Below are 115,343 nucleotides of genomic sequence, written 5' to 3'. Positions count from 1 at the left end.
AATAGAGGGCAGCCAGTCCATCGGCGTTCTCTATGCCGGTCCGAAGCTCGACGCCGAGAGACGCTACTACTGGCGTGTGCTGTTGTGGAATGAGAGTGGCAAGCCCTATCGCGCCAGCGGGAACAGCTGGTGGGAGACCGGTCTGATGGACGCGTCGGCGTGGCGCGGAGACTGGATCGGCTATGAAGACCCGGAGCATGCGGCGGTTCGCGCCGCCCACGCAGCGTGGGTTACGAATCCGGAGGTCGCCAACTACAAGGGCGGCGACAACACGCGGCATGATCTGCGGTTGAGCTTCGATCTGCCGCAAGCGGTCGCAAGCGCAACTCTTTATGCAACCGGAGAAGACACCGTCGCTGCATGGGTGAATGGACGGCAGGTGCTATCTCCTTCGCTGCAGCCGCCGTGGGGAAGGCTACCCTGGCGTACATATGCATCGAGCGACGTGACCGGCGCGCTCCATAGCGGTGCGAATCTGCTGGCTGTCGAGGCGCTTCTCTTCGGACACCAGACGCGCAGCCAGACCCCGATGAACGCTGTTCTCTACGTGAAGTTCGCCGATGGATCTTCGTCGGTGTTCAAGACCGGCGAGGGGCCGTGGAAGTCTGCGCTCGAGGCCAGTGGGGCGTGGTATACCGCGCAGTATCAGGATGACGGCTGGGCTGCGCCGACGAGCTATCCCGAAGTGCGCGATGTCTTCGGCGGTGCCGGCGATCTTGGCATCCCGCTCCAGACTCCTCCAGTAGATGCACTGCGCAAGACCTTTGATGTGACGAAGCAGGTCCGTTCGGCTCGGCTTTATGCCACTGCGCTTGGCGCCTACACGATGAGCGTGAACGGCATGCGTGCCGGCGACCAAGTGCTTTCTCCAGGATGGACCGATTTTCGCGAGCGCGTAACTTATCAGGCCTGTGACGTGACCTCTGCGATCCATCATGGACGCAATGCGATGGGTGCGTGGCTGGCTCCGGGCTGGTACTCCACACCGCTTGAATGGGTAGGTCAGGGAAACAACTACGGCGCGACGCCGCCTGCGCTGAAGGCGCAGCTGCGAATCGAATATACAGATGGCTCTGTCGATTGGGTTGCAACCGATCACTCGTGGAAGGCCGATCTTTCGCCCATCACCAGCGCCGAGATTTACAACGGCGAGAATTACGATGCGCGCCGCGATCAAACAGGCTGGAACATGCCCGCGTTCGATGATCACACCTGGCATGCCGCGGTGCTTGTCCATCCTCGTGAGCCGGAGATTGTCTGGCAGTCCTTTCAGCCCATACATGCCGAGCAGACGGTGGCTCCGAAGAGCGTCAGCAGCCCTGCACCGGGTGTCTTCATCTACGATTTTGGCCAGAACCTTGCCGGCGTTGCGCGTATCCAGGTACAGGGACCGGCGGGCACGGATGTGCGTCTGCGCTTTGGCGAGCTGCTGAATCATGACGGCACGCTTTATGTCGAGAACCTGCGCAATGCCAAGGCCACCGATCACTACATCCTTGCCGGCAAAGGCGTGGAAACCTATCAGCCTTCCTTCACCTTCCATGGTTTCCGCTATCTCGAAATCACCGGCATTTCTGCCGCGCTTGCGAAGAGTGCGGTGAATGCCGTGGTGCTGCATACCGATGCCCTCGAGACCACGAAGCTCGAGACCGGCAGCCCGATGATCAATCAGCTGTGGAGCAATATCCTCTGGGGACAGCGCTCGAACTTTGTCGGTGTGCCTACCGATTGCCCGCAGCGCGATGAGCGTCTTGGCTGGACGGCCGATGCACAGGTCTTTTGGCGCACCGCAAGCTACAACATGGATCTCGCCGCCTTTTCGCGGAAGTACGCTACGGACCTGCGCGGCACACAGGCTGGCACGACGATGTACGGCATTTATGCCCCTGGCACCTCGAAGCCGAATACGGGCTTCGGTCCTGGATGGAGTGATGCCGGTGTCATCGTGCCGTGGACCTCATGGATGCAGACGGGCGACCTCACTATCCTCGAGCAGAACTGGGATGCGATGCAGCGCTACCTCGACGGCATCCATGATGCGAACCCGGATTATCTCTGGGCGTACAACGGCGGCATTGCGTTTGGCGACTGGCTTGCGCCGGAAGGCGCGACATCGCAGACCCTCATCGCCACGGCATACTGGGCCTATGACGTCTCTCTGATGCAGCAGATGGCGCATGCGCTCGGCAGGACAAGGGATGAGCAGGCCTATGCGCAACTCTTCGAGAAGATCCGTGCCGCCTTCGAGCAGCAGTTCGTGCATCCGAATGGCGTGGTGGGATGGATTCCCGAGTCTTCCAACGGGTCGGGTGCCAAGCCGCTGCAGGAGACGCAGACGGGATATGTCCTTGCACTGCATATGCATCTGCTTCCCGAGGCAGATCGCTTTGCTGCCGCGCAGCACCTTGTAGATCGCATCGCGGCAAATGGATGGAAGCTGGGTACCGGCTTCCTCGGGACACCATACCTGCTGGAGGTCCTCTCGGATACGGGGCATGCGGATGTGGCCTATCGTCTGCTGCTCAACACGCAGTATCCCTCATGGGGATATATGGTCGAGCACGGCGCCACTACCATGTGGGAGCGGTGGAACGGCGATCAGATGCTGAATGACCCCGGCATGAACTCTTTCAATCACTACGCTTATGGAGCCGTGGCCGAATGGATCTATCGGTACGCCGCGGGAGTGGATACCAGCTTGCTGGCCCCCGGCTTCCATGTGATCAACCTGCACCCGAATTTCGATGCGCGCCTCGGCCATATCGACTTCTCGTATGAGTCGGCCTATGGCCTGATCCATTCTTCGTGGGCAACGGCTCCGGCAGGTTTTCACTGGACGGTGACGATTCCCGCGAATACCTCCGGCCGTCTCAGCCTGACGAGCGCGGAGATTGCACGATATAGCGTGGATGGGAAGGCGCTATCCGTGTCTTCTCTGTCGCGCACTCCGGCCGAAGACGGAAAGACGGTCTTCACCCTTCCGGCCGGGACGCATACGTTCGAGGTGGCAAAGGCCATGTAATGCATGATGTCGCGTGCGTTGTCGCGTGTCATAAAAACTGCCCCTGCGGTCATAGGCAGAGAGCCTGAGGCTGCAGGGCAGTTCTTTAGACAGATATCCGACAAAAAAAGTCGTATTTTCTCTGTCATGAGCGTCATTTTTCGTTCATAGTAATAAGGAAGACGTTTTGAAGCGTGGCTTCATGCGTTTATAAATACGACTATTTTTGTCGGATATTTTTATCCGGCAGGTAGGTTGGGCGGCTGCATCTGCGGACCGGATGCCGTGATTCGTGCAGTGCTTGGAGTGCCTATCAATTTTCCGCAATAAGGGGATTGGGACGTGAAGGACGTGTTCGCAAAGGAAAACTGGACAGGAAAGGCTACTTTGTCTGCTGCCCATGGGGATAGCTCTGTGGATGCCGTGCGGGAAGCGCAGCCGCTCTCGGCCAGCCGTGGAAAGCGTGGTTCGCTGATGATGGTTGCGGCGCTCGCTCTGGCCGGCTTTGCCGCGCATGGCGCGGATGCGGCGGCAGCTGCCAGCGATCCGAAGGACGGTGGCATCGAAAAGGCTCCTGTGCCGGATGCGGATGGGCAGGCCGCGCAGGGCGAGACCGTGCATCACTTTAAGATTGCCGCCGGCCCGCTGAGCGAGGTCCTCGCGTCCATGGAAAAGGAGACGGGCATCTCTTTCTCGCTGGCTTCCGATTCGATTGGCGAGCTGCCTTCTCCCGGAGTGACCGGCGTATTGACGGTGAAAGAGGCGCTCACCCAGATTCTGGCGAATACCGGCGTTTCTGCCCGCGCGAAAGAGCAGGGCAGAGTCGAACTGTTCCTCAGCGGCAGCAATAGCTCGGTCGAGGTGAATGACCAGGCCCTGTCTTCGATGAAGTACACAGCGCCGCTGCTCGATCTGCCGCAGACCATCACCGTGATCGGAGAAGAGACGCTGCAAAACACGGCTTCGACAACGCTGGTTGAAGCGCTGCGGACGATCCCCGGCATTACCTTCGGCGCGGGTGAAGGTGGCAATCCCATCGGCGACCGGCCATTTATCCGTGGTATGGATTCGCAGGCGAGCACTTACATCGACGGCATGCAGGACATTGCGGCACAGTCGCGCGAGGTCTTCGATGTGGAGAGCATCGAGGTTTCGGAAGGCCCGGGCGGCGCGTATGGCGGACGCGGCACAGCCGGCGGCAGCATCAACATGAACAGCAAGCTGCCGCGGCGCGATAACTTTATCGCCGGTAGCTTTACACCCGGCACCTCGGACTACGAGCGCGGCACGGTGGACGGCAATCTGAAGATCAACAGTCTGATGACGGGACGTCTTGCGGGTGTATGGCACAACGCGGATGTGCCGGGGCGCGACGGCGCGCATAACAACCGCTGGGGCGTGGCGCCCAGTCTGGCGATCGGCCTGGGCGGACCGACACGCGCGTATCTCGACTACTACCACCTGATCACCAATGACATTCCGGACTCGGGCATTCCATATAACAACCCGACTACCGTGCCGACGGTCGATCCTGGCTCGCGCATTCTGGAGAAGGGCGATGGCGAGCCGGTGAAGCTGCCGCATCGCAACTTCTACTATGGCCTGATTGACCGCGATCATGATCGCGCAAAGAACAAGACGGCGACGGCGCGCGTGGAGCGTGACCTGTGGCATGCCAGCAGCCTGCTGCGCAACAGCTTCCGTTATGAAGCCACAAACGAAGACTACATCTGGACGCTGCCGGACGACAGCCAGGGCAATATTTATTACGGCTACGTCTTCCGTCGTCCGAATGACCGCGTGAGCTCGACGTTTACGGCAATGGACCAGGTAGACCTCTCTGGCCAGTTCAAGACTGCTTCGATCAAACACTCCTATGCCGCAGGCGCGGAGTTCTCGCAGGAGCGTGGCAACAATGACGCCTACACGATCAACAGCAAGGCATTCTCGAATAACACGGAGACCTGCCCGAACGGCGTAGGTGTTGCCGGTGGTTACAACTGCACCTATCTCTATGCGCCGAATATGCGCGACCCATGGTGGGATACCGGCACCATCACGTTGAACCATAACCCGACGAAGTCGAAGAGCGTGGAGAAGTCGGTCTACGCATTCGATACGGTCATTCTGAATTCGCACTTCCAGAGCACGCTCGGTATTCGCTACGACAATTACGACTCGCAGTACCAGAGCGCGGTGACCTCGGGCGTACGCAGCAAGTATTTCGTGGATAACAACCTGGTGAACTACCTGGCCAGCGTGGTCTACAAGCCGGACTCGGCCACCAGCTTCTATGGGACGGTGAGCACGGCGGCGATTCCGACCGGCAATGCGCTCTCGCAGGGTGTCGATACCTCGGCGCTGACCAGCCAGATTAACGCCGATCTCGAACCGGAGAAGATTCGCGAAGAAGAGATTGGCGTGAAGCGTGAGATTGCACACGGCAAGGCGATGGTGCACGCGGACCTCTTCCGCATGGATATCCAGAACGTGCGCATTACTCAGGCCGATGGCACGATCGCTGCAGCGGGTACGGATCGCACGTTGGGCGGCGAGTTGACTGTGAGTGGCGATATTACGCGGAAGTGGCAGCTGACCGGCGGTTATACCTATCTCGATGCGGTGCTGGAGCAGGCCGGCGGCTCGGGAACCGCAAGTGGACTGGCCAATGGCAACAGCATGCCGAATACGCCGCGTCACAGCGTGGCCATCACCAGTAACTACAAGGTTCTTCCCAGGCTGCGCCTCGGCGGTGGTATCTACGGAATGACCATGGTCTGGGGCAGCCAGTTGAATAACAAGTGGGTGCCGGGTTATGTGCGCGAGGATATCTTCGGCAGCTATGAGTTCAACAAGCACCTGAACCTGCAGCTGAATGTCCAGAATGCGGGCGACAAGCTCTATTACGACGAGGCCTATGCAACGCACTATGCGCAGATGGCTCCCGGACGTTCCGGAACGCTCGGTTTCAACGTGAAGTTTTAGGCCAGACGATGCTGCAGGTGGAAGAAGAGTCATACGAGATGGTGCGCGCTGCGGCGATGCGCGGCGTGCACCAGGCACAGGTGCTTTATGGGCAGATGCTGCTCGACGGCAAGCATGTAGAGCGTAATCCTTCGGCGGCGCTGCACTGGTTTGAGCGCGCGGCGCAGGGAGGCGACGTGATGGCCGTCAACATGGTGGGCCGCTGCCTGGATCAGGGATGGGGCATCGCCCGTAACGCGACGCTGGCAGAGCGGTGGTTTCGCAAGGCTGCCGAACGCGGGCTCGACTGGGGCATGTACAACCTGGCAACGCTATTGATTCTGGGTGAAGGCGTGGCGCAGGACAAGGTGGAGGCGTATCACTGGTTGCGCCGGGCTGCCGATCTTGGACATGAGAAGTCCATCAACCTGCTTGGAGGCTTCTACGAGGACGGCTGGGTGGTGCGGCAGGATCGCGCGACGGCGCGCGAGCACTATCGCCGGGCAGCGGTGACTGGAGACTTTCGCGGACAGTTCAACTACGCGCGTTTTCTTATCGAAGAAGGCGATCTGCTCGGCGCGCTTTACTGGCTGCGGAAGGTGCCGGAGACGGCAACGCCGGCATTCCTCGAAAAGATGAAGGTATTTCTCGCGAGCTATGAGCAGCGCGAGGTTAGAGATTTTGCGGACACGCTGGCAGCTTAGCCGCGAGTCCGGAATGAGGTAAGACAAATGTTGATTCAGATCCCCGAAGTGCTAAGCCAGGAAGAGGTTGTTCAGTTCCGCAACGAGCTTGATCGTGCAGACTGGGTGGATGGAAAGGTCACGGCCGGCTATCAGTCGGCTCGCGTGAAAGACAATGTGCAGCTGCCGGAGTCGAGCCCGGTTGCGATCACGCTGGGACGGAGAGTTGTGCAGGCGCTGGAGCGCAATCCGCTATTTATCTCGGCGGCGCTGCCTGCCAAAATTTTTCCGCCGCTCTTCAACCGCTACAACGGAGGCCACTCTTTCGGCAGTCACGTGGATAACTCGATCCGCCGCATTCCAGGCACGGGCGAGCAGATCCGCACGGATCTTTCGGTGACGCTGTTCCTGAGCAGCCCTGAAGAGTATGACGGCGGAGAACTGCTTGTCGAGGATACCTACGGCGCGCACTCGGTGAAGCTGCCCGCCGGACACATGGTGCTATATCCCTCGACCAGCCTTCATCGTGTGCTCCCTGTAACGCGGGGCAGCCGGGTGTGTTCCTTTTTCTGGCTGCAGAGTATGGTTCGCAGCGACGCGCATCGCAGCCTGCTACTGAACCTCGATGTGGCGATTCAAAAGGTGGGACGAGATATGGAGAATCATCCGTCCCTGGTGGAGCTGACCAGCGTATATCACAATCTTTTGCGCGAATGGGCTGAGGTGTAGCGCTCTTTATCGAGCGCTTGCAGGGAAAAGGGGCTGCCATGATGGCAGCCCCTTTCTGTTGCTCCTTCGTTATGACAAGGAACGGGATTAGTTGTTGTCGTCGTTGTTGCTGTTCGTGTTGTTGCCGGTGTCGGGACGAAGGGTGCGGTAGCTGGTGTTGCCCTTTTCCCAGACCAGAAGCAGGACGTCTTTGTCTGCCGGCTGGTTGTGTACTTCCTTAATGAACTGATCGGCGGAAGTCACTGGAATGCGGTTGATTTCGAGCACAATGTCGCCGCGCTGGAGTACCTCATCAGCCGGGCTGCCGGGGCGGACGCTCTGGATGACGACGCCATGCACCTGATCGGGGACGTTGAGCTGTTGACGGATGTCATCGGTAAGGTCGGTCACACCGACGCCGAGCTTCACACCCTGCGCGGGGGACTGGCCGTTGTCCTCTTCGCCGGCGGCCTCGCCGCTCTTGCCGTGGTACTGGCCGACAGTGGCATTGATGGTGAGGGTTTTGCCGTCGCGGACAATGCCGAGCGAGATAGCGGTGCCGGGGGTGAGTTCGCTGACGCGAAGCTGGAGTGCGCTGCCGGTGTCGACGGGCTGGCCATTGATGGAGACAATGACGTCTCCGGTCTTGAGGCCGGCGCGGCTGGCCGGAGAATCCGGCGTAACCTGCGAGATCAGGGCCCCGGAAGCCTTATCGAGCTTGAAGAAGTGCGCGTTGTCCGGGGTGATGTCGCCGATGGAGATACCCAGGTAGCCATGCTCGACCTTGCCGGTCTTGATGAGCTGATCGGCGACAGCGTGGACGGTCTGCGAGGGGATGGCGAAGCCGGCGCCGGCAAAGGAGCCGTTATCGGAGATGATGAAGGTGTTGATGCCGATGAGCTGTCCGTGCGCGTTGACAAGCGGACCGCCGGAGTTGCCCGGGTTGATGGCGGCGTCGGTCTGGATGTAGCCGCCCGGCTTGCGGAGATCGTCGGAGTAGGGGTTCTGGCGGTTGACGGCGCTGACGATGCCGCGTGTTACCGAGAACTGGAAGTAACCGAAGGGGCTGCCGAAGGCGAGGACAGTCTGGCCGGGTTCGAGCTTGCTCGAGTCACCCCAGGAGATGGTCGGCAGGTTGCTGGCATCGATCTTTACGATGGCAAGGTCGGTGAGCTTATCGGTGCCGATGAGCTTTGCATTGAGCACGCGGCGATCGTGCAGTGTGACCTTGATCTGTGTCGCGCCCTTGACGACGTGGTTGTTGGTCACGATGTAGCCATCCGGCGAGATGATAACGCCCGAGCCGACACCATGCTCGATCTGTGGCTGGGGCTGCATCTGGCCGCCGCCAAAGCCGAAGAACTGCGCAAAGCCCGGAGGCAGTCCTTGCATCTGGCCCTGCTGTTGCTGCTCGTCAGGGCTGACGCGAGCGGTGACGGCGATGTTGACGACAGCGGGCGTAACCCGCTGTGTGACCGACTCCATGGCTTTGTCGAGAGCGGTGAGGGCAGCTACGGAGTTGTCATCGAGCGGCGATGGATTGTCGATGCCTGCGGCATGGACGCCGCCGTGGCCTACGAAAAGAGCCGCGCCGAGAACGAAGGACCCGATGAGTGTTGCAGGGATGGCGAATTTCTTCGCCTTATCGACTAATTGATTAGTTGGTGCTTGCATGGATTTTTACTTCTCCTCGAGAGGGTAAGGGGTTTGGTTCTGTGGAGGTCGTTAGAGCTGAAGAATCAGCCAGCCATCGGGTGTCGGGATGGCGGCGTAGGAAGGCGGAAGTGGGCGCGCAACCAGAAACTGCACCTGGGAGTGAACGCGGGAGCGCGCACCGGATGTGTGAGCTGCTGCAGAGCGATCCGGAGACTGGTTGTCAGATGGGATCGCTTCTTCCGTTTGATACTCGGTCCAGGTAGCGAGCACGACGACTGCCTGGCTCCGGAGTATATTCTGCCGCTCTTCATGAGCGCGGAGGCTGACAGCCAGGCTATCCGGAAGAGTCATGGCTGCCGGAGGCTCATTCTGCGCGAGCTGGGTGATGCGGGCGGTAGAGTGCTGCAGATTCAGCGAGACAGCCTTTGTCTGTGGCTGCTGCTGGCGTGGCCTGCCGATAGAGCCTGATTTCCCGTGGCTGTTCTGAGTGCCGGTTATGGGCTGCTCGGGGACGCGATACACCGCATCGACAGCGTGAGCCGGACGACGCGCGGCAGTGAAGTTCGCGGGGATATAAGACGGAGCGCCGGGAAGAACCGTATCGACCGCATCGGCTGTCTCGGTGGTTGCAGAGGCAGAGGTAAAGGCAACGAGACGGGGTTCGCGGGCAAGCTCTGCAGTGCCGGCGAGCATGCCCGCGATGAGCATAGCGGTCACCGCACGGAGGCGGCGGGTGGTCATCCGGCCTTCGGAGTCATGCAGGATGCGGAGGACGCGGCGGGCCAGCTCGGAACGGCGCTCCCAGGCGCCGAGAGCGAGCGAAAGACGGCGGCTCAGCACCGAGTGCTCGGCGAGATTGACGAGGCAGGTAGCGTAGGTCTTGCGTGCGCGGGTGCATGCCAGGACGTGGTCATCGCAGGCCAGTTCGCGTTCGATCGAGAGACGGCGCTCAACCCAGAGCATGGCTGGGTTGAGCGGGAAGAGTGCGAGAGCGAGCTTCTGGAAGAGGTTGACCCAGTCATCGCGGCGGCGCAGGTGCTCCATCTCGTGCAGCACGATGTGTTCCAACTCGGCGGTGGAGAGCTGCTGATAGAGCCCGGCGGGGATAAGCACGCGCGGCTGGAAGAAACCGAGAACGCTGGGGCGATCCACCTGGTCAGAGGTGCAGAGAATCGCGGTGCGGCGGCCTGCGTGCAGGAGCTCCGAGGCTACAGCCACAGACTCGACCGGACCGGCAGAGCGGACAATGCGCCGGAGGGCGATCCAGCTTCGTGCCAACTGCGCCATGCGCACCAGGGATAGCGTAAGCCAGACTGCGGCGATGGCCAGGCTCCAACGTGCGTCCAGCCTCAAGGCTGCGGCACTGTGCGGTGCATTACCGAGTACAGCGTCCGATTTACTGTGCAGCAGGAATGGAGTCAGGTGCAGCAGGATGGCGAGAGTGAAGGTCGCGGTCCAGAGAAGCGAACGGACGGCAGGAGTCATGCCTTTCGCGAAACGCAGGCAAAGCGCAACCAGTGCAGCGAGGGCAGCCCCCTGCCAGATGGCGGAGATGAGCGCTCCCGCTGCTGCGGCAGAAGCAGAAGTCAGGAAATGGGCGAGAGACAGGTTCATCGAGCCGTCTCCTTGGAGCTGCCGCCGGATATTTCGTCTTCGGGAAGAGCATTGATGGCCTGGCGCAGGCGGCGGATCTCCGCCGGGGCGAGCTCTTCGTCGCCGAGCAGGGAGAGAAGAAGCCGCTCGCGCGAGTTACCGAAGAAGCGGTTGAGAAGATGCCGGACTTCGGTGCGGCCAGCCTCGGATTCGTCGATGCAGGGACTATAGAGGAAGGCCCGGCCCTCCTGTCGATGGCGGACGTAACCCTTTTCCTCGAGGATGCGCACCGTCGTCAGCACAGAGGTGTAGGCGAGGGGTCTTTCTTCGGAAACCGCGGCAGTGAGGTCCGAGACGGCCGATTCGCCGCGTTCCCAGAGCACCTTCATGAGCCGGAGTTCGGCTTCGGTGAGTGTGATGGAACGCTTTGGCGGCATGAATGGACCTCCGGGCGGTGAATTGCCCTGTACTGAATTCGACGCGGCAACTAGTTAATTAGTTAGCTGCAATGCAGAAGAATTTTAGCTTGATATTTAAAACATTGATAATAAATGCCTTATGGGTGGTAAACCTCGTACTCGATGCGGTTGCGGCCGCTGTACTTGGCCTTCTGCAATGCCTTATCTGCCTGTAGAAGAAGCTCTTCGGCGGTTACGCCGGATTCCCCGTTGAGAACGGCGACGCCAAAGCTGCAGCTGACAGGGGTCGAGCCGCCGGGAAGCCAGACAGGATCGAGGCAGAGAGCATCGTGGACAGCCTGGATGCGGTGTGGGTCGCGGAAGCCGTCGAACTGGGGCATCAGGATAAGGAATTCGTGGATGCCGAAGCGGCTCACCGTGTCGTAGACACGGATGGAGGCGGCGAGACGATGGGCGGTTTCGCGCAGGATTTCGTCGGCGGCCATGTGCCCGCGATGGTCGATAAACTCCTGTAGCTCATCGATTTCCACCAGGATCGTGGTGAGTGAGGTTGCCTCGCGGCCTGCGCGGGAGAGTTCGCGCACCAGGACATCGTGAGCAGAGCCGTAATTGAGCAGGCCGGTGAGAGGATCGCGGCTGGCCTGTTCGATGAGCGCATCACGGGTGCTGGCGAGCTTGCGGCGCTCTTCTTCGAGGGCTGCGGTTCGCTGGTCAAGCTGGGCTTCCAGATGGACGGCGTGCGCGCGCGTCTGCCGTTCGCGAAGCCAGAGATAGAAACAGAGCAGAGCGATGACGGCAACGCCGGTAAGCAGCCCGGCGGCGAGTGCACGATAGGCCGGAATATGGGAAACGAGGAGTATCAGCGGAGCCGGTGACGGTGGTCTCAGGAGCACATAGCCTCGCAAGCCGGACCGAAGGGCACGATAAGCGATGCTGACTTCGGCAGGATGATCCTATCTATCTTCTCAAGAATGAGCGAGTAGAGAAATGCGACAAAGGTGGGAGTAAGGGGAAAAGAGCAAAAGTTTCAGTGCAGCGAAGCGGCTGCTCAGGCAAAATGATCCGGGAAATAAATCCTTGTCTGGATTGCAGATGCTGCGCAGTGGAAAGCCCGGAGCGGTATGGCGCAGAAATGCTTTTTATTAGGGATGAGGCTTTGAGCTGCTGCCGATAGGCCGGTAGAGCGATGGACTACGCATCGGCAGGTTGGCCGGCTGGTGAGGGTGTGGTGGGGAGTGGTAGCAGGGGTGTTTTCCATGCCGGAGGATATGGTATCGGCAGGGATTTTTGCCATGGGAAGACGTGGAAGGAGGCAATTCCGGAGTGCCGGTTATCGAGGCAAGTGCGGTATACACTGGGTTTAAGCCGTGAATTCCCATTCGCGGTACCCACATCTTTCGTCCCCCGCGGGGCCTGAACCCGCTATGGTCGCGGCGATATACGGAAAGATCATGCGCAAGCGGTATCTGGCTCGATATCCGGTCCTTGGATTGGCTGCAGTTGTCGGTGCAGGCATCAACCTGGCATGGGCTCAGAGTGCGCCCGCTTCAGCGGATAAGCCATGGCACTCGCAGGCGGAGGAGAGCCTCGGACGGCAGCTGGCAGGGCATCCTGAGACGCCCTATGCCATAGATTCAGATAGGGCCTATACCCTGGCCGAGCTGGTAGACCTCGCGCAGCAGCACAATCCGGAGACACGGGCGGCATGGGAAGCAGCCAAGGTCCGGGCCGCAGACCTGGGAATTGCGCGCAGCGCACTGTTTCCGACGCTGACCGCGGTGGTGATCGCGGAGTCTCTGCGGGAGGCCGCGCTGACCGGCGCAAACTGGGGACGGCAGACCGAAGGCTTGTTTATCCCGGTATTGCACGTGGATTACCTGGTCTTTGATTTCGGCGAACGCGGCGGGGCGATTGACGCGGCCAAGGCCAGCGTCCTGGCGGCAAACCTCAAGTTCAATGACACACATCGAAAGCTGATCTTTGCGGTTTCCTCGGCTTACTATCGGCTGCTCAATGCCCGTGGACTGCGCGAGGCAGCGGAGATCAGTCTGAAGAACGCGCAGGCGGTCGAAGACGATGCGCAGGCACGCCTCGATCATGGCCTGGCGACCAAGCCGGATGTGCTTGAAGCGACGGCGGCACAGGCCCAGGCCGAGTATGACCTGCAGGCCGCGGTCGGCGCCGAGGCGATTGCAGCCGGGGATCTGGCGACGTCGATGGGGCTGCCCGCCGATACAGCGATCAAGGTGCAGGAGATTCAGGATCTGGCTACGCCGAAAGAGATGGCCGATTCAGTGGATGTGGAGATCGACCGCGCCTTTGCGCAGCGGCCCGAGCTGCTGGAGCAGGTGACACGGCTGCGGGCGGCGGATGCGTCGCTCAAGCAGGCGCACTCGGCCTTTCTGCCCAGCATGAGCTTTACCGGCGACGGTGGCCTGGCGCGGGGTTACGGGCAGTTCGATTCCTATCCGGGAGAGTATGCGCAGGGTGAGTACTGGAATGTCACTCTGCAGCTGAAGTGGACGCTCTTCGACGGTACGCGCCGGGAGCACGAGCTGGCGGCGGCACATGCGGAGAAGCATGAGGCCGAAGCCGAGATTGGTGCGCTGCGGGACCAGATTTCCGACGAAGTCTGGACCGCATATACGAATATGAAGACCGCACTCCGGCAGCAGCAGGCTGCTGCCGCGCTGCTGGCCGCATCCGGGCAGAGCTATGATGCGGCGCGGGAGAGCTACGGATACGGGGTGAGGAACCTGCTGGACGTGGTACAGGCGCAGAAGGCATTGGCGCAGGCGCGGAGCGAAGATGTGTCGGCGCGGGCGCAGGTGCTGCTGCAGGTAGCCAACCTGGCCTTCCGGACCGGGGACCTGGTCTCCGTGACTCCGGCGAAGGGAACGCCGTAAAGGATGCGGTCGGGAAAGGAAAGAGGATCCGTGCAGCGAGAAAGAAGACGGGCGGCGGCGATGGCAAGCCTGGGAGCGGCAGTGTTTGTTGCCGGCTGCGGGCGCGCGCCATCGTTCAACATCATGGGATCGTTCTTTCCGTCATGGCTGGTGTGCCTGACGATAGGAACGATCGTGGCGGGACTGGTGTATGCGCTGCTGACGCGGCTGGGCAAGCAGCGGCTGATCCAGTGGGGAATTCTGACCTATCCAAGCCTGGCAGTGCTGGTGGCGCTGCTGCTGTGGCTGTTGTTCTTTAACTAGCGAGGAAGCATGGACGAGGCGGCATCGACAACAGGACAGCGCAATCGCGCAGGGCAGATACTGAGTGCCGCGATTCTCGTGTGCACGGCCGTTGCCGGGCTGGTGGCAGTACGGCAGCTGACGCAAAACCCGCGCACCGACGACGCAGAGGTGTTTGCGAACTTCATCGGCATGGCTCCGCTGGTGAATGGACCGGTGACGCACCTCTATGTGCAGGACAACCAGCTGGTGAAGGCCGGGCAGCCGCTCTTCGATATCGACGACCGGCCGTATTCCTACGCGCTGGCAAACGCGAAGAGTAATCTCACCGCGCTGCAGGGCGAGATCTCCGATGAAAAACGGATCATTGCCGGCAAGGTGAGCGGCGTGGACGTGGCGCGTGCAGGAGCGCAGAGCGCACAGGCCAGCCAGCTGCGGTCGGCGGCAGCGATCCAGCAGGCGACTGCGGATGTGGAGAATGCGAAGGCCGCGGTGCAGCGGGCAGATGCCGAGCTCGCCTATGCGACGAACAACCTGCACCGCATCGAGCCGCTGCTGGCCAAACAATATGTGACCGTGGACCAGGTGGACGAGCAGCGCACGCTGGTGAAGACAAGGGAGCAGGCGGCCTCCCAGGCGCGTGCGCAGCTGGCGTTGGCCCAGGCGGGTTTGACTGCTTCGCATGCGCAGTACGACGCGGCTTCGGCGGCGACGATCGAAAGCAATCAACAGGTACAGCAGGCAGCACATAATGTGACCACGCTTGAGCCGCTCGAAGGACAGATCGAGGGCAAGCAGGCGGCCATCAACAACGCGCAGTATGACTACGACAATTGCCATGTGGTGGCGCCGTTCGATGCGCGTGTGACGAATCTGACCATCTCGGAAGGCGCGTATGCCAAGGCCGGGACGCAGGTCTTCACGCTGATCGATACGCGCGTGTGGTGGGTGGTCGCCAACTTCCGTGAGACGCAGCTCCGGCACATCCAGAAGGGGATGACAGCCGAGGTGTATGTGCTCTCGCGCCCGAATGTGCGTTTCAAGGGCGTGGTGGACAGCGTGGGCTATGGCGTGACGCCGGATGCGGACCTGGTGGGCAAGCTCTCCCCGGCGGGGTTGCCCGATGTGCAGCGTACGCTCAACTGGGTTCACCTGGCTTCACGCTTTCCGGTGCGGGTGCGAATCGAGGCCGGACCGAACGATCTTTTCCGGCTGGGTGAATCGGCTGTGGTGGTGATCCGGGGCGACCAGGGCGAGGAGCATGCGGAGCTGGCTGGGGGCCGCTGATGGCAACTGCGCTGCAGCTTCCGCACAAACCAAGATTTGTGCAGTGGTTCCCGGACTTCCTGCGTGCGGAGCTGGCTCCGTATCCGGGGCGCGGGGCGATCGTGGCGCGCATGGTCATCGCCGCAACGATCTCGATGATCCTGGTACAGACCTTCCGGGTTCCTGGAGGTGCGATCGGCGCGCTGTTCGCCTTTACGCTCTCGCGCGAAAATCTGCGGGCCACGGCGCAATCGGCGCTTTCGATGATGGTTGCCTGCGCCCTGACGGTCATCTTCGTGCCGGTTGGGGCGCGCATGTTCGCATCCGAGCCGATGACGCATTTCCTGTGGGAAGGCATCAGCATCTTCCTCATCTTCTTCCTGCTGCGCGCCCTGAGCGATTATGCGGTGGCCGTGGGTTTGAGCCTGGTGGTGACAAGCGTGCTGGGCATCTGGTATCTGCCCGGGCCGACAGAACACAACGTGGAGCTGACGCTGTGGCAGGTGCTGGCGGCAGCCATCGGCGCGGTGGTGACGCTCGCGGTCGAGGCAGCCTTCCATGCCATGAAGACGGAAGACGAGGTGACCGCAGGACTCAAGGCGCGGCTGACGGCGGTCGAAAAGCTGCTCCGGAGTTTCGCCGGTGGAAGCCCGGTTTCCAAGGAGACAGAACGAACGCTGACGCAGTATGCGCTTGTCGGCATGGGATCGTTGCGGCGTCACATCATACGCGGCAGCTATGACGGCATGATGCGGATGCGCATGAGCACGGTGGTGTCACTGGTCGGGCGCGGGACCGATTTTGCGGCAGCCATGGTGTATTCTCATCCTCCGCTGAGCGAACAGCAGATGCGGCGTGCCGCGGCCCTGGCCTCGCATGTGGCTGAAATGCGCAAGTGCGTGATAGAGAGCCGGATTCCTGCGCCATGGCAGCCGGAGACGAGCCGGGAAGCGGACAATTTTCCGCTCTTCTCCGAACTGGAATCCATGATGGCGCTGATTCCGACCGCCTACGATAGCGAGGCGACGCTCGACCCTCAGCTTGCGATTCAGGAGGGAGAGCCGGAGCGCCGCGGCATCTTTGTCTCCGACGCGTTTTCGAACCGGGAGTACGTGCGCTATGCGATGGGCGGCACGCTGGCCGCGATGCTGTGCTACGTGCTGTACGTAAGCCTGGCATGGCCGGCACTGGCAACTTCGGTGACGACCTGTGTGCTGACGGCGCTGACCAATATTGGCGCGTCGCGGCAGAAGCAGGTGTTGCGCATCGGCGGGGCGCTGCTGGGCGGATTCGTTTTTGCGCTGGGCGGGCAGATTTTCATCCTGCCCTACGTGGACACCATCGGCGGCTTCACCTTGTTCTTTGTTTCGATCACCTTCATCGCTGCGTGGGTCTCGACCTCGAGCTCGCGGCTTTCCTATGCGGGCATCCAGATCGCCCTGGCGTTCTACCTGATCAACCTGGGCGACTTCACGATCCAGACATCGCTGACCCAGGCGCGGGACCGCTCGATTGGCGTATTGCTGGGAACCACGGCGATGTGGGTGGTCTTCGAGCGGCTTTACCCGAAGGCCGCGGCCGACGAGATGGTGCGCATCTTCATACGCAACCTACGCCTGATGGCGGAGCTCGCGGAGGTGAAGCCAGGCCCCAAGCAGCCCGACGAGATGGTACGCATCCGGAGGCAGCGGGATCAGGTCTATCGCCTGTTCGCCGATGTGAACGCGCAGTCCGACGCGGTTCCTTTTGAAACCGGGCCGAAGCGCGCGGCGCACCTGGCGGCCAGAGACCGCATCCGCCGCTGGCAGGCGCAGCTGAGAACGTTCTATCTGCACGAGGTGCCCCTGCTGCAGTTCCGGGTCTTCGGCGATCCTCACGGCGTTTCGCCGGAGTTCCTGGAACTGGAGACCCGTTTTCACCGGGTGTGTGGCGAGACACTGTCGCACATCGCCGACTGTCTCGATCGGCAGGCTAAGGGGCAGGCATGCGGACATGCGGAGCATCCGCGGCTCGAAGCGATGATCGATACTTCGAAGGTGGATGAGTCGGCGGCTCTGTCGGTGCGCGAGCATGCGCTGGTGCGCATGTCGCGGCAGATCGCGGCGATCATCGATCGGCTGGAGGCCGAGGTGACCTCAGAGCCGCTGTACGGGTAGGCCGCATCCGCCCTATTCAGCATTTGGTGTTTTCCTTCTCCAGACGATTGTCATCTCGACCGGAGCGAGACAGTTTTATCGTCTCGCGCAGCGGAGAGAGCTGCGTTTTTCTACTCCCGCTGCAGGCTTCCTGCAGCAAACAGGCAAACCGCAGGTCCCTCCACTTCGCTACGCTCCGGTCGGGATGACAATGCAGGGGTAGGAAGAGCGCTTCAGCCGAGTTGCTGCAGCAGCTTGTCCACGGTGATGCTGCCTGCCGACTCGGTAGCGCGGGGCAGCGTGGGGCTGATGGCCACCGCTGCGTTGTGTACCTGGCTCCAGGCGAGGAACGACGACTGCGATGCGCCGGTGAGCCGCTGCTGGTTGATCCAGGTGTAGAAGGCGCCCATGTCGGCGTCGACTACGGAGCCTGCCGGATCGGGTTCGGGATGCGATGAGGCGCCGGAGAGCATCTCGTTCATCGGCAGCTGGCGCTGACGCGGAGTATAGCGCAGCAGCAGCGTTGCCGGCTGGGCGCGGCGCAGTGCTTCGCGGGCGCTCCACTGGACGAAGGTGGTCGAAAAGATCTGCGTGCCGGAGCCTTCGCCGAGAACGCTGACCTTGAAGCGCGAAAGGGTTTCCTGATCGCCCGACGGCAGGCCGAGATCGGCTGGAGTTGTTTCCGCCATGCGGGTGCGCAGCTCTTCGGGACCGCCGTGACCGCTGCCGATGATCTCCTGCATGCGGTGCAGGATGGCGGCGCGGGTAGAGGCGGCATCGTCATAGCCGATGGCGGCGAGATGCGGTGAGAGTGCGGGATCGAAGGCGCCGCCTTCGATGTACCAGTGCTGCCATGGTTCTGGCGACTTCTGCGCTCGTTCGTTGACCAGGCTGATGACGGATGGCCAGCCATTTGTGCCATCGACATTGGAGAAATAGACACCGTGTGGCCGCAGCTTGCGGAAGAGCTGCGTATTGTCGGCGCGCAGATCAGGATTGAGAACGACGATGGCCAGACGGGGGATGGCTGGCATCGGGTCCGGACGCGCTGTCGTCCAGGCTTCGGCGTAGGCAGCTGCGGCGTCGCGGAAGCCGTCGTGCTGATGGCTGGCCCAGAGATGCGTGGTCAGGCCATCCAGGAAAGGCTGTGGGGTGGCGACCCAGTCCATGGCGATGAGATTCGCCGGGAGCGAGAGGGAGGCGAAGCCGCGCAGAAGAGTTTCGCGCTGCTGCGGTGTCTCCGAGGCCAGAAAAGCAAACTGATTCTCGACCGTCCGCTGCTCGGCAGGGAAGCGCCAGTCATAGGAGTGCATCTCGCGCAGCAGCAGTCCGGCAAAAGCGATAGGCAATTGCTGAATGAGCGCGAGGTTGGCAACGGCGAGAGCCCGGGCCTTCGGCGGATAGGAATCAAAGCTGCGAGCAGTCAGCTGGGAGGGGAGCACTACAGCACCTCCGTGAGCGGACGGCCCTTGGCGAGCGGGGTATCGAAGCGCAGCAGGGAGCCGAGCGTGGGCACGAGGTCGAGTGAGTCGACGGGGTGATCGATGACCACGCCCTGGCGGATGCCGGGGCCGAGGGCCATGAGCCAGGTCGTGCGGGAGAGCGGATCGCCGGTGCGATGGTGCTGGAAGCCGTTACCGGCGGCGTCGTAGTCCGAGTCGCGGCCAAAGTCCGGCAGAATAAACATCGTGGTGCGATTCGCGTACTCGGGCTCGCTCTGGATGCTCTGCCAGATCTCGGCGCAAAGGCGGTCGGAGCGGCGGATGCCGTCGACGTAGAGCGAATAGGTGCCGGAGTGCGCGATGTCGATGTCGTGTAGCGTGATCCAGAGCAGGCTGGGCGCAAGCTGGCGCATGAGCTGTTTGGCGATGTAGACCGAAAGCTCGTCGGGGCTGGAGAGCGTGAGCGCGTGGCGGGTGAAGTCGTCGATCGACAGCTTGAGGATGGAGTCGAGCTGCCTGAGTTCGACCTCGTTGCCGGCGAGCGCGGGTGTGAAGTACGGGTCTTCGTAGTTGTCGCGCAGCAGGTGGTCGTACTGGCCGAGTCCGTGGCCGGGCATGGCGGCCTTGAGCAGGTTCTTGGGCAGGATGACACCGGCGCCGAGCCCCTGCCCGTATCGGCGGTTGTCGCTTTCGCCGATGCGGTTGAAGCCATTGCTGGGCGCGACCACCCAGGCGTCGGAGGCTGGGCGGTGGAGGTCGCGGCGGAAGTACTCGAAGACAGTGGGGTTGTCCGGCGAGACGGCGGCGAAGTTGTCGAATGTCTCGTAGACCCCGGTCGCGAGGCTGGCCGTCGCCACATAGTGGCCGAGGATGCCGTGATTCACCACCTGCGTGTAGAGCGTAGCCTGCGGGAAGAGCTTGTGCAGGAGGTTGGGAATGTTCTCCTGTCCTTCGGGCGCAAAGGTCTCTTCATCGCGTGCGCCTCCGCCAAAGGTGACGACAACCGCTTTGTGGTTCAGCGGCAGGGTTGCGGCTTTCAGTGGAGAGAAGCCGAGCAGCGCGCTTGCCGCGCCGAGGCCGACAGCCGAGCGGAGGAAGTCGCGGCGCGATCCGGCGATGGCGGCCGAGGTGCGAAGACGAGGATCGAGGACAGACATGGATGCTCTCATCCCATGGTAACGAGAAGTGCTCTTGTCTGCTTGAGATGTATTTTGCGTCTTTAAAAGTACATAGAAAGACGGCGTTGGAATGGGTTCGATTCCGGCTCCTGTCCTGTTGTCTGGTGTGGCTGAGGCTTGGGAACAGGCTGCGTCATGCGAAGAACCTTGACTACTGTACGGTGCTGGCCCGAGAGTGGGCGAAGCCCGGAATGTGCTTCACCATGGAAGCATTTTTGAATGAAGTGTCCGGAAGGGAGTTTGCAAGTGGTTCGTAAGCACGGGAAAGAGCGGCAAAAGAAAAGTGCTAAGCGTTCGGCTCCGCCGGGGGGATGGAATGCGGATGCGCAGAGTATGCGGACGATTGCGCAGCTGGCCGGGGTTTCAAGCGCGACGGTCTCGCGGGTGATCAACGGTTCGACGGCGGTGCGGGAGGAGACAGCGGAACGGGTGCGTCAGGTCATCCGGGAGCAGCGCTATTTTCCGAACACCAGCGCCATCACCATGAAATATGGCCGGAGCGGCACCTACGGGGTCATTCTGCCGGATATCACCAACCCTTTTTATCCGGATTTCGTACGTAATTTTGAGGCGATTCTCCTGGAACGCAACCTGGAGCTGCTTCTGGCGACGACAGACTTCCATACTGCAAGAATCCAGCAGTCGATTCGGAGGATGCTGGTGCGGCGCGTGGATGGGGTGGCCTTTCTCTCCTCCGAAGAAGAGCGGGACAGCCTGGCTGCGCTGGTGCATAACCGTGTGCCCGTGGTGACGGCTGACCTTCAGAAGACGGCGGTAGGTGTCAGCGATGTGGCCATCGGCTTTGCGCAGGGAATGGCCGAAGCGGTGCGCTATTTGCACGGGCTGGGGCATCGCGAGATCGGGTTTGTCGGCGGAAATGAGGGCATCACTACCTCCAATGTGCGCCGGGATTCCTTCGTGGCGGCCATGCAGGGCGCGGGACTCGCAGTGCATGAGGAACTGCTGCTGACCGGGGATTACCGTATCAGCGGCGGTGTGGCCGCCGCGGAGAGCCTGCTCCAGATCAAGCGGAGGCCGACGGCGATCCTGACGGCCAACGACTTGACTGCGATCGGGGTGCTGCGAGAGTTGCATCGGCGTGGAGTACGTGTGCCGGAGGAGATCTCGCTGGTGGGCTGCGATGATATTGAGTATTGCGACATCGTGTCGCCTCCCCTCACGACCCTGCGGATCTCGCGCCTGGAGCTGGCTCAGCGCTACATGACGGCGCTTGAGGCTGGGCGCGATGTCACCCAGAAAGGGAAACAGTACTGGGTGGTACCGACGCTCGTGATTCGCAGCTCTACCGGGCCGGCCCCGAAGGCTGTGCGGAAGAAGCGGCAGAAATGAATCGACGGAAGTTTATGGGGCTGGCAGGCATGGCCGCAGGCACAGCCATGCTGGGCACAAAGTTGGGGTACGGATTGCGGGTGCGGTGGGCAGACGATCCCCTCCGGCCGCAGTACCACTTTCTGCCGGCGGCAAACTGGATGAACGATCCGAATGCGCCGGTGTACTGGAAGGGCGAATATCACATGTTCTGCCAGTACAACCCGCACGCGGCCATCTGGGGCGACATGCACTGGGCGCACGCGGTGAGTCCGGATATGGTGCACTGGCAGCAATTGCCGGTAGCGCTGGCACCGACGCCCGGCGGTCCGGATGCAGACGGATGCTTCTCGGGAACTGCGGTGATCGATGGCGATCGTGTAGGCGCCATCTATACCGGCGTGCGGCATGTACCAGAGTCTGAGGCGACGATTCGCGATGGAAAGAACAGCTATCGCGAGACACAGCTGCTGGCCTGGGCCGAGGATCCGAATCTGACGCGCTGGACCAAGGTAGCCGAGCCGGTGATCGCCACGCCTCCTGCGGGGATGGATGTGTCGGGCTTCCGTGATCCTTCTCCATGGCACGGGGACGACGGCTGGTACATGGTGGTGGGCTCGGGCGTGCGCGGCAAGGGCGGAGCCATCCTGCTCTATCGTTCCGAAGACCTAATCCACTGGGAGTATCTGCACGAGCTGTACGGCGGTTTGGGGAGCGGCGTCGCGGCAGTGAACCCGGTGGATTCCGGCGACATGTGGGAGTGTCCGGAGTTCTTCGCGCTGGGAGACAGGCATGTGCTGATCTATTCCAGCCAGGGCAAGTCATGGTGGCAGGTCGGCGAACTGGACCGGAAGGCGTGGCTCTTCCATCCGGAGACGCACGGAGTACTGGATTACGGCGCCTTTTACGCGCCGAAGACGCAGCTCGATCGCGACGGCCATCGCATTCTATGGGGATGGATTCAGGAGCAGAGACCGGAGGCCGAATTCAGCGCAGCAGGCTGGGCGGGCATGATGTCTCTGCCGCGCGTGCTGACGTTGCGTGAAGACGGCGGGCTGGGGATGCGCATGGCTCCATCCGTAGAAACGTTGCGCGGCGCGAAGCAGCAGCTGAAGGCGGGCAAAGGCGCGCGTGAGATGCTCCGGAAGCTGGCGGGAATGAAGCTGACAGGCTGCTGTGGAGAGGTGCGATGCCGTTTGCGCCGCGATGCAGCCTGGTCTGTGTCTCTGGCTATGACGAACGGGAGAGATGTGGTCACGGTGGGATTCGATGCTGCGAATCCGCACGTGCTGCACGTCAACGATGCGCTTCTGCCGCTGGGGACTGCCGGTGCGATCGAGCTGGCAATGTATGTGGACGGTTCGGTGGTGGAGGTGCTGGTGAACGACGAGGTTGCGGTGACCATCCGCTTTTACTATGCGGGCGATGTTGCGCCGGAGTTGGGCCTGCGGATGAATCTGGGAGTCGAAGCCCTGCATGAAGCGGTCATGTGGCAGATGTTGCCGATATCGCGCGACCGGCTGACGAGCTGATGCGCGTTACGGGAAGTTTAGAATAAAAGCGTGGCAACACTGACCCTGAACATGCAGGACCTGCGGACGAAGGTAGCGTCGGGCGAGCGCATCTCGACCGATGAGGCGCGATGGCTGTGGCAGAACGCGAGCGACGCCGAACTATGCGATCTGGCGAGCACGGTGCGGGCGCGTTTTCATGTGCCGGATCAGGCGACATACATGCTGATGCGTATCGTGAACTACACGAATGTGTGCGTGGCGCAGTGCGATTACTGTGCGTTCTATCGCCTGCCGGGCCAGCCGGATGGCTACGTCCTGACGCAGGAGCAGGTCTTCGCAAAGCTGGACGAGCTTGTGGCTCTGGGCGGCGATCTCGCCGCCTTCAATGGCGGCTTCAATCCGCACCTGCCGCTCGATTACTATTGCGATCTCTTCGCAGCGGTACGCGCACGCTATGGCGATGCGATCGAGTTCTATGCGTTGACCATCGCGGAATTCATGTATCTCGCGGATCACGCAAAGATCGACTACGCAGCAGCGGCGCAGCGCTTCAAAGCTGCGGGCGTGCGCTGGATTACCGGTGGTGGTTCGGAGATCCTCACCGAGGAGTTCCGGCGGCGGCACAGCAAGTTCAAGTACACGGTGAAGCAATATTTCGAAGCACAGGCTGCGATCCTGGCGGCAGGGCTCGGCTCGACGGCGACGATGGTGATCGGCTTTGATGAAACACTCGACGAGCGGCTGGAGCACCTGGAGCGCACGCGGGCCTTTCAGGACGAGCAGTTGAAGTCGAATGCAGGGCTGGCGAGCTTCCTCTGCTGGACCTTCAAGCCGTACTTCACCCAGATCGGCGGCATCGAGATTTCCACCAGCGAATATCTGCGGCATCTGGCACTGAGCCGGATTTACCTCGATAATTTCCCGCGCATCCGTACCTCGGTGCTGACGCAGAACGAGCGGGCGCTGGAGGGACTGAAGTATGGTGCGGATGACTTTGATCTGCCGATTGAAGATGAGGTAACGCAGAAGGCGGGAGCGAAGATCAGCCTGGAATTCGAGAAGATTCTGGGTGTGGCGCGGGAGCTCGGTTTTAACGTGCAGACGCGGCGCGTGGCTTTATTGTCATAGTGAGTGACTGCGGCGCGGCCATGAGCGTGCGGCGTCATACCTGACGACTGGAGAAGCCGCCCGACGATGTACGGCCGCCGGACATTCCTGATCCTGTTTCGCAAGATTCATCTTTACCTGGGCGTTTTTTGTGCGCCTGCGCTATTGTTCTTTGCATTTACCGGGGCGCTGCAGACATTTTCGCTGCATGAGACGACGCGGGGCAGCGATTACCGCCCGCCGCACTGGGCTCAGGTGCTCGCCCAGTTGCATAAGAAGCAGACGATCAACGTACCGCAGCGAAAAGCGCCTGCGGGCAGTTCGAATACAGAAGCAAAACAGACTGGGCTCGCTTCGACATCAGAGGGGATGCGGACACATCATCGCCTGCCGATGCAGATATTCTTCCTGGTGATCTCGGTCGGGCTCATGCTTTCGACGCTGACCGGCCTTTATATGACGTGGGTGTACGAGAGAAATCCAGTTCTGCTGGCGGCGCTGTTTTTGGCGGGGATCGCGATTCCACTCATGCTGACGATGGTTTGAGATTTTTTGCAGGTTCCGCAAAAGGCCGTCGCTGGTAAAAGCGACGGCCTTTTGCTTTGCGATGGCTACTTGAGCGGTTCAAGGTTGCCGAGCATGGTCGGTATCAGTTCTGAAACGGTTGGATGGATGTATACGGCGCGCTGCATGGTGGTGTAAGGCTGCTTCGCATACATGGTGGCGAGGATGGAATGGATAGCCTCGTCGCCGCCGACTCCGAGAATGGAAGCTCCGAGAATCTGCTTTGTTTCCGCATCGACCAGGATCTTCATAAAGCCTTGGGACTCGCCTTTTTCGAGAGCGCGGCTCACCTTGGTCATGAGGCGGGTACCAATAAGGGCCTTGCGGCCGGACTTACGGACCTCTGCCTCGGTCATTCCGGCGCGGCCGAGTGGCGGATCGGTGTAGAGCGCATAGCAGGGCAGGCGGTCGCTGACCTTGCGCGGATCTTTATCCAATAAATTGGCGGCGACGATTTCGAAGTCGTTGTAGGCGGTGTGGGTGAAGGCGCCTTTGCCGTTGCAGTCGCCCATGGCCCAGATGTGCGGCTGCGAGGTCTGGAGCGAGTCATCGACCAGGACGTAGCCGTGCTCGTCGGCCTTTACGCCGGCTTTGGCGAGGTCGAGGTCGTCGGTGTTCGGACGCCGGCCCATGGCAAGCAGCACATGCGTGCCTTCGACTTCGGGATGCCCTTCGGTGCAGGTGAGTCCGACAGCGGCTCCATGGGGACGCTTCTGGAAATGGATGCACTCGGCATTGAGGCGGACTTCGATGCCTTCTTTCTCGAGAATATCGAGGATGGCGGCCGAGACGTCCTCGTCTTCGTGGGAAACGAGACGCGGGGCCTTTTCGACGATGGTGACCTGGCTGCCAAAGCGGCGGAACATCTGCGCGAACTCGATGCCCACATAGCTGCCGCCGACGATGACCAGGTGCTCGGGCAGCTCCGTCAGCTCGAGCAGGCTTACGTTCGTGAGCGGGGTGATCTCCCGGATGCCGGGGAAGTTCGGGATGACGGCGCGTCCGCCGACATTCAGGAAGAACCGTTCGGCGGAGAGGTGTTGTGTGCCAACCTGAAGATCATTGGGCGAGAGAAAGCGGGCGTGCCCGTCATAGACGGTGCAACCTTTCATATTGCGGAGCCAGTCCTCGACGCCATGCCGTGAGTTCTTGACGACTTTGTTCTTGCGGGCCATTAAAGTCTTGAAATCGATGCGGACGGGAGCATCGAAATCGACGCCGTATTCATGGGCCCGGCGGACCATATGGGCGGCGTAAGCGCTGGCGATGAGGGTTTTGGTGGGGGTGCATCCGGTATTGACGCAGGTTCCGCCGAAGAGCTTTCGCTCGATCATGGCGACGCGGCGTCCGGCCTGAGTGAGGCGTCCGGCGAGGGAGGGGCCAGCCTGGCCTGCGCCGATGATGATGTCGTCGAAATGCGTCGGAGTGCTCATGCATCTTCTGACTCGAAAACAGGCACTGCGGTCGCTTGGATTTACAAGAAAAAGTTGGTTACAGGATATTGACCGCCCGTGCCGCCAGCAGCGCCACCGTCGCAAAGGAGATCAGAGCCTGGATCATCATCAGGACCTTGGCCCAGCGGGAGAGGACGGGGCAGTCGGTCGGGGAAAAGGCCGTCGAGGTATTAAAGGCTAAAAAAAGATAGTCGACGAAGCCGGGGCTCCAGCATTGTTCGCCCATCTCGCGCTTGGCCCGCAGGTCAAGGGTCATCTGCGGGAAAAGAAAGGCTCCGTCGGTGTGGACGCCGCGGAGTTCGCGGGCGCGTGGGCCGCCGGCGTCGAGCCTCCAGTACCAGGAGGCGAAGACGAGGATGTTCGCGATCCACAGCGCGGCGGCCGAGCGGAGCAGATCTTGCGGCGACTGCTTATGCGTGGGCAGGGCGGCGACCAGCAGGCCGAGCGACCAGATCATATCCAGGGTGACGATCGAGCTGACGACGTAGCCGAGAATCTGGTTGAGCAGGTCGTGGTGGCGATAGCGGGCCCAGGCCGCGGGAATGAAGAGGGCCGCGGTCACGACAATCAGCAGCCAGGCCGGGCCGGCGGAGAGCGATTCAGGCAGTGCAAGACGAAGGCCGCCGACAGCAAGCAGGGCAAGCATGGCGGGCCAGCGCGGCTCAAGCCGTGCAGGACTGGCAGTCATGCCTTATATGATGCGTCGCGGGCGCATGTTCAGCCAAGCTGCTTCGCGCAGGGCGCCTTCGCCTTCGACCTTCGCTCCCTTCGGTCGCGATTGAGGATAGATGTGCTTCTGGGCCCAATCTATGCCGACTCAGGGATCGGGGCATTACAAGACGCGGCTCCACGGCGGTCGCGACAATCGAAAGCCGTCGACTCTAAGTCACCAAAACGCTTACCGGCACCAGATTGCTTCTGTGAGATCGCCTTATGAGTAGCAATCATTTGTTTTGATGAGTGCATGAGCGACAACTCACAGAACGGCGAACCAATTATCGGCGTGCGAGATGAATCAACGCGCTGAGCTCCTGCTCAATAGTCTTAGCCACGTCGGATTCGTCGGCACCGGGTACAACAGGCACGGTCATCGTGATTGTACTGCCGCCGAGTGGACGAGGCACGACCCGGAGGTAAGCGCCTCCGCGCCTGTTCTCCGCCATCTCCCGGATGTAATCCACGGTGCCTGCCGCCGGATGCAGGAAAAGCGTCAGGTGGAAGCGCGTGCCGTCCTTTGTGACTTTGTAGTGCGTATCGTCAATGCGCTCAATGGTGTCGGCGAAAACCGGTGCCCACTGGGGAATGTTGTGGACCTTGGCGAGAACGTTGTAAATCACGACAGGCTCAAGATCCGATTCGACGGCGCGCGTTACCGTTTGATTGGGCATACGTCTTCAGACGAGACTCCCGTGCCAAGTATAGCCTCGGAGCATGAAAAAGCCGCTCTGCCGGCATGGAACAGGCAGAGCGGCGCACATGCTTGCGGCTAGTCGTTTTTCTCCGGTTTATAGTCTTCGGAGGTTTCGGGCACGGCAGGCCGTAGTGTCGCCTGCTGCGTGGTGATGCTGAGGGTGGCTGCCGCAGGCTTGATCTGCTCGTCTGTAGATTTGGCTTCGATGGTGATCTGTCCCGGAGTCTTTGTCGATTGCAGGATGATCTGGGCGAGGCCGTTGTAGAGGCTGCGCTTCGGTTCCTTATCCGATTCGAGGCAGTTGGGGTCGCCGTTGCCGACGCCGAGGAGCTTGCCCGCGCCGGTCACCTTGAATTCCAGTTGGAAGTTCGCGGTGGGCACGTGGCGGCCCTGATCGTCGAGTACCTCGGCGCGCAGGATAGCAATGTCTTCGCCGTCGGCGTCGATGGTGGTGCGCTCGGCCGAGAGCTTGAGCGTTGTTGGCTTGCCGACGGTCTCGCGCTTTTCGGTCAGGACAACCTTGCCGTCTTTCGTACCACGGGCTTCGATGACGCCGGGCGCGTACTTCACCTTCCATTCCGCGTGACCGAGATGTTCGATCGTCTTCGAGCCCTGGCTCTCGCCATTCACAAACAGCTCGACGGAGTCGAGGTTCGAGTGGACCCAGACCGGAATCTCGACCCCTTCCTTGCCCTCGAAATTCCAGTGCGGGAAGAGGTGCAGGATGGGGTCCTTACCCCACCATGCCTTGTAGTAGAAGTAGGTGTCCTTGGGGTAGCCGCAGGTATCGACGATGCCGAACTGCGAGCTGATCGAAGGCCAGCCATAAGGTGTGGGTTCGCCGCGGTAGTCAAAGCCGGTCCAGGCGAAGCCGCCGGCCATCCACTCGCGGGTGCCGTAGAACTTCCACCACTCTTCGGCGGTCTCACCCCAGCCGGGCTGGTTGGTGTCGTAGGCGCTCATCACGTTGCGCTGCTTGTCGGTGAAGTATTCGCCGCGCGTAGAGATGGCGCTGGCCGTCTCCGAGCCGATGCAGGGCTGCGTGGGATGAGCTTTATGGTATTCGTCCGGGCTCTTGAGGTTGTAGTTGAAGCCTTCGACATCGAGGATCTTCGAGATGCCGGTGCCATAGCTGCCGTTTACAGCCGCGGTGCACTGGCGCGTGGGGTCGAGCTCGTGCGTACGACGGACCATCGCCGCCATCACATGCTCGCCGACGACATCCCTCTGCAGGTACCACTCCTCGTTGCCCATCGACCAGATGACGATGGACGGCGAGTTGCGATAGCGCTTGATCATCGTTTCGAGCTGAGCCATGCCCTCCGCATTCGAGCTCATCTGGCGCGTCTCGCACATCATCATCATGCCCATGCGGTCGCAGGCTTCCACCCACTCCGGTGTCGGCATGTTGTGCGAGGTGCGCACGCCGTTCGAGCCCATCTCCTTGAGCACGCCGATGCGGAAGTACTGCAGGCGATCGGGCAGCGCGGCGCCCACGCCGGCATGGTCCTGATGGTTGCAGGTGCCCTTGATCTTGACCGACTGGCCGTTGAGGAAGAAGCCCTTGTCGACGTCGAATTTGATTGTGCGCACACCAAAGGGAACGCGCTCGGCATCGCGCGCCTTGCCACCGGCTTCAACGGTGACGATCGCGGAGTAAAGTGTCGGCGTTTCCGGCGACCAGAGCTCGGGGTTGGCGAACTTCGCGGTCGCCGTGAAGCTCGTTTTGCCGTCGACTTCGACGGACTGCGGCGCGGATTCGGCAGTCGCGACGGTCTTGCCGGAGGCATCCTGAATCTCCCAGCGGACGCGGGAGGTTTCAACCTTGTCGCCGATGTTCTCGACGACGGTGCCGAGCGCGAGCGTGGCGGTTTTGCCTGCGACTTCGGTGCGGACGTAGCTCTCGTGCTGGCCAAGATGGAGCGTGTCGTGCTTCACCAGCCAGACGTGGCGGTAGAGTCCGGCACCCTCGTAGAACCAGCCGTCGCCGAAGCTGGCGTCCATGCGGACGACGATGTAGTTCTTCTCGCCAAAATGCAGGAAGTCGGTGATGTCGAAGCCGAAAGGCGCGTAGCCGTTGTCATTGCGGCCGATAAAACAGCCGTTCACGAAGATCAGCGCGGAGCGGAAGGCACCATCGAACTCGACGCGGATGCGGCGCCCCTGGTCGGAGGCGGGAACGTCGAACGCGCGGCGATACCAGCCCACGCTGTTCTCAGGGTAGCGGCGTCCAAGCGGTTTGTAGCCATGGGATTTCTGATCGTCGTCCCAGACGAACGGCAGCTCGACGGCCCAATCGTGGGGCAGGTTGAGAGAGCGCCATTTGGAGTCGTCGAAATGCTTGGTGGAGAACTTAAAGTCGCCGGTCTTGGCAAAGTCGCCCTGATCCTGGCCGAAGTCGAGGTCCTTTGCAGGCACGCAGCCGTTACCGAGATCGAAGCGCCAGCCGAAATCGAAGAGGAGCTTCTCGCGCGGGGCAAGTGCCGAAGGAGCCTGGTCGGCAATGGCATCGAGAGCGGACTGGGCGCGAGCCCAGGCGCGTGAGGAAAGTGCGGAGGTGGCAGAGAAAGCAAGGCCGGACAGCAGGACATCACGACGACTAACAACAGGCATGGCAATCCTTCCTGGAGTGGTAGTGGCAAGAGCCCTCACTATAAACGCCGGAGCGCATGGATGTATACGATTTCATCCAGCGCAAAAAGAAGAGCGTCTGCGCGCTCACAGGGCTGAGCTATAGCAAAAGGGGAGAAAATCCCTTCGTTTCGAAGAAGAATTAAATTTCTTCCGGGACGTGGGAAAGCGCTTGTCTTTTAACAATTCAGCCGGTGACAATAGGGCACTTTCCCCCGCATAGAAGAAACATCTGCGCAGGTTATTTGCGCAGATGGAGCACTTTTTATGCATTTTTTTGATCGTGATTGCCTTGGAGACCCGTCTTGCCGTCGATCGTTCGTTCCTTTGCCGCCCTTTGCCTGCTTAGCCTGCCTTTTGTTGCTCACGCCTCTGACTGGCAGCAGCCGACTCCCGAAGAACTGAAGATGACGTCGCTGGCCGCAGACCCGAATGCGCCGGCGGTGTATCTGTTCCGCGAGGAGACGGTGCAGGACGATATGCACATTCACACCATGTATGCGCGGATCAAGATCCTGAACGAAAAAGGGAAGGACATGTTCAGCGATATCGAGATCCCCTACGAGAGACGGCAATACCAGATCACCAATATCGAGGGGCGTACCATCCACCCGGATGGCACGGTGATCCCGTTTACCGGCAAGCCGATGGACAAGCTGGTAGTGAAGACTGCGGAATACAAATTCATGCGGAAGGTCTTCAGCCTGCCGGATGTGCAGGTCGGGAGCATTCTCGAGTACCGCTGGACCGTACGCTATGACGACAACTCATTCAGCTCGCCGGAGTGGTATATCCAGCAGCCGGTGTATGTGCTGAAGGCGCACTATCACTTCCGGCCGACAGCAACGACCAACACCATCCTTCATACAGACCAGTTCGGCCACCAGGAGCCGACGAACGGGCTGCTCTACATACGCGTGCTGCCCGCAGGAACGGATATGCAGAAGCAGATCGATGGCTATGACTTGGTGATGGCGAATATCCCCGCGATCCCGGACGAAGAGTATATGCCGCCGATGCATAGCTTCTCCTACCGGGTGATTTTCTATTACTCGCCCTGGCGGACGCCGGAGGAGTTCTGGAAGCAGGAAGGCAAGTACTGGTCGAAGGATGTGGAGCGGTTTGCTTCTCCGACAGCGAAGTTGAAGGAAGCGGTAGGGCAGATCGTCTCTCCCGGGGACAGCGAGGAAGTGAAGGCAGAGAAGCTGTATGCGGCTGTGATGAAGCTGGAGAACACCAGTTTTACCCGCGATCGCCTGTCCGAGGAGGACAAGGCCGCAGGTCTGCGGGTGAAGAATGCCGACGATCTGTGGGAGCAGAAGCGGGGCACGGCGATCCAGCTGACGAGGCTCTATGTGGCTATGTGCCGCGCCGCGGGCCTGAAGGCATATGTGATGGCAGTGACCGACCGCAACGAAAGCATCATGATGGTGAATTACCTGGACTGGAGCCAGATGGAGGATGAGATCGCCATCGTGAACATCGCCGGCAAGGATGTGTTCCTCGATCCGGGTGAGCGGTATGCGGAGTTCGGCAAGCTGAAGTGGATTCATGCCTGGGCGGGCGGTATACGGCAGACAGACAACGGCACCGCGATGGCGAATACGCCGTCGCTGACCTACAAGGACACGGAAACGGATCGTTACGCGCAGCTGCAACTGGACGCCACCGGCAATGTGAGCGGGATGGTGCGCGTGACGATGACCGGCGTGGAGGCGCTTCGCTGGCGGCAGGCGCTGCTGCGCAGGGATGAAGACGACGTCAAGAAGGAGCTGGCAGATGAGTTCGATTCGGAACTGCCGCCGGGCGTCCATGTGAAGGTCGACCACTTTGTTTCAGAGGACGATCCGACGAAGATGCTGCTGGTGCAGTTCAACGTATCGGGTGCGATGGGAACCTCAACCGGAAAGCATGTGTTGCTGCCTGCAACCTTCTTCTCGGCAGGGCAGAAGGCATTGCTGGCGGCATCGAAACGCGAGAACCCGATCGATCTGCGGTATCCCTCGACGGTGCATGACGAGGTGCACGTGACCCTGCCCGATGGAATGAAGCTGGAGAGTTTGCCGCAGGCCGCGACCATTCCTTTTATGCCGAACGCGGATTACACCGTGAAATTTGCGCTGAAGGGAAATACCTTTGCGTACGGACGCCTGATACGGGTAGGAACGATCCTGTACAAGGCGGAGGAATATCCGCAGCTCAGGGAATTCTTCCAGAAGACGGCTGCGGTGGATCAGACGCAGATGGTACTGACGCCGGGTGCGGCGGTGACGGGAACCGGCACCGCACCGGCAGCAGGCGCACCGGCAAAGACGGACGGAAAGAGCCTCTGATGCTGTCGCGTACGGGAATGAAGCTGGCAGGATGCGCGTTGCTGGGGCTCACTGCTCTGGCGTGTGGTGGGAAGGCGTGGGCTTCTGACGCGGTGCCGGACTGGGTGACGGCGGCTGCCGCGGAAAAGTCGCCAGCAGGCAATGCGAAGGCGGTCGTGCTGCTCGAAGACCGGCTGCTGGAGGTGGACGCAGCCGGCAAGATACGGCTGAGAACGCGCATGGTGGTGCGGATCGTGCGGCCGCAGGGCCGTGAGTATGCGCGGCCGATTGCGTATATGCGCAGCGATCGCAAGCTGCTGAGCTTTCATGTGTGGAGTATTTCGCCGGATGGTCATCCGTTCAAGGTCAAGGATAACCAGATCGTCGAAGCCGGTTCGGAGGAGTGGGGGATTCTTTACGACGACGTCCGTTTCCGTACCGCGGAGGTGCCGGGTGCAGATCCCGGCGGTGTCGTGGCGTGGGAGTCGACAGTGGAAGAGCCGCTCTATTCCGGGGAGACCGACTGGGAGTTTCAGGGCGAAATTCCGCAGGTACGGTCGGTCTTCGAGGCAGATCTGCCGGCGGGATGGCAGTATCGCGCGCTGTGGTGCCGGCATCCCTCGGTAGCTCCGACAGAGGTGGCGCCGAACCACTGGCGCTGGGAGGTGCGGGATGTGCCGGGGATTCATCTGGACGATATTCCTCTCGCACCGTCTGACGAGTCATTGATGGGGCGGATGACGCTGCACTATGCGGCTTCACCGTTGCCCGACGGTCCCGCGCTCTGGTCGCGGATCGGAGATTGGTATCTGCCGCTTGCGGAGCCGAAGACTGAGGCGCCGTCAGAGATCGCTACCGAGAGCCGCCAGCTGGTTTCACCGGATGCCGACTTTCTCGACCGGGTAGACAAGGTATCGACCTTTCTCCAGCAGCAGATTCGCTATGTAGGGATTGAGATCGGCGTCGGTGGCTACATTCCGCATGCGGCGACGGATACCTATCGCAACCGCTACGGCGACTGTAAGGACAAGGCCACGCTGTTGCTGGCCATGCTGAATGCCGTAGGCGTGCGCGGCACGTGGGTGATGGTGGATACGGAGCGCGGCGTGGTCGATGCGGAGACGCCGTCACTGATCGGCAACCACATGATTGCGGCCATCGAGATTCCCAAAGGCTACGAGAATCCGCGGATGAAGGCGGTGGTCACGGCGAAGAACGGGCAGCGCTATCTGATCTTTGATCCGACGAATGAGTATGTTCCGGCGGGGCTCATCCCGGCATATCTGCAGGGCGGCGTCGGTATCCTGATGGCCGGTGCGGGGACCGAGGCGGTGACGCTGCCGGTGCTCGGTCCGGAGACGAGCACGACGGAGCGGACGGCCGAGTTCGAGCTGGGCACAGATGGATCGCTGAAAGGCGATGTGAAGGTGGAGCGCTTCGGGTCTCTGGCTTCAGGCATGCGCCGTCTCTACACGATGCATGATCAGAAGGAGACACGGGAGAGCCTTGAGAAGTCGCTGCGCAGCGACTTCCCCGAGTTCGATGTGACATCGCAGAAGACAGGCGATGTCCGGACACTGGAGAAGCCTTTTGCCGTGGAGTATGGAGTCTCGGTACCGGGATATGCGCGGCAGGCGGGAAACTTCCTCCTGTTGCGCCCGCGTGTGCTGGGTAGCGATGCCATGGCGATTGGCGACGCACCGCGAGCGCTTCCAATTGAGTTCAGCGGGCTTGAAGAGCGCAAGGATACCTTCACCGTGAAGCTGCCGGCTGGCTATTCCGTGGATGAAGTCCCCGAGCCGGTGCACCTGGAGACGGACTTCGCTACCTATGACAGCAGCGTAGAGGTAAAAAGCGGTGAGGTGGTCTACCACCGCGACTACCGGCTGAAGAAGTTGGAGCTTGCAGCCGGGGATTATGCCACTCTCGAGAAGCTGGAAGGGGCGATCAACGCGGATGAGAATCGGAGCGCGGTGCTGAAAAAGCCCTAAACAACACAGGCACAGGAATTGCTGAGAGCCTCGTCCGGATGGCATGCTTAAAGGATGAAGCGGGAAACATTGGTCGGGATTGCAGCGGGTTTGCTGATGACATGTTCGGTGCCGGTGATGGCACAGGAACTGGGATACTGGCGTGCGTCGAGCAAGACGGCGCACGACATCACGGGGGACATTGGCATCGGTGAAACCAACCTGCTGATCAACCTCTCGAGCTACAACATCGCGCAGGCCAAGACCCTGACGCCAGCTGAAGTAAGCACGGTCTTCGATACGGACAGCGCAGGTACGAAGCGTGCGCACCTCTACGGCATGAGCATTCCTGCGACGAAGAAGTTTCTGCACAAGAACACGCTGTGCGGCAGCGACGACACCAAATGGATGGTGACCTACGTGGATGGGAACATGCTGCAGGTGGCGTTCTTCTCCGGCGAATCAGCGCCGGCCTTCACGCCCGATGCAATGGCGAATGCAACGAACCTTTGTGGGATCTACACGTACGTTCGCTGAGTGAGTGCCCAGATAAAACGGCGCGCCCGGAGTGAATCCGGCCGCGCCGTTGCTGTTTCTGGATGATTGTCAGAACGCTTTGTAGACGATATCCGGAGCAGGCTGGGCCAGCAGTGCGTAGATCAGGAAAGTGATAAAGGCCAGTGCGCTGGCCCATGCGACACGCACATAGCGGCTGGTGAGCACTGGTCCTTGCGCGGTTTGCACGGCCAGTGCGCGGGCGCGGACGGCCTGATACGCCGCCAGAACCAGTGATGCCGCAATCCAGACCGCAGGCCACACAGCCAGCCACGCCGCAACGGAAAGCGAGGAGGCAATGCGGTCAAGCTTGCCCCAGTCGGCCCAGAACCAGAAGAGTGTGAAAGCAAACCAGGTAAAGGTGAGGCCGCGGGCAAAGATCCTGTAGACCGCATTCTCGGCCAGGGCCTTGTATGGCTTGCGTCCGAGGCGCTTGGCCAGAAAGATCTGCCACAGCTTGTTGATGGCCACCCCGCCGCCCTGCAATACACCGAAGAGGGCAAACTCCGAAGTCCGGCCATGCCAGACACCGATCAGGAAGAAGGTCACGAAGAAGCAGAGAACGCCGAGAAATGGCTGGATGGAGACGGACGTAAACCGGCGCATCAGGGTAATGAGCAGCGGGTTGTAGACGTAGGTCTTCAGCCACATGGACAGGGTGATGTGCCAGCGATTCCAGAAGTCGAGGAACGAGGTTGCCGAGAAGGGGCGATCAAAATTTTCAGGCAGCCGGATGCGCATGAGCCGCGCCATCGCAATCACGATGTCGATGTATCCGGAGAAATTGCAGTAAAGGAAGAACGGATATACGACGATCAACAGAAAGGCCCAGCCTGCTTTGTGGATCATCGCGTCCGGCTGCCCCAGCCGCACCAGAATATCGACGCGCTGCGCATCGAGAAGCGTGGCCAGCACGTTGACCTTGAAGAGCCCGCGCACGATCCGTTCCATCTGCTCGCCGAACACGGCGGTGTCGATCTCAAGAAGCTTGTCACCGGCGAAGTTCTGCTGGAACTGGTCGTAGCGCTGGATAGGGCCAGAGACGAAGGTGGTGAAATTGAGCGTGTAGGTCAGGTATTGGAGCGGCCCCACGTGTATGCCTGCTTCCTGGTCTCCCGCCTCGATGACGAGATGCAGCACGCGGAAGAAAACATAGGAGAGCCCGACCGTGATGTAGGGAACGGTGAGAAAGGTCGCGTTGGGGAGGAATGTGTATTTCTTCAGCCAGATGTAGGCGATGACAAGCGCGATGACGCTCCACGAGACCAGCCGCTTGAATCCGCGGTTGACCAGGATGAGAGCAAGATAGCCGATAGCAAGAAAGCCGGCGAAGGGCAGCGCCTGCGCAGGACGCGGTGTCAGTGTCCACACGAAGAAGAGGCTTGCCAGCAGCAGTATGGCCGATCGCCATTTTGCCGAGCGGCTGAAATTGGCGACGAGGGCGACGGCAAGCCCGAAGGCTACGAATTGAAACGATGCGCTTTCCATCGCTTATTTGTCCCCCTGTGCGCCAGAGGCGGATGGAGCAACGCGTAACTCAGGAATAACTCCATTCGTCAGCTTCTTCGCAAGCAGGTCGGCAATCACGCCTTGTCCTGCGGGCGTCAGATGGCCGTCCACGGGAAAATAGAGGCGATCCGGATTTGAGATGCCCTGGAAATCATGCAGGACTTCGACAAACTTCGCGCCATGCGCGAGAGCCATCTGCCGGACCTCATCTTCGAGATGATACGGATCATCCGTCGCTGGCCATGATCCGGATGCCACCATGTCGGCCTGCGGGCGATTGGGCAGAAAGACGATCATCAGGGGAATATTTGCGGCTTTCAGGCGCGTTGCTACCTCATCGAGATAGCCGTTGAGATGACCTAGCTGCGTCTGAATCTCCGGAGGGGTCTGCTTATGCAGAAAGCCGGAGCTGGGGCTGTTCGCCAGATACTGCCTGAGGAACTGGCTCTGACTCTTGTAGAGATAGTGTTTGACCAGAAATACCGTAGCTGTTTCGTTGAGCGGTTCGCTGATGCGCGACCATGCCGCGCTCAGCAGGCCATCGAGAGAGCCGTGCCTTTGCGCTGCCGCGCGGATGCGCTGTACAAACCCTGTGGGTGTGGCTTCTGTCGGAGCCTGGGGCGCGGTGCCATCATCGGCCACCTGCTTGCCGGGAATGTAAGGGAGCTTGAGCGTCGCGTTATCGACATCGAAGGGACCGAGCTGCCATATGACAAGGTCAGGTTTGGCGGCGATTGTCTGGTCGATGCGCGAGGCTGCGTTGCGCGGTGTCTCCCACTGCATGGCAAGGTTGTAGAGATCGACCTTACGGCCGGTCATCGTTGAGAGCTTGTCGGGCAGAAGAGCCGCGAAGGTCTCAGGCTGCGGCACCCACATCCCTTCGGCCAGCGACGATCCGAGCAGGGCAATGCGATACGTGCCTTCGGGCGCAGGCGTGCAGGGGTGATTCGTGCGGAGACCGCAATTGTTGAAGCGGAATTCGACAAGCTCACTCTCCCGCATCTTCTGGCTGCACACCGTGTTCGGGTGCGCGCTGACTCCGAACTGCGGATCGCTTACGTTCAGACAGGTCAGTGTCGAGGTCTTCGATTCCGAAAAGTGGTGACGCGCAAACCACTCGGTAGAGCCGGCCAGCAGTGCGATCGTCAGCACGCTGAGAAACGGAAGCAGGACCCAATCGCGCAGCGGTAGTCTTCGTTCTGCGGAGGGGTTGGGGGTTGTCTGTTGAGAACTATTCTGTTCTGCAGTGCTCATACCACCGTGTTCTCTTTCAGAGGAGTAAAGCCCTGCGAGATCACGCGCATAGGCGCTGTGTCTGGCTGTGCACCGGCGACATCGAGTGCCCACTCCGTCCTGCCGGACGCATCTTCCGAGACTTGTGCGAATCCGAGTTTCGCGTAATGCTGGATCACCAGCTTATTGCGCTCGGTAGGGAGGAATGTGCCGGTCAGGCGCGTGATTCCTGCCCTCCGCGCATGTTCCAGAATCTCGGCGAGCACCATGTTCTCCACCTTGCGGCCGAGCACGCGACAGCTCATCAGCCAGGTGTCGATCTCCCATGTGGCATCGCTCCCCGGCTTACAGATAATCACGCTGATCATGCCGTTATCGCCGAAGGTATCGGCAAGCCGCACCTGCAGCGTGAAGGTGCTTGGATCATCCTCGAAGGACTGGACGTCAGTCTCGGTGTAGCGGCGCGTGGTCAGGTTGAACTGGTTGGACTTGTTGATCAGCTGTGCGATGCGTGCACGTCCCGGAGCATTGAAGGGCTGGAAGGTGATGGTCATATCCAGCGATGCGAGATAGGCGTCCACGCCTTCTACCTGCTTCTGCAACTGCACGCGGCGCGCATTGTCCTGGTAGTAGCCGGCACGCTTCAGGTCTTCTGAAGCAAAGGCCACGGCTTCGAAATAACCGGCGGCGGTAAGAGTGCGGGCATAGAGCGCCGCATCCTCCGGCAGTTCCGGCACGGCGACGGACGGCAGCAGCTTGCGGACCAGGCCGCGCTCGACCGGATTGTCATCCAGAAAAACCATGGCATCGATGCCGAGCGAGAGCTCTTCGGCAATGGCCTTGATATTGGTGGCCTTGTCGTTCCAGTTGGCGTGGAAGACGGCGATATGATTGAGCCTGAGCAGCATCTCGGGATGGCTCTGGAAGGGCGTGCGGGCAATCTCGTCTTCGTTCTTCGAGCAGACGGCCAGCACGATGCCGCGAGCGCGCAGATCGAGCGCCAGCTTCTGCACGGCAAGGTGCGCTTCGCCGACTGCATCGCCTTGTGCAATCTTGATGCCTTCAAGGCCGTCGTCGCCGATGATGCCGCCCCACACCGTGTTATCGAGGTCGAGGATCAGGCAGCGGCGGCTCTTACCGCGCAGCGCCGCGACCAGGCGCGCTACGTGATCTGCATAGAGAGGAATAAGGTCGGGTGAAAAGGCGAACTTGCCCATGTTCCACATGCGCACGTCATGCCAGTCGGCGATACCTACTGTCTGTGCAAGGCCATCCACATCGAAGAGCACATCGCCCGTTTCCAGGCAGAATTCACCGATCTGTGCGTTGATCGCGTTCAGCTGGTTCTTGATCGATCCAGGCAGTGCGCGATCCAGGCTGCCGAAGATGGATTCGGCGGGTGGTGCGAAGGTCTGGAAGATGCATGTCGCACCGGAGTTGGCCTTGATCGCGGCCTGCAGCGACTTCAGGTAGGCAATGACACCTTGAACATTCTGTGCCGCAGCTTCTGCGTCACCAAAAACAGGCTTGAGCGGCACAGCGCGGTAGTCGATGGCGAAGAGCACGGCATCAGGCTTCGCGCTGTTGACCTTCGAGTCCGGCGTGAAGGCTTCCTGAGCCACCTGGTCATACGAGGGCTGGATCACTTCGAGCGCGATGCCATGACGCGCTGCCGCGGCCACCAGTGCCGGCACGATAAAGTCGATTGTGGCATTGCTGAGCACGGCCAGGCGGAACGGCGTAAGGCCATCGAGCGGATGGCCCGCGGTCCGGGCTTTCTGGATCGCCTTTGCCAGGCGGATGGACTGATCGAGGTCCAGCGCATGGTTGGCGAGCGCCTGCAGTTCGCGGCCCAGAGGCTGTTCGGACGCACCTGCAGCTTTGATGCGCGCTGCGAAGTCAGCAGGCACCGCCGGCAGCCATTGCAGTTCGGTATAGAGAGACTTCATCTACCTATCTCCCGAGGGACGGGGCGAAGTCTCTTTCGCTTGCGTCCCGAAAATTGCCTGACCTGGGGGAGAGGTGGCAGAAGATTGAAATGCTGGAATGCGGAAACGCGCTTCCTGGGGGCGACTTAAGCGCGCGACTGAATCAGGGAAACCAGATCGCCCACCTTCTCCAGGTGACCGACTTCCGTCGTTGAAAACTTGAGCGAAAATTCTTTTTCCACGGCGAGGATCATGCGGATGTGGCTCAGGCTGTCCCATTCGTCGACGTCCTTCGCTGTCATCTCGGCGGTCGGCACAATCGAGTCATCGTCGAAAATGTCCTGAAAAATTGGTGTCAGGCGCGAATAAATTTCGGCTGCGTCCATCCGAAAATTTTCTCCTCAATCGAGTTGCTGCTCAGCGGCAGAGTTGCATGGTCTGGCGCTGCTATCAGGGCAGAAGGTATTCACTGGCCTGTCCAAATCCTGCTCAGAATAGCAGAACGTCTGCCGTTCTCCTGCAGCAGTTTACAGGCGGATGCATAGATATCGGTAGGAGCGGTTACCGCAGGAATCTTCTGCGTAGATATGCTCGCACCGGTTCGTCGTAGGCCAGCATTACGATCGTTGCAATGGCTGTCATCAGCAGTACGCCGAAGGTGACGGGCAGTCCCAATCCTCCCGCGGCCAGATTGTGCTTTTCGGCGTAGTCGCCCCATATCCAGATGATGGAGTAGTGCGTCATGTACAGCGGATAGGAGAGATTCCCGGACAGGCGGCAGAGCTTTTCTGCCCGCGGTGAAATCTTTGCGCCTGCGCCCAGTGCCAGGAGCAGCGGGAAGTAGATGGCGATCACTGCCACCTCCCGCACCCATCCGCCCTTGGCGTAGGGCATGACAAACGCCAGGATCAGCAATACGCTCAGCGATCCGAAGCCCAGGCGGGTACGAAGCCGCCATCCCATCCGGTACACGAGCAGCCCTGCCAGGAACGAGAAGGCCACGCGCGCGCCTCCATCCCAGAAGTTCCGCGAGCTCCATCCGCCCGGGAGATTGCCTGCGTGATGTCCTGTCCAGCACAGCATCACAGCAGCCGCCAGCGTCAGTACAGCCAGCACACTGCGCTTCATGCGATATAGCCCGATACCGAAGAGCAGGTTCGCCACATACTCCCAGAACAGCGACCATGCCGGCGCATTCAGGCTGAACAGGTTATGAGATCTCTCCTTCATTACGCCGAAGGGAATCATCAAGAGTCCGAGCAGAGTCATCAGAGCAACTTTGCCCGGGCCATAACCGGGAGTAGCCCCATATGGATTGGCATAGAAGGCGATCAGGCCCAGCAGCGTTCCGAAGATCACCATCGGATGTAGCCGGATCAGGCGGGTTTTCAGGAATTTACCCAGCCCCATTGCTCCGATGCGGCCGTCATACGCGTAGCCCATCACGAAACCGGAGAGGCAGAAGAAGAAGTCCACCGCCAGGAATCCGTGGCCGATCCACAGCTTGCTGTAGTTCCAGATCACCATTTCCATGAAGTGGAAGATCACGACGCAGATCGCCGCGACGCCGCGCAATCCGTCGAGCACAGCAAAATGCGGCTTCTCGCCGCCTTTCGCTGAGGTTTTTATGGCTATTTCTGATTCCAACACACTCTCGTCTGGCATGAAGAGAACTTCCGGCGATTGGGATAGGTTTGCTGCTCATGCCACGGAGTCAGGCGATCTGTCACCGTCACACTTACTTTTTTACCCGCTGGAAAGGAACGACCTGCACGGTCGTTTCGCGCATTTCGGCAAGGAAGCGATTGAGGACCGAGCCGCGGAAGAGGATCTCGAAGCGGGAACGTGCGGACTGGCCGAAGACGACGTGCGAGATGTTTTCCTGGCGGGCGAAGTCGATGAGGGTATCGGCCACGCTCTTGCCTTTGAGGTTGACGACATGCGCGCCAAGCTCGCGAGCCATGCGCTCCGCCTCTTCGAGGCGGGCAAAGCCCTCGGGGTTCTTGTTGCGGAGATCCTTACTCGGTGTGTCGACGTAAACCGCGTACCAGTTGGTGGCGAGGCGACCGGCGATGCGGGCTCCGACGCGAAGCAGCCGCTCGGCGCCGGGACGCGAGGTGAGGCAGACCATCACCTTCTCGGGGATGGGCGCCTGTTCGAGTCCCTGGGTGCGGCGGTATTCAGCTGCGGCGGAGCTCACCTGCTCGGCGGTGGTGCGCAGGGCGAGCTCGCGGAGCATGTTGAGATTGCCCTTGCGGAAGAAATTGGCAAGCGCCTGCTCGACCTTTTCCGGGGCATAGATCTTTCCGTCACGCAGGCGGGAGCGAAGCTCGTCGACGGTGATGTCTACGTTGACGACCTCATCGGCGCGCTTGAGGAAGCTGTCCGGAACGGTTTCGCGAATTTGTGTGCTGGCGGAGCGGGAGACGGCGTCATTCAGTGTTTCGAGATGCTGAATGTTGACCGCGGTCATCACGTTGATGCCTGCATCGAGCAATTCCAGGACATCTTCGTAGCGCTTGCGATGGCGTGAGCCGGGGACGTTCGAGTGGGCCAGCTCGTCGACGACGCAGAACTGCGGCTTGCGGGCGAGGATTCCGTCGAGATCCATCTCGCGCAGGGTGACGGCGCGATACTGGATATCCTTCTGAGGAATGATCTCGAGCCCGTCGAGCAGCGCGGCTGTTTCGGCGCGGCCATGCGTCTCCACGACACCGATGACGACATCGACGCCGCTTTTATGCAGCTGATGCGCATGCTCGAGCATGCGGTAGGTCTTGCCGACGCCGGGTGCGGCTCCAAGATAGACGCGGAGTTTCGCTGGTTCGGGTACAGCTTCAGCCGGAGGACGGAGATCGGGTGCGCTGGCGAGGACTTCGTGCTGAGCCGGATCTTCAGGGAGCGGGTTAACAGGCTGGGGCTCGATCATCCCACCTCCACCGTGTGACGGCTGGCGAGTTGGTTTGCCGTGGGCAGCGTAAAGCTGAAGGTCGTGCCATGGCCGAGCTTGCTCTCCACCGAGACCTGGCCGCTCATGGATTCGACGAGCCGGCGAACCAGCGCGAGGCCAAGGCCGGTACCGGAGGAGTCCTGGGAGAAACGGCCGAAGATGGTAGGCAGGCGCTCAGCCTCGATACCGCGGCCGCTGTCACGGACAAAGAACTGCACGCCGTCCTTGATCTCCGTGGCCGAGAGCTGGATGACGCCGCCTTCGGAGGTATAGCGCAGCGCATTGAGGACGAGGTTATCGAGGATAGAACGCATGGCGCGGCGATCGGCTTCGACGTAAGCAAGGTCGGCAAAAGCCTGCACTTCGAGGTCGATTTTCTTCTGGCGCGCCTCGGCGCGATGCCGGGCTGCCGATTCCTGCAGGATGTCAACCGGGCGCAGGCGGTCGAGCTTCATCTGGCGGCGTCCGGTTTCGAGCTCGCCGACTTCGATCAGATCGGCCATCAGGTCTTCGAGCTGTTCGGATTCATCCTGAGCGCTGGTGATGAGATCGCGCTGCAGTGGGCGGAGCTCTCCGGCATATCCCTGGGCCAGAGCATAGAGCGACATGCGGAGACGGTGCAGCGGGTCGCGGAGCTTCTGCGAGGCGACGGTGAGGAAGCGCGTCTTGAAGCGGTCGACCTCCTGCATCTCGGTGATATCTTCGAGAACCGTAACGGCGCCGAGCAGACGGCCTTCGCTGTCGCGCATGGGCGTGGTGCGCAGGCGATAGCTGCGCTGGGCGCGGCCAATGCGCAGGGGTAGCACGGCGGCTTCGCCTTCGGTGGTGGAAGCGCGCTGCATGGTGACAGCCCGGCGGACGGCGGAAAGGATTTTTTCGCCGCCGGGAGTGTTCGTCAGCAGCATGCGGTCCGAGGGTGCGCCCTCCAGCAGCTCCATGGAGGCCTGGTTGAGCTTCAGAACATGGCCTTTGGCGTCAGTGACGATAACCGGCTCGAAGATGGACTGGACGACGGCATCGGAGAGCTGATGTTCCATCTGCAGGCGTCCGGACTCGGTTTCGCGCAGGTCGCGGAGGCGCACGGCGAATTTGTTGAGTTCGGTGGCGATAATGCCCAGGTCATCCTTCTGGCGCCATTCAATACGGTGCTGCAGGTCGCCCTGTCCGATGCGGCGTGCGGCCTTTGCTGTCTTCCGGATGGGTGTGATGATGAACACAACCATGGTGGCCGTAATGAGCAGGGCGGTGGCAATGCTGGCGCCGCAGGCGCTGATAAGCCGCGCGCGGAGCATATCCTGGCGATGCTCGAGACCGCCGACGAAGGCGTCGTGATGCGAGCGGAGGGCGTCGAAAGCGATGAAAACCTCGCCACTGAGTTTTTCGAGCTCCGGCGCGATGTGGCGGATACCTTCATGATCCCGGTGTGTGAGATTCGTGTGCTCGGCGTGGAGGCGTTCGAGGGGGACATGCGGATCGAAGGCGGCGACGGTGGGGATGGCGGCAGTGAAGACCTGCTCGGTGTTATGAATCTGTGCGATCAGGTCCTGGTAGCGCTGCGGTGCGGGATCAGTCTCCGCGCGTGCAGCAGAGAGCTCCTCACGGGCCAGGGCAGCGCGAACCGAAGAGAAGGCTGCCAGAGCCCGGTCGGCGGTGTGAACATCCGCGTCCAGCGAGGCGATGGTCACAAAAGAGGCACGCACAAGCATGCTCACGCCAGTAACAAGGGCGACGAGCAGCAGGCATCCCAGGAGCAGCCTTTGATACAGGGTGAGCATCGGTTGCGGGTGTGGTAAAAGCCTTTCCGGAAAGACAGATGCCTTCAGGCTATTGGCGCCCGGGTTGCAATGCAAGTATTGGTTGGGCGGCGGGAGGCCCTGGTCCGGATTCATTCCGGATCAGGATGGAATCCGGAATGAGGAACGCGCCGGGAGCGGGTGCTCTCCGGCGCGTTTTCCTCAGGAAAGCAGCTTCTTCACCAACGCATCTGTTTCTTTTTCCAGGTCGTGGTGTGCCTCACCGGTTGCAGGCCCGGAAAAGCCGGTGTGGATGGCTTTTACCTGGCCGTCACGCCCGATGAAGAAGGTTGTCGGCCAGCTGTCGAGATGATCGACACCGGGAAGCTTCTCGTTGAGCTGGTCAGGCGTGCCGGCCAGCAGCACCTGATAGCTGAGGCCATAGCGCTGGATCATGGCGCGCAGGCGCGTCGGGTTGGCAAGCTGCTTCTCTTCTTCGAAGCTAAGCTCGACCACATCCAGGCCGCGTGCATGGTACTTGCGATAGAGCGATTCGAGCAGCGGCGCTTCGTCGTGGCAGTTCGGGCACCAGCTTCCGCCGATGGATACGATCACGACCTTGCTTTTAAATGCAGGATCGGTGCTGGAAACGGTCTTGCCGTTGAGATCTTTCGCAGAGAAGGTCAGCGGTTGCGATGGGTTGTGAAGCCGGGTGTGCTGCAGCGGATCGTCGGGGGTGGCCAGCCCCGCAGCGCGCGCCTGCTGCGGACGGCGCGCGGTCCAGGTCTGCGAGGCTCCACCATGCGATGGAACGGTGAGCTGGAGCGTGCCATCGGCCTGTGGGCGCAATACCGCATAGGAGGGGCCGGCGGCGGTGAAGTGGCTGATTTCATACTGGCCGTTGCGCCATACGCCATAGAGGCTGCCGGTATCGCCATCGATGCGCTGGATCACGGCCTCCACGTTTGGTCCTGACTGCTTGACGTGGAGCGTCCACGCCGACTCGCTCTTGGCGCTCTTGACCTCGACCTCCCAGTCGCCGCCGATAGGGGCCGGGGCCGGCGATGGCGACTCAGGCTTTGCATTTTTTTCCGCGGTGAAAGCGATACTGCGCCCGCGGCCGGAGAAGGTGCCGGTAAGCGTTCCGCTCTGCAGGGTGGCATCGAGGGTGTTCGCGTAGTAGTCGAACTGTAGTACGAGATGACCGTCCGAGTAGCTGCCGCTTGAAGATGCGGAACGCTGCTTACCGTTGAGCAGCGCGGCTTGCACCTGCGTGCCGCTGCCGTGGACTTCGAAGCGCAGGGGAACCTGCTGACCGTTGTACTGGGCCGTTCCGGACCAGGTGCCGTCGATGCTGGTGGCCGGTGACTGGGCAAGAGCGGTGGCTCCGGCAAGCGCGAGGATGCCGGCGAGTGGCCATGCGTAGAACTTCTGCGGAGAAGGCACGATGGAAATCCTTTCTGAGATGGAACGCCGGCATTTCGCGTGCGGATCAGCCTGAAGAACAATCCTGAGACAGGCTGCGGCCTGGGGAAAGAAGCGGCCCGCGTACGAAAAGCCCGGAAGCTCCGGAAATAAAGAGGAAAAGGGTGCGCGAAGAGAACGACGCCGGGTCAGTCGATCAGCGACAGGCTGAAGGACGACAACAACAGCGATGCGTTGGCGCGGAAACCATGCATTCAGTATAGGGCCTAAGCTGGCGAGGACGTATCAAAAGGAAGAGAGAAACGGCATGAGAACATGGCGCGAAGGAAGACGTTCTCCTTCGCGCCATGGTTTTCAGTCTGTCGTTGCGGCGAGATGCTTGCGCACGTCTCTGGTCGCTGCGCACATCGCTTCGAGTGCAGCCGATACTTCTTTCCAGCCGCGGGTTTTGAGGCCGCAGTCAGGATTGCTCCACAGTTTTTCCGGCTCGATGACCTCGAGTGCCTTTTCGAGCAGCGAGCGCATCTCGTCGCGCGAAGGCACGCGTGGGGAGTGAATGTCATAGACGCCGGGGCCGATTTCGTTCGGATACCTCTGCTCGCGGAAGGCCTGCAGCAGCTCCATCTTCGACCGCGCCGCTTCCATTGAGATCACATCCGCATCGAGCGCGGCGATCGAGGGTAGGATGTCCTCGAACTCGCAGTAGCACATGTGCGTATGGATCTGCGTTGCGTCTTCGACCGCGCTGGTGGCCAGGCGGAAGGCCTTCACTGCCCAGTCAAGATACGTTGCCCAGTCGGCGTGACGCAGCGGCAGGCCCTCGCGCAGCGCAGGCTCGTCCACCTGGATGATGCGGATGCCGGCGCGTTCGAGATCGAGAATCTCCTCGCGCAGGGCAAGCGCAATCTGCCAGGTGGTCTGGCTGCGGGGAATGTCATCACGGACAAACGACCACTGCAGGATGGTGATGGGGCCGGTGAGCATGCCCTTGATCGGTCGTTCGGTGAGTGAGCGCGCATACTCGGTCCAGCGTACTGTCATGGGTTGCGGGCGCGAGACATCGCCGTAGATCACCGGCGGTTTGACGCAGCGCGAGCCGTAGCTCTGCACCCAGCCGTTGCGGGTGAAGGCGAAGCCTTCGAGGAACTCGGCAAAGTGCTCGACCATGTCATTGCGCTCGAACTCGCCGTGTACCAGCACATCGAGACCAATGCGCTCCTGCTCGCGAATGCAGTCCGCAATGGCTTCGCGCAGGAAGGACTCATACTGACCTGTGCTCTCGATACCCTTTCGCCACGCGGCGCGATGCTTTCTCACTTCGGCCGATTGCGGGAAGGAGCCGATGGTCGTGGTGGGCACGAGCGGCAGACCCAGTTGTTTGCGCTGGGCTCCGGCTCGCGCAGGATACGGTGAACGGCGCGTGAAGTCTGCCTCGCCAAGCGATGCGAGCGCAGTGCGGACCGTGGCGTTGGTCGTGCTCTCGGCTTCTTTGCGGTCGGCAAGATCGGCTTGATTCTGCGTGAGGACCGAAGTTTCGTTGCGAGCCAGCGCGGAGAGGTCGCGGAGCTTCTCCTCGGCAAAGCGCAGCCAGCGAAGTAGGCGCGGCGGCAGAGCCGTCTCCTCGCGCAGATCATGCGGCACATGCAGCAGCGAGCAGGACGGTGCCGCGATGACCCGCTCCTTGCCGAGGACGCGGACGGCCTCATCGATCTGCAAACGAGCAGCCGAAAGATCGGTGAGCCAGATGTTGCGGCCGTCGATGCAGCCGAGACTGAGTGTCTGTTCCGGATGCAGCGCGTTGAGCACCGTCTGGAGTTGTTCGGGTGCGCGTACCAGATCGATGTGCAGCCCCGCGGTGCCGAGGCTGACGGCCAGGGGGAGATTATCGCCCAGCGCACCGAAGTAGGTGGTGAGCATCAGGCGTACCGGGCTCTTGCTCAACCGTGCGTAGATGCTGCGATAAGCCTCGGCAAGTGTGGGAGTGAGATCGGTGATCAGCAGCGGCTCATCGATCTGGACCCAGGAAACATTGTTGGCCGCGAGTGTATCGAGGATGGAGAGATACACAGTGGTGATGCGATCGACCAGCTGCAGCGGATCGAAGCCGTTGACGCCCTTGCCGAGAGCAAGCAGCGTGACAGGGCCGAGCAGCACGGGCCGGGGATCGATGCCCAGCGCGCGGGCTTCGGCTATTTCGGCGAGCAGCCGCCGTGTGTTCGGCGTAAACGCGAGACCTTCGGACCACTCGGGTACGAGGTAGTGATAGTTCGTGTCAAACCACTTGGTCATCTCCATCACGGGTTGCGTGGAGCTGTTGCGGGCCGTCGCGAAATAGCGCTCGAGCGTGACTTCGCCGCTGCCGAAGCGCTCGGGCGTTGCTCCAATCAGGACCAGCGCATCAAGTACCTGGTCGTAAAGCGAGAAGTCGTTTGTCGGAATGACGTCGATGCCGGCTTTGCGTTGCACGCGCCAGTGCTCGTGGCGCAGTGAGCCTGCGGTCTGGAGAAGCTGCTCTGCATCGATGGCGCCGGTCCAGAATTTTTCCAGTGCGGCCTTGAGTTCGCGATGGCGGCCGATGCGTGGAAAGCCCAGATTCGCGGTGGTGACGGAAACGGAAGATAAGGGTGTCGCAGAATGCATGTGTCGGTTCTCTCCTGTTGCGAAAGAACCACCCGTGCGCAGGCTTTACCTGCGCGAAGACGCAGGCATGAGCAGTGGCGGCCGGTCCAGTCCACGAGAACGGCAAACCTCAAGCGCACCCACGGTCAGCTACCAGCGCCTCCGTGGTGGTGGCGGCAGGCTGGTGTTCGGACTTGAGGGCCGCCTACTCCATGGCCGCTTCCCATCCGTGAAAGGACAGTGCGTTGGCTCTTCGCCGTGCCACGTTTCGTTCCCCATACCGCTGCGGGACAGTGCCGGATTCACACCGGCTTCCCATTTCGCAGAGCTCGCAAAGAGCCCTGACCTGCTCAAAACCAGTGTACAGGGTTGTGTGTCATCGTTCGGAGAAGGTCAGGCGCAGCGCCGGTCCTGCGCGGCCATCTCTTCGCGCAATTCAACGAGCCACTGCTGTACTTCGGCGTGCCTATCGTTCGACTTCTCGTTGCCGAGAGCCTGCTCGAGTTGCGATGCCAGTGCGCTGCCGCGCGGCATGCCAAAAGTGCCCAGCACTCCGGCCAGTTTGTGCGCGGCGGATTCCGCCTGCTGGCGCAGGGAATCATCCAAAGTGCCGGCGGCGAGTGCCTGCCCGGCCTGCGTCAGCACGGAGATGCGCTCTTCGAGCGTCGCGCGGCTGCTGATCCAGATCCCTCGCAGCGCCTGTGCTATTTTTTCTTGCGCTGTCGGGTCCGTCATCGCGGACTCACGGTGTTCATTCCGCGCTCCACCCAAGCGCGTCGGATATCTGCTGGACGAGCGTCATCGGATCGAAAGGCTTGAGCAGGATGGCCGCGACGCCGAGCGAAGCGAAACGCTTCTGATCCGCTCCCTGGACCTTCGCGGTGAGCAGAATAACCGGGATCTGCGCGATCTCGGGAATCTTCTGCATCTCCTGGAATGTTGTCGGTCCATCCATGCCGGGCATCATCACGTCGAGCAGGATGGCATCCGGTTTTTCCTGGCGGGCGCGCTCAATGCCATTGCTTCCCGAGTTGGCCGTCAGCACGGTCCAGCCTCCGATCATCTCGAGCGTGAGGCCGGCTACCTCGCGGATATCGTCGTCGTCATCGATGATGAGAATGCGCCTGGACATGGTCGTTGCTCTGATCTTTTATTGTTCCGCCGTTTCGGCGGTCTCATTCGAGAAGGGAAGCTCCATGGTCATGGCATCGCGGCCGGAGTCGTGAAGCATGGCGACCACCAGCTCTTCCACTTCCTGTGGTTGCACTTTCGCCTTGGTGAGAAACTCTGTTTGTCCCAGGCGCAGTTCTGTCTGCTCTTCAGCGGGTACTTCTCGCGCAGAATATACCACCAGCGGCAGCCGGCGCATCAGGGGATGGAGACGGAGCCAGCGCACCAACTCCAGGCCGTGGCCATCAGGCAGCGCCAGGTCGAGAATGATGAGGTCCGGTGCACTCTGTTCGCAGAGCGCGATGGCTCGGCCTACCGTGGCTGCATGCCGGATAGAGAAACCGGCGCGCTCGAGGGTGGTCGTCATCACCTTCGCCAGGTCTTCATCATCTTCCACCAGAAGAACGGAGGTACTGTTCTGCGTGTTTTTGAGCACTCTCCTTAATTCGGCGAGCAGCGAGGCCTCTTCGACCGGGCGCTGCAGCCAGGAGTCCGCAGTGCGAGCCGCGAGGGGTTTATCCGTAAGGGAAAGCAGGCTGAGAACCACGATGGGGATGGTGGCGGTTTCAGCATCGCTCTTGAGGGCTTCCATGGTTTCGAAGCCGTTATGCGGCTGATGCGAGAGGCCGAGCAGGATGGCGGAGAGCGGGAAGCGATGGGCAAGTTGCATCGTCTGCTCCCTGTTCTCCGCTTCGTAGATGCGGTAGCGGTGACGGCGCAGCGGCTCGGCAATGGTGCGGCGAACCTCCGCATCGGGCTCGCAGATCAGCAGCGTAACGGCCTCGGAAGAGGCGGGTGCGGGATGCATGAGCGCAGGTCCGCTGTCGGCAAGCGCGGCAGGAAGCACGATGCGGAAGGTCGATCCTGTTCCGCTGTTTTGCTCTGCCCAGATGCGGCCGCCGTGTTGTTCGACGATGGTGCGGCAGATGGCCAGACCGAGACCGGTGCCTCCCTTCTGCCGTGAATCCGATGCATCGACCTGGTGGAAGCGGTCGAAGATGCTTTCCAGCTTATCTGCGGGAATGCCGCGCCCTTCGTCGATAACACTGAGCGCCAGTCCCTCGGAAGCCGAGCCAACAACAATGCGTACACGGGAGTTTCTGGATGAGAACTTGATGGCGTTGCTCAGCAGGTTGGTCAGCACCTGGTTCAGCCGGTCGGGATCAGCTTCGATCGAGATCGGCTCGGCTTCGACGCTCAATGTGACGCCGGCACTGTCAGCCACGGGCTGCATGGAGTCGGCGACCTGGCGGGCGAGTTCGTGTACCGCGCATGGCCGCAAGGCGAGAGGGGCGCGGCCGGATTGCATGCGCTCGAGATCGAGGATGTCATTGATGAGGCGCACCAGTCTGTCGGAGTTTGAAACCGCAATACGCAGCAGGTTTGCCGCCTTGTCGTTGACCTCGTTCAGTAAGCCATGGGAGAGCAGGCCCAGCGCGCCGCGAATGGAGGTAAGCGGCGTGCGCAGTTCGTGGCTCACCGTGGAGATGAATTCGTCCTTCATGCGGTCGAGCGCATAGCGCTGGCTGATGTCGCGGAAGCTGAGCACGCTGCCGACGACGACACCGCGCTCGATCATCGGCGTGAGCGCAAACTCCACGGGGAAGTTCGAACCATCGGCGCGGTAGAAGACATCCTGACCGCTGGAGGCCTCATGGATGTGCAGCGCCCTTTGCAGCACGCAGGTCTGGTTGCAGTTGCCTTCCTGGTGAAGCAGAGCATGCAGGGGCTGCCCGGCTAGGTCTTCGGTGTCGGCCGAGAGCATCTCGGCTGCCGCAGGATTGACGAAGTCGACGCCGTTCTCCGAGTTGATGCCAAAGATGCCGTCGGCCACCGAGTTCAGGATGAACTCCTTCTGGCGATTCAGCTCCTGTACGCGCCGTTCCTGGGAGAAGCGGGCCATGAATTGTCCCAGCGAGGCGCAGACGGTTTCGACAGAGGCCATCGTCTCGGCATCCTCGCGCTGACGCTGGCGGCTGAAGAACTCGACGACGGCGATGACCTGATTGACGGCGCGAACAGGCACGGCCCAGCCGGTCTGCAGCCCTTCGATACGGGCTGCGAAGCGCCGTTCGAAGGCGCGCTCATCGCGCAATTCTTCAATCCAGCGCGGCGCTCCGGCATTCCAGACGATGCCCGGGAGCCCTTGTCCGCGGCTGAAGACGCGGAAGCGGGTTTCTCTTTGAAACTCATCATAGATGTGGCCCGGTGTCGACCACCCGAACTGGAAGCGGATGAGATCGCTGCTTTCATCCACAACCCATAGATTGGCGAGATCGCAGGAGAGGCTTGCGCACAGCGCGCCGAGCACCTTGGGGAAGGCTTCTTCCGCAGTCGTCGACTCTCCGATCATCTGGTTGATCTGCAGCTGCATGCGCAGCCGGCGTTCGCGGAGGTTCTGTTGTGTCACATCGCGGAAGATGCAGCGCACGGCAACCGGTCGGCCTTCGCTGTAGCGGCAGCTGAGGCTCGCGGCAGCTTCGACGGGGCGCCCTTCCGTATCCAGCAGCTTCAGCAGTTCGCCTTCCACATTCTCGCCCTTAAGCGCGCGGCGAAAGAGAGCCGCTGCCTCTGCCTGGGCGACGACAGGGAAGGGCGACTCGAAGCTGATGAAGCTCTGGAAGCCCTCGGAATTGATGCCGAACAGAGCCTGCCATGCAGGGTTGACGTAGAGATAGCGTCCGCGCGGGCTCAGCGTGGCGATCATCTCCTGCGAATTGTCGAAGAGATCACGATAGCGGTCTTCGCTCTCCCGCAGTGCCTGCTCGGCGCGCTTGGTCGAAGAAAGATCCATCGACACGCACACCAGGCCGGTCACCTGGGCCGTAGCACTGCGCACCGCCCCCAGATAGACCATCGCCGGGAAGGTACTGCCGTCCTTGCGGCGATATTGCATCTCGATGCCGCGCACGCGGCTGGCAGGGGAGCCGGAAACATAGTGGATGAAGCGGGCCATCAGGGATTCCGGCAGGGCTGCACTGGCCCCGCGCTGCAGGGCGGGAAGCTGGGGGCGCGAGGCGATGCGCCGGCCTACGCGTTCCAGTTCTCCGTCCAGAAACAGTTCTTCAATGTTGAGCCGGAGACACACCTCCGACTCGGTATACCCCAGCATGCGTTCGGCAGCCGGATTGAAGATGAGGATCATGCCGTCCAGATCGGTGGCCATGATCATGGGCCCGGCGGAATCCAGGATGCTTTGCTGGAGCTGGGAAATCTGTTGCAGCTGCCCCTCGGATTCGCGCTGATGGCGGGCTGCCCGGAAACTGGCCAGTGCCGCTGCGACGAACAAAATCTGGGCGACGCTCCAGAGGATAAGCAGGCGTGGCAGAACCGGGCCACGCAAAAGCTGAGATATATCCGCGCTGAACAGAAGAAGGGCTCCGCCGACAGAGAGCAGAAGTGCCGCGGCGAAGAGGGGGATGTGAAGGCGACTGACGCGGAATTCGGCCATGAGCGGTTGCCGCTGAGAAGTAACTCCAGACTAGGATTACCTAGGTAATTGTAAGGTGTCCAGACGGAAATGACGCGGATGCCGTCGAGTTACCCAACGAGGTAGTCCCGCCTCTGAGTCTTCGGCCGAATCTTTCGAGAGGAGAGCAGATTCCGGTGTCAAGAACAGGTTCTAGGCGCGCGATCTGCGGCGAGGCTCCAGCTCCAGTCCGCGCTCGAAGGGAATGAGCTTGGCTGTCGGCCGGGATTGGCCCGTAAAAGCGGTTTCGCGCCGTGCCGAGGAGCGGCAAAGAGACCAAAACCAGACAAACGTAGCGACATACAACGCAGCAAGAACCTCAACTGTGAGCCACACAGCCAACTCCAAAGCAGAAAATGCAGGGATCTGCGCGGGGGGAGACAAATCCAGTTGCAGATATTACTCCATGGAAAATACGACCGGCGAGAGGAAAAGCCATTTTTTCAGGGAAATTCGCTCCAGCGAGCCGCTTCCGGTATAGGGTTAGCCCGTAAGTGTCACAAAGAAAACCGCCCGCCGTGGTGGCGGGCGGTTCTGCTTCTGCAGTGACCGGTTCAGTTACGCGGTAACCGGCTCGAGCAGGCGAGCCCAGCGGCGGGTCGGACGCTCGGCGTGTGCGTTCTTGTGGTAGGCATAGCCGGTGACCAGCGGCAGAGCCAGGGTGGCTTCGCTGTAGACCATCTGCTCGAAGGTGGTGTCGACCTTGCCCCACGAGCTGGCTTCCTTGAGGGTGCTCGAGGAGAGCGCGCCGTCGCGGACGTCGGCCACCGTGATCTGGATGGCGTACTTGTGCATCGGGGCATCCTGGCCGAGGATGTCGGCGGCCACCACGATGTCCTGCGCGAAGTTCTTGGGCACGCCGCCGCCGATCATCAGCAGGCCGGTGGTCGGGTTGGCGATCTTCAGCTGGGTGATCTCGTAGAAATCCTTGGCCGAATCCAGCGAAACCTTGGGCTTGTCACCACGGGCGTGCTGATGGGCGACCAGGCCGAAGCCGGCCGAGCAGTCGCTGAACGCCGGGCAGAAGATCGGCACATCGTACTGGTAGGCCGCGTAGACGATCGAATCGACGCCGCCCTTTTCCGGGGTCTTGCCTTCCTTCTCAAGGTAGGCGCCCATGGCGCGGATGAACTCGCGCGAGCTGTAGGGACGCGGGTCGAGCGAGTCGGCGATCTTCAGCGTGGTGTCGTCGCAGATGCGCAGCTCTTCTTCGTCGATGAGCGTGTCGTAGATGCGGTCGATCATCAGCTCGCGCAGCACGCCGTCTTCGGTGCCCTGCTTGAGCAGGTCGCTGGCGATCCAGTGCTTGAAGCCGAGGGCTTCGAAGAAGTCCTGGTCGACGATGTTGGCGCCGGTCGAAACGATCGCGTCCACCATGTTGTTGCGGATCAGATCGATGAAAATCTGCTTGAGGCCGGCGGAGATCAGAGAACCGGCGAGACAGAGGATGACGCCGCATTCCTTATCGCGCAGCATCCGCTCGTAGATCGAAGCAGCGCGGTTCAGGTCACGCGAGCTGAAGGCCATGTGCTCCATGGCGTCGACGAGGGCCACGACATTGTGCTGCTTGATGTCGATGTGCTGAATAGGGTCGGTGAGAAGTTCCTGTTTCGTAGGCATAGCCACTCCAGAATATCAACCTTTGCCAGTAAATCTAAGGGTTTTTGATGAATTTCACGTGAGCCGCAGATTGCGGCGGTGCGTCTCCGGACAGCCCCGTTTCCTGGTTTCATCGCCGTTGTGAAAGAGGATGGTTATACTCGCCGGATGAACCGCTTTGCTTCTGTCCGTTTTCGTTCGCGGCTGCTTCGTGTGGCCACTTTGTCGCTCCTGCCGCTCGTGGCTGTGCCGCTCTCCTTCGGATGGGGCGATGTGGGGCACAAAATGATCAATCGGCTGGCCGCGGAAAGCCTGCCGGATGATGTGCCCGCCTTTCTGAAAACGCCGGAAGCCATCAACGAGATCGAATATCTCGGACCGGAGCCGGACCGATGGCGCTCGCCGGCCGAGCCCGAGCTCAATGCCGCGCAGGCGCCCGACCACTTCATCGATCTGGAGTATGCCGAGGTAATCGGCAAGCTGCCTCGCCGCCGCTATGATTACATCGCTGCGCTGACGGCGGCCGAGATCACGCACCCGGATATGGCCCGTCAGCTGGAACCGGACAAGGTCGGCTTTCAGCCTTACATCACGAATGAAGTGTGGGAGCGTCTCAAGGCCGCGATGCGTGCCTATCGCGACCTGAGTGCGAAACACGAAGACACGAAGCCCGTGGAAGCGGCGATCCTCTACTATGCCGGCTGGCTCGGCCACTATGTCGGCGATGGCTCGATGCCGCTGCACGTGACGCGCGACTACAACGGCTGGGTGGAGAAGGAAAATCCCAACGGCTACACCACCGATCACAAGATCCACGGGCAGTTCGAGAGCGTCTTTGTCGGCGCCAACATCAAGCCGGAAGACGTAAAGCCGCTGATCACTCCCGTGCATCCGGTCAGCGATGAATGGGACGCCTATCTCGACTACCTGCATCGCACCGGCACGTTCATTGAAAAGGTCTATCAGCTCGACAAGGATCATGGCTTCGACGGCGCAGGTACGCCGGAGGCAAAACAATTTACGGCCGAGCGGCTCGCCGCCGGCGCCAGCATGCTGCGTGACCTGATCGACTCGGCTTGGATCGAGAGCGCGCAGCCTGTACCAGAGTGGCATCCGGCAGAGCCATCTCCGGCAAAGCCTAAGGGGATGTAACAGTAGGGCATTCGATACGATGCTTGCGATGCGGAGATGCTTTATCGGCGTCTCCGCATTTTTGCTCCCGCGTGGGAGCGCTTCTCATTGTCCCGATACGGCCTCGGCATAGATGTGGGTATAAGAAGCCTTTATCGGGGGAATAAGTCTTTGCATCGAAGCTCCTTCCGCGCATACTGACGGCCTAAGATGCATCCAAGGCAGGGAAACGCGCAGTGCCGAAAGGAGCCGATGACCCAGACGCAGTCTCGATGTAAGTTCGACAGTCCGCTGCTTCGCGAATACTTTCTGGATGGTGCCTTCGATGAGATGTTTACGCCGGAAGGCGAAATTCGCCCGCATTACGAGGCCTTGCTCGCCGTACTTGCGTCCCTGCCTCCTGAAGAACTGAAGCGCCGGAAGCAATCGGCAGATGTGTCCTTCCTGATGCAGGGCATCACCTTCACGGTCTATGGACGGGAAGAGGGCACGGAGCGCATCTTCCCCTACGATCTGGTTCCGCGCCTGGTAACGGGCGAAGACTGGGACCGGATCGAGCGTGGCCTGACGCAGCGCATCACCGCGCTGAACCTCTTTCTCCACGACGTCTATCACGAGGGCAAGATCCTGGCGCAGGGCGTAATCCCGCGCGAGGTGGTTTACAGCTGTCAGCACTTTCGCCGCCAGATGCGCGGGCTGCAGGTGCCGCGCAACGTATATGTAGCCGTGGCTGGCACAGATCTGCTGCGACTGAACTCGGGCGAGTTTGTCGTGCTCGAAGACAACCTGCGTGTGCCCAGCGGTGTGAGCTACATGCTCACCAACCGGCGCATCATGAAGCGCACCCTGCCGCGGCTCTTCCGCAGCTATGGCGTGCGCCCTATCGAGCACTACACGCAGGCACTCCTGAGCACGCTGCGCTCCATCGCGCCCGAAGGTCGGCCGGAGCCGACGATCGTGCTGCTCACACCGGGTGTCTATAACTCGGCCTACTTCGAACACACCTATCTCGCACGACAGATGGGCATCGAACTGGTCGAAGGCCGCGACCTCGTGATCCACGACAACATTGTGTACATGCGCACGACCGCCGGGCTCAAGCGCGTGGATGTGATCTATCGCCGCGTGGACGATGACTTCATCGACCCGCTGGCCTTCCGTCCGGACTCGATCCTTGGCGCAGCCGGCCTCTTCAATGCTTATCGCGCTGGCAACGTAACACTCGCGAACGCCTTCGGTACCGGCGTTGCCGATGACAAAGCGCTCTATGCCTATGTGCCGGCGATCATCCGTTATTACCTGGATGAAGACCCGATTCTCAACAACGTTGAAACCTACCTGATGACGGAGAAGTCGCAGCGCCAGCATGCGCTTGCAAATCTCGACAAGCTGGTGGTGAAGGCGGTTGGCGAGTCGGGTGGTTACGGCATGCTGATCGGGCCGCAAAGTTCGGCATCGGATCGTGAAGAATTCAAACGGCGCATCGAGGCCAATCCGCGCAACTATATCGCGCAGCCCACGCTCGACTTCTCCCGCTCGCCCTGTCTGCTGGAAGATGGCAGCATCGAGCCGCGGCACGTCGATCTGCGCCCCTACATCCTCTATGGAGATAAAGTCACCATCGTGCCCGGAGGACTCACGCGTGTCGCTCTGCGCAAGGGCTCTCTTGTCGTGAACTCTTCGCAGGGCGGCGGCAGCAAGGATACGTGGGTGCTCAGCTAGAAGGCTTTCAGTGGAACGGGTTTTGCATTCGTAACAGCAGGAGTAATATTTGCTTTCTCGTGTGGCAGATAGTCTTTACTGGACCAGCCGCTACCTGGAGCGCGCCGAACATACTGCGCGCATGGTGGATATCAACCTCGGTCTGATCCTAGATAAGTCGCAGGTGAGCGCGGAGCGGCGCTGGCAGCGCGTGCTGGCCGCGCTGGGCATGCCGACGGAGATCGAGGCCACGACGGATGTCTACTCCCTGGTCTATAAACTGTGTTTTGACGGCACACTTCCAGGATCGGTGATGACCTGCGTCTTCGCTGCACGCGAGAATGCGCGGCAGATACGCGAGGAGATCAGCAGCGAGCAGTGGCAGCGCGTGAACCGGCTCTTTCATGAGATTACGCGCCTGAAGCCGTCTTCCCCGTCGGAGATGCAGCTGGCCGAGTTTCTCCCCGCTCTGATCGACGGCGTGCATCTGTTTCAAGGGGTCACCGATACCACATCGAGTCATGGCGAGGGATGGCAATTCCTGCAGGTAGGGCGCTTTCTCGAACGGGCATCCGCTACTGCGAATCTGCTCGACGTTTATCATCGCGATGTCTTTTCGCGGACCGACGACACGCTTGCCGCCTACGAATACCTGGAGTGGATCGGGCTGCTGCGCACCTGTACGGCATTCGAGGCCTACTGCAAGGTGTACACCGCCGATCTGACGTATGAGCAGATCATCGAATTTCTCCTGCTCGACTCCGAATTTCCGCACTCGATCCGTTACTCCGTCGAGCGGCTGAACCAGTCGCTGGAGGCAATCCGGAATGAAGGGCGCGGCCTGCATGCAACCGAATTGATGCGCGTTGCCGGAAAGCTGAAATCATCGCTTGCCTATGCGCAGATTGGGGAGATCCTCGAGCATGATCCCGGCCGCTATATGCGGAGGATCGTGGAAGAGTGCCGCCAGGTGCATAACCTCATCTACGAGGTCTACATCCAGTATTCGGTGCAGACCGCGCTGGCCATGTAAGGAGAGACCATCATGCTGTTTTATTCCATCCGGCACCTGACCAAGTTTGTCTACAGCAGCGATGTGAGCGAGAGCGTGATGGAGGTGCGCATGCACCCACGCAGCGACAGCAATCAGCGCTGCCTCAGCTTTTCGCTCTCGGTCAGCCCGCGCTGCCGCGTTTTCTCCTATCGTGATCATCTGAGCAACAACATTCATCACTTCGACATCCCCGGCCAGCATGGACAGCTGGTTGCCGTTGCCGAATCGCTGGTCGAATACCAGCCGCTGGCCGATATCCCTTCCTTCCTCGCGCCGGATGCGTGGGCGGAGCTCGATGCGATGGTCGCCGAGGGCGATTACTGGGAGATGCTGCTGCCAAGCGAGTTTGCGCGGCCTGCCCCTCTGCTGGAGCGGCTTGCAAAAGAGGTTGGCGCGTGCCGGCGCGATGATCCGATGATGCTGTTGCGCGAGCTGAATGATCGCCTATATGACACGTTCAGCTATTCTCCGCGCACCACGCGTGTGGATTCGCCGATCGACGAGGCGCTTGCCTCTCGCCAGGGCGTCTGCCAGGACTTCGCGCACATCATGATCGCGCTCGTGCGGCAGATGGGCATTCCATGCCGCTATGTGAGCGGCTACCTGTATCACGACAAGCACAATCGCGATCGCTCTCTCTCTGACGCCACGCATGCCTGGGTGGAGGCGCTGCTGCCTCATCTGGGATGGGTGGGCTTCGATCCGACGAATGCCCTGGTCGCCGGTGACCGGCATATCCGTACCGCTCTGGGTCGCGACTATGCCGATGTGCCTCCGACAAAAGGAGTCTTTCGTGGACGGACCTCGAGCGACCTCTTTGTCGCGGTGCAGGTGACGGCTTCGGCGCGGCCGCCGGCGCTGGATCAGGAGATGCCCATCCCTGAGGATTGGTCGATGCTGGTGGAAAAAGCGCAGGCTCCTCCACCACCGCCGGCAGAGCCATTGTTGCAGTTGCAGCAGGCACAACAGCAGCAGTAGGCAGAAAATCCCAGGATTTCCCACGGATTCATGCGCCCGCTCGGCGCGTTGCCGTTTCCTGTCTGTCCGCCGCCCTCCCCTGCCGCGTGCGCCATGGCGTACAATGCCGCCGTCTGGGGAAGAGTCTCCGGCACATACGATTCATCGGCATCTATGATTTTTTTGCGGCCAGCTATCCGAGTGCGAGCCTCTTCGGATATAGTTTGGTGGTCAGACCTCGTTGGCTCTGGATGGTGTTGTCCAGCAGCACTGGTCGAACCGCTCTAGGGGAGTACAAGCGTGGCTTTGATTCATCCGGATCGTCTCTTTCCTTCCGATTCCCACGCCCGCAGGATTGCGCGGGAATTGTATGCCAGCATTGTTGATCTGCCGATTGTGAGCCCCCACGGGCATACCCAGGCGGGATGGTTTGCGCACAACGAGCCTTTTCCGAACCCGGCCAAGCTCTTCGTACAGCCGGACCATTATGTCTACCGGATGCTTTACAGCCAGGGCGTTTCGCTCGATGCGCTGGAGATCGGGGTGCCGGAGATCAAGAATCCCCGCGAAGTGTGGCGGATTTTTGCACGTCATTACTATCTGTTTCGCGGTACGCCGACGCGGATGTGGCTCGATTATGAGTTCCAGGAGCTCTTTGGTCTGACCGAGCGGTTCTCCGAGCAGACAGCGGACTTCTATTACGACGTGATCGACGAGAAGCTGCGCTCTCCGGAATTCCTTCCCCGTGCGCTTTTTGAGAAGTTCCGCATTGAAGTGCTGGCGACCACCGATTCGCCTCTGGACTCGCTGGCCGATCATCAGGCCATCCGTGATTCCGGATGGGGCGGCCGCATCATTCCGACCTTCCGCCCCGATCCAGTCGTCGATCCGGATTTCGCCGGCTTCCATGACAACATCCGCCGGCTTGGTGAGCTGACTGGGGAGGACACCGGCACCTGGAATGGCTACCTCCGCGCGCTCGAGAAGTCGCGTGCCCGCTTCAAGGCGCTTGGTGCGACGGCCACCGATCACGGTCATCCGACGGCACAGACGGCTGATCTCTCGCCCGCGGCTGCGGCCGAGCTATTCGCAAAGATTCTCGGACCGAATGCCGATGCGGTCAGCCAGGAACTCTTCCGCGCGCAGATGCTGACCGAGATGGCGCGTATGAGCGTCGAAGATGGTCTCGTGATGCAGCTGCATCCAGGCAGCTCGCGCAATCACAACCGCAAGATCTTCGAGAAGTACGGCCGCGATACCGGGGCAGATATTCCGATGGCCACCGATTACGTGCACGCGCTGAAGCCGTTGCTCGGTCTTTATGGCAACGAGCCCGGATTCCGCATGATTCTCTTCACGCTGGACGAGTCCACCTACAGCCGGGAACTGGCGCCGCTTGCCGGGCATTACCCCTGCCTGCGGCTGGGGCCGCCGTGGTGGTTCCATGACAGCCCGGAGGGCATGTTGCGCTTCCGCGAGATGGCAACCGAGACCGCGGGCTTCTACAACACGGTGGGCTTCAACGACGACACGCGCGCCTTCCTGTCGATTCCGGCGCGGCACGATGTCGCCCGTCGTACGGATTGCGCCTACCTTGCGCGGCTGGTGGCCGAGCATCGTCTGGATCAGGATGAGGCCTTTGCCGTTGCGCGCGATCTCACCTATAACCTGGTGCGGCAGGCATATCGCCTCTAACCTGTGCGATGGGAAGGTGTGAATGAGCTCGATCGATAAACTTCCGGCAGATCCGCTGGCGGATGCCAGCGAGGCGAACCGGGGACGGGTGCGATGGACCATCTGCGCGATGCTGTTCTTCGCCACGTCGATCAACTACATGGATCGCCAGGTGATCGCGCTGCTCAAGCCGACACTGGCGGTAAAGATTGGACTGACCGAGCTCAATTACGCCTATATCGTGGACGCCTTCCAGGTGGCCTATGCGCTTGGACTGATATTGGCCGGACGTATCGTCGATAAGATCGGCACGCGCATCGGTTACATGCTGGTCATGGGCGTCTGGAGCCTTTCGGCGATGGGTCACGCGCTGGCCAGTTCCGCAATGGAGTTCGGTGTTGCGCGATTCTGCCTCGGTCTCGGCGAGTCAGGCAATTTTCCCGCGGCCATCAAGACGGTGGCTGAGTGGTTTCCGCAGGGCGAGCGCTCTCTGGCCACGGGCATCTTCAATTCCGGAGCGAATGTAGGCGCGATTCTTGCGCCCCTGGTAGTCCCATGGATCACGCTGCGTTTCGGTTGGCGTGCCGCCTTCCTCGCCACCGGAATCTTCAGCATGCTGTGGATTCTGTGGTGGTTCAAAAACTATCGCAAGCCCGCCGATCACCCTACGCTCACCGGTTCTGAGCTGCGCTATATCTATCAGGAAGCAGCGCAGCAGATGGGGCCTTCGGTGCCGTGGCTGCGGCTGCTCGGCTACCGGCAGACATGGGCCTTCGCGCTCGGCAAGTTTCTTACCGATCCCATCTGGTGGTTTTATCTCTTCTGGCTGCCGTCATACTTCAGTACGAAGTACCATCTGGACCTCTCGCACCTGGGGTTGCCGCTGATCCTCGTCTACAACATGTCTGCGATCGGCAGCATCGGCGGCGGATGGTTGCCTGCGCCTTTCCGTAAGCTGGGCTTCTCGCCGGAGGTCTCGCGCCTCGCAGCGATGGGTTTCTGCGCACTGCTGGTTGTTCCTGTGTTCACCATCGGCAGCCTGCACTCGGAGTGGGCAGCGATTGCGCTGCTGGGCATCGCGGCGGGAGCGCATCAGGGCTGGTCGGCGAACCTGTTTACGACGGCATCGGACATGTTCCCGCGTCAGGCGGTTGGTGCCGTGGTCGGCATCGGCGGCATGGCCGGCTCGGTAGGCGGCGTGCTGCTGGCCAACTTCACCGGACACGTCCTCCAGAAAACGCAGAACTATAGTGTGCTCTTTGTCATCGCATCCAGCGTGTATCTGTTGGCGCTGGTGGTGATCAACCTGTTGGCGCCGAAGCTGCGCCGCGCGGAGTTTGCAGTATGAGTCTTTATCTTGCAACAGGCACGCCGGAGAGTGACTTTACGCCGGAGCAGATCCGCTCGATGGTCTTCGAAGCGTTGGGGAAGCTGGGCGTGCGCAAGCGTGTCCTAGCAGTGCCGCCGGACCTGACCCGCTATCACTCCCGCGCCGGTGAGCTGACACAGATGGCCTGGCAGTACTACGGCTCGCAGATGGAAGCGATCCTGCCTGCGCTTGGCACGCATACAGCCATGACGCCCGAGCAGCTGACACGTATGTTCGGCGATGTGCCGCACTCGTTCTTCCGCGTGCACAACTGGCGCACCGACGTCGAGACCATGGGCATTGTGCCTGAAGACTTTATCTATGAAGTCTCGGAAGGCAAGCTGCGCTACGAGTATCCGGCCCAGGTCAACAAGCTGATCTCGCGCGGCGGCTTCGATCTGGTGCTCTCGATCGGACAGGTGGTGCCGCATGAAGTCATCGGCATGGCCAATTACAACAAGAACATTCTTGTCGGCGCAGGCGGCGTGGACGGCATCAATCGCAGCCATTATCTCGGCGCGGTCTACGGGATGGAGCGCATCATGGGGCGCGCGAATAATCCTGTCCGCGCCGTGCTGAACTACGGGGCCGATCACTTCCTCAAAGACATTCCCATCGTCTATGTGCTCACGGTCGTCGGGCGCAAGTCCGACGGCGCGCTTGCGCTGCGCGGCCTTTTCGTCGGCGATGACGTGGAGTGCTTCCACCTTGCAGCCGATCTCAGCCTCAAGGTGAACTTTGAGATGCTCGATGAGCCGATCCAGAAAGCCGTCGTCTATCTCGAACCACACGAGTTCCACAGCACGTGGCTGGGCAACAAGGCAGTCTATCGCACGCGCATGGCGCTGGCCGATGATGCCGAGCTGATCATCCTCGCGCCGAACGTGCGCGAGTTCGGTGAGGACCCGACCATCGATAAGCTGATCCGCAAGTATGGCTATCGCGGTACGCCGAATACGCTCGCGGCCGTGGAGCAGCATGCCGATCTTGCCGGCGATCTGAGCGCGGCAGCACACCTCATCCATGGTTCGTCGGAAGGACGCTTCCGCATCACCTGGTGCCCGGGCAAGCTCACACGTGAGGAGATCGAAGGCGTCGGCTTCCAATACAGCGATCTCGCAACGATGACCAAACGCTATGACCCCGAGAAGCTGCAGGACGGCTACAACCTCGTCGATGGCGAAAAGATTTTCTACATCAGTAATCCCGGCCTCGGTCTGTGGGCCTACCGGGGACGTTTTTCAAATGGATCGTAACCAGGAAAGGGAAGCGAAGTGGAGCTGAGTAAATATTCCGTAGGCGTCGGAGATCGGTTCGCGCATCAAGCGAAGGCGCAGCTGCAGGCCTGCATTCTCGCGGCAAAGGCGGGCGTGGAAGTCATTCCTGTCTGGAATAAGTCAAATCGCGAGCACACGATTATTGGGTCCGAGCCCTCACAGACGCGGGCTGCGGTGGACGCCGCGGTGAAGGCATTGGGATGGACGAAGCCCTACCATTGCGATGCCGATCACATCACGATTGCCACGGTAGACCGCTTCCTCGCTCCCTGCGACTTCTACACCATCGATGTGGCCGATTACATCGGCAAGCCGGCCGAGCAGGCGAGCATCGATGCCTTCGTCTCGCATCACAGTGAGCTTCTGGGCAAGATCAAGCTCGAGGGCGTGGATGAGAGCTTCGAGATCACTCCGGAGTTGCTCCGAGCGACCGCGGCAAAGTTCCTCTTCGCCGTGCAGGAAGCGGGCAAGGTCTATCGCAAGATCGAGAGCGTGAAGGGGGCCGGCAATTTCATCCCCGAGATATCGATGGACGAGACCGATGCCGCGCAGTCGCCGCTCGAACTGCTCATCATCCTTGCGGCCGTCGCCGATGAGAAAATTCCTATCCAGACCATCGCGCCGAAGTTCAGTGGCCGCTTCAACAAGGGTGTCGAATATGTCGGAGATGTAGAGCAGTTCGAGCGCGAGATGGCGCTCGACATGGCTGCGATCCGTCACGCGGTTGCGCAGTATGGCCTGCCGAAGAACCTGAAGCTCAGCGTGCACTCAGGCAGCGACAAGTTCTCCATCTATCCGGCAATTCATCGCTGCATGAAGCGCTTCGATACCGGTGTGCACTTGAAGACCGCCGGCACCACCTGGCTCGAAGAGCTGATCGGCCTGGCCGAAGCAGGCGGCGACGGCCTCGCGCTGGCGAAGCAGATTTACGCTGATGCCTATGCGCATCGGGAAGAGCTTTGCGTGCCCTACGCCACAGTGATCGATATCCATCCCGACGGCCTGCCTGCGCCCGAGGTAGTCAACGGCTGGAGCTCGGATGAGTTCACCTCCGCTTTGCGTCACGATCAGAGCTCACCGAACTACAACCCCAATCTGCGCCAGCTTCTGCACGTCGGCTTCAAGATCGCGGCGAAGAAGGGAAGCCGGTATCTCGATCTGCTCGAGTCGAACGAGGAGATCATCGCGAAGAACGTGACCGAGAATATCTTCGATCGGCACATCGTTCCTGTATTTCTGGGCGGCAAGCAGAAGAGCGGATCGGAGCATACGGCATGAGCAGTTCCATTCTTAGTCTGGAAGGCAAGACCGCAGTCGTAGTGGGCGGAACCTCGGGCCTCGGCCTGGCGATCAGCCTGGGCCTCGCCGATGCCGGCGCCGATGTCGTGGCTTCGGCGCGGCGTGCCGAGCAGGTGGAAGCAGCAGCCGCCGAGATTGAAGCGCGCGGACGCAAGACGCTGCGTCAGCCCTCAGATGTGGCCGATCGTGCCTCGCTGCAGAAGCTGCTGGACGCAACGCTCGCGGCCTTCGGAAAGGTCGATATCCTCGTTAACTGCGCCGGGCGCATCAAGCGCGCTCCGACCCTCGACTTCGACGAGACTGAGTGGACGGCCATTGTCGACACGAACCTGACAGGTACGCTGCGTGCCTGCCAGATCTTCGGCCGCCACATGCTCGAGCGTGGATCTGGTCGTATCGTGAACATCGCCTCGCTGAATACCTTTGTTGCGCTGAGTGAGGTTGCCGCTTATGCAGCCAGCAAGGCTGCGGTCGCTTCGCTTACCCGTTCGCTGGCCGTTGAGTGGTCGAAGAAGGGTGTGGTGGTCAACGCCATCGCGCCGGGTGTCTTCCGCACTGCGCTCAACTCCGACCTGCTCGATAACACGCCGCGCGGCAAGGAACTGCTGATGCGCACGCCGATGGGGCGCTTCGGTAAAACGGAAGAGGTCGTCGGCGCTGCCGTCTATCTCTCGTCCGATGCGGCCTCATTCGTCAGCGGACAGGTGCTGGTCGTCGATGGCGGATTCCTCGCCAGCGGCGTAAATCAGTAGCGCCGATCAGTAAGAGTTATCCGGACAATAAGTATTTCTTCTGCGATAGGGCTGCTTCGGCAGCCCTATCGCTTTGTGCGGCAAAAAACCTTCCCTAGTGTCCATTTTTGTACGCTTTTTTGTTGCATTCGTTACTCCTCTGTCACAGAATGAAGCTCTTGCGAGCGCTGCCCGGCTCGTTTCTCACCGCTTCAAAGCTGGAATTCAAGCTGACTTCGCGACCTTGCCCGGAGCAGGGAGCGACCATCTGTACCTTTTGCTGTGGAGGTTCTGTGACCAGACGCTGTTTGTGCTTATTGCAGGTTGCGCTTGTGCTTTTCGGAGTGGTTGGCGCCTTTGCTCAGAATGCAACCACCTCGCTTCGCGGCGTGGTGAAGGACCCCAGCGGTGCCGTAGTTCCTGGCGCCACGATTACCCTGAGTAACTCCTCCACCGGGTTCACCGCTTCGGCCACGTCGAATGGTGCGGGTGAGTATCAGCTGCAGCAGTTGCCTCCGGCGAAATACACGATCACCGTGGCCGCGGCTGGCTTCGGCAACCAGACAAAGTCTGCGGAGTTGCTGGTGAATCAGCCTGCCACGATCAACTTCGCCGTGACTGTGCAGTCCTCGAACGTGGTGGTGAACGTGAGCGGCGAGGCGCAGACGCTGAACACCAGCGATGCCTCCATCGGCAACTCGATGAACAACGCCACCATCCAGGCGCTGCCCAGCGAAACGCGCAATGTGCCGGATCTCCTTTCACTGCAACCGGGCGTGCTTTACCTGGGGCCCACCGCGAGCAACTCGCTGACGACCGATAGTCGAAGCGGCTCGGTCAATGGTGGCCGTTCGGACCAGGGAAACATCACGCTCGATGGCCTCGATAATAACGACCAGGTGAGCGGATTTGCCTTTCAGGGCGTGCTGCGTGAAACACAGGATTCTGTCGAAGAGTTCCGCGTAACAACTGGTGGTGCAAATGCTGATTCGGGGCGTTCTTCCGGCGCGCAGGTGAGCATGGTCACCAAGGCCGGCACGAACAAATTTCATGGTGCGGCGTATGAGTACTACCGGCCGACGAACACCGTCGCCAATGACTGGTTCAATAAGCAGGCTGAGCTTTCGAGCGGCGAACCGAATGTCCCTGGCAAGCTGTTGCGCAACATCTTTGGTGCCGATCTTGGCGGCCCTGTTCTTAAGGACAAACTCTTCTTCTTTGGGAACTATGAAGGCGAGCGCATTGCGGAGAACGCGCAGGTCACACAGACCGATCCGACCTCGTCCTATCAGCAGGGGTTACTCACCTATGTTTCGAACGGCAGTGCGGTCACGCTGACCTCGGCTCAGGTGGCCACGCTCGATGCAGCTTGTACGGTGAACAGCGTCTGCCCATGGGGGCCCGGCCCGGACCCCTATGCTTTGAAGTACCTTCAGTCCATGCCTGCGGCGAACGGCTTTACCGAGGGTGACGGATACAACAGCGGCTCGTATACCTTCTCCTCGCCCAACCCTGTCAGTCTGAATACGATGATTGCCAAGATCGATTTCACGCCGGGTCAGAGACACCGTGTCTTTGTCCGCGGAAATCTGCAGAAAGACACGACTGACGGAACGGAACAGTTCCCGGGCCAGGGTGCTTCTTCGGTACTGGTGCAGAACAATAAGGGCATTGCAGCCGGCGACACCTGGACGATCTCACCCAGCATCGTGAATGACCTGCGCTATGCGTATGTCCGGCAGGGTTACGGCAACTTGGGGGTTGGGGAAGAAGATTACGTCGACTTCCGTTTCCTGGCGACACCTACCGCTGAGACGCGAAGCACAATTACCTCCACGCCGGTCAACAGCATTGTCGATACCCTGAGCTGGAGCAAGGGCAAGCACAATATCCAGCTGGGTGGTACCTGGAGGCTCGTGCATCAGAATTTCTCGACGGACGCGAACTCCTTCAATGGAGGAAGCACGAACCCATACTGGCTGGGCGGCAGCGCGCCAGGAGTCGACTCGGTCGACTCTGGTTTTCAGAATTCGTATGGCATCGCCTATGCCAATCTGCTTGGCACTGTCCCTTCGGTGACGAATAACTACAACTACAACCTCACGAGCTCCACTTCCGGAACCCTGCTCTCAGATGGTGCATTTGTCGATCGTCATTACAAGGCAAACGAATTTGAATATTATCTCCAGGACTCCTGGCAAGTAACCCCCAGGCTGATGCTGACCTTCGGCCTGCGGCACACTATTTTGCAGACGCCATGGGAGACCAGCGGCCAGGAAGTGGCGCCGACCATTGACACGCATGCCTGGTATCAGGAGCGCGAAGCCGAAGCCCAGTCCGGGCAGATCTATGAGCCGAACCTGGTGTTTGTGCCGACCGGTCCTTATTACCATAGGCCTGGTTACTGGCCGAAGTCCAAGGACAACTTTGCCCCGCGCTTTGCGCTGGCCTATGCGCCGGATGCAAAAACCTCTATCCGTCTTGGCGCCGGCATTTATTACGATCACTTTGGTGAGTCGTTGGTCAACATTTTCTCGCAGAACGGTTCGTTTGGCGTGAGCAGTTCGATCACCGATCCTGCCGCCACTTACGGCTACGAGACGTCGCCGCGATTTATCGGACGGAACACCATACCCTTCACAAACTGTACCGCGCCGTCGACGGTAGCATTTCCGTTCACTCCTCCGGCGTGTCCGGACGCGGGCTTTGCGATCACCTGGGGGCTGGATAACCGGCTGAAGACGCCGTATTCGGAGGCATTCAATCTCTCTGTGCAGCGTCAGTTGCCGGCAGGCTGGACGCTCGAAACCGGCTATGTCGGCCGGCTTGGCCGGCACCTGCTGAGCAGCCTGGACCTTGCCGAGCCGGTTGATTATGTCGATCCACAGGGCGCCGGTGATTATTTTGCTGCTGGTTCCAAGCTCTCGCATCTTGTGGATGTGAACGGCGGAAATGCGGACGCAACCGTGCCAACCATCCAGTACTTTGAGGATGTCTTCCCGTTCATGGCAGGCATTGACTATCCAGGGGAGAGCGCGACGCAGGCGATCTACACCAATGAGTGGGCGCCCTATCGTGCGAATCTCGGTGCGACAACTTCGCTTTCCGACATCGACTACTATTGCATCTATACCTGTCCAGCCGGTTATCAGTCGAAGTTCTGGCAGCCGCAGTTTTCCTCGCTCTATGCACTCTCGACGATCGGCATGAGCTACTACAACTCGGGCCAGGTTACATTGCGTCATCCGATGACACACGGCCTGCAGGCTGATATCAGCTACACATATTCGCGCTCGATTGATATGGGATCGGATGCCGAGCGGAACACGGAATTCAGCGGCAATTTGTCCTCACGTGGCAGTATTCTCAACACTTGGAAGCCGTATCTGAATCGCGGCGTCTCGGATTTTGATACAACACATCTGCTCACCGTTGACTGGGTGTACGAAATGCCGTTTGGCCGAGGCAAGCTGATCGGAGGCAATGCAGATACGCTGACGAATATTTTCATTGGCGGTTGGCAGTTTTCGGGAATTGCCCGTGCGACCAGCGGCTTGCCCTTTTCCTTTTATGAGCCCGGGTTTACAACGAACTGGCAGCAGGAGAGTTACGCTGTCGTGACCGCTCCCATCAAGATGCGCCGTCACTTCGACGAAAATGGCGAGCCGCAGTTCTTCGACGATCCGGATGCCATCAACAATGGTGTCTCGACTGGATCGCCGATGCGCCTGCCCTATCCTGGCGAAGCTGGTGAGCGCAACAATTTCCGTGGAGATGGCTACTTCGACATTGATTCGGGTCTGAATAAGGCTTGGAAGTTGGCTGATTATGGCAGCCTGAAGTTTGCCTGGGAAGTCTACAACGTCACCAACACAGTTCGCTTCGATCCGCAAAGCATTCAAACGGGTCTGACGGGAGGCTCGCTGGGTGTGGCCAGTACGCTACTCAGTAGTCCGCGCCGCATGCAGTTCTCACTGCGTTACGATTTCTAACTTTATTCTGCTGTTTGAAAAGAGAACGCCGGGACTTATTAAGTCCCGGCGTTCTCTTTTCTTAAGTGATGAAATAACTTGTTGTTGCATTCGTTTCATGTACTAACTACGTATTTCTCTCCCGGCAAATATTTATAAGAAAAGCAGCGGAAATTGCTGGTGTCCATGCAATCATTACGAAAGTGTACTGCCCTATCTGGTCTTCTTTGCCGATGCTCAACAGAGCGGGCACAATGCACTCCATGCGATAGCCCGTTTCTTATTTCCTGACTGCAGCCGGTGTGTTTTTCGATAACCCCCGGTCCAATATGCAGTCTTCAGGCCGGAGTGTCGGAAGGCGGGTATATGGAGTTGGAGAGATCGGGAGAGATGGTGATTTCGCGTTCGCTCTGCTACCTGACGTTAGTTCTGGCGGCATTCTGTCTGCTTGTTCTGACGCACGGCACGCAGCCCGGACTTCATGGATCGCAGAGTAGCGAAGTCTTATCCCTGGAACAAGTACGGTTTTTGCTGGCATCGTTGCGCGAACGTCTGCACAGCACATGGCTTTTTCTATGGGGGTTCCTTGGCCTGTGGCTCATTGTCGCGACATGGGGCCTGGTCGAGCGGCGGCGGGTTGGCCTGCGCCGGCCTGTGCTGCCCTGGTTTGTGGCGGTTACCGGCTCGGTAGCGGTGGTGGCGCTGCTTTATGGGCTGCTCACGAATGGTCCGCTTGCGCACCAGGTTCCGGTGGCAGTGCCCCTTGCGGACATTGCCGGATTGCTCTTTGTCTTTAGCCTGCCGGCGCTTGCCGCGCACCATATCCAGGCCGAACACGAGCTGACCGCGGAAGAATCGTTCGGGGAAGAAGAGGATGCGCATCTGCGCAGGCAGAGCTTCCTCGGGCTTGAGTCGGCCAAGACCGCTGCGGATGGAAGCCTCGCCGTCGGAGCGGAGATTTCAGCTCCAGTCCCAGCCTCCGTAGATGCTACGTACCGACAGATGGAGATCACCGAAATGACCGTCCCTGCTCATCCCCTCGCCGTTGCTCCTGAAGCAGGACCATCTCATCCCGTTTCTACTGTGGTCGACGTTGAGCCTGCGCCGCATCCGGCATCCGCAAGCGGCAGCTTTCGCGAATATCTGCGGTTGCTGAACGAGTCCTGGGCTGGGATCGAGAGTACCGGTCACGAGATCGAAGCCTGGTTCGATCAGCAGAAGTCTCACGCGCTGTCCCGCCTTGCCGCGCCTCCAGGTGTGCGGCCCGAAGCTGCGGCTCCGCCGGCAGCAGATTTCCTCGAAGAGCGCCTCGACCGTGTGGACATCGAATGGGAGCGTCTGCGCCAGGTGGCTCAGGATCTGGCGCGCTGGTTTGAACAGGGACCAAGGCTCGGGGCTTGAGTAGAGCGAAGGAGGAAGATATGGATCGTGTCAGTGAGCAGGAGCAGCGCAGACGCAGCTACGGCGGTCTGGCCTGGAGGCTGGGAATCTCCGGCGTCCTGCTCGGCGCTGTCCTGCTGACCACGTTCCGTCCCGCCTCCGGAGCCTTCGAAGCGGAAGGGATACCGGTTGCGAACCTCACCGGGCCGGACGGCATGATCAGCGGGACAGTGCGGGTGAGCGGAAACCGCTTCCTGCTCTACAACGGCGCGCGCGTGGAATCGATGACGGAGAGCATGGAAGTGAAGCTCGAGCGAGGCGGGTCGATGAGATTGTGCCCGCGCTCCCAGCTGCAGATTCTCACCGCCGATGCGAATGCCGGGATGATGCTGGCCTTTCAGGCGGGAGGCACGGAAGAGGCGTTCCCCCTCAAGATGGGCGACCAGGTTATCACGCCGGACTGGCGCGTGGAATTGACCAGCGCTACGCGCACTGGTGATGTGGGGCTGCTGCAGGTGGCCATGAACCGGCATGGAGATCTTTGCCTGCAAGGAAACTCTCAGCCGGGATCCTATTTTCGCGTGACCTCGCTGATCGGAGGCGATGCGTTTCAGTATTCCGGCGACGACCGAAGCGCACGTTTCTCTGAAGGGAAGATGGAGACCTCGACAGAGGGGTGCGGCTGCGATGCGGAATTGACGACTGCGGCGAATCACTCCCCAGTGAGCGATTCCGTAGCCTCTCCCGTGGAGCGGTATGCCGCTTCGCTGGTTTCCCATGCGTCAGAGGCGAAGGGAGAGGTGGCATCCGCCGGCGCACCTGCCTCAAATATGCCTCCATCGGCTGCGGAGAATACAACCGCTGTTGCGGAATCGCAGGAGCCTACCGCTAAGCATAAGAAAAGAGCGGAACAGCATCCCCAGGATCTTGTCGGTTACGTGCGCTCGTTTGTTCACCACATCTTTGGTCGTTAGACCTGGCCGCCGATTCACCCGTTTTCGCCGGTGCTCTTTCTCGATGCGATCGGAGCCGCAGGAATGCCCACCGCCACGGTTCTAGCCTGCACATCACGGGTGACAACGGCATTGGCTCCCACCGTCGCTTCATCTCCGATCGTCACTCCGCCGAGGACCGTGACACCGCGCCCGATCCAGACCTGGCTGCCGATATGAATCGGGCGGGCCGTGTGTCCCGCGTCGCGGATGCTGGCGTCTTCGCTGCGCTGATGGTTGGCGTCGCGGATGCCGGCATATTCGCCGATAAGGGTTCCGGAGCCGATGGTGACCTCGGCCATGGCGACGATGTGCGCGCCGCGGGAGATGACGCACCCCTTGCCAATGCGAATCGTCGCGCTGCCCTGGGTCTCGAGATGGATATCGGGATAGAGCAGGACGTCCTCGCCGATTTCGATATTGCGCGTGCCGTAGACATGGATTCTGCCGAGCAGAACCGCGGAGGCGGGCAACGGATGGGAGAGCTCCGCTGCGAGAGAGGCGTAAGCGTAGATGCGCTGCAGGTGAATGCGCAGTGGCCGGGTCACTCGCAGCCAGGCAGCCAGAGGCGCGCCGAGCAGGATCTTGAGGGCACGTTTCATGCGATGCTCCGGAAGCTTACCATGGCCGCGGCGGCGAGACACGGCCGCCCTTCGTATCCTGCCAGGCCTGGTGCATAAGGCGAGCCTGATTCCGGGAGTTCTGGGCGCGCGCCACGCGCCGCGGATCTTTGCTGAACGAGTTACGCAACGCGGTGAGGCGATACAGGGTCAGTTCCAGCATCCTGGCAAGCCATGCCTTGCTTCCGTGGTGCTTGCGGTAGTAGAGCAGGGTGCTGCGCATGCGCCAGAGAACCAATTGCGCTCCGGTGGTAGACATCTCGAGCGACTTCACCTGACGGGACGATTCGCCGCCGATGTGAATGACGGTAATGTCCGGCCAATACCAGATCCGGTAGCGCGCCGCCTGGATGCGCCGGCAGAGGTCGACCTCTTCGCTGTAGAGGAAGAACGCGGGGTCGAAGAATCCGATCCTGGTAAGAAGGTCGGCGCGGATGATCGAGAATGCTCCCGGCACCCAGTCCACTTCGCTGGGAAGCGACTGGTCGGCCCAGGTGCGATCGAAATAGCCGAAGATTCTGGACTTCGGATAGCGGCCGGCGAGGCCGGTCATCACGCTGAGGTCGCTGAGAATTCCCGGGAACATGCGCGCCGAGGGCTGCCACGAGAAGTCGCGCCCCACCAGCCGGCCGCCGCCCAGGCCTACCTGCGGATTTTCATCCATGTGCTTCACGGCCAGGCGCAGCGCATCCGGGCAGAGAAAAGCGTCCGAGTTGAGCAGGACGATATACCGTCCCGTGCAGCCTTCGAGCGCAGCATTGTTGGCCGCGCCAAAACCGAGATTCGTCTGGCTGCGCATGAGGCGCACCCCGGGGAACTCCCGCTCGATCATCTCGGGCGATCCATCGGAAGAGTGGTTGTCCACGATCGAGACCTCGACCCGAAGGCCGCCGGACTCCCGCTCGATGGATTGCAGACACTCCCGCAACACATCCCGGGTGTTGAAGGAGACAATCAGAATCGATACATCGGGGGCGGAAGGCTGCGAGGTCAGCGGTACCATCTGTCAGTCGCTCTCTGGAACATGCGCCGCTCAGGGGTGGCGGCTGGTCTCTCTATATATTCCTGTCCGGAGTGTAGCAGTTCAAGCGTGGCTCTCTGGCCACGGTTTACGGGAAGCCTGACGAGTGGATGACCCTGGCTGAAGCTCTGTTTCCACTCTCTTTGCAGGCCAAAAGGGGATAAGAGCCAGCCGTGGAGGTTAAGCCAAACCGGAAGTGGGCATGAGTATAATTTCGGCACGGGCAGAGGAATCTCCCGGAATCGTTACTAAACTGGTATGGGAGAAAAGGACCGCGGAGCCCTCGCTCAAGTTGTCATGCATGAGGAAGGATGAGGTCATCTGGAGAGGGTTCTTCGTCGGACACTTGAAGCATTTGCCTGGTCAGCCCGTCTGCGCACATCTCCGGCTGGAATGCCTGCATCCTTTCCTATCCACGAAATACGGGAGAATGCGCTGCTGCCAGCTGCGCCCGAGCGCATTCCGTCATAGAAGCCGCCGATGCAGATAATCGTATTGTTTGCGCTGGTCGCGTCCATCGTAGTCATGCGGCAGCACTCCATCCGGCGCGCTGTCCTCGATGTTTATCTCCCGGTATTGCTTCTCATCCCGCCGTTTTATTCGCTGCGCCTTCCGCACCTGCCCTCGCTCACCTTTGTCGACATGGCGATCTTTCCGATCGGGCTTGCGCTCATGTTCCGCTATGGGCAAATGCGGCAGGTGCGCCGCGCCGATATCTGGCTGGTGTGCTTTGTCGGTGGAATCTACTATTCGGAACTCAGCAACACGGGCGCTCCCAATGCCGGGTTGGTGCTCTTTGGAGCATTGGCGTCGGCCATCATGCCCTATCTGATCGGCCGGCTGCTGTTGGAAGAGGATGGAATGCGGGAACAGGCGATTCGACGCATGGTCATCCTTCTTTTCATCGTTGGAATCCTCTGCGCACCCGAATACAGGCTCGGCATCAATGTATTTACCCGGACCGTCGGCGTATTCTTTCCCGACCAGCGGCCATGGCTTGCGCAGATCCGCGGCGGCCTGACGCGCGCGTCCGGACCGTACCTGGCGGCCATCCTGGCCGGCATGGTGTTATCGATCGGCGTGATCTTCAGCCTGTGGCTCGGATTTGTGGAGAAGCAGCGGGGGAACGATCGCAAGTATTTCGGGGTGCGGCGATCGGTCATCGTGACGCTGGGCATTCTGGCCGGTCTCGTCATGACAAACTCTCGCGGACCATGGCTGGGCGCACTTCTGGCCTTCCTCCTCTCCCGCATCGGACGCGCCAAGAATCTGCGCCGGTCCGCCATCATTACCCTGCTGATTTGTGTGGTGGGCGGGACCGTGGGCTACATCAAGGCGGACCAGTACACCTCCGGAACGCTGTGGGATGCGAAGGATATCGAGCAGGAAAATGCGATCTATCGGCGGCTGCTGCTGGATGAATACAAGCCGATCATCGAAAAGGGAGGCTTGTTCGGCTATGGCGTCATTGCGTGGCCCAAAGTCGGTGGCATGAACTCCATCGATAACGAGTTTCTATTCATCCGGATTACGCAGGGAGAATTAGGCTACGCATGTTTTCTCCTGCTGATTCTGGAGGCCGGGATTGCCATCATCGTGGCGATCCGCAGAGCGACACTCACCTATGACATCTATTTCTATTTCTGCCTGGGAGGAACCATCGCGGGTCTGATGCTTGCCCTCACCACGGTATATATGGGGGGGCAAAGCTACCCGCTCTTCTTCCTGCTTCTGGGCTGGAGCCAGTCTCTACGCCAGACACAGCAGGGCGGGATGCCAGCATTGCCGCCTGCTTCCTCTGAACGCTTCAAGTTCCGGCGTGTATTTGCATGAGTCTTCGCGTGTAAGGAGATTGGCTGCTGTTCGGGTTATCCTGAACACCGGATGAGCACGAAGCAGGACTCGGGAACATCCATTTCTTCACTCCCCCGGAAGCAAATTTCTGTACTGAGAGTCTGGAGCCGTCCGGGAAATCATGCGCGTCTGTATTGTCGCCGAGCACGCTTCGTATCAATTCGGAGGAGAAGCGGTCCTGCCGCTCCACTTTTTCGCGGGTCTTCGTGCCCGCAATATCGATACGTGGTTGGTGGTGCATGCGCGCACCCGGCCGGAGCTGCTGTCGGTCTTTCCGCAGGATCACGACCGCATCCGCTTCGTTGAGGATGCATGGTTTCACAAGCTGCTGTTTCGTCTCAGCCGCTTTCTTCCGCGGCGTATTTCTGAGGCAAGCATCGGGCTGCTGAGCCAGCTGACTACGCAGTACCTGGCGCGCCGTATCGTGCGTGATCTCGTTGCCAATGAGTCCATCGACGTGGTGCATCAGCCGATACCGGTCTCGCCGCGCTTTCCCTCGCTGATGTATGGTCTCGGCGCGCGCGTCGTGATCGGTCCGATGAACGGAGGCATGGATTACCCGGCCGCATTCCGGCACGAGGAATCGGCGTTCACGCGAGTTGCAATCGATCTGGGCCGCCATCTGTCGAACTTCGTCCATGCATGGCTCCCGGGTAAGACCAGGGCTGAGCTTCTTCTGGTGGCGAATGAGCGCACCCGCCTTGCTCTGCCCGCCGGGGTGCGCGGACAGGTCATCACGCTGCAGGAGAATGGTGTTCATCTGCAAACCTGGTCGGCCAACGAAGGCCGTGGCGCACAGGTGGAGGAGCCGCGCAAAGCCCGCTTCGCGTTTATCGGCCGCCTTGTCGATTGGAAGGGGCTGGACATGGCCATCGAAGCGCTCAGCCGCGTGCCGGAAGGCGAGCTGATCGTCATCGGGGATGGCGCCATGCGTACCGCGTGGCAGCACTTTGCGGAAAAACTCGGCATCATGGATCGCGTGACCTTTACCGGTTGGCTTCCGCAGTCCGAATGTGCGCCCTTTCTCCACTCTTCCCTGGCGCTGGTGTTGCCGAGCATCTATGAGTGCGGGGGCGCAGTGGTGCTCGAGGCCATGGCCAGCGGGGTTCCGGTGATCGCGACAAGATGGGGAGGTCCGGCCGATTATCTTGATCGCTCCTGTGGCTTTCTCGTCGATCCTTCCAGCCGGGAGGCTGTCGTTCAAGGATTTGCCGAGGCCATGCGCCAGCTGATTGCACAGCCTGAGCTGCGCGACCAGCTTGGTGCAAAGGGCAGGCAGCGTGTCGAGCAGCACTTTGATTGGCAGAAGAAGATCGACCGCATCCTGGAGATTTACCAGCGGGCTGTGGCGACTCCGCGGTAGCGAAGCCCGCATGCTTCCGCCATAATTGTTATAGCCCCCGAAAATATTGACCGTTTGAAGCACGGACTGACCGGCAAGAGCGACAGCCTGATGGAATGAAGTGCTGTCACGTTGTCGATTCGCATTGTGAAAGAGCGTGCCTGTGAAATTGTCGACTGCATCCTGCCTTGCCTGGGCTCGAAATCACCGCTGGCCATTGATCCTGGCCATTCTGGGGACGTTGCTGCGCCTGGCGCTGATCGCCGGAACGCTTCACCACGAGCGTTTTTTCGACGAAGAGGATTATCACACCATTGGTCTGCACCTTTCGCAGGGAATGGGTTTTAAGGACGGCCTCTATGCCGTGACGATGCACGACGGCAAGCCTGTTGTGGTGGACAAAACATATTTCACGGCCTATCGCGCTCCAGGGCAGCCCGTGCTTGTCGCGCTGGTTTACGGCGTGCTCGCTCATACTCCACCTATCCTCACGCAGCATCTTCCTGTGGTCCTGAGGAGCAATCCTGCCGTCTTCGTAGAAATCGTGGAGGCATTGTTGCTGGCAGTTCTTCCCTTTGTCTGCGCGCGCCTGGGCCTTGCGTTGGGATTGAGCCCTCTCGCAGCGAACCTTGCAGCAGCACTCGCGGCCTTTCATCCGGCTCTCGCCTATGCCAGCATCACGTTATATCCCACGGTGCTGACCACGACCGCGTTGACGCTTGGTGTCTGGTATAGCTGGCAGTGCATCGAGCAGAACAGGATCAGCCGGGCTGTCGCTGCTGGAGTCGCTCTTGGCATTGCCGGTGCCGCGACCACGACCTTCGCTCCTGCCGCCTTTCTCGCCGCGGTCATCCTTGTTCTGAAAAAGCGCATGAGGATGGCCATCATCGTACTGGCTATCGGGCTTGCCCCCGCGCTGGCCTGGATGATGCGCAATCAACGGATGCTTGGAGATTTCACCCTGGCAACCAACGGGGGCTACAACCTGGAACTGGGGGCAAATGATCGGGCCACGCCGCGCTCCGGCAACTGGGTGGAGCTGCCGCAGGACTGGGCGAAAGGCGAAGTCTATCTCGATCATGCGGATCGGAAGCAGGCCGCGGATTGGATCCATGTTCATCGCAGCCGCTACGCCGAACTGGTTGTCCTGCGCGCTCTGGCGGTATTTGACTCCATCGGGAAGCCCAAGAGCGAAGGGCTGCATTCGAGCAGGCTGGCCCGGCTGGTGGGTTACGCCTTGCTGCCGGTCATGATTCTGGGTGCGTTCGGATTGATCTTGTATGGCAGGCATCCGCTTGCGTGGCTTACCGCCGCCGCTCTAGGGCTGGTGATTTTGAGCTCGGCAGCGACGATTGCAAAGCCCCGGTTTCGTTTTCCGTGCGATCCTTTGCTCGGCGTCTTCGCCGTCGGCAGCGTGGCGAAGATCATGCAAGGCCGTTTGCTGGCGAGCAGCGAAGAGCATCCTTCGAGCGCAACTTCCATGTAATTGACTGGCGAGGGCAAAGAGGCAGTCGTTGGGAGAATATAGATAGGACGTAGCTGCCGAGAAGACCGGGCTGTGTCCCGGGAAGGGGATGGATGAACCCAGAGCGTGTGAGTGTGGAAGGGAAGAGAGCGGCTTTCGCGGAGACGATCGATTCCGTCGCCTTTCAACGCGAGCGATACTTCCCCACGCTCGATGGCCTGCGCGCCGTCAGTATCCTGTTGGTGATTACCTGGCACGTCGATCAGCGCATGTGGTGGTATCTCAGTGGATATACCGGCGTGCTGATCTTCTTCGTGCTCAGCGGATTTCTCATTCATACGTTGTTGCTGCGTGAAGAGGATCGATCGGGCACGGTATCGCTGAAGGCTTTTTATCTGCGCCGGAGCTTTCGCATTCTGCCGCTGTATTTCACCGTGCTCGCCATGTATGGAGTCATGCTGCGGCTGCCGATGCTGGCGCGGCAGGCGAATGCATTTCGAGCGGCTCTTCCGTACTACCTGACTGGCTTCAATGATTTCGCGCCGCTGGCCCCGTTCAACCAGAGCTGGTCGCTGGGCGTGGAAGAGAAGTTTTACCTCATATGGCCTGCGCTGGGCTTTCTGGTGCTTGGCGCGAAGCGAAAATGGCGGTTGCCATCGATGGCTCTGCTGGCTGCGGTCCCTCTCTTCGTCGGCGCTCACGGGCATCTCGGCATGTTTGTGCCTTATGCCATCATCATGCTCGGCTGTACGCTCGGTGCATGTCTCGATAGTGCAAGAGTGTATGGGGCGCTCCGACGCTTTATCGGCGGCATCGGATTTTTCCTGGTTCCCGCGGCCTTTCTACTGTTCCACATGCTCCTGGGCTTCTATCCCGATCGTTCCCGGATACTTTTTGGCTACCTGCTGATCGGTTATACGGTTTCGACGGCGTTGCTGCTGGCGTGGTGCGTCATGGGACGCTCGTTATTCCATCGCTTGCTTGGGTCGAGATGGGTGCGCTACATCGGCCAGCGATCCTACGGGATCTATCTCGTGCATCTGATCTGTCTCTCGATCATGCAGAGGCTCTTGCCGCCAATCAGCCCGCTGCGCACGAGGCTTTTGTTCCTCGCGACAGCAGCACTTTCGCTCATCGTAGCCGAGGTACTGTATCGATGGGTGGAGCATCCGTGCATCGCGCTGGGCAGGCGTCTGCAGGACCGCTGGCTGCGCAACAAGCGGCCCCAGGAAATTATCTCGCCGGCCTTGAAGTAAGAGCGAAGGCGGGTTTCAGGAGAGGCAGTTCTCGAAAGTGGATGCCAGCTTCTTCGCGTTCTGTGTCAGATTGTAGTGCTCAATGACACGAGCTCGTCCAGCGGCGCCGAGATTCGCTCGCAAGTCCGGATCGACAACGAGAGACTCCAATGCCTCTGCTAAGGACTCTACCGAGGATGGTGAAACCAGCAGCCCATTCGCACGATCCTGAATGAGCTCAGGGATGCCGGCCACTCCCGTGCTCACGCAGGGAATGCTCATCGCCATGGCTTCCATCAGCGCTACAGGGATGCCTTCCGCAAAGCTGGCCATGGCAAAGATGTCGGTCTGCGAGATGCGCTCGCGAGTCTCATTGTGATTCAGAGCTCCGCAGAAGGTGACATGGGCAGACAGTTGGCGCTCGGCTGCTTCGTGTTCGAGGCTGCGGCGATCGGGGCCGTCTCCGATCAGGGTGAGATGCACGGCATGTCCTTTGGCGCGCAGTACGTCGAAAGCCCGCAGAAGAATATGCTGCCCCTTCGCCGGTACCAGGCGGCCGACACAGATAATCTGCAGCGGGAGGTTCGGTTCATGCGTGACGGGCTTGAACTCTTCGGTGTCGACGCCCAGTCGGACGACATGCATTTTGTCCCAGTGCGCAGGCTCGCTGTACTTCATCAGCTGGCTGCGGCAGAAGTCGCTGATGCAGAAGACGAACTTTGCGCGCTCGATCTTGCGCGGAAGATAAAACGAGCTCACATCGTAAAACTCTTCGGGGCCGTGGATGGTCATGGAGTAATCGAATCCCCATGCCTCTGCCGTCAGCATCGCAACCGTGGAAACCGGACCTCCAAAGTGGACGTGAAGGTGATGGAGGCCGCGCTTCCGCATCCAGCTCCCGAGGAGAAATGCCTCGACGAGGTAGAGCAGCGCATAAGCTTTTTGGTAGAAATCCCATCCGCCTAACCGCATCGCTCCCCGTATGCCGCGAATGGCTATCGCGGGGTGAAGAAGTGTAACCGTGAACAGTACAAAAAAAAGCTCCTGCACGCGGAACTGCTTCACGTAATAGGTTCTCGCGGCCTCTTCCGCTTCCAGCGGTGGTAGTTGAGAGAGAGGACGGTCGGGTGCATTGATCGACGCGGTTTCGATCTCGAAGCCCAGCTGGCGCAGGCCAAGAATTTCTTTCAGAAAGAACGTATGGGAGACAGCCGGATATTGGCTGAGCAGGTAGGCCATACGAATCTTTCCCGGATGCGTGGACATGCTTCTCTCAATTCTAAAAAATATGACGATTAAATTTGGCGCCCGATGCCGAGAAGCTGCGCATCGATGCGATCCAGGCACTCTTTGCTGCGATCGGGCAGAAACTTCCGCGCGAAGAGCTTGGGCGAAGCCTCGAGCTTCTCGAAATCATCGGATTCCATGGTTCTTGGATAAAGTGGATTGGGGTTTTCCCAGTCGATGTAGCGCAGGTCGTCATTCACAATCCTGCCGCGGAATTCCGAGTTGGAAAGAATGCTTTGGAAGATCGACTCGTCGGGAATGAAGACGTGCTGAAAGTATCGAAGGTACGAGGGATTCTCACGCAGAAATGATTCGATGTGAGAAAGTGCTTCGCGGGACAGGCACCACCATTGCGATCCACCGAACGGCTCCCACCCGAAAGGGAATTTACGGGCCACGCGGAGATGAAAGACCCGGCTCCGGAGAAAGAAAGTCCAATAAGAAACGCGGGCCATCGCCTGAAAATAGCCGCCGTGGTCGGTCCAGCGGTTGGGCTTCGCCAGCGAAAAGGACTCCATGAACTCCTTGCCCTTGTTCTGCGCAAGGAAAGAGGCGATCTGCTGTGTGTTTTTGATCGGGTAGTCCTGGCCGGAAAGCAGAAAGGCATAATCGAACGGGCGTTGCGCCCGCACGGCTGCGTTTACGCACGCGATCATGGCCCTGGCGATGCCGAATCCCCCCCAATAGCAGCGGTATCGCGGCGTCAGAAGCACCTCGGGATGAGAAGCCGCATACTCGCGCAAAGGTGCATAGACTTCCTCCGCTGCGCGCTTGTCGATGTGAATAATAAAAAAAGCGTCTGGCTCGTGCAGCGCACGAATGAGGCGAAGAATCTGATCGGGGCTCTTGTGGGCGACGATCAAGTAGGCGATTGCCATGGTTTTTCTTGACACCTGTGGTCTGGGACAGCAGAGTAGAAGCGGAGAAGACGAGAGGATTATACCTTTCGGCCAGCCCCACTTCACCGCGGCGACGCATGCGAAGCGCACACACGGAACTCGAATGAAGATGCAATGCCGATGGCGTCGTGCGCAATCCCCGGATCGGGGGATGACGTACTCAAATTCCATGCAGATGGTAACTAGAGTGAGGCTGGACAGGCTGGGTTCTGAATGACAGGCGAGAGCGGTAACGATACTGCCAACTACACCATGGTGCTGCCGGTGCGGCATTTCCGCATCGATGAGGGGACGGTGGCGGTGGAGAGCGCATTCGCTGAGCACCTCCGGATGATGCGCACGCGCATTGGAGCGGGCGCACGGCAGTTGGTTGTTGCATCACCGGGAATGTCCCGGGCAGCCTACGAAGCAGGGAAGCAAGGCTTTGCGGTCATCGACGAGCGGGCCGAGCAGGTCGCTTTTTGTATGCTGTTCGCGGATGAGGCTGCTCTCTCGACTGCCGGAAAGCTGCGTCTTCTAAGGCCGGTGATGAAAACCCTCTCCGGACTGGTCAAGCAGAGCATCTGCATCCATAGCGGTCTCTCCTGGGATGTGTGGCTTCCTTTCGAGTTTGTGTCGATTGTGCTTGGCGTGATGGCTAAGCGCCGAACGGTATTTGTCGTCGATATCGATTACCGCAATTCGGCCTGGATGAGCTATCGCACCGGAGACTGGTCGCTGCGGAGCTATCTGCTCTGCAAGTATGTCTATGACGTGGCGCGCTCCCTGCAGGTCTGGATCGCAGCGCGGTATTGCTCTCTGGTTCTGCTTAAGGGCAAGAAGATGGTTGCGGATTTCGGTGCGGGAAGGCCGAATGTCAAGGCTATTCTCGATGCCTCTCACAGCGAAAGAAACATCATCGATCGGGAGAGCGTAGAGCGGAAACTGGAGGAGCTTCGCGATCCTGCGCGGCCGTTAAAGCTGATTTATTTTGGACGGCTCATCGCTTACAAGGGGATCGACCGCTGTCTGCGGGCGGTGGCCGCAGCGCGGAATGCAGGCGCGAACATTACGCTGGATATCATCGGTGGAGGCCCGCAGGCTGATGAGCTGCAGGCTCTTGCCCGTGAGCTCCACGCGGAGGGATTTGTTGCCTTTCATGGAGCGATGCAGTTTGGCCAGGAGTTCTTTCGCGTTCTGTATCCTTTCCATCTCCTGCTCGCTGCGCCGCTTCGCGAAGATACGCCGAGAAGCGCGCTGGATGCGATGGCTGCCGGGATTCCTTATCTCGCCTTCGACACGTACTACTATCGCGAACTTCTCGAGAGCGGCGGCGGACGCGTAGTTCCGTGGCCAGACACCGATGCAATGGCCAGGATGCTGATTCATCTTGCATCGAACCGGGAAGAAGTCGCGCAGATGGTCGAAGCCGCGATCGTATTTGCCCAGGCGAACACGCAGGAAATCTGGCTGGAGCGGCGCATGGAATGGACGCTGTCCTCGGTTCTGCAGAATGACACGGTGACTGTCGGATAGCGTGATCACCTTGCAGTGGCGATCACGCTCACGTTACTGTGCATGCGGGGTCTCTGCGTTGCTCGGAGGGATGTAATAGATCCGGATGGTGCGTCCAGCGGTCCCTACGCGGTATTGAGGAGTGAGCCATCCATACTGTTCGGGATACCAGCGGGCCCAGGTTTCACTCACGGCGACCCATCCGGTGACATGCTGCCCAGGATGCGCCTCCTCCAGCTTCTGAAGGTTATCCCAGGCCGGAAGCCCCTCCCTGTTGAGGTCAGCCGATCCGCTATACGCGATCCAGACGTGCTGAACATTGAGCTGCTTCAGCCTGACACTCAGGCGGCCGATATCCTGCCCCCAATCCAGATCGCTGTCCGTGCAGAGATAGCCGGTGTACGGCGATGCCGGTTCATTGAGATAGGTCAGAAAATCGGGTGAGATATACAAACAGCTGGCCAGTTGCCAGCCGAGAAGCAGGGCTGCGATGGAGTACGCGGCCCAACGCCTTTTTAGGATGCTCTGGAGCTTGAGAAGTGACAAAGCTGCCAGCATGGCCAGAAACGGATAGACCACCAGCACATGGCGAACGCCGAGATTCACATGAGAGAGCGTTGCGACCAGGACAGGGAAAACAATGCCTGCCAATGGAACCAGCGCATAACCATCGTGCGCCTTCCAGAGTTGGCGAATGCCCAGCACGATCCCGGGGATTCCCAGCAGAAGGAAGGGAAGCGGGGTCTTTACCAGCAGAATTACCAGAAAGAAGTACCAGAGGCCGCCGTTATAAAGGTGTCCAAAAAGGTAGCCCTGCGGAGGATGCGCCCGCATATACGAAGCGGTGCGAAGGCTCTCCACGAATGCGTACGCGGGGAAGTGATTGGTTAAGATCGATGCCGGAAGACGCAGCGGTCCAAGCCTGCTGAGCACATGTTGCAGATGTACCTGCGTCTGCGGGTCGCGTGTGGCGATGGCTCCAATGTCGAAGTGATAGCCGGCCCATACCGTGAACAGGAGGGAGACGCTCGCAATGGCCCAGTACCGGATCCGTGGTATGGTCCGTGTGCTCAGGAAGAAGTAGACCAGAAACGCGGTGGCGCAAAGCGCAAGGTAGGGAATGGCAGAAAGCTTCGAGAGGCACGCGAGAGCGATAGCCGCTCCCGCGAAAAATGCATGCAGTGCGGATGGCTTTTCGAGTGCCCGCCACAGGCGGTCCAGGGCGAGCAGAAACATCGCGACGAACGCCATGTCTGTCGTTGCCAGCCCGGCGTGGGCGAGCACCGGGGGACAGGTTGCAAAGAGCGCTGTCGCAATCGCCGCGGGCCAGGGTCCCAGCCATCGTCTTGTCATGTGCCAGGTGAGAAATGCGGCGATAAGGAAATACGGCAGAATGCCGAGTCGAGCCGCAAGCAAAACCCTCTGCGGGTTGGGCCTGGCGTTGATGATTCTGTTTCCCTCTGCCCACGGATTCACATCTCCAGGGACACGATGGGCTGCCATGGAGGGGCTGGGTCGCGAGCCGAGCAGGTAGGGGCCGAGAGCGGTCGAGATGCGAGGAAGCGGAGGGTCGATGAGGTCCAGCGTGTAGGTGCCACGCGCGAGCCATTCCATGCCAGTGCCGATATGCGCCGGCTCATCCCAGGTCTGGCTCACCCGAGAATAGCTTCCCACGATCAACAGCACTGCGATCAGAACAACGGTAGAAGAGAGGATGGCAGGAAGACGATCGAATAAGCGGCGTGGCTGGGGCCGGTTTAATGGCGTGGCGCGCGGCTGGATAAGAGGAGATTCTGTTGTTGCTGGCTCTGCCATGAGAATGATGTCCTTCTAAATCTGAACAGATAATGGTCGTCCTGGGCCGGCCGCGCCCAAACAATCGATCCCTGCAGGCATTGCAAACGTCGATCCTGGGGGAAGATCTGCCAGCGAAGGTGCAATGGGTTATCACCATCATGCGCGAGGAATGATTCCTCGTCGAGAGAGAAGAATTGCCAGAGCCTAGAGGCTCGATAGCGCCGGTGGCCGGCTGAGCGCTATCCATGGAGGGAATGGCAGGTTTCTCCGCTCGGCTGAGCGGTAATTCTGTCCTGCTTCGGTCGAACTTAGCGTGGCCTGGAGGCCTGGTGCTATTCGTAGATAACTTGTATCAACTCCGCGCGGAAAATTTAAGTTATGGCACATATCCCGTTATCCGGATTGAAATGCTGCAGTGGTCGAGATACCTGAGTTATTCCATACGCTGAAGTCGATAGGTGTCTGCAGGAGAAAGCATGCCGGTGATGAGTGCCGGCAACGCAACAGGGCTCCCGGTCGGAAGCCTAAACGGGTGCGCAAAGGCAATGGCTTATGCCACCAGGGGGCATGCCCGGCTGGGTATCCTGTGTAGCCGAGGACGCCTTCCCGGTCGCCAGGGAACTCGCGCAGCCTGTGAAAACCCGTCACAGCTGCTCCGCGAGCCGAACCGGTCCGGAAAATGAAGTCGGCCGCCTGAAAAGCATTCCGGCCAAGGCCTTGCCTGGGCCACAGAGAGCTGTCGCCGGGCAACAGTCTTTGCTCTGGAATCGAAAAGCTTAATACTCCTTTGATTTCAATGGAGTAAGGTTAAATTACTAGGTGGGGGCGTTCGTCTGGTCGTCCCGAAACCGTACAGATTGCTGTGTACTTTGGTAATGAATTCAGTAATTTTTTCATGTTGATGGTAACCGTATATCCGATTACTATAATGTAAGTTCGAGACTCGATAGACATATAGACAGATGAATGCATGGTCTCGGTCAGGTTTTCCACCCGCCTGAAAACTGGCTCTTCCTTCCCATAGGCGTTGTACGTGCAGCGAAAGTTTGTTTGTTCTCTCCTTCCTCCCGGAGCAGTTGTTGCGGAGAAACAAGCAGCTTGCATGGTTGACGAGACACGAGTCGCGTACGAGTCTCACCCGGGCCAGAAACACAAGACAAAAACAGGAGTTCTTAACCGGACTCTGATGTTAAGGGCGCTCGATAGTTGAGATCGCAACTGCTGACTGCTTGCGGGCATGCTTCTTATAGAAGATTTGCAAGGTAACAATTACGTGTCGATAGGGTAGATATTGCGTGAGCAATGTAAGTATTGCGAGCCGGTGCCAGTATGGTGCGGTATATCCCTGGAATCTGTTGGGCCGCGCGGTTTTTCGCTGTTACTTATCCTTGCTGCGTTGATCTGTCGATGTAAAATCGCACAAACCTAGTAAGAGTCCCGCTGTCCCTCACCACTTTTTGGAGTAAGGAAATGACTACATTGATACGCTATAGGACACGTGTATTTTGTGTTCTGTTCTCGCTTTTGTTTGCTTTTGTGGTGAGTGCGGCAAAGAATTTGCACGCTCAGACCACTGGACCCGCGGTCACGATGACGGACACGGCGGTCATCGGCAACAACGCCCGACCCGGTCTGAATCTAGGTCAGCCGTCGGCAAGTTACCCTTACTTCAAGAACTATTTTGCGTATTCGAATCCCGGCTTTGAGCCGATGATCCAGCAGCAGATACTTCAGTTCCAGTCTCCGCAATCCGTCTCCTCGCAGACCAGCTTTCAGTGGAATGTCAACAACACCCAATATGTAAGCTACGACGCAAATCAATGGGCTGGTGCGACATTTAATGTCGTTCAAGGATCGTATGCCAGCGGAACCTCGGACCCATCCCTGGGTTGCACGGGTACGGTAGCGTCAAGCACGAACCAATCGGCCGCGGGTCCGGTCTTCGTCATCAACTCCACGACCAACCAGGGATCAAGCGGATGCGCCGGGAGCCTCGGTGTGCCTGGGCAGGTGATTATTATTTCTACGAATAATCAGATGTCCAACGTGTATCCAACGCCGGCCAGCGTCTGGGCCACCGGCAGTAATGGATCGTCATTCACTCCCACCCTGAGTGGTGGCGCTACGCTGACTTCTGAGACGACGGACCTGTGCTCCACGTGCGGACAGCAGTCTTTGCTGATGACCATTCCATCTGGCGGCAGCGTCAACCTCGTGGCTGCTACCGGTCTGAATATGCCCAGCGAGAAGACCATTACTCTCAATGGCAATTACACGGTATCTTTCTGGGCTAAGTCCAATGCATCTACTCCGCCCAAGGTGTTAGTCACAGCTACACCCCGTTCGGGATCGGCTTGCACCCAGACTTATAGCGGGACAACAAGTCCAGCTATCACTTCGCAGTGGGCGCAGTATAGCTTCACCTGCAATTTCTCGGAGTCGCCAAGCGAGGGAGGACCCTACCCGTTTGCGCTCACGATTTTGGCGAGCCCGGTGAACAGCACGGCGACCAGCCTTGAGTTCGACAATATCAGCTTTACGAATAACGCCGACACGAATCCAACCGTCTACACCGATGCTTTTGTAAGTGCTCTCCAGTCCTGGTGCCAGTCTTCGGCTAACACTACGGGACCGGCCTGCACCTTGCGCTATGGCCCGTCTCCCGATTCCGAGACGATGTCGAACTGGGTAAAGCCGCAGTTTGAGCATCAGCCATCGATCGAAACGATGACGGCTATTTCCACCGCTTACAGCACCAATAAGACCGGTATCTATGACTTCCTGAATCTGTGCGCGTATGTGGGAGCCACGCCGGTTCTGATCTTCCCCATTACAACCACGACCGCGGATGTGCAGAACCTTGTAGATTTTCTCGAAGGTCCAACTTCCACCACCTATGGAGATATCCGCGCCAGTCTCGGCCAGACGACACCCTGGCTTGGAGCTTCCGGCTCACCGTTCTCAACCATCTATCTGGAATTCGGCAACGAGAACTGGAATGGAGTGTTCCTGGGGCATGCCCTTGGTTACAACACTTCTTCGAGCACCTTGTATGAGGATTACCAGATTCGTGCCGGAGCCGTATTTGCCGCAGCCCGTGCCCGCCAGTCGAGTGAGGGATACAGCCAGACTGCAACGAAGTGGGTCATGGGTTTTCAGACGGCATCGACCGGTGACAGCGGAGCGGCCTCTGCAGCAAAGGCGGACGTTGCGGAAATCAATGGTTATACGGCCGGCAGCATTGGCTCGGTCAGCACGCAGGGTTGCCTGACCTCAGGTTCCACCAACGCTACTTGCTCGCTTTATGGTCCTACGCTCACCGAGCCATATTCGAATACACACGATACGAACTCGACGAGCGGCTTCGATCTCTCCGTCTCGCGCTTGCAGCAGGAAACAGGCTGTGGACCGAGCGGCAATGCGCAATGCCAGGTCATGGTCTATGAAGAGAACACCAGCCCGTTCAATGCCAGCACGGCCGGACCATTTACGCAGGCCGTCTCCGATTCCTTTGTCGAAGCCGGATTTCAGGGCGTCGTCGCAGCGGATCAGATGGGCGAAAATGACGCGGCAGGAATCATCAACCAGAATGAATACCAGGCCCTGCAGTACTACTACGGCGAAAGTGGCGTAAACGTACATATGTGGGGATCGATGATCGATATCGGTGGGGACTGCTCGGTTCAGAATAGCGGGCTGTTTGGCGGTAATTACTGCCCACGCCCGCAGATGCTGGGAGCCCAAGTCTATAACTGGTGCAAGATCGGACCGATGGTGCAGACGTCATGGTCCTCGAATCCGACTTATAACCTTCCGGCAAACAGTAACACGGTCAACGCGATTAGTAATGTTCCCGTGCTGCGCAGCTATGCATTTGCGCAGGGGAATCAGCGCTGCATGGTGATTGTGAATACCGATGTTTATAGTCCTTATAGTGTCAGCTTCTCTGGAACAAATGCTCCAGGCAGCGATGTAACGACCTATCAATTTGCTCCAACTTCATTGGCGGAGTCGAATGAGGTCGCTGCTCTTGGTACGACGAGCACAACCGAGGCTCCGATGTCCAACACGACTGCATCCGGTGTGAGCGTTACTTCCGGCTATACGCTGCCTGCGCATAGCGTAACGGCATTCAAGTGGACAGTCTCTGCATCGGAGACTGCGGCGGCCACGCCGACCTTCGGCGTTGCGGCTGGTACCTACACCAGCTCGCAATCGGTCACAATCGCGGATGCGACCTCGGGTGCGACGATCTACTACACCACCGATGGTTCCACTCCGACGACCTCCTCGACGAAGTACTCGGGTGCGCTTACGGTAAGTTCGTCGGAGACGATCTCGGCCATTGCAGTCGCTTCCGGCTATACCAACAGCGCCGTCGCAACAGCGGCCTACACGATTGAGACTGCGGCAGCGGTGCCGACCTTCAGCATTGCGGCTGGCACGTACACGAGTTCGCAGACTGTGACAATTGCGGATGCGACCTCGGGTGCGGCGATCTACTACACCACCAATGGTTCGACGCCGACGACCTCCTCGGCGAAGTACTCGGGCGCGATCACGGTGAGCTCGACAGAAACGCTCTCTGCGATTGCAGTCGCTTCTGGCTATACCAATAGCTCGGTGGCGACGGCCGCGTACACGATCGAATCCGCAGCGGCAACGCCGGTCTTCAGCGTAGCGGCCGGGACGTATGCGAGTTCGCAGACCGTGACAATTGCGGATGCGACCTCGGGGGCGGTGATCTACTACACCACGAACGGTGCAACTCCGACGACCTCCTCGGCGAAGTACTCGGGTGCGCTCACGGTAAACTCGACGGAGACGATCTCTGCGATCGCAGTCGCTTCGGGCTATACCAATAGCTCTGTGGCGACGGCGGCTTACACCATTGAGACTCCTGCGGCGACGCCGGTCTTCAGCGTTGCAACCGGTACGTACACGGGCTCGCAGACGGTAACGATTGCAGATGCGACCTCGGGTGCGGTGATTTACTACACCACGAACGGCGCAACTCCGACGATCTCCTCGACGAAGTACTCGGGTGCGCTCACGGTGAGCTCTACGGAGACGATCTCTGCGATCGCAGTGGCTTCGGGCTATACCAACAGCGCGGTGGCGGCAGCGACGTATACGATCAACGCTGCGTCAGCTGCGACAACAGGAGCGGCCACGGGGGCTACCACTTCCGGTATCAACTTCGGAAGCGGCTTCGCCGGCTCCAAGGGCGTGCTGGCTCTGAATGGCAGCACCGTGCTGAATGGTTCCAAGCTGCAGTTGACGAGTTCGGGTCAATACGAGTCCGGAACGGCCTGGTATGTGACGAAGGTGAATGTGCAGTCCTTTACTACGGACTTCACCTTCCAGCTGCTCAACCCGGTGGCGGATGGATTCACCTTCGCTATCCAGAACAACAGCACGACGACGGTGGGAGCTTCTGCCGGCTGCCTTGGCTATGGCTGGATGACGAAGAGCGTGGCTGTGAAGTTCGATCTGTTCAACGACGAGGGAGAGGGTCCGGATTCCACCGGCCTCTATAAGAATGGCGCGCAGCCGATCATTCCCGCAATTGATATGACTTCCAGCAAGGTCAACCTTCACAGTGGCGACACGATGCACGCGCATCTTGTCTATAACGGCACCACCCTGACGATGACGCTCACGGATACCGTTACGAAGGCTGTCTTCACCACCAGCTTTACTGTGAATATTCCGGCTACCGTCGGAAGCAATACGGCTTATGTCGGATTTACAGGTGGAACAGGCTATATGTCAGCAACTCAGGACATTCTTACCTGGACCTATAGCAACTAACGGTCGGGTCCCGACGTGAGCCGGGACCTGCCACACTCAACTCTTGCTGCACGAGAATCATTGTGTGGTTACCTGCCCTCAGGCTTGTCCATGAGTACTTCCTGTGGACCGGTCTGGGGGCTCAATTCTTTGGTAATACCTTTCTCTTTGCTCATCCGTTTCTAGGCTGCGGGGCTGCCGCGACTTCCTTGCTCTGCTGATGGGCGAATGCTACACTCCATCCAGTTCCGACGTGAGCCACCAAGGTTTCAGCTCTCCCCTATGTCGGTTTTTGCCGAAGCGACAATGTGTGTGAGCCTCTGATCTTCGATATGGATCAGCAGGAACACTTCCGTGCGAACTCAGCGTGTGTGCGTCCTGGCAGGGAATTGCAGGAGACAGCTCGAGCTCGCATCGACGATGTAGCCGCTCCGTGCGATGACAGGTTGCCGTATTAGATAAGACTGGCTGCAGGTTCGACGGTATGCAAGAGGCGGATCGACCACTGACACTCACATCGAAAGCTATCTCCGGGGCCGGACCGATCGTGCCTCGCGCTATCCTGTTCATCGCTGTGGCGGTTTCGCTGGTGCTGATGGCATCGGTGTATCGCAATCTCAGTCCAACCTGGGATGAACCGTCGCATATCGGAAATGGTCTTGCGTGGCTGACACCACCGCATCATCTGATTGATCCTGTCGATCCGCCTGTCGGACGTGTTTCGGCGGCCGTCGGCCCCTGGTTATCCGGCGCCCGCGCGCTCGATCTGCCCAACCCCTACGATGTCGGAAATATCGCGCTTCGGGAGAGCGGCCATTACTGGCGAACCTTGACGCTGGCCCGTCTCGGCATTCTGCCGTGGTACCTGCTCGCCGTGTATCTCGTCTGGAGCATGACGAAGCGCTGGCTTGGGGAGTGGCCGGCGCTGGCAGCGGCTCTGCTCTTTCTTTTCTGTCCACCGGTCCTGGCGAATGCCACCATCGCAACCACCGAGATGCCATTCATGGCAGCATTTCTGCTGGCTATCGATCGCATCTGGAGAGCCTTGCAGGAGCCGGAGTGGCGAAACTATGCCTGGGCCGGGTTCGGCGTCGGGCTGGCCTGTGGAGCGAAGCTGTCAGGAGTGCCGTTCTGTTTGCTTTGCGCACTGGTGATGGTTGCCTGGCACGGATGGACGAAGCGGAAGCTGCCGCGCATCTCAGCCGTTGCCTTCGCTGCTCTCATCATGTTTCTGACCATCTGGGGCATCTATCGTTTTCAGGTTGGTCCGCTGGCGACCAACCCCGCCAGCCATATTCATGTCCAGCGCCTGGCAGCGAAGACAGGGCCGCTTGCTCCTGTGGTGATGGGTGCAGTCGATCACATCCCGGCATATCAGTTCATTCAGGGAATTCGTGTTGCGCGGGGATTCACCAAGCATCCGCCTCAGGGCTATCTCTTCGGAGAGGTCTACACGCACGGCAGGTGGTATTTCTTTTTCTTCATGCTGCTGGCCAAGACTCCGATCCCGCTGCTGATCTTTGGACTTGCAGGCTTGTGGCTCGCCCTGCGCAGAGGCATGGCGCGCACCGATCCTTTTGTGATCGTGCCCCTGGCCGGTTTTTTTGTTCCCATGCTGGTGGCGACGGTCTCGCACGTACATCTCGGCATCCGGCACGTGCTGGTCGTCTATGCATTTCTCGCCATGTTGAGTGGGCTTGCCGTGCAAAGGCTCTATGCGATGCGCAGCGGTGTTTCGACATCTTTCAGGGCAGGTGCGGTAGGGCTACTGATGGCCGCGAATGTTCTGGCCTGTGTGGTGGCCGCGCCGGATTTTCTTGCGTGGTACAACGAAGCGGCGGCTCCCTGGGCTACACTCATCCACGTAGACAGCGATTATGACTGGGGACAGGACCTGGAGCGATTGAGCAGGACGCTCGAAACCCTGCCGGTGAAGCACATCTGGATCTCCTATAGCGGTTCGGTGGAATTGAACCAGTTTCATTTGCCGCCGTGGGAGCCATTGCCGGCTGGTATTCCCGAAAAGGGATGGATCGCGATCAGCGAAACAAACCTGCGTACGCAGCCTCAGGCCTTCGGCTGGCTCAAGTCTTATCAGCCGGTGGCCATCGCGGGTAAGACGATTCGGATCTACCATATCGAGTAGCACTGGCGCGCCATGCGGTTTGCTGCCAGTCTTCCCGATTTGAGTTTAGCTGCCCCATTCTCCGGCCCTCACCGAAGAAATAACCTTGCATTTGCGAAAGCACAATGGTGATGTCTGACGGCGCACCAAAGTGACGATCTTCTTCCGGAGCGCTTTCAATTACCATTTGATTTGCCTGGTAAGTTGAAATTCCTTAACGGCAGGATGAACTTGCGACGGCATAAGACAAGATGAAAATTGATAACGACATAGCCCCCATTCCCACCGAAGAAGACGAGGGGTTACAACTTCGTGCCGTTCGCTCTCTGGAGAAGAAGGCGGTCAAGGGCACTTATTTCGTTACCGTTGCCTACGGTCTCTCGCTTTCACTAAGACTGGTCAGCAGCATCGTTCTCAGCAGATTGTTCGCGCCTGAGCTGTTTGGCGTCCTGGCTCTGGTTACGACGTTCATTGTTGGACTGAATCTGTTTTCTCACATCGGGCTGGAAGCGAGCATCATCCAGAATCCGCGCGGAGATGAACCGGAATTTCTGAACACTGCCTGGACGATTCAGGTGATTCGCGGCCTTGGCGTGTTTCTGCTGACCATTCCAATGGCCTGGCCGGTCGCTCACTTTTACCACGAGCCCCGTATGATCTGGCTGCTGCCGGCGCTGGGCTTCGGGAGTGCCATTGCCGGATTCACCTCGCCCAGCATGATGACGTTGGCGCGGCATCTGGGGGTGGGCAGGCTTTCGTTGAATGAACTGCTTCAGCAGGTCATTCAGTTCGCGGTAACACTCATCTGGGCACTCTATCAGCCGAGTCTGATTGCACTGGTCGCGGGAAGAATTGTTTCCGAGCTGATCCGTATGCTGGTCAGCTATTGGATGCTTCCGGAGATTCGTCCCCGTTTCGCCTGGGAGAAGTCGGCGGTCCACGAACTCATCACCTTCGGCCGCTGGATCCTGATTGGAACCGCGCTGACCTTTCTGGCGCTGCAGTCGGACCGTCTTATCCTTGGCAAGCTGGTGACCTTCAGTGCGCTGGGAGTGTACGGAATCGCCTTTTCTCTCTCCGATATTCCACGGCAGATTATTCTGCAGTTCTGCAGCCGGGTGGGTTTTCCTTTTATTGCCAAGTTCAGTGACCGTCCACGGCCCGAGTATCGTACTATCCTGCGCAAGTACCGGTTGCCGGTCCTGGCTGCCGGAGCCCTGCTGCTGATCGTAGTGATCTGCTCCGGGGATCTCTTCATCGTGCATGTCTATGACAAGCGTTACCATGGCGCCGCCTGGATGATTGGCATTCTGGCGATCGGACTATGGCACACGCTGCTTTACAGCACTGCCTACCCGGCGGTGCTGTCGCTGCAAAAATCCCATTACAACGCGTTTGCTTACCTTGTGTATTGCATCACGCTGTTCGTCGCGTTGCCGTTGGGATATCACTGGTTCGGGATGGTAGGTGCAGTTGTGGCTGTTGCCTTTAGCGACCTGCCGGTCTACTTCGTCACACTCTTCAGTGCGCACCGTGAGGGAGTCGGCCTGCTCAGTCAGGATGTCGGTATGACGCTGGCCTTTCTGGCTTCGCTGACATTGGCCCTGCTGCTGAGATCGTCGATCGGACTCTCGCTTCCTTTTGCGCATATCCCCTGGTGAGGCTTCCGCAGCGCAGGTCGTAAGCCTGAAGAGAAAGAAACGACATCGGCCCGGCGTCATATTTATGACGCCGGGCCGATGTCGTTGAGCGGTAGTGGATGACTCGCAGGTTAGCGGGATTTTGGGTAGCGGACTTCAGTCGGCAGTTGCTGGCGATAGAGCGGTGCAAATTCAGCCAGCTTTTTTGAGAAGCCGCCCTTGGGCAGTGCCCTCTGCAGGCCCTCGCATGCACTGAGCACGCTGCCCAGGGAGCGCAGATAGACACGCTTGATCGTACGGTTGAGGGGATTTTTCATCACCGCGGGATCGCAGCACTGGTCAATGAATCCCGGCCAGTTCGAGCGGTACATCATATTGGTGCACACGGAGATCGAAGGGTTGAGCGCGCGCGCAGCATGCCACCACGCAGAGGGAATCAGGATCGCGTCACCGGGATAGACCGTGCCGCGATATTGCGTTGCCTTGGCGAAGAGCGGGTATTTCGTGAGGTCTGCCTGGTCCGGATTCTCGATCTGCGAGGTGTGGTCCGAGTTCTCGAACGGATACATGTACTTCGTATCTTCGGGCGGAAAGAGGATGAATTCCTTGTCGCCGTAGATTTCGGTGATCATGGCATGCGAGTTATCCGTATCGTAGTGCATGAGCGGAAACTTGCCGCCGGCGCCCCCGATGAGCAGCTTGAGGAATCCATCCGGGCGCTGGAAACGGCTGGGCATGAGTGCGCCCGCATAGCGGCGCGGGAAGGCATAGGTGCTGTCCGGCGAGAGATCCTCGAGCAGCTCCGGCATATCGCGATAGATCAGCACCTTGTGCAGATAGGGACCGGGCTTTTCAGGCGTGGATGCGAGGATGGCGTCGATCAGCTCATTCATGGGCATCTTCGTCTGGTAGGAGACGTTGACGATCATGGAGCCAAAACGATCCTTGAAGAACTGCGGCGTCCAGGTCCGCATGGCATTCCACTGCGGTGCGGCGCCGGAGATGATGACCGGAAGGTTGCGATCGAGATATTCGGTGACGAAGCGCTCGTAGGGCAGATCGCTTGCGGTGCGGCGCTCGATGGCGCGGTAAGAAAGTTGAGGGGAAGTGCTCGGGGGATCGGCAACGAACATTGTGTTCATGCTCTGTCTCCAATGTTTCCGGCTGGTGAGCCGGATGAGGGCCAGTGGTAGTGCTGAAGCGACCATGCGCCCTGTTCGACGGCCAGGGCTCCTACATGTGCGGAGCCGGGGTGAAGATCTTCCATCTGCCAGCGTGAGGTCTCGTGCTCGTCCCACTGGCAGTGCAGAAGGGATGCACGCTCGCCGAGGCTGACCGCGAATTGGTCGAGAGGCAGAGAGAGTCCCTCGCCGCGGGCCTTTACGTAGGCTTCCTTGCGCGTCCAGCAGCGCAGGAAGGCAAGATCGCGATGACTTTTCGGTTCTTCCTGCAAGGCAGTTACTTCGCGAGGCGAGAAGTACATGGCCGCGATAGCTTCACGGTCTTCGACGGGGCGCAGAATTTCGACATCCACGCCGATCTCGGCGTCGAGACATACGGCCAGCAATGTCATGCCCTTCGTATGCGAGAGGTTGAAGCGCAGTCGGCAGTCAGGCCAGGCGATGCGTGGTTTGCCCTGCTGGTTCTCAACAAAGGTTAGTCGCTGCGGATCACTGTCGAGATATCCGGCCAGCAGCAGCCGTAGACGCGCATGATCGGCCATGTAGCGCGCGGAAAGTTCCGGGAAGCGAAAGCGCTGCGCACGCTCCCTCTCTGCCGGGCTCAGGAGTGGGTAAAAAGAATGTGCCTCGGTAGTCTCGGGCGGCAGCGCCCAGACATGAATCTCTCCTGCTGTGAGCGGCGGAGTCATGCTCCGCGCCGTGCCATGCGTCGCCTCGCGCAGCGAGAGGGGTTCGGTATGGGAGAGCATCAGGGGCATGGTCTTCAGGCCTGGTTCTGCGCAGCTTTTTCGATGCGCTCTACGAGCATGCGGCCAACAATGCTCAGGTTCGGTTCGCGGAACATCGATTCGTGGTTTCCTGGAGCCCAGACCACTTCCACGCCGCCTGCGACAATCTGTGACCAGCCACAGGTAGGATCGGCGCCGGGAACCACCTGCGATTCTGTCGCCCGCATCAGCGTCATGCGGCAGGGGAACGGCTCTGCCTTGTACTTGGCCACGGCATTGAGCGTGTCCAGGCTGATGTTGTGCATGAAGTCCGGCAGGCGAAAATCGAACTGCTGTGAGAGCCAGCGCATCGTTGCCCAATGCCGGAGATAGAGTGTGTCGCGCATGCCCTTAAGCTTGTGCGTCGAAGCATTCCACAGGTACTGCGCGCGCTGGTTGCGTGGCAGTTTGCGCATGCGGCTGGCGTGGTAGGCATACTTCCAGCGCTGGCGCGTGAGCCAGCCGGCGCGGCCTTCCGTCGCCTGCTGTGCCGCGAGCTCCTCGGCATAACCGGGACGCCAGGAATCGAAGAGCACCATGAACGCGACCTGCTGACCGGCGGCCATCAGGTGACGGGCTACCTCGACAGTGAGCGGACCGGCCGCGCACCAGCCGCCGATAAAGTATGGTCCCTCAGGCTGCACGGCGCGGATGGCCTCGGCGTAGGAGCGTACGCGCTGCTCCATGGTGATCTGTCCTTCGTTATCGAGCTCGCGCAGTCCATAGAACGGATACTCGCGTCCCATCACTGAAGGAAGACCGGCATAGAGCAGATACGAGTGAATCAGGAAGAACGGCGGCCGGTTTCCTGTGGTCTGCACCGGCACCAGCGCGGAATACGCCTTGCGGCCGCGCAGAATCTCGGCCAGCTGTTCCACGGTGGGCGCGTTGAAGATGGTGGTGATCGGCAGCGAGGTTCCGAAGCCCTTGTTGATGCGTGCAAACAGGCGCACGATCATGAGCGAATAACCGCCCAGGCTGAAGAAGCTCGTCCGGGTGCCGATGTTCGGAACGCCCAGCACCTCTTCCCATATCGCAACCAGCTTCGCTTCGAGCTCGTCAGCCGGAGGAACAAAGCTTTCGCAGGCAGAGCGGTTGCTGAGCGTGCGATCGGGGCGCGGCAGAAGCGCCAGATTCGGCGAGCCGTCTGGCCGGCAGAAAATCTCCGGCACAGAGACGATCTCGGTTCGGGAGAGATGCTGCGGCGCAGTTGCGCGCAGATGAGTTGCAGCTCGCTCGCGGTCCGGCTCTTTGCCGTCAAATCCTGCAAGGTACGTGACCAGCTCGGGAGCGCCGTGCGGTCCATTCTGAACAGAGGCGCGTGCTGCCGATACATCGGGCAGCTCCATCAGGCGATCTTCGAGCTCGCCGAGATGTACCCGGTAGCCGCTGATGCGAATCGTGCGGGTCGCCGCGCCGATCACTGCGATGCCGCCGTTTTGGAACTGTGCCGTGTAGCCGGTTCCGGTCCAATCCGAATCGCTGGACTGCCGGAAGCAGAGCTCCCCGTGCACGCCTTCGATGGCCTGTTTTCCAAAGCGGTCACGAACGCTCAACTCATTGCCTGGCAGCGGAGCAACCGGCCACGAGGTATCGAGGGTGTCGGGCGAAAGCGGGGCCAGGCCCAGCGGTCCACCTGCGTGGGCCGAGGAAAGCAGCGACCAGGTGCGGCCGAGTGTAGCAATCTCGGTTGCGACGGATTGCGGCAGACGCCCGCCTCGGGAGATGATTTGCAGCCCCTGCGGTGCTTTCCAGCCGGAATGCTGTAGCCGTAACCAGACCGAGGGCGATGCGATGACGGCTTGGAGCGGCGTGCCGGTGATGCTCCTGCCCAGAGCTGGTGCGTCACCGGCCGCCAGGTAGCGGATACCGGCGCCGCGCAACAGCGGCAGCATCAGGTCGCTCCAGCTGCCCACTGCCGTATCGGATGGCACTACGCCGACCAGAGATTCTGTTTCGAGATCGAGCCGGGTTGCCGCTGCCGAGCATTGTTCGAGCACCCGGGCGTGCGTAGATGTTGTCACCTGATAGTGCTCATTCGAGCCGATGTCGAGAATGCATACCGCGGCATCTCCCGGCTCCGGATTCGGCAGAGAGGTATGGGGCGCTGAAGCCTTGCGGAGCTGTTCGATGCTTAGCGTCTGATTCACGGTGCGTGCAAAGCTGGCAGAGGCCAGGGCCGCGGCAGGTTCCAGCTCCGCAAGGATGCGATTCCACTCTTCCGTCGTGGCGGTTGCCGGAACTGGCAGCACACTGGCGCGGATGCGCAGAATCGCCAGTGCGGCAGCGGCGGCCTCCGCGCTGGCTTCCATACGCAGGGCTACGGTCTGGCCTTGCGTGATGCCGCGCGCCGCGAGTGCAGCTGCCAGCCGCAGGCTCTCGGCATGCAGAGCCTTCCACGATGTCGATTGCAATCCGGTGCTGATCGCTACGGCATCCGCCAGCGAAACCGCAAGGCGGTCAAAGTGTTCGGTGAGCGATGAGGCTGCGGGAGCGGTCTGTGCATAGCTTCGGCTGGTTTCGACGAGAGCAATCTCATGCTGGGGCGCAAGCAGCGGCAGCGCGGAGACACGCAGGCTACTGTCGGTGCAGACCGCATCGATGCAGCGGATGAAGGCTGCAATGAAGCGCCGGACGCGCTCGGGGGTGAAGAGATCGGTGTTGTATTCGATCTGGACGCGCGGTCCTTCCGCGCGTTCGACCACGCTGACCAGCATGTCGAAGTTCACGCCGCCGCTGACCGAGGGACGGGGAATGATCTTCAGCCCTTCGCCTGCCTGATGCGGCTGCATGAAGGCCCGTTGATAGACGAAGTAAACCTGAAGAAATTGCGAGGTCGCGCCGGTCAGCTCGAGCTGGAACTCCTCCATGATGCGCGAGAAAGGCAGATCCTGGTGTGCATAGGCCTCGCCGCTCCACACGATAACCCGATCGAGCAGCTCCTTGAAGGTTGGGTTCTGCTCCACGCTGGCGAGAATCACCTGCGGGTTCGCAAACCGGCCCACCACATCTTCCATGCCCGGTTGCGTGCGGTTGGCAATGCTCGAGCCGAGCAGGAATGCATCCTGCCCGGTATAGCGCGCGAGCAGCCCCTCCAGAGTCGCCAGCAGCACCTGGTGCATGGTGGCGTCATGGTTGCGGCAGAAGGTCTTGATGCGGGCGTTGAGCTCGGGAGAAATCAGCTCTGACTCGATGTGTCCTGGGCCGTCCTTATGTGCCGAGCGGGGGAAATCCGTCGGCAGGTCGAGCGCCGGCACATTACGGCGGATCTGTTCTTTCCAGAAGACAAGCGCCTTCTCTGCGTCCTCGGTCTCAAGCCAGCCCTTTTGCCATTCGGTGAAGTCGGCGAACTGGAAGGGCAGATCGTTGAGCTCCGGAGCACGGCCTGCGCTGAGCGCGGCGTAGAACTCGGCGAAGTCGCGCACCAGCACGCCATTCGACCAGCCGTCGCAGACGCTGTGATGCATCGTGAAGGCCAGGAAATGCTGGGTATCGCTGACGTGCACGAGCCGCGTCAGGAAGACCGGGCCTGCTGCGAGGTCGATACGCACGTGGCTATGCGCAAGAATGGACTGCTCGGCGGCAGCCATGCGCCTGTGTTCCGGCAGGTTGCGCAGGTCGTCGATCTGGAAGCTGAACTTCGGCTGTTCTGCGATCACCTGCAGCAGATCGCCATGGACCATGCGGAAGGTGGTGCGCAGCGCCTCGTGGCGGGCGGTCAGTTCGCGAATCGCCTGTTCCGCGATCGCGTCGTCTACTTGGCCCTCCAGCCGGAAGGCGATGGCCATGTTCGAGGCGGTGGACTCAGGGTCCACCTGGTCGAGAATCCAGTACCGGTGCTGTTCGAGACTGGCCGGGAAGACATAGACGTCTTCGCTGGCCTCAAACACCTCTGTTTCCGTTCCGGATGGTTCCATGCCCTTCTCGCCCTGCCGTATATCCGTTTCTCTTTCCGTCGAAATCATCTCTGCCATAGGGTCTCGTGTCTACTCCTACTGCAGCGATGTGAGTTTTTGGCGGCGTTGGGCGCGGGGAATGGCCTGGATGCCTCCAGCCTTTCTCGCTCCGGCTTCTGCTCCTGTCTCCTGCAATTCCGCCACAGGAATGTGCTCGCAGATGGCCGCAATGGTCTTGTACTGGAAGAAGTCGCGCGCTGTCACGGCTAATCCGCCCTGGTTCGCCATGGTCGTCATGCGGAAGATGAGCAGCGAATCGCCGCCCACTTCAAAGATGCTGTCTTCCACGCTCACCTGCTCGAGGCCGAGAGCCTTCTGCCAGATATCGGCCAGCGTCTGCTCCTGTGGACTGCGCGGGGCGACGATGGAGCGGCGGCGGAGCATCTGTTCGGCTACCGGAGCCGGCAGCGCGCGGCGGTCGACCTTGCCGTTGAGCGTGCGCGGGAAGCTCTCGAGGAGCATGATGGCCGCCGGGCGCATGTATTCCGGCAGCTGTTCTTCGAGAAGCTGCCGCAGCTGCTGCGTCAGCTCCGCCGCTTCGGGCGAGCCGGCTGCGGTGCTCGCAGCTGGGACCACATAGGCCACCAGCCGCTTGTCGCCAGGCAGGTCGTTCGGAGAAACCCAGTCCGTGCGCACGGCAACGACTGCCGACTTGACCTTCGGCGACTGCTCGAGCGCGTACTCGATCTCGCCCAGCTCGATGCGGTAGCCGCGAATCTTGACCTGCGTATCGGCGCGTCCGAAGAACTCGATGGTGCCGTCCGGGCGATAACGTGCCAGATCGCCTGTACGGTACAAACGGACAGTTACTCTCCCTGGGAGAGTGTGCTCGAGGAACTTCGCCGCTGTCTGCTCCGGAGCGTTCAGATAGCCTTGTGCCAGGCCATCCCCGGCTGCATAGAGCTCGCCCACCACACCCACCGGCACCGGGTTCAAGCGGCCGTCGAGGATGTAGACGTGGGTATTGCTGATCGGCCGGCCGATGGGCACATTCCCCTGCGATACGCTCTCGAGCGTGATCGGATGGCAGCAGGTGAAGGTGGTGTTCTCGGTCGGGCCGTAGCCGTTGATCAGCCGGAGATGCGGCAATTCGGTGAGCACGCGGCGCACATGGGTGAGCGAGAGCGAGTCGCCTCCGGCCAGCAGCTGGCGCAGCGGACGCAGGATCTCGATGTACTCGGTGACGATGAGGTGGAAGAGCGCAGCGGTGAGCCACAGCGTGGTGACGCCGTTGGCGGCAATCACCCGGCCGATGTCCTCCGGCGTCACGCGCTCGCCGGTCGCAACGACCAGCTTCGCGCCATTCAGCAGCGCGCCCCAGATTTCGAAGGTTGAGGCATCGAAGGAGAGCGGCGCCAGCTGCAGGAAGACTTCATCGGCGCGGAAGCTGGCGAAGCTGTTGTTGAGCACCAGCCGTGTGACCGCCCGCTGTGGCACCAGCACTCCCTTGGGGTTGCCGGTCGAGCCCGAGGTGTACATCACATAGGCCAGATCGTCGGCTGTGCCTTCGTGGCCGAGGTTCTGTGTCTCTTCGAGCGCGATAGCCGGCCAGTCCGTATCGAGCTGGATCACCTGCACATTGAGTTCCGGCAGCTTCGCGGCTGTAGCGCGGTTGGTCAACAGAACCGGGGCCGAGGAATCTTCGATGAGGAACCGGATGCGTGGTGCAGGATAGCTGGGATCGATCGGCACATAGGCCGCACCGGTCTTGAGTACAGCAAGCAGGCTGACGATCACTTCCGCGGAGCGTGGCAGGCTCATGGCCACGCGTGTGCCCGACTTCACGCCGGAGCGCAGCAGGAAGTGCGCCACCTGGTTGGCCTGCTCGTTCAGCTCGGCGTAGGTAAAGCTGTGCTGATCGCTGACCACGGCAATCGCATCCGGCGTCTTCAGCACCTGCTGTTCGAAAAGGCGGTGAATCGCGGTGTGGCGTGGATACCCCGTCGCCGTGTGGTTCCAGTCGATGAGAATCTGCTGTTGCTGCGCGGCCGTGAGGAGCGAAATGTCGGCCGAGGGGAGCGACGGGTCTGCGATGAAGGCGCCGAGGATCGCTTCCAGATGCCCGAACCAGCGGGCAATCGTCGTTTCGTCGAAGAGGTCGGTGTTGTAGTCGCACTCCAGCCAGATTTCGCCACCGCGATCGACAAAATTGAAGAAGACGTCCATGTTCACGAACGCCTTGGGATTGCCGAAGACGTCCACAGTGAGGCCGTCGAAGCCGAGCTGCGTGCCCACCTGCTCCACGTTGACCTGGAACTCGATCAGCGGCAGGCGCGAGGGATCGGAGGGAATCTTCAACCGGCGCAGCAGGGTGCCGTAGGTGTAGTCCTGGTGGTCATAGGCATCGAGCAGCGTCGAGCGCGTCTTCTTCACAAACTGTGCGAAGGGCTGATCGGCGGCGAAGTGGCTGCGGATAGGCAGGAAGTTGACGCCGTGGGCGATCAGCGTGCCGCCGTTCTCCGCCTTCGACTGCCCGGCCATGGGAATGCCGAGCACGATATCGTCCTGCTCGGTGAGCCGGTGAATGAGCAGCGCGGTGGATGCCAGCAGCGTGGCGAAGAGCGTGCTGCCCTGCTTCGCTCCGGCTTTGCGGACATTCGTTGTCAGCTCAGAGGGAATGACGAAGCGCTTGCTGGTGCCGCGGTTGGTCCGCAGTGCTGCGCGCGGCCGGTCGGTGGGCAGCTGCAGCGGAGAAGGAATGGTCTCGAACTGGCTCAACCAGAAGGCTTCGGCGGTATTTTGCGTCGCGTTGCGGCGGGCATATTCGCTGAAGCGCAACGCCGGGGCAAGTGCGGGCGCGCGGCCGGTGAGACGCGCGTTGTAGAGCTCGCTCAGCTCGCTGTAGAAGACGTTGGTCGACCAGCCGTCGAAGATGATGTGGTGCGCGGTGAGCACGAAGCGGTGCTCAGTGTCATTCAGCTTGATCAGCCGCGTGCGGAAGAGCGGTCCCTGCGAGAGATCGAAGGGCGTCGAAGCCTCATCGCGAATGAGCTCGGCAATCGCCGCAGGCTGTTCGGAGGCAGGCAATGCGCTCAGGTCTTCTTCGAGCAGCGGCAGCACGGCATCGGTCGAGATAATCGCCTTTTCGGTCGCAAGATCGATGTGCAGGCGCAGCGATTCGTGCCGCTTTACCAGGTCGTTGAGCGCGGCCGTGAAAGCGGCAAGATTCAGGCCGCCCTTCAGTACCAGCGAAGTGGACTCATTGAAGGCGCAATTGGCCTCGTGTCCGAGCTGTGTGCCCAGGAGAATCTCCCGCTGCTCTTCCGTGATTGGAACAGGGGAGACAGGGGCAATCGGGGTCTCGGTCGCAGATTCCTCGCCTGCGTGCGCGATCGGCTCAGCGGTTACGGTTGCCGCAACCGCCGGGGAAGCATCTGCGACGGCGGCCAGAGACAAGGTGGATGCAGTGCCCGGGAGTGCCTGCCCGTCGCGCATTTCTTCGAGGCTGGCGCGGAAGGCCTTGCGCACGAAGTCGAAATCTTCGTCCGTGTGCGCCGTGGTCAGGAAGCAGGGGAAGCCTTCCTGGATATGCAGGCCCTTCTCGCGCAGATGGAAGTGCAGCATGCGGCTGAGGAAGGGTTCGGTGGCTACCGGCAGATAGAACCACGAGGAATAGGTTTCGATCGCCGAGGGATGCGAGAACTCGGTGAACAGCGTGCGCAGATCGTTCACCAGTGCCGAGGTCTTCTTCTCCACGCCTTCCTGCAGAGCAGGGCCGGCGGACTTCAGATGCTCGAGGCTTGCGCGCACCGCGGCCATCGCCAGCGGATGGCGCATGAAGGTGCCGGCGTAGAAGGTCACGCCCGTCTCCGGGAACGATGCATCGCCATACTGCCATGGGCCGCCATCGAGGGCGTTCATGAACTCGGGCCGTCCGGCGAGAACACCCACCGGAAGTCCTCCGGCGACGACCTTGCCATAGGTGGCCAGATCGGCCTTGATGCCGAAGACCGCCTGCAGTCCGCCCGGATGGGTGCGGAAACCGGTGACAACTTCGTCGAAGATCAGCGCTGCGCCCGACTGCTCGGTGATGCGGCGCACTTCGCGCAGGAACTCGACCGGACGCAGCTCGGGATGGCGGCTCTGGATCGGCTCGACCAGCACGGCGGCAATCTCGTCGGCGCGCTGACGGATAATCTCCAGTGCCTCGTCCGAACCGTAGTCAAGAACCAGCATGTTGGCGACGCTCTCGCGCGGAATGCCGGGTGCGATGGGTACGGTACGCTTGCCGGCCGCCTTGACAAGCACTTCGTCGAAGCTGCCGTGATAGTCGCCGCCGAAGACGACGACAAGATTCCGTCCGGTCACGGTGCGGGCCAGGCGCATTGCGCCCATCACGGCCTCGGAACCGGTGTTGCAGAAGGTCACACGCTCCATGCCCGTCAGCTCGCGTACCAGCTCCGAGCAGATGCCGGCCAGCTCCGTCTGCGGACCAATGGGGAAGCCCAGCTCCATCTGGTTGCGCACGGCTTCGAGCAGCCAGTCCGGCGAGTGGCCGTAGAGAATCGCACCGTAGCCGTTCAGAATGTCGATATAGCGGTTGCCGTTCTTGTCCCACAGGTACGCGCCCTTGGCGCGATCGACGACCAGCGGATAAATCAGTTCCTTAATCTGCTGATGGAAGCCCGAAACCACGCGGCCATCGGCAAAGGAAGAGCGATGCGCCTGCGTGAATTCCTTCGACGCTGCTGTGCGCTCGGTATAGCGGGTGACCAGCTTGTCGAGATAGGCACGCTGCGTCGCATTCAAACCCGTGTCGGTGCCGCGCTGAATCGGTTTGAAGGGAACGAAGACCGGCTTCTGCGGTGCTGCTTCGGCTTCAGGTGCAGTGATTTTGGCCGCAACCGTCTGCGGGGCAGTATGGGAGGCTGATGCCGCTGTAGCCACGGGTGCGGGGATTGCAGTCGGGGCTGCACCGGCGAGCGCGGCGATCTGCTGCTGGAAGAGATGCGAGAGCGCCTGTGTTTGCGCGGCAAAGAGCGCCTGCAATCCGGAGGCGTCGGAGGGCAGCGAGGCCGCAGGCGCAACCACCGGGATCGAGGCAGGAATCGCAGAAGTGAGCGGAGCAGCAGCGGACGTTGCAGCTGGAGTCGCAACCGGTGCGGCAGGCCGCAGCTCAGGCGCAACGCTCGCCTCCAGATGCGCCACCAGCGCATCGATCGTCGAGTAGTCCTCCATGAGCTGACGGAAGGTCAGCTTCACCTTGTACTTCTGCTGAATGGATTGCGTCAGCTGCGTGAGGAAAAGCGAATCGAAGCCGAGCTCGAAGAAGGAGGCGCTGGTATCGGCGCCGGCGAGCTCTACGCCGGAGAGATCGGAGATGAGCGCGGTGAGCGCATCGAGCATGGGACTGGCAGAGGAAGCGTGCATAGGAGGAACCTCAGGGGGTACAGCCGGAATAGCGCTGCCGACTTCGTACGAGGCGGGTCTCTGTGGACCCTGTGCCTGCGGCTGCGGGGACTGATTGGAGGATGAACTGCGCGTGGGAGCGACCCAGAATGGCTTGCGCTCAAAAGGATAGGTAGGCAGCAGCGTGCGATGCCGCTGCTCGCCGTCATGAAGCTTTGTCCAGGCGGGCGCCACGCCTGTGAGCCACAGACGCCCAAGCGCCGACTGCATCGCGGCTTCACCGCGAATGCCGTCCTTGAGTCCGGCTTGTGAAGCGATAACGGCGTGATTGCCGGCGGTGCCGATGACCTGCCGCATGAGCTGCACCAGCGTCTCCGCCGGGCCGATTTCAAGGAAGATACGTTCCGGCGTCTTCGCCGCTTCGGCAATCGCATCGGCAAAGCGAACTGTGCTTCGCAGCTGACGTGTCCAGTAGGACGGATCGGCGACATGGGCCTCGGTGAGCTGGCCACCGTGCACGGTAGAGATGACCGGAATCCTGGGCGCCGAGAAAGGAATGCCGCGCAGGAATTCAGCAAAGGGTTCGAGCGCCGCATCAACCATGCGGCTGTGAAAGGCATGCGAGGTGACCAGCCGACGATGCACGATGCTGTTCCCGTCGGGCTGGGGCTCGTCGAGCTTCGCGGCAAAGGCTGCGATGGCTTCATCTGTGCCTGAAACGACGCAAAGCTGCGGGCCATTCACGGCGGCCAGGTCGAGCGTCTTGCCCATCAGCGAGCGCACGCGCTCCTCGGAAGCACGGACCGACAGCATGCTGCCGTGCGGCATCTGCTGCATCAGGCGGCTGCGCACGGCAATCATCTTCAGCGCATCGTCGAGCGAGACTGCGCCGGAGAGGCAGAGCGCCACGTACTCGCCCACGCTGTGGCCCACCATGGCTGCGGGCTCGATGCCCCATGAAAGCCACAGCTGCGCCAGAGCATATTCCACGGCAAAGATCGCCGGCTGCGCGCGCTCCGTCTGGTTCAGCCGCGCTGCTGCTTCCGGCGTCTCTTCCGCCGGATAGATAACGTCGATCAGCCGCTCGCCGAGCAGAGATTCCAGCTTGTGGCTGCACGCTTCGAGCGCTGCGCGGAAGACAGGCTCCGTTTCATAGAGGCCGCGCGCCATGTTCAACGTCTGCACGCCCTGGCCGGGGAAGCAGAAGACCACGCCCGGCCGGTCGAGCCTGCGCTCGCCTGTGAGCACGCGCTTGCTGGAGGTGTCCTTGGATGCGGCCACGGGGCTCAATGCGGCGATGGCATCTTCGACTGACGAGGCCACCAACGCGGCGCGATGTTCGAAGCGGCTGCGTCCGGCCTGCAGTGTCCACGCTGCGTCCGCAAGGTTCGCCTCGGGATGATTTGTGAAATACTCCGCCAGGTTGGCACGCATGGCCTCGAGCGCCGTCGGCGTCTTCGCCGACCACACCAGCAGCTGATCGCGCTGGCCCGTGCTCGATGCCGGAAGCTCCGGCGCCTCTTCCACGATCACGTGGGCATTCGTGCCGCCAATGCCGAAAGCGCTCACACCCGCGCGTAACGGAAGATTTTCGGGATTCCAGACACAATCCTCCTTCGCGATGACGAAAGGGGACCCCTCGAGTTCGAGGTTCGGATTCGGCGCCTCGTAGTGCAGCAGCTTCGGGATGCGGCGGTTCTCGATCTGGAGCACCGTCTTGATTAATCCAGTCGCGCCGGCGGCTACGTCGAGATGGCCGACATTCGACTTCGCCGTGCCGATTGAGCAGAAGGCGCGCGCCTGGGTCTTTTTGCGGAAGGCTTTGGTCAGTGCTGCGACTTCAATCGGATCGCCAAGCGGGGTCGCGGTGCCGTGCGCCTCGATGTAGGTGATGGTCTCGGGATCGACGCCGGCCATGGCCTGCGCGCGGGCAATCACTTCGCTCTGGCCTTCGATCCCCGGAGCGGTGTAGCCGACCTTCGCCGCGCCGTCGTTGTTGATGGCGAAGCCGCGAATCACAGCCAGCACCTGATCGCCTTCGGCGACCGCATCGCTCAGTCGCTTGAGCAGCACCACGCCCGCACCGTGGCCAAAGATCGTGCCGCTGGCCTTGGCGTCGAAGGGACGGCAGTGGCCGTCGAGCGAAGCCAGTCCACCTTCTTGCGGAAGGTAGCCACGGTGCAGCGGGAAGGTGATCGAGACTGCGCCGGCCAGCGCCATGTCGCATCCGCCGGTCATCAGGCTCTGGCACGCCTGGCTTACAGCGACGAGCGAGGTCGAGCAGGCCGTCTGCACGGCGATGCTCGGCCCTTTGAGATTGAGCTTGTAGCTGATGCGCGTGGGCAGGAAGTCCTTATCGTTGCCCAGCATCGTCGTGTAGTTGCCGGTCTGGTAGTCGCCGGTAAAGTTTTCGAGGAACTCGCGTCCGCTGGCGAGGTTCTGCATGAAGTAGGTGTTCATGCTGCAGCCGGCAAAGACGCCGACCGCTCCGGGAGCCTGCGCCGGATCGTAGCCTGCGCGCTCGAGCACCTCCCAGGCACACTCGAGGAAGATGCGATGCTGCGGGTCGGTCTGCTCGGCTTCCTTCGGATACATGCCGAAGAAGCCGGCATCGAAACCCTTCACATCACGTAGCAGCGGCTTGGCCGCAACATACGGAGCGAGCGATTCGCCCTGGGGAACGGGGCTTTCGATTTCATTCGGGTCGAAGAAGGTAATCGATTCGACGCCGTTGCAGAGGTTCTGCCAGAACTCTTCAACCGAGTCCGCGCCAGGGAATCGCCCGGTCATGCCAATGATGGCAATGGCGTGGTCTTGAACCGGGGCAGGAGCGTTTTCCGCAGAGTCGTTCTGGATGGTTGCGCCCTGCGAGCCATCCGAGGTACGGGTGGCCAGAGTCTCTGCCAGGTAGGTGGACATGGCGCGCACTGTGGTGTGCGCGAAGACCGCGGAGGTGGGCAGCTGCGTTGCAAAGGTCTGGTTCAGTTTCGAGAGCAGACGCGTAGCCAGCAGGGAGGTGCCGCCGAGGTCGAAGAAGTTCTCTTCGCGGCCTACCTCCGGCAGTCCCAGCATCTGCTGCCATAGCTCCGCCACTGCATCCTCGATCGCGCGCGGGTCGCGCGGCCGTATGGGGATGAGGCGGGAACTTCCCTGATCGTCGAATGGATTTGCCATAAGAACGGAGCCGAACGAAGCATGGCTGGATCGCAGCCGATGTCACAAAGCTTACTTGGATGTAAGGCGGTACGCCTTCCCACGAAGGGGGTAGCGCAACCGCCAGTTAGTCACTCAATTACGCCTGTTAGTCACTTAGGCGCTAGTTACTCTCGCTGCTGAATCCGACGGTTTCCTCGCGGCTCGAGGCGGTTGAGGCCGGCTCGAAGCCGCCCATCGGCGTCGCAGGAGATACCCGCTGCGGACGCCAGCGTTGGCCGGCCTCCTGAATGCGGGTTTCGGATTCCTTCAGGTCTTCCCGGATGTTGTCTTCGAGGCGCACCAGGCGCACCTTATTGATGACGGCCGCAGCACCGCCCACATCCAGCCTCTCCATCAAGCGTGCGGCGCGGTGGATACGGCGGCGCGTGGTGCGTCCAGCCTCCGAGACCAGGATGGTCACATCGGCGCAGCGGGCAAGATACTCGCTCTCCGCGGAAAGAAGAATTGGAGCGGCGTCGATCAGGATGACCTCGTATTCCTTCGAAAGATCCTGGAACGCCTGGACTACGTAGCCGGAAAGCGGCGCCGCCTGGCTGGGCACCAGCTCATTCCATAGCCGTGAGGTTTGTATCTTGCCATCGACGCTGCCAGGAGTCTCGGCATCCGCAGGGGCCGTTGTCGAGGAAGAGCTGGCACCGCGTCCGAGTGTGACATAGGCTACCGGCGCAGTGTGACCGGAGGCATCGATGGAGATCGTCTTGCGTCCCAGCCGCGCGAGCGCGCTGCCCAGGTTCTCGACGATCGAAGTGGTGCCGACGCCGGAGTTCACCCCGGTGAAGACAAAGGTGCGAGCTCCGGCCGAGCGGATCGAGTGGTCGATGCCCGCGGCCAGACGCAGAACACATTCGTCATAGACTCTCTGAGTCACATCGCTGTCATTCAGCAGCATGCCGATAGGAGCGAAGCCGAGCGTGCTCTCGAGATCGCCGCCGTTATAGACATGCGGATCGAGGAGATCGCAGAGGACTGCCGTCAGCACTCCGAGCAGGATGGCCGCCGGGAAGAGAACCGGCAGCATCTTCTTCTTCTTGCTCGGCATTGGGCCGAGGGGCGGCAGTGCGGGTTCGAAGACATGGACCGGTCCCGGGGAGGTGCTCTCCAGCTCCAAGTCTCCGATGCGGTTGTCGACCTCGGTATAGCGGGCCTGCAGGCTGGTGATCTCGGTGCCGAGCTCCTGGGCGCGCTGCAGCTTCGGCGCCGCGGAGCTGGCCGCGTTGGTGGCGCTCTGCATGTCGCTCATCAGCTTGGTTTCGATCTCGGTGGTGCGCGCGACTTCTGCGGCGGCCTTCTGGCGCAGGTGCTGGGCGGCCTGCTGGCGCAGCTGGTTTTGCATGTTCTGGAGCGATTGGTTAATCTGCGCCAGCTGCGCCTCGGTGGCTTTGCGGTCGGGGTTCAGCGGCGTCTCACCGGCCAGCTTGTCGATCAGCGCGGCGCGCTTCTGCGCCAGGGTGCTCTTGAGCGATGTCAGTCCCGGGTCACTCTGGATCAGATCGTCCGCAGCGGCATCGAGGGTCGCGTTCGGTGCGCTGCTGTCCCCATTTTCAAGGGCGCTGAGCTGGGCCTGGGCGGCAATACGGTTGTCGCGCGCCGTGACCAGCGTGCTGAGCCGTGCGCTGATCTGGCTGTCGTATGGATTCGCACCCTGGCCGGTATTCGCCATGCCCAGCGAACTGGTGATCGAAGCCTGTTCCTGGAGTTTCGCATCCAGATCTTTCCGGATCTGGCTGCGGGTTTCGCGCAGCGTGGCCAGGCGTTCGTCGCGGCCGTAAAACTGCTCGTTCTTGCTGGTCTCGGTAAAGGCGTTTCCGACCGCGTTGACGACCTCGGCAAGATGCTTCGGGTTATAGCCGTCGAGCGTGACCCCGATTTCGTAGGACTCCCCGATGCGCTTGGCTTCGAGGATATGCTGCAGGCGCTCTACAGCCGACTGCTCGGTCTCACCGGGCTGTCTCCAGGTGCCGATCGGCAGGGTATTGATGGCCTGGGCGAGCACGCTGTAGTTGTAGATCGCCTGTACCTTCTCCTGGATATAGGAGTCATAGGAATACTGCTGCTCCTGGTCGGTATGCAGCGTGGCAGGAAAGGTGGGCGAGACGTAGAGCACGCTCGATACTTCGTACATCGGCCTGCCGCGCAGCAGAAAGGCCAGCCCGAGCCCCAGAGTAAGCAGCGCCACGACCGAAGCCGTGACTGGATGCAGGCGCAGGCTGCGCAGGACATTGATGCGCAACATGGGGCCTTTGGAGGCAGGGCGAAGCGGCTGCTGGGGAGCAACCGGGGCGCTGCGGGGTTCGGCAGGATTGACCGGGGTGATGTACATGGATATCGGTCCCTTGATCCTATTCCCGAACGGTCATGCCGGTCCGGGATGGATGTGAATCGCTTGGAATAGTTGTGTCCGGCGCTTTAACTAAAGGATGGCGCCAAGTTCAATCAGGGTCGCGGCCGGGCCGAGCTTCTGGACCACCGTGCCCATCTTCGAAAGGCCGCTGGGCTTCACATAGATGCTATCGCCGGCGTGCAGGGCGATCTCCTTGTCTCCGTTGGGAGCCATCATATCCTTGTACGAGATCATGACGGTTTTGCCGGTCGATGCCTGGACTACGTAGATATTCTTGCCCGCGTCGTGGGTCAGTCCGCCGGCCTCAGCCAGGGCCAGGTGCAGGGTCAGGTCGGGGGTAATGGTGACCGGGCCTGGATGGTTGACCTCGCCCATCACCGAGATGACCTCCTGCTTCTGGGCGGGTACAAAGACGATGTCATTGCGGCGCAGGCGCATATTTGCCAGCGTGCTCCCGCTTTCGATCAACTGGCGGAGATCGACATCCATCCGGGTGTTGTTGCCGCGATAGATGACGCAGGTATCAGGAATGCCGTCCTTGCTGGTGGGGTTTGCCGAAAGTCCGGCCTTCGAGATCGCGCCCATCAGTGTCGGTGTGTCATCAAAGGAAATCATTCCCGGATTCTTCACATTGCCGAGTACGGTGACATGGTTCGAGCCGTACTTGTCGATGGAGGTCGTGACCGTCACATCGGTGTAATACGGAGTGAGGGCATCGCGGATGGCCGCGCTCGCTCCCTGACGTGTCTTGTCATTCACTTCCACCGTGCCGGCGACGGGCAGCGTAATGCGGCCGTCAGGGCCGACGATGTACTTGCCGCTAAGATCCGCATGGCCCGGAACCTCGATGCTGATCTCGTCGCCAGGACCCAGCTGGTACTCAGCATCCGCCGCAGGCTCGAACTGTTCGAGCGCTTTCGTGGGGCTCAGCTTGAGCTGTGGATCGGCCGGCTGGTCGGCTGCTGCGGGAGCTGGAGCGGACACGGCTGCCTGCTGTACTGGTGCGGCTGTTTGTTGTGCCCACGCTGCGCAGGAAAAGGTCACCGGCAGCGCGAACAGTAGAGACGAAATGGCAAGAGATCGATAGGTCACGGGGAGTAGACTCCGTTTCTTCCTCATCCCTGCGCCATGCGATCGAAAGGCGCAGAGATGAGGCAAGCTGATTAGCGGCTGGTGCGAATCCAGGCCGCTTCCGAATGCGAAGCGCGGATCAGGCGGGGGACCAGCCGGAACTTCCAGAGAATGTAAAAGGGGGCCATCGCCAGCAGGCGCAGGGTACGGAAAAAATGCGGTCCGGCCCATGCGGCCAGCAGCACATGGGTCAGCACCAGCGCCAGCGAAAACAGTCCATAAATGCGTGCTACAGGCAGGGGGAGGATGCTGACCATGATCAGCGCTGAGACGCCGAAGGCCAGCGGCATTCCGGTAATGTCCATCAGCGGCTCGATCATCGAGAGGCGTCCGCGCAGGATCTCCCGCAGCAGCGGCCCGGTCCACATCTTCGCCACCCGGATGCGTCCGCCCTCCCAGCGCGCCCGCTGCGAGACTTCGGCGGTGCGGGCTACCGGCAGCTCGGCCGAGACCACGGCGTATTCGATGAAGCGGACACGCTTGTGTGCCAGCAGCAGGTGCAGGTGATACTCCAGGTCTTCCACCAGCGAGAAGGCTTCATACGGAACCTCGCGCAGCGTCTTCGCCGTGAGTGCGAAGCCATTGCCGAGGATTCCGGCGGAAAAGCCCAGGCGGTCGCGACCCATGGGGCGGATAAAGGTAAAGCCGCGGAAGGCCAGTGAGGCCAGCCCGGAGTTGCCCTTGTCGCTGAGGCTCTTCATCTCATACCGGCACTGGAGAGCATCGGCCCCTTCACTGAGCGCCTGGTGAATCATGGGCACAAAATTTGCCGAGACCGTCGAGTCGGCATCGACTACGGCCAGCGCGTCGGCGCCTGCTGCGAGTGCCGCGGCAAAGCCGACGCGCAGGGCATGACCCTTGCCGCGTGCTGCGGGATCGTCGAAGACCAGCACTTCTGCTCCGGCTTCGCGAGCCAGCTCCGCGGTTGTATCAGTGCAGTTGTGCGCCACGACCAGGATTTGTGCAGCCTGTCCGGCCGAGGCCCGGAGGCTGGTGACGCAGCGGGCAACCAGCAGATCTTCATTGTGTGCCGGAACGACGATGGTCAGCCGGCGCAGTTTCTGGGTTGGAGGCAGCTTGGTCCGGCGCCGGGGTACGAACAGCGCCGAAGTGACGATAAGCAGCTCTAAGACCAAAGGCAGAGTCGCTGTTATCAGTACAACAGCGATAAGAAGAAAGAAGATATTCATGGAAGAACCTAACCCCACAGTTGTCATTCCGATACTGCTTCGATTCGGTGCGCTCTTTGCCTGTCTCGTATGGGGGGCCGAGGAGGTTCTTACGTTGCAGAGCTCGTGCGCTGAGTGGGGGGAGGTCCAGTGCCGAATACGGGAGAACGAGGTGAATCGCCAGATTGTATGCCGAGTCTATTCTCAGCTCAATGAATTTTGATACGCCATGCCGGACTCCTGTGCCGGTGTTTCAAAGGGAGACGGTGTGTTAGCTGCGCCGACTTTGCGGCAGACATCCTGCAGCAGTTCGACGCGTACCTGTACCGGGCTTTCTGTTTCGCCGGGGATGTGCATGGGCTGTGCTGTCTGCACCATGCGCAGTTCGGCGCGTTCCGTGCGTTGCAGAGCATCGCCGACGCTCGAGGTGGTCATGAAGAGACCGGCCAGACGGGAGCCGTTGATCAGCCGCTGCACATGCGGCCGCATCTCCGCCAGCCAGAACTGGCTCTGCCGTGCCCGCAGATCCGCGCCGATCGCAATCAACGCGCCGAGCGCATCGGGCCCGATGTAGTGAGTCTGCGAGAGGTTGAGGATCAGGTTCATGCCGCAGGCTACGGCCGCGCCGGCGCTTGCCCGGAACTCTTCGAGCAGCTCTCCGGAAAGATCGCCGTAGACCGAAATCACGCAGGAGTTTCCTGTGTGCTCGGCAAAGATGCCTGCCTTGGTGCGCCGGCGCGGCTGCATGGCCATGGCCATATATTGTCCGGGCATGTAACGGGCAAATCCCACGGCATCGCCCAGGTAGCGCTGCACCAGTCGGCCCGGCTCCTGGAGCATGCGAAACAGCCACTCGAGGCCGGTCTTCTGCATCCAGCGCGGCGCCCGCCGGACAGCTCCGGCGATGAAGTCAATCGAGCCGCCGACACCGATGCACACCGGAACATTCAGCCGGTGGCGATGCATCGCCAGCCACTTCTCCTGCTTGGGATTGCCCATGGCGACGAGCAGGATATCGGGACTTGCGCGCTCGATCCGGCGCAGGATGTCCTCGTGGTTCATCTTTTCCAGGGGTGCAACCGGCGGGGAATAGCGGCCGGCAATGCGCAGTCCCGGAAAGCGCTCTTTCAGCTTTTCGGCAGCGCGGGCGGAGTTGGCCTCGCTGGCGCCGAGAAAGAACATGCTGTAGTCCTCGCGGGCGCAGAGCTCGGCAAGGCGCGGTACGAGGTCGACGCCGCAGACGCGCTGCTTCAGCGAAGAGCCAAGCAGCTTCGCGCCCCAGAGGATAGGCATGCCGTCGGGAATGACCAGATCGCAGGTGCAGAGGATCTCCTGCATCTCCGGATCGCGCACGGAGTGGATCAGGAAGTCCAGGTTGGCCGTGGCGATCTGGTGAAAGCCGCGGCTGCG

General features: G+C 60.5%; 72 protein-coding genes and 1 riboswitch (2 of these 73 running past the window's edge). Of the genes, 36 read left to right on the top strand and 36 right to left on the bottom strand.

The window, feature by feature from the left end; translation table 11 throughout:
* The 4 genes from ESZ00_RS02375 to ESZ00_RS02360 form a co-directional block, all read left to right on the top strand.
* Positions 1-3,022: the 3' portion of an alpha-L-rhamnosidase gene (locus ESZ00_RS02375; protein WP_164981309.1), read on the top strand. 266 nt of this gene lie to the left of the window's left edge; the window shows 3,022 of its 3,288 coding nt (coding positions 267-3,288); the start codon falls outside the window, past its left edge; the stop codon is at positions 3,020-3,022.
* A 366-nt stretch (positions 3,023-3,388) separates the two neighbouring features.
* Positions 3,389-5,986: a TonB-dependent siderophore receptor gene (locus ESZ00_RS02370; protein WP_129206598.1), complete on the top strand. Its 2,598-nt coding sequence runs from the start codon at positions 3,389-3,391 to the stop codon at positions 5,984-5,986.
* 8 nt (positions 5,987-5,994) lie between these two features.
* Positions 5,995-6,669, top strand: a complete 675-nt coding sequence (locus ESZ00_RS02365) for a tetratricopeptide repeat protein (RefSeq protein ID WP_129206597.1) — start codon at positions 5,995-5,997, stop codon at positions 6,667-6,669.
* Positions 6,670-6,696: 27 nt separating this feature from the next.
* On the top strand, positions 6,697-7,377 hold the full coding sequence (locus ESZ00_RS02360) for a Fe2+-dependent dioxygenase (RefSeq protein ID WP_129206596.1): 681 nt from the start codon (positions 6,697-6,699) through the stop codon (positions 7,375-7,377).
* Positions 7,378-7,464: 87 nt separating this feature from the next.
* On the opposite strand, the gene ESZ00_RS02355 is transcribed toward ESZ00_RS02360, so the two are convergent.
* From ESZ00_RS02355 to ESZ00_RS02340, 4 genes are all read right to left on the bottom strand, one after another.
* Positions 7,465-9,030, bottom strand: coding sequence for a Do family serine endopeptidase (locus ESZ00_RS02355; RefSeq protein WP_129206595.1), 1,566 nt, complete (start codon positions 9,028-9,030; stop codon positions 7,465-7,467).
* Positions 9,031-9,081: 51 nt separating this feature from the next.
* Positions 9,082-10,626 carry a M56 family metallopeptidase gene (locus tag ESZ00_RS02350; protein WP_129206594.1) on the bottom strand — a complete coding sequence of 515 codons (1,545 nt, stop codon included), beginning with the start codon at positions 10,624-10,626 and terminating at the stop codon, positions 9,082-9,084.
* The gene (locus ESZ00_RS02345) at positions 10,623-11,042 is read right to left on the bottom strand and encodes a BlaI/MecI/CopY family transcriptional regulator (RefSeq protein WP_129206593.1); all 420 of its coding nucleotides are present in this window, start codon (positions 11,040-11,042) and stop codon (positions 10,623-10,625) included. Before ESZ00_RS02345 ends, ESZ00_RS02350 begins: the two co-directional genes overlap by 4 nt.
* Positions 11,043-11,161: 119 nt before the next feature.
* Positions 11,162-11,917: a GGDEF domain-containing protein gene (locus tag ESZ00_RS02340; RefSeq protein WP_164981308.1), complete on the bottom strand. Its 756-nt coding sequence runs from the start codon at positions 11,915-11,917 to the stop codon at positions 11,162-11,164.
* Between the two features lie 558 nt (positions 11,918-12,475).
* On the opposite strand from ESZ00_RS02340, the gene ESZ00_RS02335 reads away from it, so the two are divergent.
* Genes ESZ00_RS02335 through ESZ00_RS02320 form a run of 4 tightly spaced genes read left to right on the top strand, consistent with a single transcriptional unit; the run spans position 12,476 to position 17,634 of the window.
* Positions 12,476-13,930, top strand: a complete 1,455-nt coding sequence (locus tag ESZ00_RS02335) for a TolC family protein (RefSeq protein ID WP_129206591.1) — start codon at positions 12,476-12,478, stop codon at positions 13,928-13,930.
* Between the two features lie 60 nt (positions 13,931-13,990).
* On the top strand, positions 13,991-14,233 hold the full coding sequence (locus ESZ00_RS02330) for a YtcA family lipoprotein (protein WP_164981307.1): 243 nt from the start codon (positions 13,991-13,993) through the stop codon (positions 14,231-14,233).
* A gap of 9 nt (positions 14,234-14,242) precedes the next feature.
* Entirely contained in the window at positions 14,243-15,499 is a 1,257-nt protein-coding gene (locus ESZ00_RS02325; RefSeq protein WP_129206589.1) for an efflux RND transporter periplasmic adaptor subunit, read from the top strand.
* Entirely contained in the window at positions 15,499-17,634 is a 2,136-nt protein-coding gene (locus ESZ00_RS02320) for an FUSC family protein (protein ID WP_129206588.1), read from the top strand. The genes ESZ00_RS02325 and ESZ00_RS02320 overlap by 1 nt, the downstream gene beginning before the upstream one ends.
* Before the next feature lie 212 nt (positions 17,635-17,846).
* Here the strand turns inward: ESZ00_RS02320 and ESZ00_RS02315 are convergent, their stop codons facing one another.
* Positions 17,847-19,055 carry a hypothetical protein gene (locus ESZ00_RS02315; protein ID WP_129206587.1) on the bottom strand — a complete coding sequence of 403 codons (1,209 nt, stop codon included), beginning with the start codon at positions 19,053-19,055 and terminating at the stop codon, positions 17,847-17,849.
* Positions 19,055-20,212: a hypothetical protein gene (locus ESZ00_RS02310; protein WP_229740898.1), complete on the bottom strand. Its 1,158-nt coding sequence runs from the start codon at positions 20,210-20,212 to the stop codon at positions 19,055-19,057. Before ESZ00_RS02310 ends, ESZ00_RS02315 begins: the two co-directional genes overlap by 1 nt.
* A gap of 354 nt (positions 20,213-20,566) precedes the next feature.
* Between ESZ00_RS02310 and ESZ00_RS02305 the strand changes: the two genes are divergently transcribed.
* The 4 genes from ESZ00_RS02305 (at position 20,567) to ESZ00_RS02290 (ending at position 24,729) form a co-directional block, all read left to right on the top strand.
* Entirely contained in the window at positions 20,567-21,583 is a 1,017-nt protein-coding gene (locus tag ESZ00_RS02305; protein WP_164981306.1) for a LacI family DNA-binding transcriptional regulator, read from the top strand.
* On the top strand, positions 21,580-23,094 hold the full coding sequence (locus tag ESZ00_RS02300) for a glycoside hydrolase family 32 protein (protein WP_129206585.1): 1,515 nt from the start codon (positions 21,580-21,582) through the stop codon (positions 23,092-23,094). The genes ESZ00_RS02305 and ESZ00_RS02300 overlap by 4 nt, the downstream gene beginning before the upstream one ends.
* 30 nt (positions 23,095-23,124) lie before the next feature.
* Positions 23,125-24,204: a radical SAM protein gene (locus ESZ00_RS02295; protein WP_229740897.1), complete on the top strand. Its 1,080-nt coding sequence runs from the start codon at positions 23,125-23,127 to the stop codon at positions 24,202-24,204.
* A 66-nt stretch (positions 24,205-24,270) separates the two neighbouring features.
* Positions 24,271-24,729, top strand: a complete 459-nt coding sequence (locus ESZ00_RS02290; RefSeq protein WP_129206584.1) for a PepSY domain-containing protein — start codon at positions 24,271-24,273, stop codon at positions 24,727-24,729.
* A 65-nt stretch (positions 24,730-24,794) separates the two neighbouring features.
* Here ESZ00_RS02290 and ESZ00_RS02285 read toward each other — a convergent pair whose 3' ends face one another.
* The 4 genes from ESZ00_RS02285 to galA form a co-directional block, all read right to left on the bottom strand.
* Positions 24,795-26,180 (bottom strand): FAD-containing oxidoreductase, encoded by a 1,386-nt coding sequence (locus tag ESZ00_RS02285; protein WP_129206583.1) that lies wholly within the window; start codon positions 26,178-26,180, stop codon positions 24,795-24,797.
* Positions 26,181-26,238: 58 nt separating this feature from the next.
* Positions 26,239-26,889 (bottom strand): hypothetical protein, encoded by a 651-nt coding sequence (locus tag ESZ00_RS02280; protein ID WP_129206582.1) that lies wholly within the window; start codon positions 26,887-26,889, stop codon positions 26,239-26,241.
* 307 nt (positions 26,890-27,196) lie between these two features.
* On the bottom strand, positions 27,197-27,589 hold the full coding sequence (locus tag ESZ00_RS02275; RefSeq protein ID WP_129206581.1) for a hypothetical protein: 393 nt from the start codon (positions 27,587-27,589) through the stop codon (positions 27,197-27,199).
* A 98-nt stretch (positions 27,590-27,687) separates the two neighbouring features.
* Entirely contained in the window at positions 27,688-30,225 is a 2,538-nt protein-coding gene (gene galA, locus ESZ00_RS02270) for a beta-galactosidase GalA (RefSeq protein WP_129206580.1), read from the bottom strand.
* A 323-nt stretch (positions 30,226-30,548) separates the two neighbouring features.
* Between galA and ESZ00_RS02265 the strand changes: the two genes are divergently transcribed.
* From ESZ00_RS02265 to ESZ00_RS02255, 3 genes are all read left to right on the top strand, one after another.
* Positions 30,549-32,576 (top strand): transglutaminase family protein, encoded by a 2,028-nt coding sequence (locus ESZ00_RS02265; RefSeq protein WP_129206579.1) that lies wholly within the window; start codon positions 30,549-30,551, stop codon positions 32,574-32,576.
* Positions 32,576-34,546: a DUF3857 domain-containing protein gene (locus ESZ00_RS02260; RefSeq protein WP_129206578.1), complete on the top strand. Its 1,971-nt coding sequence runs from the start codon at positions 32,576-32,578 to the stop codon at positions 34,544-34,546. The genes ESZ00_RS02265 and ESZ00_RS02260 overlap by 1 nt, the downstream gene beginning before the upstream one ends.
* Before the next feature lie 96 nt (positions 34,547-34,642).
* Positions 34,643-35,062 carry a hypothetical protein gene (locus ESZ00_RS02255; protein ID WP_229740896.1) on the top strand — a complete coding sequence of 140 codons (420 nt, stop codon included), beginning with the start codon at positions 34,643-34,645 and terminating at the stop codon, positions 35,060-35,062.
* A gap of 69 nt (positions 35,063-35,131) precedes the next feature.
* Here the strand turns inward: ESZ00_RS02255 and ESZ00_RS02250 are convergent, their stop codons facing one another.
* From ESZ00_RS02250 to ESZ00_RS02195, 12 genes are all read right to left on the bottom strand, one after another.
* Complete coding sequence (locus tag ESZ00_RS02250) at positions 35,132-36,568, bottom strand: MBOAT family O-acyltransferase (protein ID WP_129206576.1); 1,437 nt, start codon at positions 36,566-36,568, stop codon at positions 35,132-35,134.
* Positions 36,569-36,571: 3 nt separating this feature from the next.
* Positions 36,572-37,843: an SGNH/GDSL hydrolase family protein gene (locus ESZ00_RS02245; protein WP_129206575.1), complete on the bottom strand. Its 1,272-nt coding sequence runs from the start codon at positions 37,841-37,843 to the stop codon at positions 36,572-36,574.
* Positions 37,840-39,771, bottom strand: coding sequence for an HAD-IIIC family phosphatase (locus ESZ00_RS02240; RefSeq protein ID WP_129206574.1), 1,932 nt, complete (start codon positions 39,769-39,771; stop codon positions 37,840-37,842). The genes ESZ00_RS02245 and ESZ00_RS02240 overlap by 4 nt, the downstream gene beginning before the upstream one ends.
* A gap of 125 nt (positions 39,772-39,896) precedes the next feature.
* Positions 39,897-40,136 (bottom strand): acyl carrier protein, encoded by a 240-nt coding sequence (locus ESZ00_RS02235; protein ID WP_129206573.1) that lies wholly within the window; start codon positions 40,134-40,136, stop codon positions 39,897-39,899.
* A 175-nt stretch (positions 40,137-40,311) separates the two neighbouring features.
* Entirely contained in the window at positions 40,312-41,337 is a 1,026-nt protein-coding gene (locus tag ESZ00_RS02230) for an acyltransferase family protein (RefSeq protein ID WP_229740895.1), read from the bottom strand.
* A gap of 151 nt (positions 41,338-41,488) precedes the next feature.
* Positions 41,489-42,679: a universal stress protein gene (locus tag ESZ00_RS02225; RefSeq protein ID WP_129206571.1), complete on the bottom strand. Its 1,191-nt coding sequence runs from the start codon at positions 42,677-42,679 to the stop codon at positions 41,489-41,491.
* Positions 42,676-44,475: a sensor histidine kinase gene (locus ESZ00_RS02220; RefSeq protein WP_129206570.1), complete on the bottom strand. Its 1,800-nt coding sequence runs from the start codon at positions 44,473-44,475 to the stop codon at positions 42,676-42,678. Before ESZ00_RS02220 ends, ESZ00_RS02225 begins: the two co-directional genes overlap by 4 nt.
* A gap of 180 nt (positions 44,476-44,655) precedes the next feature.
* Entirely contained in the window at positions 44,656-45,879 is a 1,224-nt protein-coding gene (locus ESZ00_RS02215; protein WP_164981305.1) for a TlpA disulfide reductase family protein, read from the bottom strand.
* 333 nt (positions 45,880-46,212) lie between these two features.
* Positions 46,213-48,498: a 5-methyltetrahydropteroyltriglutamate--homocysteine S-methyltransferase gene (gene metE, locus ESZ00_RS02210; protein ID WP_129206568.1), complete on the bottom strand. Its 2,286-nt coding sequence runs from the start codon at positions 48,496-48,498 to the stop codon at positions 46,213-46,215.
* 141 nt (positions 48,499-48,639) lie between these two features.
* Positions 48,640-48,842: riboswitch (cobalamin riboswitch) on the bottom strand.
* A gap of 28 nt (positions 48,843-48,870) precedes the next feature.
* Positions 48,871-49,212 (bottom strand): Hpt domain-containing protein, encoded by a 342-nt coding sequence (locus ESZ00_RS02205; RefSeq protein WP_129206567.1) that lies wholly within the window; start codon positions 49,210-49,212, stop codon positions 48,871-48,873.
* A 16-nt stretch (positions 49,213-49,228) separates the two neighbouring features.
* The gene (locus tag ESZ00_RS02200; RefSeq protein ID WP_129206566.1) at positions 49,229-49,609 is read right to left on the bottom strand and encodes a response regulator; all 381 of its coding nucleotides are present in this window, start codon (positions 49,607-49,609) and stop codon (positions 49,229-49,231) included.
* A gap of 18 nt (positions 49,610-49,627) precedes the next feature.
* Entirely contained in the window at positions 49,628-52,936 is a 3,309-nt protein-coding gene (locus ESZ00_RS02195) for a PAS domain S-box protein (protein ID WP_268235272.1), read from the bottom strand.
* Between ESZ00_RS02195 and ESZ00_RS19980 the strand changes: the two genes are divergently transcribed.
* Positions 52,844-53,146, top strand: coding sequence for a hypothetical protein (locus tag ESZ00_RS19980; protein ID WP_164981303.1), 303 nt, complete (start codon positions 52,844-52,846; stop codon positions 53,144-53,146). The two genes, ESZ00_RS02195 and ESZ00_RS19980, sit on opposite strands and share 93 nt — an antisense overlap.
* A 528-nt stretch (positions 53,147-53,674) precedes the next feature.
* Here the strand turns inward: ESZ00_RS19980 and ESZ00_RS02190 are convergent.
* A complete protein-coding gene (locus ESZ00_RS02190) occupies positions 53,675-54,736 on the bottom strand; it encodes a 1,9-bis(guanidino)-5-aza-nonane synthase (protein ID WP_129206564.1) in 1,062 nt (353 codons plus the stop codon).
* A gap of 147 nt (positions 54,737-54,883) precedes the next feature.
* On the opposite strand from ESZ00_RS02190, the gene ESZ00_RS02185 reads away from it, so the two are divergent.
* From ESZ00_RS02185 to ESZ00_RS02130, 12 genes are all read left to right on the top strand, one after another.
* A complete protein-coding gene (locus ESZ00_RS02185) occupies positions 54,884-55,867 on the top strand; it encodes a phospholipase C/P1 nuclease family protein (protein ID WP_129206563.1) in 984 nt (327 codons plus the stop codon).
* Between the two features lie 231 nt (positions 55,868-56,098).
* Positions 56,099-57,568, top strand: a complete 1,470-nt coding sequence (locus ESZ00_RS02180) for a circularly permuted type 2 ATP-grasp protein (protein ID WP_129206562.1) — start codon at positions 56,099-56,101, stop codon at positions 57,566-57,568.
* 49 nt (positions 57,569-57,617) lie between these two features.
* Positions 57,618-58,580 (top strand): alpha-E domain-containing protein, encoded by a 963-nt coding sequence (locus tag ESZ00_RS02175; RefSeq protein WP_129206561.1) that lies wholly within the window; start codon positions 57,618-57,620, stop codon positions 58,578-58,580.
* Positions 58,581-58,592: 12 nt separating this feature from the next.
* Complete coding sequence (locus ESZ00_RS02170) at positions 58,593-59,579, top strand: transglutaminase family protein (RefSeq protein ID WP_373283882.1); 987 nt, start codon at positions 58,593-58,595, stop codon at positions 59,577-59,579.
* Positions 59,580-59,864: 285 nt separating this feature from the next.
* Positions 59,865-61,253: a glucuronate isomerase gene (uxaC, locus tag ESZ00_RS02165; RefSeq protein WP_129207870.1), complete on the top strand. Its 1,389-nt coding sequence runs from the start codon at positions 59,865-59,867 to the stop codon at positions 61,251-61,253.
* A gap of 22 nt (positions 61,254-61,275) precedes the next feature.
* Positions 61,276-62,580, top strand: coding sequence for an MFS transporter (locus ESZ00_RS02160; protein WP_129206560.1), 1,305 nt, complete (start codon positions 61,276-61,278; stop codon positions 62,578-62,580).
* Entirely contained in the window at positions 62,577-63,857 is a 1,281-nt protein-coding gene (locus tag ESZ00_RS02155; RefSeq protein ID WP_129206559.1) for a nickel-dependent putative hexonate epimerase, read from the top strand. Before ESZ00_RS02160 ends, ESZ00_RS02155 begins: the two co-directional genes overlap by 4 nt.
* 18 nt (positions 63,858-63,875) lie before the next feature.
* Positions 63,876-65,156: a tagaturonate epimerase family protein gene (locus ESZ00_RS02150; protein ID WP_129206558.1), complete on the top strand. Its 1,281-nt coding sequence runs from the start codon at positions 63,876-63,878 to the stop codon at positions 65,154-65,156.
* Positions 65,153-65,929 carry a glucose 1-dehydrogenase gene (locus ESZ00_RS02145; RefSeq protein ID WP_129206557.1) on the top strand — a complete coding sequence of 259 codons (777 nt, stop codon included), beginning with the start codon at positions 65,153-65,155 and terminating at the stop codon, positions 65,927-65,929. The genes ESZ00_RS02150 and ESZ00_RS02145 overlap by 4 nt, the downstream gene beginning before the upstream one ends.
* A 272-nt stretch (positions 65,930-66,201) precedes the next feature.
* Positions 66,202-69,900: a TonB-dependent receptor gene (locus ESZ00_RS02140; protein WP_229740894.1), complete on the top strand. Its 3,699-nt coding sequence runs from the start codon at positions 66,202-66,204 to the stop codon at positions 69,898-69,900.
* Between the two features lie 369 nt (positions 69,901-70,269).
* Positions 70,270-71,280, top strand: a complete 1,011-nt coding sequence (locus tag ESZ00_RS02135; RefSeq protein WP_129206555.1) for a hypothetical protein — start codon at positions 70,270-70,272, stop codon at positions 71,278-71,280.
* 20 nt (positions 71,281-71,300) lie between these two features.
* Positions 71,301-72,233: a hypothetical protein gene (locus tag ESZ00_RS02130; protein ID WP_129206554.1), complete on the top strand. Its 933-nt coding sequence runs from the start codon at positions 71,301-71,303 to the stop codon at positions 72,231-72,233.
* A 14-nt stretch (positions 72,234-72,247) separates the two neighbouring features.
* Here ESZ00_RS02130 and ESZ00_RS02125 read toward each other — a convergent pair whose 3' ends face one another.
* Together ESZ00_RS02125 and ESZ00_RS02120 are read right to left on the bottom strand one after the other, a co-directional pair.
* Positions 72,248-72,853 carry an acyltransferase gene (locus ESZ00_RS02125; RefSeq protein ID WP_129206553.1) on the bottom strand — a complete coding sequence of 202 codons (606 nt, stop codon included), beginning with the start codon at positions 72,851-72,853 and terminating at the stop codon, positions 72,248-72,250.
* A gap of 16 nt (positions 72,854-72,869) precedes the next feature.
* A complete protein-coding gene (locus tag ESZ00_RS02120; protein ID WP_129206552.1) occupies positions 72,870-73,874 on the bottom strand; it encodes a glycosyltransferase family 2 protein in 1,005 nt (334 codons plus the stop codon).
* 498 nt (positions 73,875-74,372) lie between these two features.
* On the opposite strand from ESZ00_RS02120, the gene ESZ00_RS02115 reads away from it, so the two are divergent.
* The 4 genes from ESZ00_RS02115 (at position 74,373) to ESZ00_RS02100 (ending at position 79,809) form a co-directional block, all read left to right on the top strand.
* On the top strand, positions 74,373-75,725 hold the full coding sequence (locus tag ESZ00_RS02115; protein WP_129206551.1) for an O-antigen ligase family protein: 1,353 nt from the start codon (positions 74,373-74,375) through the stop codon (positions 75,723-75,725).
* Between the two features lie 142 nt (positions 75,726-75,867).
* On the top strand, positions 75,868-77,109 hold the full coding sequence (locus ESZ00_RS02110) for a glycosyltransferase family 4 protein (protein WP_129206550.1): 1,242 nt from the start codon (positions 75,868-75,870) through the stop codon (positions 77,107-77,109).
* A 142-nt stretch (positions 77,110-77,251) separates the two neighbouring features.
* Positions 77,252-78,574: a hypothetical protein gene (locus ESZ00_RS02105; protein WP_129206549.1), complete on the top strand. Its 1,323-nt coding sequence runs from the start codon at positions 77,252-77,254 to the stop codon at positions 78,572-78,574.
* 92 nt (positions 78,575-78,666) lie between these two features.
* Positions 78,667-79,809, top strand: a complete 1,143-nt coding sequence (locus ESZ00_RS02100) for an acyltransferase family protein (protein WP_129206547.1) — start codon at positions 78,667-78,669, stop codon at positions 79,807-79,809.
* A gap of 15 nt (positions 79,810-79,824) precedes the next feature.
* On the opposite strand, the gene ESZ00_RS02095 is transcribed toward ESZ00_RS02100, so the two are convergent.
* Both ESZ00_RS02095 and ESZ00_RS02090 read right to left on the bottom strand, forming a co-directional pair.
* A complete protein-coding gene (locus tag ESZ00_RS02095; RefSeq protein ID WP_129206545.1) occupies positions 79,825-81,054 on the bottom strand; it encodes a glycosyltransferase family 4 protein in 1,230 nt (409 codons plus the stop codon).
* 29 nt (positions 81,055-81,083) lie between these two features.
* Positions 81,084-81,953, bottom strand: a complete 870-nt coding sequence (locus ESZ00_RS02090; protein ID WP_129206543.1) for a beta-1,6-N-acetylglucosaminyltransferase — start codon at positions 81,951-81,953, stop codon at positions 81,084-81,086.
* Between the two features lie 234 nt (positions 81,954-82,187).
* Between ESZ00_RS02090 and ESZ00_RS02085 the strand changes: the two genes are divergently transcribed.
* A complete protein-coding gene (locus ESZ00_RS02085; RefSeq protein WP_129206541.1) occupies positions 82,188-83,489 on the top strand; it encodes a glycosyltransferase in 1,302 nt (433 codons plus the stop codon).
* Positions 83,490-83,522: 33 nt separating this feature from the next.
* Here ESZ00_RS02085 and ESZ00_RS02080 read toward each other — a convergent pair whose 3' ends face one another.
* Positions 83,523-85,283 (bottom strand): ArnT family glycosyltransferase, encoded by a 1,761-nt coding sequence (locus tag ESZ00_RS02080; protein WP_129206539.1) that lies wholly within the window; start codon positions 85,281-85,283, stop codon positions 83,523-83,525.
* 1,572 nt (positions 85,284-86,855) lie between these two features.
* On the opposite strand from ESZ00_RS02080, the gene ESZ00_RS02075 reads away from it, so the two are divergent.
* The 3 genes from ESZ00_RS02075 (at position 86,856) to ESZ00_RS02065 (ending at position 94,844) form a co-directional block, all read left to right on the top strand.
* Positions 86,856-91,079, top strand: a complete 4,224-nt coding sequence (locus tag ESZ00_RS02075; protein WP_164981302.1) for a chitobiase/beta-hexosaminidase C-terminal domain-containing protein — start codon at positions 86,856-86,858, stop codon at positions 91,077-91,079.
* Between the two features lie 526 nt (positions 91,080-91,605).
* Positions 91,606-93,204 carry an ArnT family glycosyltransferase gene (locus tag ESZ00_RS02070; RefSeq protein ID WP_164981301.1) on the top strand — a complete coding sequence of 533 codons (1,599 nt, stop codon included), beginning with the start codon at positions 91,606-91,608 and terminating at the stop codon, positions 93,202-93,204.
* A 230-nt stretch (positions 93,205-93,434) separates the two neighbouring features.
* A complete protein-coding gene (locus ESZ00_RS02065; protein ID WP_129206534.1) occupies positions 93,435-94,844 on the top strand; it encodes an oligosaccharide flippase family protein in 1,410 nt (469 codons plus the stop codon).
* A gap of 110 nt (positions 94,845-94,954) precedes the next feature.
* On the opposite strand, the gene ESZ00_RS02060 is transcribed toward ESZ00_RS02065, so the two are convergent.
* The 8 genes from ESZ00_RS02060 to ESZ00_RS02025 form a co-directional block, all read right to left on the bottom strand.
* Positions 94,955-95,965, bottom strand: coding sequence for a cupin-like domain-containing protein (locus tag ESZ00_RS02060; RefSeq protein ID WP_164981300.1), 1,011 nt, complete (start codon positions 95,963-95,965; stop codon positions 94,955-94,957).
* Complete coding sequence (locus ESZ00_RS02055; protein ID WP_129206531.1) at positions 95,962-96,762, bottom strand: 4'-phosphopantetheinyl transferase family protein; 801 nt, start codon at positions 96,760-96,762, stop codon at positions 95,962-95,964. Before ESZ00_RS02055 ends, ESZ00_RS02060 begins: the two co-directional genes overlap by 4 nt.
* A 5-nt stretch (positions 96,763-96,767) precedes the next feature.
* Positions 96,768-100,745 carry a condensation domain-containing protein gene (locus tag ESZ00_RS02050; RefSeq protein ID WP_129206529.1) on the bottom strand — a complete coding sequence of 1,326 codons (3,978 nt, stop codon included), beginning with the start codon at positions 100,743-100,745 and terminating at the stop codon, positions 96,768-96,770.
* An 18-nt stretch (positions 100,746-100,763) separates the two neighbouring features.
* Complete coding sequence (locus tag ESZ00_RS02045) at positions 100,764-109,250, bottom strand: non-ribosomal peptide synthetase/type I polyketide synthase (RefSeq protein WP_129206527.1); 8,487 nt, start codon at positions 109,248-109,250, stop codon at positions 100,764-100,766.
* A 142-nt stretch (positions 109,251-109,392) separates the two neighbouring features.
* Positions 109,393-111,612: a GumC family protein gene (locus tag ESZ00_RS02040; protein ID WP_129206526.1), complete on the bottom strand. Its 2,220-nt coding sequence runs from the start codon at positions 111,610-111,612 to the stop codon at positions 109,393-109,395.
* A gap of 90 nt (positions 111,613-111,702) precedes the next feature.
* Positions 111,703-112,725, bottom strand: a complete 1,023-nt coding sequence (locus tag ESZ00_RS02035; protein WP_164981299.1) for a polysaccharide biosynthesis/export family protein — start codon at positions 112,723-112,725, stop codon at positions 111,703-111,705.
* A 71-nt stretch (positions 112,726-112,796) separates the two neighbouring features.
* On the bottom strand, positions 112,797-113,954 hold the full coding sequence (locus ESZ00_RS02030; protein WP_164981298.1) for a glycosyltransferase family 2 protein: 1,158 nt from the start codon (positions 113,952-113,954) through the stop codon (positions 112,797-112,799).
* Between the two features lie 183 nt (positions 113,955-114,137).
* Positions 114,138-115,343: the 3' portion of a WecB/TagA/CpsF family glycosyltransferase gene (locus tag ESZ00_RS02025; RefSeq protein WP_164981297.1), read on the bottom strand. Its footprint extends 96 nt past the window's final position; only the last 1,206 of its 1,302 coding nucleotides appear in the window; its start codon lies off the right edge, out of view; its stop codon occupies positions 114,138-114,140.

The organism is Silvibacterium dinghuense (assembly GCF_004123295.1).
Classification (GTDB): domain Bacteria; phylum Acidobacteriota; class Terriglobia; order Terriglobales; family Acidobacteriaceae; genus Silvibacterium; species Silvibacterium dinghuense.
The sequence above is the reverse complement of the archived record's forward strand: the minus strand, read 5'-3'. Positions and strand labels throughout refer to the sequence as shown.

What these genes read in the sequence shown, in the direction of transcription:
- ESZ00_RS02190 (WP_129206564.1), bottom strand. Translation starts at nt 54,736, where the DNA reads ATGCCTACGAAACAGGAACTTCTCACCGACCCTATTCAGCACATCGAC.
- ESZ00_RS02305 (WP_164981306.1), top strand. Translation starts at nt 20,567, where the DNA reads ATGCGGACGATTGCGCAGCTGGCCGGGGTTTCAAGCGCGACGGTCTCG.
- ESZ00_RS02180 (WP_129206562.1), top strand. Translation starts at nt 56,099, where the DNA reads ATGACCCAGACGCAGTCTCGATGTAAGTTCGACAGTCCGCTGCTTCGC.
- ESZ00_RS02030 (WP_164981298.1), bottom strand. Translation starts at nt 113,954, where the DNA reads ATGAATATCTTCTTTCTTCTTATCGCTGTTGTACTGATAACAGCGACT.
- ESZ00_RS02155 (WP_129206559.1), top strand. Translation starts at nt 62,577, where the DNA reads ATGAGTCTTTATCTTGCAACAGGCACGCCGGAGAGTGACTTTACGCCG.
- ESZ00_RS02110 (WP_129206550.1), top strand. Translation starts at nt 75,868, where the DNA reads ATGCGCGTCTGTATTGTCGCCGAGCACGCTTCGTATCAATTCGGAGGA.
- ESZ00_RS02300 (WP_129206585.1), top strand. Translation starts at nt 21,580, where the DNA reads ATGAATCGACGGAAGTTTATGGGGCTGGCAGGCATGGCCGCAGGCACA.
- ESZ00_RS02185 (WP_129206563.1), top strand. Translation starts at nt 54,884, where the DNA reads ATGAACCGCTTTGCTTCTGTCCGTTTTCGTTCGCGGCTGCTTCGTGTG.
- ESZ00_RS02240 (WP_129206574.1), bottom strand. Translation starts at nt 39,771, where the DNA reads ATGAAGTCTCTCTATACCGAACTGCAATGGCTGCCGGCGGTGCCTGCT.
- ESZ00_RS02160 (WP_129206560.1), top strand. Translation starts at nt 61,276, where the DNA reads ATGAGCTCGATCGATAAACTTCCGGCAGATCCGCTGGCGGATGCCAGC.
- galA (WP_129206580.1), bottom strand. Translation starts at nt 30,225, where the DNA reads ATGCCTGTTGTTAGTCGTCGTGATGTCCTGCTGTCCGGCCTTGCTTTC.
- ESZ00_RS02245 (WP_129206575.1), bottom strand. Translation starts at nt 37,843, where the DNA reads ATGAGCACTGCAGAACAGAATAGTTCTCAACAGACAACCCCCAACCCC.
- ESZ00_RS02200 (WP_129206566.1), bottom strand. Translation starts at nt 49,609, where the DNA reads ATGTCCAGGCGCATTCTCATCATCGATGACGACGACGATATCCGCGAG.
- ESZ00_RS02250 (WP_129206576.1), bottom strand. Translation starts at nt 36,568, where the DNA reads ATGGAAAGCGCATCGTTTCAATTCGTAGCCTTCGGGCTTGCCGTCGCC.
- ESZ00_RS02045 (WP_129206527.1), bottom strand. Translation starts at nt 109,250, where the DNA reads ATGGCAAATCCATTCGACGATCAGGGAAGTTCCCGCCTCATCCCCATA.
- ESZ00_RS02255 (WP_229740896.1), top strand. Translation starts at nt 34,643, where the DNA reads ATGACATGTTCGGTGCCGGTGATGGCACAGGAACTGGGATACTGGCGT.
- ESZ00_RS02115 (WP_129206551.1), top strand. Translation starts at nt 74,373, where the DNA reads ATGCAGATAATCGTATTGTTTGCGCTGGTCGCGTCCATCGTAGTCATG.
- ESZ00_RS02225 (WP_129206571.1), bottom strand. Translation starts at nt 42,679, where the DNA reads ATGATCGAGCCCCAGCCTGTTAACCCGCTCCCTGAAGATCCGGCTCAG.
- ESZ00_RS02055 (WP_129206531.1), bottom strand. Translation starts at nt 96,762, where the DNA reads ATGCCCCTGATGCTCTCCCATACCGAACCCCTCTCGCTGCGCGAGGCG.
- ESZ00_RS02060 (WP_164981300.1), bottom strand. Translation starts at nt 95,965, where the DNA reads ATGAACACAATGTTCGTTGCCGATCCCCCGAGCACTTCCCCTCAACTT.
- ESZ00_RS02040 (WP_129206526.1), bottom strand. Translation starts at nt 111,612, where the DNA reads ATGTACATCACCCCGGTCAATCCTGCCGAACCCCGCAGCGCCCCGGTT.
- ESZ00_RS02065 (WP_129206534.1), top strand. Translation starts at nt 93,435, where the DNA reads ATGAAAATTGATAACGACATAGCCCCCATTCCCACCGAAGAAGACGAG.
- ESZ00_RS02345 (WP_129206593.1), bottom strand. Translation starts at nt 11,042, where the DNA reads ATGCCGCCAAAGCGTTCCATCACACTCACCGAAGCCGAACTCCGGCTC.
- ESZ00_RS02170 (WP_373283882.1), top strand. Translation starts at nt 58,593, where the DNA reads ATGCTGTTTTATTCCATCCGGCACCTGACCAAGTTTGTCTACAGCAGC.
- ESZ00_RS02145 (WP_129206557.1), top strand. Translation starts at nt 65,153, where the DNA reads ATGAGCAGTTCCATTCTTAGTCTGGAAGGCAAGACCGCAGTCGTAGTG.
- ESZ00_RS02100 (WP_129206547.1), top strand. Translation starts at nt 78,667, where the DNA reads ATGAACCCAGAGCGTGTGAGTGTGGAAGGGAAGAGAGCGGCTTTCGCG.
- ESZ00_RS02205 (WP_129206567.1), bottom strand. Translation starts at nt 49,212, where the DNA reads ATGACGGACCCGACAGCGCAAGAAAAAATAGCACAGGCGCTGCGAGGG.
- ESZ00_RS02260 (WP_129206578.1), top strand. Translation starts at nt 32,576, where the DNA reads ATGCTGTCGCGTACGGGAATGAAGCTGGCAGGATGCGCGTTGCTGGGG.
- ESZ00_RS02075 (WP_164981302.1), top strand. Translation starts at nt 86,856, where the DNA reads ATGACGGACACGGCGGTCATCGGCAACAACGCCCGACCCGGTCTGAAT.
- ESZ00_RS02095 (WP_129206545.1), bottom strand. Translation starts at nt 81,054, where the DNA reads ATGTCCACGCATCCGGGAAAGATTCGTATGGCCTACCTGCTCAGCCAA.
- ESZ00_RS02080 (WP_129206539.1), bottom strand. Translation starts at nt 85,283, where the DNA reads ATGGCAGAGCCAGCAACAACAGAATCTCCTCTTATCCAGCCGCGCGCC.
- ESZ00_RS02235 (WP_129206573.1), bottom strand. Translation starts at nt 40,136, where the DNA reads ATGGACGCAGCCGAAATTTATTCGCGCCTGACACCAATTTTTCAGGAC.
- ESZ00_RS02355 (WP_129206595.1), bottom strand. Translation starts at nt 9,030, where the DNA reads ATGCAAGCACCAACTAATCAATTAGTCGATAAGGCGAAGAAATTCGCC.
- ESZ00_RS02360 (WP_129206596.1), top strand. Translation starts at nt 6,697, where the DNA reads ATGTTGATTCAGATCCCCGAAGTGCTAAGCCAGGAAGAGGTTGTTCAG.
- ESZ00_RS02135 (WP_129206555.1), top strand. Translation starts at nt 70,270, where the DNA reads ATGGTGATTTCGCGTTCGCTCTGCTACCTGACGTTAGTTCTGGCGGCA.
- ESZ00_RS02125 (WP_129206553.1), bottom strand. Translation starts at nt 72,853, where the DNA reads ATGAAACGTGCCCTCAAGATCCTGCTCGGCGCGCCTCTGGCTGCCTGG.
- ESZ00_RS02365 (WP_129206597.1), top strand. Translation starts at nt 5,995, where the DNA reads ATGCTGCAGGTGGAAGAAGAGTCATACGAGATGGTGCGCGCTGCGGCG.
- ESZ00_RS02280 (WP_129206582.1), bottom strand. Translation starts at nt 26,889, where the DNA reads ATGACTGCCAGTCCTGCACGGCTTGAGCCGCGCTGGCCCGCCATGCTT.
- ESZ00_RS02320 (WP_129206588.1), top strand. Translation starts at nt 15,499, where the DNA reads ATGGCAACTGCGCTGCAGCTTCCGCACAAACCAAGATTTGTGCAGTGG.
- ESZ00_RS02325 (WP_129206589.1), top strand. Translation starts at nt 14,243, where the DNA reads ATGGACGAGGCGGCATCGACAACAGGACAGCGCAATCGCGCAGGGCAG.
- ESZ00_RS02350 (WP_129206594.1), bottom strand. Translation starts at nt 10,626, where the DNA reads ATGAACCTGTCTCTCGCCCATTTCCTGACTTCTGCTTCTGCCGCAGCA.
- ESZ00_RS02275 (WP_129206581.1), bottom strand. Translation starts at nt 27,589, where the DNA reads ATGCCCAATCAAACGGTAACGCGCGCCGTCGAATCGGATCTTGAGCCT.
- ESZ00_RS02085 (WP_129206541.1), top strand. Translation starts at nt 82,188, where the DNA reads ATGACAGGCGAGAGCGGTAACGATACTGCCAACTACACCATGGTGCTG.
- ESZ00_RS02130 (WP_129206554.1), top strand. Translation starts at nt 71,301, where the DNA reads ATGGATCGTGTCAGTGAGCAGGAGCAGCGCAGACGCAGCTACGGCGGT.
- ESZ00_RS02330 (WP_164981307.1), top strand. Translation starts at nt 13,991, where the DNA reads ATGGCAAGCCTGGGAGCGGCAGTGTTTGTTGCCGGCTGCGGGCGCGCG.
- ESZ00_RS02335 (WP_129206591.1), top strand. Translation starts at nt 12,476, where the DNA reads ATGCGCAAGCGGTATCTGGCTCGATATCCGGTCCTTGGATTGGCTGCA.
- ESZ00_RS02290 (WP_129206584.1), top strand. Translation starts at nt 24,271, where the DNA reads ATGTACGGCCGCCGGACATTCCTGATCCTGTTTCGCAAGATTCATCTT.
- ESZ00_RS02090 (WP_129206543.1), bottom strand. Translation starts at nt 81,953, where the DNA reads ATGGCAATCGCCTACTTGATCGTCGCCCACAAGAGCCCCGATCAGATT.
- ESZ00_RS02310 (WP_229740898.1), bottom strand. Translation starts at nt 20,212, where the DNA reads ATGTCTGTCCTCGATCCTCGTCTTCGCACCTCGGCCGCCATCGCCGGA.
- ESZ00_RS02220 (WP_129206570.1), bottom strand. Translation starts at nt 44,475, where the DNA reads ATGCTCACCCTGTATCAAAGGCTGCTCCTGGGATGCCTGCTGCTCGTC.
- ESZ00_RS02050 (WP_129206529.1), bottom strand. Translation starts at nt 100,745, where the DNA reads ATGGCAGAGATGATTTCGACGGAAAGAGAAACGGATATACGGCAGGGC.
- metE (WP_129206568.1), bottom strand. Translation starts at nt 48,498, where the DNA reads ATGCATTCTGCGACACCCTTATCTTCCGTTTCCGTCACCACCGCGAAT.
- ESZ00_RS02120 (WP_129206552.1), bottom strand. Translation starts at nt 73,874, where the DNA reads ATGGTACCGCTGACCTCGCAGCCTTCCGCCCCCGATGTATCGATTCTG.
- ESZ00_RS02285 (WP_129206583.1), bottom strand. Translation starts at nt 26,180, where the DNA reads ATGAGCACTCCGACGCATTTCGACGACATCATCATCGGCGCAGGCCAG.